This is a genomic window from Algoriella xinjiangensis, from assembly GCF_900115015.1.
GTDB classification, from domain to species: Bacteria; Bacteroidota; Bacteroidia; order Flavobacteriales; family Weeksellaceae; genus Empedobacter; species Empedobacter xinjiangensis.
In genome coordinates this window covers 57,672-173,014 of sequence record NZ_FOUZ01000008.1, presented here as the reverse complement: position 1 = coordinate 173,014, position 115,343 = coordinate 57,672, and the positions used below count along the sequence as shown (strand labels likewise).

109 protein-coding genes, 3 tRNA genes, 1 pseudogene and 1 riboswitch (2 of these 114 cut by a window edge) are annotated in these 115,343 nt (G+C 31.9%); of the genes and pseudogenes, 79 read left to right on the top strand and 34 right to left on the bottom strand.

Going from position 1 to position 115,343, the window contains the following annotated elements; all coding sequences use genetic code 11:
- From BM072_RS09375 to lon, 5 genes are all read left to right on the top strand, one after another.
- Positions 1–213 carry the end of a glycoside hydrolase family 3 protein gene (locus BM072_RS09375; RefSeq protein ID WP_245752108.1) on the top strand. It extends 1,542 nt beyond the left edge of the window, so only the last 213 of its 1,755 coding nucleotides appear in the window; its start codon lies beyond the left edge, outside the window; the stop codon is at positions 211–213.
- A gap of 44 nt (positions 214–257) precedes the next feature.
- Positions 258–1,340, top strand: a complete 1,083-nt coding sequence (locus BM072_RS09370; RefSeq protein ID WP_245752106.1) for a serine hydrolase domain-containing protein — start codon at positions 258–260, stop codon at positions 1,338–1,340.
- Positions 1,341–1,363: 23 nt separating this feature from the next.
- Positions 1,364–2,500: an N-acetyl-alpha-D-glucosaminyl L-malate synthase BshA gene (bshA, locus tag BM072_RS09365; RefSeq protein WP_092908400.1), complete on the top strand. Its 1,137-nt coding sequence runs from the start codon at positions 1,364–1,366 to the stop codon at positions 2,498–2,500.
- 241 nt (positions 2,501–2,741) lie between these two features.
- Complete coding sequence (locus BM072_RS09360; protein WP_092908399.1) at positions 2,742–3,137, top strand: hypothetical protein; 396 nt, start codon at positions 2,742–2,744, stop codon at positions 3,135–3,137.
- A gap of 186 nt (positions 3,138–3,323) precedes the next feature.
- Positions 3,324–5,762 carry an endopeptidase La gene (gene lon / locus BM072_RS09355; RefSeq protein WP_092908398.1) on the top strand — a complete coding sequence of 813 codons (2,439 nt, stop codon included), beginning with the start codon at positions 3,324–3,326 and terminating at the stop codon, positions 5,760–5,762.
- Between the two features lie 73 nt (positions 5,763–5,835).
- Here lon and BM072_RS09350 read toward each other — a convergent pair whose 3' ends face one another.
- The 3 genes from BM072_RS09350 to rlmD are packed head-to-tail and all read right to left on the bottom strand — an operon-like array spanning position 5,836 to position 8,509.
- On the bottom strand, positions 5,836–6,522 hold the full coding sequence (locus tag BM072_RS09350) for a DUF6048 family protein (protein WP_092908397.1): 687 nt from the start codon (positions 6,520–6,522) through the stop codon (positions 5,836–5,838).
- The gene (locus BM072_RS09345; protein ID WP_092908396.1) at positions 6,476–7,075 is read right to left on the bottom strand and encodes a DUF6452 family protein; all 600 of its coding nucleotides are present in this window, start codon (positions 7,073–7,075) and stop codon (positions 6,476–6,478) included. Before BM072_RS09345 ends, BM072_RS09350 begins: the two co-directional genes overlap by 47 nt.
- A 15-nt stretch (positions 7,076–7,090) precedes the next feature.
- A complete protein-coding gene (gene rlmD, locus BM072_RS09340) occupies positions 7,091–8,509 on the bottom strand; it encodes a 23S rRNA (uracil(1939)-C(5))-methyltransferase RlmD (protein WP_092908395.1) in 1,419 nt (472 codons plus the stop codon).
- 142 nt (positions 8,510–8,651) lie between these two features.
- Between rlmD and BM072_RS09335 the strand changes: the two genes are divergently transcribed.
- The 14 genes from BM072_RS09335 (at position 8,652) to BM072_RS09270 (ending at position 27,848) form a co-directional block, all read left to right on the top strand.
- A complete protein-coding gene (locus tag BM072_RS09335) occupies positions 8,652–10,115 on the top strand; it encodes a hypothetical protein (RefSeq protein ID WP_092908394.1) in 1,464 nt (487 codons plus the stop codon).
- Between the two features lie 404 nt (positions 10,116–10,519).
- Positions 10,520–12,040, top strand: a complete 1,521-nt coding sequence (locus BM072_RS09330) for a hypothetical protein (protein ID WP_092908393.1) — start codon at positions 10,520–10,522, stop codon at positions 12,038–12,040.
- Positions 12,041–12,050: 10 nt separating this feature from the next.
- Complete coding sequence (locus BM072_RS09325) at positions 12,051–15,440, top strand: acetate and sugar kinases/Hsc70/actin family protein (RefSeq protein ID WP_092908392.1); 3,390 nt, start codon at positions 12,051–12,053, stop codon at positions 15,438–15,440.
- A gap of 4 nt (positions 15,441–15,444) precedes the next feature.
- Entirely contained in the window at positions 15,445–16,170 is a 726-nt protein-coding gene (locus tag BM072_RS09320) for a hypothetical protein (RefSeq protein ID WP_125112868.1), read from the top strand.
- Positions 16,163–17,734, top strand: a complete 1,572-nt coding sequence (locus tag BM072_RS09315; protein ID WP_092908390.1) for a hypothetical protein — start codon at positions 16,163–16,165, stop codon at positions 17,732–17,734. The genes BM072_RS09320 and BM072_RS09315 overlap by 8 nt, the downstream gene beginning before the upstream one ends.
- Positions 17,735–17,736: 2 nt before the next feature.
- Positions 17,737–18,459, top strand: coding sequence for a hypothetical protein (locus BM072_RS09310; protein WP_092908389.1), 723 nt, complete (start codon positions 17,737–17,739; stop codon positions 18,457–18,459).
- Complete coding sequence (locus BM072_RS09305) at positions 18,449–18,991, top strand: thermonuclease family protein (protein ID WP_092908388.1); 543 nt, start codon at positions 18,449–18,451, stop codon at positions 18,989–18,991. Before BM072_RS09310 ends, BM072_RS09305 begins: the two co-directional genes overlap by 11 nt.
- Positions 18,992–19,325: 334 nt before the next feature.
- Positions 19,326–20,234 (top strand): sulfate adenylyltransferase subunit CysD, encoded by a 909-nt coding sequence (gene cysD, locus BM072_RS09300; RefSeq protein ID WP_092908387.1) that lies wholly within the window; start codon positions 19,326–19,328, stop codon positions 20,232–20,234.
- Positions 20,235–20,283: 49 nt separating this feature from the next.
- Positions 20,284–21,519, top strand: coding sequence for a sulfate adenylyltransferase subunit 1 (locus BM072_RS09295; protein WP_092908386.1), 1,236 nt, complete (start codon positions 20,284–20,286; stop codon positions 21,517–21,519).
- Between the two features lie 19 nt (positions 21,520–21,538).
- Positions 21,539–22,354, top strand: coding sequence for a uroporphyrinogen-III C-methyltransferase (gene cobA / locus BM072_RS09290; protein WP_092908385.1), 816 nt, complete (start codon positions 21,539–21,541; stop codon positions 22,352–22,354).
- The gene (locus BM072_RS09285; RefSeq protein ID WP_092908384.1) at positions 22,344–23,999 is read left to right on the top strand and encodes a diflavin oxidoreductase; all 1,656 of its coding nucleotides are present in this window, start codon (positions 22,344–22,346) and stop codon (positions 23,997–23,999) included. Before cobA ends, BM072_RS09285 begins: the two co-directional genes overlap by 11 nt.
- Before the next feature lie 15 nt (positions 24,000–24,014).
- Positions 24,015–25,667 (top strand): NADPH-dependent assimilatory sulfite reductase hemoprotein subunit, encoded by a 1,653-nt coding sequence (locus tag BM072_RS09280; RefSeq protein ID WP_092908383.1) that lies wholly within the window; start codon positions 24,015–24,017, stop codon positions 25,665–25,667.
- Between the two features lie 58 nt (positions 25,668–25,725).
- Positions 25,726–26,409, top strand: a complete 684-nt coding sequence (locus tag BM072_RS09275) for a DUF2490 domain-containing protein (RefSeq protein ID WP_177190296.1) — start codon at positions 25,726–25,728, stop codon at positions 26,407–26,409.
- Positions 26,406–27,848, top strand: coding sequence for a TSUP family transporter (locus tag BM072_RS09270; protein ID WP_092908381.1), 1,443 nt, complete (start codon positions 26,406–26,408; stop codon positions 27,846–27,848). The genes BM072_RS09275 and BM072_RS09270 overlap by 4 nt, the downstream gene beginning before the upstream one ends.
- A gap of 60 nt (positions 27,849–27,908) precedes the next feature.
- On the opposite strand, the gene BM072_RS09265 is transcribed toward BM072_RS09270, so the two are convergent.
- A complete protein-coding gene (locus tag BM072_RS09265) occupies positions 27,909–28,241 on the bottom strand; it encodes a hypothetical protein (RefSeq protein WP_092908380.1) in 333 nt (110 codons plus the stop codon).
- Positions 28,210–28,707 (bottom strand): hypothetical protein, encoded by a 498-nt coding sequence (locus BM072_RS09260; RefSeq protein WP_092908379.1) that lies wholly within the window; start codon positions 28,705–28,707, stop codon positions 28,210–28,212. The genes BM072_RS09265 and BM072_RS09260 overlap by 32 nt, the downstream gene beginning before the upstream one ends.
- A gap of 372 nt (positions 28,708–29,079) precedes the next feature.
- Here BM072_RS09260 and BM072_RS15495 point away from each other — a divergent pair, with 372 nt between their 5' ends.
- The 3 genes from BM072_RS15495 (at position 29,080) to BM072_RS09245 (ending at position 31,667) form a co-directional block, all read left to right on the top strand.
- The gene (locus BM072_RS15495) at positions 29,080–29,241 is read left to right on the top strand and encodes a hypothetical protein (RefSeq protein ID WP_177190295.1); all 162 of its coding nucleotides are present in this window, start codon (positions 29,080–29,082) and stop codon (positions 29,239–29,241) included.
- A gap of 62 nt (positions 29,242–29,303) precedes the next feature.
- Positions 29,304–30,986: a tetratricopeptide repeat-containing sensor histidine kinase gene (locus BM072_RS09250; RefSeq protein ID WP_092908377.1), complete on the top strand. Its 1,683-nt coding sequence runs from the start codon at positions 29,304–29,306 to the stop codon at positions 30,984–30,986.
- Positions 30,987–31,001: 15 nt separating this feature from the next.
- The gene (locus BM072_RS09245) at positions 31,002–31,667 is read left to right on the top strand and encodes a response regulator (RefSeq protein WP_092908376.1); all 666 of its coding nucleotides are present in this window, start codon (positions 31,002–31,004) and stop codon (positions 31,665–31,667) included.
- A 62-nt stretch (positions 31,668–31,729) separates the two neighbouring features.
- Here the strand turns inward: BM072_RS09245 and BM072_RS09240 are convergent, their stop codons facing one another.
- The 3 genes from BM072_RS09240 to BM072_RS09230 all read right to left on the bottom strand — a co-directional run bounded on the left by BM072_RS09240 (position 31,730) and on the right by BM072_RS09230 (position 33,156).
- Positions 31,730–32,386, bottom strand: coding sequence for an SCO family protein (locus tag BM072_RS09240; protein WP_092908375.1), 657 nt, complete (start codon positions 32,384–32,386; stop codon positions 31,730–31,732).
- On the bottom strand, positions 32,379–32,675 hold the full coding sequence (locus BM072_RS09235) for a YHS domain-containing protein (RefSeq protein ID WP_092908374.1): 297 nt from the start codon (positions 32,673–32,675) through the stop codon (positions 32,379–32,381). The genes BM072_RS09240 and BM072_RS09235 overlap by 8 nt, the downstream gene beginning before the upstream one ends.
- Before the next feature lie 115 nt (positions 32,676–32,790).
- Positions 32,791–33,156 (bottom strand): hypothetical protein, encoded by a 366-nt coding sequence (locus tag BM072_RS09230; RefSeq protein ID WP_092908373.1) that lies wholly within the window; start codon positions 33,154–33,156, stop codon positions 32,791–32,793.
- Between the two features lie 155 nt (positions 33,157–33,311).
- Here BM072_RS09230 and ppk2 (BM072_RS09225) point away from each other — a divergent pair, with 155 nt between their 5' ends.
- From ppk2 (BM072_RS09225) to rplS, 4 genes are all read left to right on the top strand, one after another.
- A complete protein-coding gene (gene ppk2, locus BM072_RS09225) occupies positions 33,312–34,163 on the top strand; it encodes a polyphosphate kinase 2 (protein WP_092908372.1) in 852 nt (283 codons plus the stop codon).
- Positions 34,164–34,174: 11 nt separating this feature from the next.
- A complete protein-coding gene (gene ppk2, locus BM072_RS09220) occupies positions 34,175–34,993 on the top strand; it encodes a polyphosphate kinase 2 (protein WP_092908371.1) in 819 nt (272 codons plus the stop codon).
- 12 nt (positions 34,994–35,005) lie between these two features.
- A complete protein-coding gene (gene ppk2, locus BM072_RS09215; RefSeq protein ID WP_092908370.1) occupies positions 35,006–35,812 on the top strand; it encodes a polyphosphate kinase 2 in 807 nt (268 codons plus the stop codon).
- A gap of 124 nt (positions 35,813–35,936) precedes the next feature.
- Positions 35,937–36,287, top strand: coding sequence for a 50S ribosomal protein L19 (rplS, locus tag BM072_RS09210; protein WP_092908369.1), 351 nt, complete (start codon positions 35,937–35,939; stop codon positions 36,285–36,287).
- 80 nt (positions 36,288–36,367) lie between these two features.
- Here rplS and BM072_RS09205 read toward each other — a convergent pair whose 3' ends face one another.
- Entirely contained in the window at positions 36,368–37,240 is an 873-nt protein-coding gene (locus BM072_RS09205; RefSeq protein ID WP_092908368.1) for a cupin-like domain-containing protein, read from the bottom strand.
- Positions 37,241–37,298: 58 nt separating this feature from the next.
- Positions 37,299–38,558 carry an NAD(P)/FAD-dependent oxidoreductase gene (locus BM072_RS09200; protein WP_092908367.1) on the bottom strand — a complete coding sequence of 420 codons (1,260 nt, stop codon included), beginning with the start codon at positions 38,556–38,558 and terminating at the stop codon, positions 37,299–37,301.
- A 74-nt stretch (positions 38,559–38,632) separates the two neighbouring features.
- Between BM072_RS09200 and flxA the strand changes: the two genes are divergently transcribed.
- The 34 genes from flxA (at position 38,633) to BM072_RS09035 (ending at position 70,874) form a co-directional block, all read left to right on the top strand.
- Positions 38,633–40,156, top strand: a complete 1,524-nt coding sequence (flxA, locus tag BM072_RS09195) for a flexirubin biosynthesis tyrosine ammonia-lyase FlxA (RefSeq protein WP_245752104.1) — start codon at positions 38,633–38,635, stop codon at positions 40,154–40,156.
- A gap of 6 nt (positions 40,157–40,162) precedes the next feature.
- On the top strand, positions 40,163–40,894 hold the full coding sequence (gene flxB, locus BM072_RS09190) for a flexirubin biosynthesis SDR family reductase FlxB (protein ID WP_092908366.1): 732 nt from the start codon (positions 40,163–40,165) through the stop codon (positions 40,892–40,894).
- A 5-nt stretch (positions 40,895–40,899) separates the two neighbouring features.
- A complete protein-coding gene (locus tag BM072_RS09185; protein WP_092908365.1) occupies positions 40,900–42,126 on the top strand; it encodes a beta-ketoacyl-[acyl-carrier-protein] synthase family protein in 1,227 nt (408 codons plus the stop codon).
- A gap of 2 nt (positions 42,127–42,128) precedes the next feature.
- The gene (locus BM072_RS09180; protein ID WP_092908364.1) at positions 42,129–42,377 is read left to right on the top strand and encodes an acyl carrier protein; all 249 of its coding nucleotides are present in this window, start codon (positions 42,129–42,131) and stop codon (positions 42,375–42,377) included.
- A 5-nt stretch (positions 42,378–42,382) separates the two neighbouring features.
- Positions 42,383–43,252: an LpxL/LpxP family acyltransferase gene (locus BM072_RS09175; RefSeq protein WP_092908363.1), complete on the top strand. Its 870-nt coding sequence runs from the start codon at positions 42,383–42,385 to the stop codon at positions 43,250–43,252.
- A gap of 47 nt (positions 43,253–43,299) precedes the next feature.
- The gene (locus tag BM072_RS15615) at positions 43,300–43,683 is read left to right on the top strand and encodes a hypothetical protein (protein WP_338061012.1); all 384 of its coding nucleotides are present in this window, start codon (positions 43,300–43,302) and stop codon (positions 43,681–43,683) included.
- 144 nt (positions 43,684–43,827) lie between these two features.
- Positions 43,828–44,211, top strand: a complete 384-nt coding sequence (locus BM072_RS15610; protein WP_338061011.1) for a hypothetical protein — start codon at positions 43,828–43,830, stop codon at positions 44,209–44,211.
- A 1-nt stretch (position 44,212) separates the two neighbouring features.
- Positions 44,213–45,352: a dialkylresorcinol biosynthesis protein DarB gene (gene darB, locus BM072_RS09165; protein WP_092908362.1), complete on the top strand. Its 1,140-nt coding sequence runs from the start codon at positions 44,213–44,215 to the stop codon at positions 45,350–45,352.
- 3 nt (positions 45,353–45,355) lie between these two features.
- Entirely contained in the window at positions 45,356–45,796 is a 441-nt protein-coding gene (locus tag BM072_RS09160) for a hotdog family protein (protein ID WP_092908361.1), read from the top strand.
- Positions 45,796–46,251, top strand: coding sequence for a hotdog family protein (locus tag BM072_RS09155; protein ID WP_092908360.1), 456 nt, complete (start codon positions 45,796–45,798; stop codon positions 46,249–46,251). The genes BM072_RS09160 and BM072_RS09155 overlap by 1 nt, the downstream gene beginning before the upstream one ends.
- Positions 46,248–46,655 (top strand): flexirubin biosynthesis protein DarG, encoded by a 408-nt coding sequence (gene DarG / locus BM072_RS09150; protein WP_092908359.1) that lies wholly within the window; start codon positions 46,248–46,250, stop codon positions 46,653–46,655. Before BM072_RS09155 ends, DarG begins: the two co-directional genes overlap by 4 nt.
- Complete coding sequence (gene darH / locus BM072_RS09145) at positions 46,651–47,646, top strand: BtrH-related acyltransferase DarH (protein ID WP_177190298.1); 996 nt, start codon at positions 46,651–46,653, stop codon at positions 47,644–47,646. The genes DarG and darH overlap by 5 nt, the downstream gene beginning before the upstream one ends.
- An 11-nt stretch (positions 47,647–47,657) precedes the next feature.
- Positions 47,658–48,383 (top strand): ABC transporter ATP-binding protein, encoded by a 726-nt coding sequence (locus BM072_RS09140; RefSeq protein ID WP_092908357.1) that lies wholly within the window; start codon positions 47,658–47,660, stop codon positions 48,381–48,383.
- Entirely contained in the window at positions 48,383–49,663 is a 1,281-nt protein-coding gene (locus BM072_RS09135) for an ABC transporter permease (protein WP_092908356.1), read from the top strand. Before BM072_RS09140 ends, BM072_RS09135 begins: the two co-directional genes overlap by 1 nt.
- Positions 49,638–50,075 (top strand): acyl-CoA thioesterase, encoded by a 438-nt coding sequence (locus BM072_RS09130; protein WP_092908355.1) that lies wholly within the window; start codon positions 49,638–49,640, stop codon positions 50,073–50,075. The genes BM072_RS09135 and BM072_RS09130 overlap by 26 nt, the downstream gene beginning before the upstream one ends.
- Entirely contained in the window at positions 50,048–51,196 is a 1,149-nt protein-coding gene (locus BM072_RS09125) for a beta-ketoacyl-[acyl-carrier-protein] synthase family protein (RefSeq protein ID WP_092908354.1), read from the top strand. The genes BM072_RS09130 and BM072_RS09125 overlap by 28 nt, the downstream gene beginning before the upstream one ends.
- Complete coding sequence (locus BM072_RS09120) at positions 51,189–51,728, top strand: 3-oxoacyl-ACP synthase (protein ID WP_092908353.1); 540 nt, start codon at positions 51,189–51,191, stop codon at positions 51,726–51,728. The genes BM072_RS09125 and BM072_RS09120 overlap by 8 nt, the downstream gene beginning before the upstream one ends.
- An 18-nt stretch (positions 51,729–51,746) precedes the next feature.
- The gene (locus BM072_RS09115; protein ID WP_260562302.1) at positions 51,747–52,016 is read left to right on the top strand and encodes a phosphopantetheine-binding protein; all 270 of its coding nucleotides are present in this window, start codon (positions 51,747–51,749) and stop codon (positions 52,014–52,016) included.
- Between the two features lies 1 nt (position 52,017).
- Positions 52,018–53,211, top strand: coding sequence for a beta-ketoacyl-[acyl-carrier-protein] synthase family protein (locus BM072_RS09110; protein WP_092908351.1), 1,194 nt, complete (start codon positions 52,018–52,020; stop codon positions 53,209–53,211).
- Positions 53,211–54,221, top strand: a complete 1,011-nt coding sequence (locus BM072_RS09105) for a beta-ketoacyl synthase chain length factor (protein WP_092908350.1) — start codon at positions 53,211–53,213, stop codon at positions 54,219–54,221. The genes BM072_RS09110 and BM072_RS09105 overlap by 1 nt, the downstream gene beginning before the upstream one ends.
- 110 nt (positions 54,222–54,331) lie before the next feature.
- Positions 54,332–54,991 (top strand): polysaccharide deacetylase family protein, encoded by a 660-nt coding sequence (locus BM072_RS09100; protein WP_245752102.1) that lies wholly within the window; start codon positions 54,332–54,334, stop codon positions 54,989–54,991.
- Positions 54,981–55,610: a flexirubin biosynthesis/transport protein LolA2 gene (gene lolA2 / locus BM072_RS09095; protein WP_092908348.1), complete on the top strand. Its 630-nt coding sequence runs from the start codon at positions 54,981–54,983 to the stop codon at positions 55,608–55,610. Before BM072_RS09100 ends, lolA2 begins: the two co-directional genes overlap by 11 nt.
- The gene (gene lolB2 / locus BM072_RS09090) at positions 55,588–56,205 is read left to right on the top strand and encodes a flexirubin biosynthesis protein LolB2 (protein WP_125112864.1); all 618 of its coding nucleotides are present in this window, start codon (positions 55,588–55,590) and stop codon (positions 56,203–56,205) included. Before lolA2 ends, lolB2 begins: the two co-directional genes overlap by 23 nt.
- Positions 56,206–56,266: 61 nt before the next feature.
- Complete coding sequence (locus BM072_RS09085; protein ID WP_092908346.1) at positions 56,267–56,638, top strand: ApeI family dehydratase; 372 nt, start codon at positions 56,267–56,269, stop codon at positions 56,636–56,638.
- Positions 56,638–57,120, top strand: a complete 483-nt coding sequence (locus BM072_RS09080; RefSeq protein ID WP_092908345.1) for a hypothetical protein — start codon at positions 56,638–56,640, stop codon at positions 57,118–57,120. The genes BM072_RS09085 and BM072_RS09080 overlap by 1 nt, the downstream gene beginning before the upstream one ends.
- Before the next feature lie 7 nt (positions 57,121–57,127).
- The gene (locus tag BM072_RS09075; protein WP_092908344.1) at positions 57,128–58,285 is read left to right on the top strand and encodes a DUF2062 domain-containing protein; all 1,158 of its coding nucleotides are present in this window, start codon (positions 57,128–57,130) and stop codon (positions 58,283–58,285) included.
- A gap of 346 nt (positions 58,286–58,631) precedes the next feature.
- Positions 58,632–59,477, top strand: a complete 846-nt coding sequence (locus BM072_RS09070; RefSeq protein WP_092908343.1) for an RteC domain-containing protein — start codon at positions 58,632–58,634, stop codon at positions 59,475–59,477.
- Positions 59,478–59,724: 247 nt separating this feature from the next.
- Entirely contained in the window at positions 59,725–60,078 is a 354-nt protein-coding gene (locus tag BM072_RS09065; protein WP_092908342.1) for a helix-turn-helix domain-containing protein, read from the top strand.
- 26 nt (positions 60,079–60,104) lie between these two features.
- Complete coding sequence (locus tag BM072_RS09060; RefSeq protein WP_092908341.1) at positions 60,105–60,398, top strand: helix-turn-helix domain-containing protein; 294 nt, start codon at positions 60,105–60,107, stop codon at positions 60,396–60,398.
- A gap of 98 nt (positions 60,399–60,496) precedes the next feature.
- Complete coding sequence (locus BM072_RS09055) at positions 60,497–61,954, top strand: DUF3945 domain-containing protein (RefSeq protein WP_092908340.1); 1,458 nt, start codon at positions 60,497–60,499, stop codon at positions 61,952–61,954.
- Positions 61,955–61,960: 6 nt separating this feature from the next.
- Positions 61,961–64,057: a type IA DNA topoisomerase gene (locus tag BM072_RS09050; protein WP_092908339.1), complete on the top strand. Its 2,097-nt coding sequence runs from the start codon at positions 61,961–61,963 to the stop codon at positions 64,055–64,057.
- On the top strand, positions 64,047–64,928 hold the full coding sequence (locus tag BM072_RS09045; RefSeq protein WP_092908428.1) for an ORF6N domain-containing protein: 882 nt from the start codon (positions 64,047–64,049) through the stop codon (positions 64,926–64,928). Before BM072_RS09050 ends, BM072_RS09045 begins: the two co-directional genes overlap by 11 nt.
- Before the next feature lie 146 nt (positions 64,929–65,074).
- Positions 65,075–65,509, top strand: coding sequence for a DUF1896 domain-containing protein (locus BM072_RS09040; protein WP_092908338.1), 435 nt, complete (start codon positions 65,075–65,077; stop codon positions 65,507–65,509).
- Positions 65,496–70,874: an N-6 DNA methylase gene (locus BM072_RS09035; RefSeq protein WP_092908337.1), complete on the top strand. Its 5,379-nt coding sequence runs from the start codon at positions 65,496–65,498 to the stop codon at positions 70,872–70,874. Before BM072_RS09040 ends, BM072_RS09035 begins: the two co-directional genes overlap by 14 nt.
- Before the next feature lie 15 nt (positions 70,875–70,889).
- Here BM072_RS09035 and BM072_RS09030 read toward each other — a convergent pair whose 3' ends face one another.
- From BM072_RS09030 to BM072_RS08945, 17 genes and pseudogenes are all read right to left on the bottom strand, one after another.
- The gene (locus tag BM072_RS09030) at positions 70,890–71,708 is read right to left on the bottom strand and encodes an RteC domain-containing protein (protein ID WP_092908336.1); all 819 of its coding nucleotides are present in this window, start codon (positions 71,706–71,708) and stop codon (positions 70,890–70,892) included.
- Between the two features lie 79 nt (positions 71,709–71,787).
- Positions 71,788–73,824, bottom strand: a complete 2,037-nt coding sequence (locus BM072_RS09025) for a heavy metal translocating P-type ATPase (protein WP_092908335.1) — start codon at positions 73,822–73,824, stop codon at positions 71,788–71,790.
- Positions 73,824–74,423 (bottom strand): methyltransferase family protein, encoded by a 600-nt coding sequence (locus tag BM072_RS09020; RefSeq protein ID WP_092908334.1) that lies wholly within the window; start codon positions 74,421–74,423, stop codon positions 73,824–73,826. Before BM072_RS09020 ends, BM072_RS09025 begins: the two co-directional genes overlap by 1 nt.
- Positions 74,424–74,434: 11 nt before the next feature.
- Positions 74,435–75,721 (bottom strand): efflux RND transporter periplasmic adaptor subunit, encoded by a 1,287-nt coding sequence (locus BM072_RS09015; protein ID WP_092908333.1) that lies wholly within the window; start codon positions 75,719–75,721, stop codon positions 74,435–74,437.
- Positions 75,722–75,727: 6 nt separating this feature from the next.
- Positions 75,728–80,095, bottom strand: a complete 4,368-nt coding sequence (locus tag BM072_RS09010; protein WP_092908332.1) for a CusA/CzcA family heavy metal efflux RND transporter — start codon at positions 80,093–80,095, stop codon at positions 75,728–75,730.
- 234 nt (positions 80,096–80,329) lie between these two features.
- Positions 80,330–80,656, bottom strand: coding sequence for a DUF6660 family protein (locus BM072_RS15635; protein ID WP_092908331.1), 327 nt, complete (start codon positions 80,654–80,656; stop codon positions 80,330–80,332).
- A gap of 59 nt (positions 80,657–80,715) precedes the next feature.
- Positions 80,716–81,123, bottom strand: coding sequence for a Fur family transcriptional regulator (locus BM072_RS09000; RefSeq protein WP_092908330.1), 408 nt, complete (start codon positions 81,121–81,123; stop codon positions 80,716–80,718).
- Between the two features lie 222 nt (positions 81,124–81,345).
- Entirely contained in the window at positions 81,346–83,616 is a 2,271-nt protein-coding gene (locus BM072_RS08995) for a multicopper oxidase family protein (RefSeq protein ID WP_092908427.1), read from the bottom strand.
- A 23-nt stretch (positions 83,617–83,639) separates the two neighbouring features.
- Positions 83,640–84,089, bottom strand: a complete 450-nt coding sequence (locus BM072_RS08990; RefSeq protein WP_092908329.1) for a heme-binding domain-containing protein — start codon at positions 84,087–84,089, stop codon at positions 83,640–83,642.
- Between the two features lies 1 nt (position 84,090).
- A complete protein-coding gene (locus BM072_RS08985) occupies positions 84,091–84,750 on the bottom strand; it encodes a DUF3347 domain-containing protein (RefSeq protein ID WP_092908328.1) in 660 nt (219 codons plus the stop codon).
- Positions 84,751–84,789: 39 nt separating this feature from the next.
- Positions 84,790–85,311, bottom strand: a complete 522-nt coding sequence (locus BM072_RS08980; RefSeq protein WP_092908327.1) for a DUF305 domain-containing protein — start codon at positions 85,309–85,311, stop codon at positions 84,790–84,792.
- A 19-nt stretch (positions 85,312–85,330) separates the two neighbouring features.
- Positions 85,331–86,209: a DUF3347 domain-containing protein gene (locus tag BM072_RS08975; RefSeq protein WP_092908326.1), complete on the bottom strand. Its 879-nt coding sequence runs from the start codon at positions 86,207–86,209 to the stop codon at positions 85,331–85,333.
- Between the two features lie 95 nt (positions 86,210–86,304).
- Positions 86,305–86,685, bottom strand: a complete 381-nt coding sequence (locus BM072_RS15490) for a hypothetical protein (protein ID WP_177190293.1) — start codon at positions 86,683–86,685, stop codon at positions 86,305–86,307.
- Positions 86,686–87,140: 455 nt separating this feature from the next.
- Complete coding sequence (locus BM072_RS08960) at positions 87,141–89,681, bottom strand: heavy metal translocating P-type ATPase (protein WP_092908324.1); 2,541 nt, start codon at positions 89,679–89,681, stop codon at positions 87,141–87,143.
- 86 nt (positions 89,682–89,767) lie between these two features.
- Entirely contained in the window at positions 89,768–90,331 is a 564-nt protein-coding gene (locus BM072_RS08955) for a helix-turn-helix domain-containing protein (RefSeq protein ID WP_092908323.1), read from the bottom strand.
- Between the two features lie 82 nt (positions 90,332–90,413).
- Positions 90,414–91,385: pseudogene (locus BM072_RS08950) on the bottom strand (TraM recognition domain-containing protein); the annotation flags it as partial.
- Positions 91,386–91,511: 126 nt separating this feature from the next.
- A complete protein-coding gene (locus BM072_RS08945; protein WP_092908322.1) occupies positions 91,512–92,303 on the bottom strand; it encodes a S1/P1 nuclease in 792 nt (263 codons plus the stop codon).
- A gap of 248 nt (positions 92,304–92,551) precedes the next feature.
- Between BM072_RS08945 and BM072_RS08940 the strand changes: the two genes are divergently transcribed.
- The 5 genes from BM072_RS08940 (at position 92,552) to BM072_RS08920 (ending at position 96,806) form a co-directional block, all read left to right on the top strand.
- The gene (locus tag BM072_RS08940; RefSeq protein WP_092908321.1) at positions 92,552–92,893 is read left to right on the top strand and encodes a PadR family transcriptional regulator; all 342 of its coding nucleotides are present in this window, start codon (positions 92,552–92,554) and stop codon (positions 92,891–92,893) included.
- Complete coding sequence (locus BM072_RS08935; RefSeq protein ID WP_092908320.1) at positions 92,886–94,682, top strand: PspC domain-containing protein; 1,797 nt, start codon at positions 92,886–92,888, stop codon at positions 94,680–94,682. Before BM072_RS08940 ends, BM072_RS08935 begins: the two co-directional genes overlap by 8 nt.
- Positions 94,683–94,805: 123 nt before the next feature.
- A complete protein-coding gene (locus BM072_RS08930) occupies positions 94,806–95,366 on the top strand; it encodes a 1-acyl-sn-glycerol-3-phosphate acyltransferase (RefSeq protein WP_092908319.1) in 561 nt (186 codons plus the stop codon).
- A gap of 2 nt (positions 95,367–95,368) precedes the next feature.
- Positions 95,369–95,791 (top strand): PaaI family thioesterase, encoded by a 423-nt coding sequence (locus BM072_RS08925; RefSeq protein WP_092908318.1) that lies wholly within the window; start codon positions 95,369–95,371, stop codon positions 95,789–95,791.
- Positions 95,784–96,806, top strand: coding sequence for an isochorismate synthase (locus BM072_RS08920; protein WP_092908317.1), 1,023 nt, complete (start codon positions 95,784–95,786; stop codon positions 96,804–96,806). The genes BM072_RS08925 and BM072_RS08920 overlap by 8 nt, the downstream gene beginning before the upstream one ends.
- Positions 96,807–96,835: 29 nt before the next feature.
- On the opposite strand, the gene BM072_RS08915 is transcribed toward BM072_RS08920, so the two are convergent.
- Positions 96,836–97,615 (bottom strand): M48 family metallopeptidase, encoded by a 780-nt coding sequence (locus tag BM072_RS08915; protein ID WP_092908316.1) that lies wholly within the window; start codon positions 97,613–97,615, stop codon positions 96,836–96,838.
- 100 nt (positions 97,616–97,715) lie between these two features.
- Here BM072_RS08915 and BM072_RS08910 point away from each other — a divergent pair, with 100 nt between their 5' ends.
- On the top strand, positions 97,716–98,549 hold the full coding sequence (locus tag BM072_RS08910; RefSeq protein WP_092908315.1) for a 1,4-dihydroxy-2-naphthoyl-CoA synthase: 834 nt from the start codon (positions 97,716–97,718) through the stop codon (positions 98,547–98,549).
- Between the two features lie 388 nt (positions 98,550–98,937).
- On the top strand, positions 98,938–99,558 hold the full coding sequence (locus BM072_RS08905; protein WP_092908314.1) for an SGNH/GDSL hydrolase family protein: 621 nt from the start codon (positions 98,938–98,940) through the stop codon (positions 99,556–99,558).
- A gap of 37 nt (positions 99,559–99,595) precedes the next feature.
- Here BM072_RS08905 and BM072_RS08900 read toward each other — a convergent pair whose 3' ends face one another.
- A complete protein-coding gene (locus BM072_RS08900) occupies positions 99,596–100,375 on the bottom strand; it encodes a T9SS type A sorting domain-containing protein (RefSeq protein ID WP_092908313.1) in 780 nt (259 codons plus the stop codon).
- Between the two features lie 174 nt (positions 100,376–100,549).
- Positions 100,550–100,680, top strand: a riboswitch (FMN riboswitch).
- Between the two features lie 141 nt (positions 100,681–100,821).
- Here BM072_RS08900 and ribB point away from each other — a divergent pair.
- Complete coding sequence (gene ribB, locus BM072_RS08895; protein ID WP_092908312.1) at positions 100,822–101,484, top strand: 3,4-dihydroxy-2-butanone-4-phosphate synthase; 663 nt, start codon at positions 100,822–100,824, stop codon at positions 101,482–101,484.
- A gap of 149 nt (positions 101,485–101,633) precedes the next feature.
- On the top strand, positions 101,634–102,887 hold the full coding sequence (locus BM072_RS08890; RefSeq protein ID WP_092908311.1) for an MFS transporter: 1,254 nt from the start codon (positions 101,634–101,636) through the stop codon (positions 102,885–102,887).
- An 85-nt stretch (positions 102,888–102,972) separates the two neighbouring features.
- Here the strand turns inward: BM072_RS08890 and BM072_RS08885 are convergent, their stop codons facing one another.
- Together BM072_RS08885 and BM072_RS08880 are read right to left on the bottom strand one after the other, a co-directional pair.
- Complete coding sequence (locus tag BM072_RS08885; protein WP_092908310.1) at positions 102,973–103,419, bottom strand: hypothetical protein; 447 nt, start codon at positions 103,417–103,419, stop codon at positions 102,973–102,975.
- Positions 103,420–103,495: 76 nt separating this feature from the next.
- Positions 103,496–105,250 carry an Ig-like domain-containing protein gene (locus BM072_RS08880; RefSeq protein ID WP_092908309.1) on the bottom strand — a complete coding sequence of 585 codons (1,755 nt, stop codon included), beginning with the start codon at positions 105,248–105,250 and terminating at the stop codon, positions 103,496–103,498.
- A gap of 481 nt (positions 105,251–105,731) precedes the next feature.
- Here BM072_RS08880 and BM072_RS08875 point away from each other — a divergent pair, with 481 nt between their 5' ends.
- On the top strand, positions 105,732–106,478 hold the full coding sequence (locus BM072_RS08875) for a hypothetical protein (RefSeq protein WP_092908308.1): 747 nt from the start codon (positions 105,732–105,734) through the stop codon (positions 106,476–106,478).
- Positions 106,479–106,566: 88 nt separating this feature from the next.
- Positions 106,567–107,379: a hypothetical protein gene (locus BM072_RS08870; protein WP_092908307.1), complete on the top strand. Its 813-nt coding sequence runs from the start codon at positions 106,567–106,569 to the stop codon at positions 107,377–107,379.
- Positions 107,380–107,428: 49 nt separating this feature from the next.
- Here BM072_RS08870 and BM072_RS08865 read toward each other — a convergent pair whose 3' ends face one another.
- Positions 107,429–108,265: a glycoside hydrolase family 25 protein gene (locus BM072_RS08865; RefSeq protein WP_092908306.1), complete on the bottom strand. Its 837-nt coding sequence runs from the start codon at positions 108,263–108,265 to the stop codon at positions 107,429–107,431.
- 90 nt (positions 108,266–108,355) lie between these two features.
- On the opposite strand from BM072_RS08865, the gene menA reads away from it, so the two are divergent.
- The gene (gene menA / locus BM072_RS08860; RefSeq protein ID WP_092908426.1) at positions 108,356–109,282 is read left to right on the top strand and encodes a 1,4-dihydroxy-2-naphthoate octaprenyltransferase; all 927 of its coding nucleotides are present in this window, start codon (positions 108,356–108,358) and stop codon (positions 109,280–109,282) included.
- A gap of 18 nt (positions 109,283–109,300) precedes the next feature.
- On the top strand, positions 109,301–109,981 hold the full coding sequence (locus BM072_RS08855) for a metal-dependent hydrolase (RefSeq protein ID WP_092908305.1): 681 nt from the start codon (positions 109,301–109,303) through the stop codon (positions 109,979–109,981).
- Between the two features lie 89 nt (positions 109,982–110,070).
- Here the strand turns inward: BM072_RS08855 and BM072_RS08850 are convergent, their stop codons facing one another.
- Positions 110,071–111,129 carry a 3-oxoacyl-ACP synthase III family protein gene (locus BM072_RS08850; RefSeq protein WP_092908304.1) on the bottom strand — a complete coding sequence of 353 codons (1,059 nt, stop codon included), beginning with the start codon at positions 111,127–111,129 and terminating at the stop codon, positions 110,071–110,073.
- Positions 111,130–111,392: 263 nt separating this feature from the next.
- Here BM072_RS08850 and BM072_RS08845 point away from each other — a divergent pair, with 263 nt between their 5' ends.
- The 6 genes from BM072_RS08845 to BM072_RS08820 all read left to right on the top strand — a co-directional run bounded on the left by BM072_RS08845 (position 111,393) and on the right by BM072_RS08820 (position 115,073).
- On the top strand, positions 111,393–111,989 hold the full coding sequence (locus tag BM072_RS08845) for a glutathione peroxidase (protein WP_092908425.1): 597 nt from the start codon (positions 111,393–111,395) through the stop codon (positions 111,987–111,989).
- A 3-nt stretch (positions 111,990–111,992) separates the two neighbouring features.
- Positions 111,993–112,694, top strand: a complete 702-nt coding sequence (gene bshB1 / locus BM072_RS08840) for a bacillithiol biosynthesis deacetylase BshB1 (RefSeq protein WP_092908303.1) — start codon at positions 111,993–111,995, stop codon at positions 112,692–112,694.
- Between the two features lie 119 nt (positions 112,695–112,813).
- Positions 112,814–112,889, top strand: a tRNA-His gene (locus BM072_RS08835).
- 42 nt (positions 112,890–112,931) lie between these two features.
- Positions 112,932–113,007 (top strand) — tRNA-His (locus BM072_RS08830).
- A gap of 41 nt (positions 113,008–113,048) precedes the next feature.
- Positions 113,049–113,124: transfer RNA gene (locus tag BM072_RS08825), tRNA-His, on the top strand.
- Positions 113,125–113,429: 305 nt separating this feature from the next.
- The gene (locus BM072_RS08820; RefSeq protein WP_092908302.1) at positions 113,430–115,073 is read left to right on the top strand and encodes a dipeptidyl-peptidase 3 family protein; all 1,644 of its coding nucleotides are present in this window, start codon (positions 113,430–113,432) and stop codon (positions 115,071–115,073) included.
- A gap of 59 nt (positions 115,074–115,132) precedes the next feature.
- Here the strand turns inward: BM072_RS08820 and BM072_RS08815 are convergent, their stop codons facing one another.
- Positions 115,133–115,343: the 3' end of a YqiA/YcfP family alpha/beta fold hydrolase gene (locus BM072_RS08815; RefSeq protein ID WP_092908301.1), read on the bottom strand. The gene runs 287 nt beyond the window's last position; the window shows 211 of its 498 coding nt (coding positions 288–498); its start codon lies beyond the right edge, outside the window; the stop codon is at positions 115,133–115,135.

Genomic DNA, 115,343 nt, shown 5'->3' with positions numbered 1-115,343 from the left:
GATGCGGTTACGGTACAATATCAAAACACAAAAGATGCACAAACAGCAGCGGCGCAAGTTATTTTTGGAGCAATTGATTCTGAAGGAACTTTGCCAGTTGATATTAATGCAAATTTGAAAGAAGGACAAGGAATTGTAACAAAACATATTAAACGTTTAGGATTTACAGCGCCAGAAAATGTAGGATTAGGAAAAAAAAACTTTCAGAAATAGATAGAATTGCAGAAGAAACAATTGCTAAAAATTACACGCCCGGAATGCAAATTTTGATTGCAAAAGACGGAAAAGTAGTTTATGACAAAAGTTTTGGAACACAAGATAAAAATTCTTCAAAAAAAGTGAAGTGGACAGATTTGTATGATGTCGCTTCAGTTACAAAGGTGACGGCAACGTTGCCTTTGTTGATGTTAGCAGTTGGCGAAAATAAAATAAATTTAGAGCAAACGCTTGGCGAAATTGATGCAGCAGCTAAAAACTCGAACAAATCAAACTTAAAGATACGTGAAGTTTTGGCGCATCAAGCAGGTTTAAAACCTTGGATTGGTTTTTATAATGAAACTGTGAATGTGAAAAATGCGCGTTTGTATTTAGATTATTATTCGAGAAAACAAGATGCAGAGCATCAAATAAAAGTGACCGATAATATTTTTGTCATCACTACCATAAAAGATACGATTTACGAAGATATTTACAAATCGGCACTTGGACGAAAGTCGTATGAATATTCGGATTTAGGATATTATATTTTCAAGAAAAAGTTAGAACAAGATTATCAGAAAGATTTAAATCAATTAACGCAAGATAAATTTTATCAAACATTGGGCATGTATCGCACAGCCTATAATCCGAAAGATAAATTTGAGTTAGAAGAAATCATACCGACAGAATATGACAAAACTTACAGAAATCAATTGGTGCATGGTTTTGTTCATGATCAAGGTGCAGCAATGATGGGTGGAATTGCAGGTCATGCAGGTTTATTTTCTAATTCGATTGATTTAGCAAAATTGATGCAAATGTATCTTAATGGTGGCGAATATGGTGATGAGGTTTATTTGAAGCCCGAAATAATTAAAGAATTTACAAAACAACAATATTCGGGTAATCATCGTGGTGCGGGTTTTGATAAAATAATAAGTAGTTTAAGCAAAGGACCATCTGCCGAAAGTTTTGGTCATACAGGCTTTACTGGAACAATGGTTTGGGCAGATCCAAAATATAATATCGTGTATATTTTCTTATCAAATCGAGTAAATGTTGGAGTAGAACCTAACAATTTGTCAATAAAAAAAGTGAGAGAAAATATTAGACAAGTAATTTACGACGCAATTTTACCTTAAATTTGACCAAATAAAAATAATAAATGAAGATAGGAATCGTATGCTATCCAACTTATGGTGGTAGCGGAATTGTGGCAACTGAGCTTGGAATGGATTTGGCCGAATCAGGTCATCAAGTTCATTTTTTTAGTACAAGTTTGCCTGCTCGTTTAGATAATAAATTACCAAATATTTATTTTCATCGTGTTTTTGTAGAAACTTATCCATTGTTTCAATATCAACCATACGATCTTGCGTTAAGCACAATATTAGGCGAAGTTGCCGAAAAATATAAGTTAGATTTGGTGCATGTACATTACGCCATTCCACACGCGTATGCGGCATATTTTACAAAGATGATGTTGCGCGAAAAAGGAATAAATTTACCCGTAATTACAACTTTGCATGGTACAGATATTACGTTGGTTGGGAAACATCCGGTGTACAAATCGGCGGTTGAGTTTTCTATCAATCAATCGGATATTGTAACATCAGTTTCAGAAAGTTTAAAACAAGACACGTTAGATATTTTTAATATTAAAAATGAGATTTGCGTTGTTCCAAATTTCATCGATAATCAACAATATTTACCCGAACAAGATAGTTGTTGTAGAAGTAATTTTGCTTCGACGGGCGAACGTATTATTTTACATGTTTCTAACTTAAGAAAAGTAAAAAGAATAGAAGATGTTATCGGAACATTTAACCTTATTCAGAAAGAAATTCCTGCACGTTTAATTATTTGTGGCGAAGGTCCTGAATGGGAAATGGCAGAACAATTGATAGAAGAATTAGGAATTGGAGATAAAGTAAAAAGCCTTGGAATGGTGAATGATTTACACGCTGTACTTCATGCTTCCGATTTATTTTTATTACCATCCGAACAAGAAAGTTTTGGTTTAGCAGCTTTAGAAGCAATGGCGGCAAGTGTACCGGTTGTTTCGTCTAATGCAGGCGGTTTGCCCGAAGTAAATATTGACGGTGTTACGGGTTATACCTGCCCGATTGGAGATATTGAAATGATGGCAGAAAAAAGTTTAGAAATTTTGAGAGATGATAAAACTTTAAATGAGTTTAAATATCGTGCAAAACAACAAGCCATCGCTTTTGATAAAAAGAATATTCTACCACAATATGTAGAAATATATAAAGAAGCAATCGCAAAATCTAAAATCGGGTAATTCCCGATTTTTTTTTATCTTATTCAAACTAATCTTAATACCTAAAATATGTTAACCAAAGTAGTTTTTCCAAATCCATTTGGTTTTCCAAAACCAGAACAGACAGAAGTTTTGATATTACAAGAAACATATCATTTTTCTAATGAATATGCTAAATTTTTGTGCGAGCAAAATGGATTTAATGATTTAGTTTTTTTCGAATCAGATTACAACAACATTTTTAGGAGAAGAACCTTGGCAATTGTTTGGTTGTCTCTATGGTCTAAATTCTACTTCAGATTATTACGATTTATTAGAAGCACAAACTTATAATATATTCGAAGATATTTTTTTTCATATAGGTACAGATCCAGCTGGAAATAGTTTTGTCGAAATTTTACAAGGATCCAAAAAAGGTTGGATTGGTTGTATAGACCATGATTTGTATATAACGCATGAAACATTAGATTCTTTTTTGACTGAATTAGAAGATGAAACAGATTTTGAAGCTTTAAATAAATTCTCAAAAGCTGAATTAGCAGATATATTGGTTTCTGAAGATTTAGGTTTAATTAATTTTCATGCAAAATCAATGAATGAATTTCTTACCAATTGTTTCATAATACAAGATGAAACTATTTTAATAAAAGATATTTAATTTATTCTCATCATAAACCTTTATTGAAAAACTGACAAGATTTTACCTTGGCACAAGGTTTGACTTAATTTATAGACACTTTTTAAAAAGGATTTTAGACGAAGAATTCTAAAACTTTTATTCTATTTAAAAAGATATAGTCAGTTAAAATGGTTTATACTGACACTTTGAACGTTTAAGAAAATTATGAATATAGACAATTTGTCATTAGCACAAGTAATGGAAGAAGAAATCGAATTAATTCCTTTGATGAGTAAAGACGAAGAAAGTAAGTTGAGTAAACAAGACATTTCTTCGACATTGCCTATTTTATCGTTAAGAAATACAGTCTTATTTCCGGGCGTGGTTGCACCAATCACAGCAGGAAGAGATAAATCTATAAAACTTTTAACACAAGCATATAAAGAAGACCGCATTATTGGGGTTCTTTCTCAAAAAGATATTGCCGTAGAAGACCCTATGCCAGAGGATTTGTATGAGGTTGGTACAGTTGCAAAAATTATGCGAATGATAAAATTGCCAGATGGTAACATCACGGTAATTTTACAAGGAATGAAACGTTTTAAGGTTAAAAAATATGCAACAGAAGATCCATATTTTACGGCTGAAGTAGATATTTTAACAGAAAAAGTTCCGACTTCTCGTAACAAAGAATATCCAATTATAATTGATTCTATTCGCGATTTGGCCTACCAAATAGTAGAAGAAAATCCGATGTTGCCGTCAGAAGCTGCAAGTGCTATAAAAAGCATAGAAAGTAACACGTTTTTAATCAATTTTGTTGCATCTAATTTGATGTTAAATATTGATGAAAAACAATTGTTGTTAGAAATTTCAGACATGAAACTTCGCGCATTAGAAGTGATGCGTTTTATGAATCTTGAATTGCAAAAACTTGAATTGAAAAATACAATTCAAAACAAGGTTCGTAAAGAACTAGATCAACAACAAAAAGAATATTTCTTAAATCAGCAGATCAAATCTATTCAAGAAGAATTAGGTGGAAATTCGACAGAGGAAGAAATCAACGAAATGCGCAAACGTGCATTAACAAAACGTTGGACGGAAGAAGTTGCGAATCATTTTGATAAAGAAATTAATCGTTTGGCGCGTCTTAATCCACAAATGCCCGAACATAATATTCAGCGTAATTACCTTGAATTTATGTTGGATTTACCTTGGATAGAAATTACAAAAGATAATTTTGATATAAAAAATGCGAAGAAAATTTTAGACCACGATCATTATGGTTTAGAAGATGTAAAAGAACGTATTTTAGAGCATTTAGCCGTTTTGAAACTGAAAGGTGATATGCGTTCGCCAATTCTTTGTTTATATGGACCTCCGGGTGTTGGTAAAACATCGTTGGGGAAATCTATTGCAGAGTCTATTGGTCGTAAATATGTGCGTATGTCTTTGGGTGGTTTACACGATGAATCTGAAATTCGTGGACACCGTAAAACCTACATTGGCGCAATGCCAGGACGTATTTTACAGTCAATTAAAAAGGCAGAATCATCAAATCCTGTTTTTGTTTTAGATGAGATTGATAAAATGACAGCAAGTGCGCACGGAGATCCTTCGTCTGCAATGTTAGAGGTTTTAGATCCAGAGCAAAACTCAAATTTCTATGATAATTTCTTAGAGATTGGATATGATTTATCAAAAGTATTTTTTATTGCAACTGCAAATAACATTGGTGATATTCCAAGTCCGTTACGCGATCGTATGGAGATGATTAATATTGCGGGTTATACAATTGAGGAGAAAACTGAAATTGTAAAACGTCATTTATTGCCAAAACAATTGTTAGATCATGGTTTGGGCGAAAAAGATGTTGTACTTGGTAAAAAAGAAATTGAGTATTTAATAACAGGTTACACGCGCGAATCGGGAGTTAGAAACTTAAATCAAAAAGTTGCTAAATTGGTTCGTAGCGCAGCAAAACATGTTGCATTAGAAGAAGAATTTAACAAAAAATATTCGATAGAAGATATTTCTAAAATATTAGGACCATCTATCACTCCAGATCAATATGAAAATAATGATGTTCCAGGTGTTGTAGTTGGTTTAGCTTGGACTAGTGTAGGTGGTGATATTTTATTTATAGAATCTATTTTATCAAAAAGTAAAAATGGAGGACTTTCTATCACAGGAAATTTAGGAACTGTGATGAAAGAATCTGCAACAATTGCGTTAGAATATATAAAAGCGCATGCAGATGAATTGGGTATAAAATCGGATGTTTTCGAAAATTATAAAGTTCACATTCATGTGCCAGAAGGTGCAACGCCAAAAGATGGTCCATCTGCAGGTATTACGATGTTAACGTCGTTGGTTTCGTCTTTTACACAGCGTAAAGTGAAAGCAAAATTAGCCATGACAGGCGAAATTACATTAAGAGGTAAAGTTTTACCAGTTGGTGGAATTAAAGAGAAAATTTTGGCTGCAAAGCGTGCAAATATTAAAGAAATTATTTTGTGTGAAGACAACAGAAAAGATATCGAAGAAATTAAAGCAGAATATGTAAAAGGAATGATTTTTCATTATGTAAAAGAAATGAAGGATGTTCTTGAAATTGCTTTAACCGATCAAAAAGTAAAAGGAGCAAAAGTTTTAGATTAAACTTTTAATTATATCAATACAAAAAAAGCAAGCTAAATATTTAGCTTGCTTTTTTATTTTTATGCTAGATTTTTTATTTAATCTTATAAGAAATTCCCCAAAAAATAGGCATATTAAATGGACCACTATTTTTTCCGTAACCCGGAATAACCAATGGTTCAATTTCATCATCTTTTTTACCACCTAAATATACAGCAGGATGAAAAGCCAATTCGCCATAAAAATTCTTAAAAATTTCTACGCGACCACCAACTACAGCTTCTACCCAAAAAGCACTAACATCGGCCTTTGGACGAGAGCCACTATCTATAATTATGTTAGATTGTAAATCGCGAATAGGATAACTATTGATGGTTTGCGAATATTTAGAATACGCAACTCGTCCACCAATGTAAATTCCGTTCGATTGATTTTCTACATCTTGCGTAATAAACCAATTGGCACCAAGTTTTGCAAAAACGCCATCAACATCAACATTCCAATTAATTTGATCAAATTTATTTTTCTCGTAACCAGCTTCGGCAACCAAATGCCATTTGTTGTTAAGTTGATACGATGCAAATGCACTAACGCCTTGCTTGTCTGTAAATGCAGAAACAACAGGGTTGAATAAATCTACACCGATAAAAATATCGTGGTTGATTTTTTTCTGAATTGTATCTGTTACTGAAACTTTTGTAGAATCAGTTTTATTTTTTTGCGCAAAAGCAAAACTAATTGCGCTCGTCAGTAAAAAGCTTAATAACAGTCGTTGAGCCATCTTTAATTTCTGTGTTTACAGTTTCTATACTTTTTATCCAATTTCCTGGTCCCGAACCTTTTTTGGTTACCAATGATACTTTTATACCTTTAAAAGTTAAGCCGTAGCCGCATGCTTTTGATGTATATGTATTACCAATTGTATCATATTCTAAAATCAAACGATCACGTTTTGCTAAAATTGTATTCGTAATTTGATTGGTAACTGGATCTCTAATTTCTTTATCTGGTCCTTGTGCAATGGTATAAAAAACTTTTTTATTGGGATTGTTACGCAAAACAATTCCGAAACTTGATTTATTTAAAACGACTCCATTTTCTATTTGAACAGTGTCTTTACTTGTATTTGTTGGTATAGAATCTTTTAAAACATACGCCCAATAATAGATAGAATCTTCTAATTTAACATCTGTACCATTATAATACATATCGGCAACCATACGCGGCACTTCGCCTTCGTCTGTACAAATATCATCGTCTTCGCAACTATAAAATGCCGAAGCAACTAGAAGTGCAAATAAACTATACTTGAAGAAAGATTGAATTTTTTTCATTTGATTGATTGAATTTTAAATTCGCTCTAAAAGTACAATATTTTCTACATGATGTGTTTGTGGAAACATGTCAACTGGCTGAACTTTAACAATTTTATATTGTTCTTTCATCAATTCTAAATCGCGTGCTTGCGTTGCAGAGTTACAAGAAACGTAAACAATGCGTTGCGGATTCATGAATAATATATTTTCAACAACTTTTTTATGCATTCCATCACGAGGAGGATCAGTAATTAAAACATCTGGAACACCGTGTTCTTCGATAAATTCTTGGTTTAATACATCTTTCATATCACCACAATAGAAATCACAATTTGTAATTCCGTTTTGTTCTGCGGCAGCTTTAGCAGCGGCAATAGCTTCTGGAACAGATTCTACACCAACTACTTTTTTTGCATTTTTAGAAACAAATTGCGCAATAGTTCCTGTACCTGTATATAAATCGTAAACCAATTCTTCGCCAGTTAATCCAGCAAAATCACGTGTTAATTTATATAATTCGTAGGCTTGTTCTGGATTTGTTTGATAGAAAGATTTTGGACCAATTTTGAAATCTAAATCTTCCATTTTCTCCATAATATGATCTTTTCCAGCAAACGTTTCGATGTCTAAATCGTAAACAGAATCGTTTTGTTTTGGATTGATTGCATATAATAAAGAAGTAATCTCTGGAAATTTATCGTTTAAGTTTTGTAAAAATGCTTCGCGATTTTCTTTTTCTTCACGGAAAAATTGAACTAAAACCATTACTTCACCATTTTGAGAAGTTCTGATCATTAATGTTCTTAATAATCCTTCTTGATTTTTTAAATCGAAGAAATCTAAATTATGTTCTAAAGCAAAACGTTTTGCTTCTACACGAATCGCATTTGACGGATCGCGCTGTAAATGACATTCTGTAACATCTAATACTTTTGACCAAGCGCCCGGAATATGGAAACCAACAACATCGCGGTCATCAAATTCTTTACCCGATTGTATTTCTTCTAAAGTTAACCAACGCGCATTAGAAAAAGTAAATTCTAATTTGTTACGGTACATATATTGTTTCTCAGATCCTAAAATTGGAATAATTTCGGTATCTAATTCTTTAAATCCTCCAATACGAATTAAGTTATTTACAACTTCATCGTGTTTAAATTGTAGTTGAGCATCATAGCTCATATCTTGCCATTTACAACCTCCACAAACACCAAAGTGCTCACATTTAGGCTCTACACGAAATTGAGATTTCTTATGAAACTCGATTGCTTGACCTTCTAAATAACTACTTTTCTTTTTTAAGACGTGTACATCAACAACATCTCCAGGAATAGCACCTTTAATTAAAACTGTCTTTCCTTCCTCTGTTCTACCAACCGAAACACCTTTTGCTCCAGCACGTAAAACTTCTATGTTATTTAATATAATTTTTTGTTTCACTTTTCTTGACATTTTGCAAAGGTAAAGTTTTAAATAATAATTGAAAATAGAGAAGCTTAGTTTTGTGAATTTGTTTTTTTCTGGATTACGGGAAACCGTAATATAAAAATTTTACTTATGAATACTTTTATCAAATAATAGTAAATATGTATTAATGTTATTAAAGATAAAAATTGCTTTTTGTTTATTAAGTGTCTCTATTTTGTTTTCTTGTGGAGATAGTCTGAAAAAAGAAATTAATGTAGCAATCAGAAAAGATAAAGTTTTAGATAATTCAGAGTGTAAAAAAATTAAGGATTATATCTCTAATAATCCAAAAAAATATTCGGAACTATTTGAAGGAAAGGACTTAAATGAGTCAAAATATTATGATTTTATTTCAAATTATATAAAATCTGAGATAAGAGATGGTGATGGTGTTAAGATTGAATGTAGTAGTCAGATAATTAATCCTCACGTTAATATTTACATAGAAAATTCTGGAAGTATGGATGGTTATGTAAATGGAAATACTCAATATAAAGCAAGTTTATCTGATTTATTAGTACAGCTAAGAGGAGTATATGATCCTAATAAAATAGATCCTTTTTTTATTAATAGTGCAATTTATAAATCAGAAATAAAAGATGTTAAAAATTTTATTTCGGAATTGAATCCTAAGAATAAAAATTATAAAATTGGAAATACGTCTACTTCAGAATTAAACGAAACGTTAAAATTAATTTTATCTAAAACGGATGATAAAAGTATTTCACTCTTTTTTTCGGACTTTATTTACTCTTTAGATAAAAATCAAAATACAATTTCTGGATTAGGAATTGGAAAATCATTAACAAAAGATGCTTTTTTACAACGATTAAACAAGACAGATTTTTCAACTTTAATTTTAAAATTTGAATCAGATTTTGATGGGTTTTATTATTCATCTCATAATAAACCTTCTTATTATAAAGGACAGCGTCCATTTTATATTTGGATTTTAGGAAACCCTAAGTTAATAAATGATTTTATCAGTAAAATTAAAATTAATGAATTACAAGGTTTCCAAAATAGCTATTTTATATCAAATACTTCAGAAAATAATATACAATATTCAATTATTCAATCAAATAATGATATTGGAACTTATAAGATATCTAGAGAGAAAGGTGAAAGTTTGCAATTGGATAATGTAAAGAGTGATAATGGGAAATTTAAATTTACTGTAGCTGTTGATTATAATAAATTGCCAGATGCAAATTTTGGATTAGATGCAAATAATTATAAAGTTATTGGTGATTTTAAGATACTCGATATAAAAGTAATTAATCAAACTATTTTAAATGATAATTTTAAACCAACAGTGGTTAAAAAAATCAAGGAATCTACGGCAACACATTTAATTACTTTAGAAAGTACAAAACCAAATTTTGATAAAGAATTATCATTACAATTAACTAATCAAATTCCGAAATGGGTATTTGCTACAAATACTAATTCTGATGATAATGTTGCGACAATACAAGGTAAAACGTTTGGATTTAAATATTTAATTGAAGGAGTTAATGAAGCATACTCTCTAAAAAATAATAATCAAAACAATCAACTTATTAATTTAAAATTCACACTAAACAGATAATTTATATGTTAAATGAACTTTTTGCGTCATTATATGAGACGCTTTTTTATACAAATGATTTTTCGGGCGATTTATTCAACGAAAATCTCTATACTATTATAGGTTTAGTTATGGTCGTAACTAGTTTGCTAATACCTGTTTTATATTATAAAATTATAGATACAGTAAAGTTTTCTAAGATTTCTATATGGTTAGTTTTTTTATCACTATCTGTTATTTTTAATTTTTTATTTTGCTATATGTACAGCTATAATTATTTATCAGCTTTAGGATTAGATTATAGCTCGGGCGAGTATTTATCATTTTCTTTTATTAATGCATTTTACTCATTATTAGTAGGATTTCTATTCTCATTAATTCTTAAAAATTTTAGTACTAATTGTAAAAAAGTACCCTTTTAAATTATGGCAAAATTATATGTTTTTGGAATAGGAGGTACCGGAGCTCGTACAATAAAATCGCTAACAATGTTATTAGCAGCAGGTGTAGAATCTAATTATGAAATAATACCTATACTAATTGATCCAGACAAATCTGCAGCGGATGTAAATAGAACAAAAAAAATATTGAATGATTATAAAATTATTCAAGAAAAATCTAACCAAAGTAAAAAATCTTTATTTTTTAAAAATAAAATAGGAACATTAGGCAATGTTGTAAATACAAAGCATGGTAATACGATGGATAATGATAATTTTGTTATGAATATTCCTGGTATAGAAGGTGGTCGTTTTAAGGATTTTATAGATTATTCTAATTTAGATCCAACCAATCAAGTGTTGACTGATTTACTTTTTTCGAAAGATAATTTGGATTTAGATTTAGAAGTAGGTTTTAAAGGAAATCCTAATATAGGAAGTGTTGTTTTAAATGGTTTTACAAATTCTCAGTTTTATCAATATTTTGCAGATGTTTTTGAGCCAGATGATAGGATATTTATTATAAGTTCTATTTTTGGAGGAACAGGTTCTGCAGGTTTTCCATTATTATTAAAAAATTTAAGAACAGGAATGATTGGTGGAAAACATTACAATCATATCAAAAATGCAGTTATTGGAGCCATCACCGTTCAACCTTATTTTAAATTAGAAACAGATTCTTCTTCCGTAATAGATAGTCACGGATTTAATGCCAAAGCCAAGGCTGCATTGCATTATTACCATAATAATATAACAGGAAACAAATCTATAAATGCATTATATTATATAGGCGATAATGGCGATAATTTATATAAAAATAAAGAAGGAGGTACAGAACAAAAAAATGACGCACATTTTATTGAGTTAGCTTCGGCTTTATCTATTATAGATTTTGCACATAATCAAAATTTACAAACAACAGATGGGATAGCAGTAGAGCCTTCTTATTTAGAATTTGGAATTAAAAATAACTTATCAACTATATCATTTAAAGATTTAAGTGATAAAACAAATTTTTTAATAAAAGAATCTTTAACACGATTTTTTTATTTTAATATCTTCTGTAAAGATAAATTAAGAGATAATTTAGATAAACCATTTGCAAGTGATGGCGCTCATAAAATCGATCAAAATTTCTTAAATCAACCTTATTATTATACACTTTCAGATTTCTTTAAATCATTCAGAATTTGGTTAGGAGAATTACAACGTAATAACATCTCATTTTCTCCTTTTTTAGTAGAATTTAAAACAGATTCTTCTGGAATTAATGTAGAAGATATAAAAGACATTAATTCTACTAATATTTTTGCGCTTGTAAATGGAGTAGAGGAAAAGAAAACAAGCTTATTGAAAATGTTTTCAGATAAAAATTATGATTTCTTTATTAATGAGTTAAACAAAGCCCACAAAAAAAGTAATGATTCTTATACATCTATTGAAAGTAGATTAATAGAGCTTTTTTCTGAAGGAACGGAACAAATTTTAAAACAAAAATTATTTTAAATCGATTATTATGTCAAAAGTTTTTAGATTATTTCAAGATGCTAATTTAGAACATTGGTCAGAACGATCAGGTGCATATAATCAGCAAGATATAGAGAAAATACCAACTCCAGATGGAGATGAAACAACCAAAGAACCAACATCAATTCCTAGTCCGTTTGCTCGCATAGATTTGATAAGAACTGCATTTAGAAATGTTGTCAATAAAAAACAATTAAATAAAAATTCTGTTTATACAAAAATGGTATCAGATACACTTGATTTAATTGAAATGACATTTAATAAATCTAGTGTTAATCAGATAAGTTTTCATTATTGGGATAAGGAAAGAGATTTAGAAAATTTATTGTCTTCTTCCAATCCAAAACATCAATTATATGGGAAAACCTTAAAATTATATTTAGACCAAGATAAAGAGGTTTTTAATTTTGATTTATTTAAAGGTTTTTATTTAATAAAATATAATCATCAAGTAATTGGAGGAACTTCTCCGTTAACATTATTTTTTACAACGGCAAATAATTTAAGTTCTATTGATTTAAATTTTCATGGTTCTGATAAATTATTCGATTCAGAATATTGTCCGTTATATAACAGAGACGAGGAATTTCAAAAATATATTTATAGACTGTTTTATTCAAATTCTAGTTTAAAATCTAAAATGAAAGATTTTTATGATTATATAGAACTTTCGTTAGAAGAACTTTCGAAAATTAATCATTCCTTATTTGAAGAAATTCATCAAATAAAAAGTGAAGGACAGCAAAATTTGATAGATCTTAATACTTATTATGATGATTTAGATACGGGCATTTCTGGGCAAAATATTGATGTTTTAGGTGTTCCTTTAAAAATAAGAAGAGTAAAACAATTAGCAAGTCAAATTCAAAAAGAAAGTGATTTTTTGATAGATTCAGAAAAGTTTAATTCTATTTATACAGATGAATTACTTCCTTTGGTTTTACAAAATAGTTACAATACAGGACTTAATTATACCAGTTTTTCTGCTAAATGGAATCAAAATTTTAAGGTACCATATTATGATTCGGAAAATGAATTTAATAAAAGAACTTTACCAAATACAGCAACACAATATCCATATATAACGGTTAGTGATTTTTTAGAACCTTATATTTTTAATTTTGAGTATCCTTTAAATCCAAAGTATTTCAACGGAAATATAACGCGTAATGTAAACAACAATATTTCTGATTTTGCTTTACCATTAACAAGAAAGTTTTTTGATTTCTTTTCTATAGACGATTTGTTAAATAAAAAAGTTGGTGGATTACCAATGTTAGAAATGAAATCATTTGTAGATTCTATAGATGTTATATTGCGTATACCAATAAAATCTCAAAATAGATTTATTACATTTAATAGAAGGTATGTAAATAAAGGACCTTTAACTGCAGATCAACCAGATTTAATTAACAATCAGGGATTTATAGAAAGAGTAAATTTTTCTTTAGGAATTTTTCCTTTTGTTAAAACGAATAAAAGATTTGATGCACATTACCGTATCGGTATATATGATTTTGGAGATATAGATGTTAAAGCTCAATTTATTGATGATAAGAATGAAACAGTAAAAAAAGTTGCAACAAAATTAAGAAGTAACAAACAATCAGATTTTATTCAATCAGAGTATTCTGTTGTCGAAAATGAGTTTGATTATATAGATGTTTCATTATTAAATAGACACAATGTAATTGTTCCGAAATGGACTATTCCTTCAAACAATTCGGAGGTATTTTCTTTTGCAATTGATTTTGGTACTACAAATACTCATATCGAATATAGAAAAGGAGAAGATGAGCCACAGGCTTTTGATATTACAAAAGATGATATTCAGTTAGAAGGTACAATTTCATCAGATTATATAGAAAAAGGTGATGTTGATACCGAAACAATAATGATGGTTCGTTTGATGAGGTTAGAGTTATTACCAGGATTAATCAATGCAGAAACTGAATTTAAATTTCCGACAAGAACGGTTATTTCTTATGCAGAAACATTAAACAAATCAGTAGCTAATTATGCTCTAGCTGATTATTCTATTCCATTTCAGTATGAAAAACTTCCTATTCAGAAACCAAGTATTGTAAAGTCGAATTTAAAATGGGCAAATATAAATTCTGATGATATACAAGTAGTAAAAGTGTTTTTAGAAGAACTTGTTTTTTTAATAAAAAATAAAATTTTATTAAATAATGGTGATATCAATAAAACACAAATAAAATGGTCGTACCCAATTAGTATGAATAATGCTAGATTATCAAAATTTGAAGGTTTAATTGAGGGTTTAATTGAGGAATATTTAAAGCCAAATGATCTACCCAAAAGAATTACAGAATCTATAGCTCCTTTTCAATATTTAATTAAGAAAGAAGGAATTTCGTCGTTAGATAAACCTGTTGCATCAATAGATATTGGTGGAGGAACAACAGATATAGTTATTTATAATAATGATGTTCCGCAAATAATTACGTCTTTTAGATATGGTGCCAATGCAATTTTTGGTGACGGTTACAATAAACCATCATCTTCTAATGGTTTTATAAAAACAAGATCAAAAATAGATAATATTTTAGAAGAAAATAATGAACTTGATTTACAAGCTATATTAAAAGGATTATCATCTAATAAAAGTGAGGATATATCTACTTTTTTATTTTCGTTAGAAACGAATAAAAATTTAAACGATAAAAATGTTCCACTATCATATTCGGCTATTTTATCAGATAGTGGAGATTTAAAAACTGTATTTTTATTTTATTATTCTTCAATAATATATCATTTAGCAAAGTTAATGATAGTAAATAATTTAGAAGCTCCTAAGTATGTTACTTTTAGTGGAAATGGATCAAAATTATTGTCAATTATAGATAATTCTAGACAATCAAGAATTATAAATGAATTTACAAAATTAATTTTTGAGAAAGTATATGCTCAAAATTTAGCTCCAATTACAATAAAGCAATATAAAAATCCGAAAGAAATAACATGTAAAGGAATGCTTTATTCTACTACAGAACTTGATGTTCTAAAGCTAAAATATACATTATTAGGAGATAAAAATAATTCTAAAAACATAAAATATACCGAAATAGAAACGGTTAAAGCAGATGTTTTAGAAGAAACTACAGATTTTATTAATTTATTTTTTGACTTAAATAAAGAGTTCAGTTTTAAAGATAATTTTGAAATTAACATAGATAAATTGAATAATTATAGAGAATATGCTTTAGGCGAATTAAAAGGCGAATTACTTCTCGGTATTCAAAATAAATTAGATGAGTTAGAAGGCGAATTGGATACAGAAATATCAGAACCTTTATTTTTCTATCCATTAGTAGGTATTTTAAATTCGTTGGCTTCTCATATTTCTAAAAATTAATTGTATGAAATTATTTTTAACGCAACAAATAGATTCTATAAAAGTAGACGCATCAAATTGGCCTCTATATGTCATAATTGGTTTATCAATTTTACTATGTATATCATTATTTTTCATAATAATATTGATTAGTAGGAATAAAAAAATGGAAAGTGAGAAAAAAAATGAAAAAAGGAATAATCTTCCTTCTCGTCAAGCAATAGATCCAGAGGGAAGAAAAGAATTAGAGATTAAAGAATTAAAAAATAAAATTAAGGATTTAGAAGAAAGTAATAAGCATTTAACTAAGATTATTGAAGATAAAAAAGAGATAGATAAAGAAATAGTTGAAGCAAAAGAAATCATTGAAGATGAGATTGCTCCAACTATAATACTGCTAGATGTAGAATCATCAACAGATTTACCAAAAGAAAAAGAAATTTTTTATGTAAATAAAGTAAGTAAAGAAGGTAGATTTTATTTGTCATCATTAACCCAAAGCTGTTCAGAAAATTCATTATATAAAATAACTCTTATAGATGATAATAATGCAACTTTTGAATTTATCAATCAAACAAAATCAATTAAATATTCTTTAGATATTCCTCATGATATTTTATTTCCTGTATGCGAACAAATAGAAGCTTTTAATCAAGAAGCTAAAGCAATTATTACACAAACAGTAGGTAAATTAATAAAAGAAAATGATTATTGGAAAGTAATAGAAAAAGCAAAAATAAAATATGATTAGTATAAGTGTAATTTTAGAATTTTTAGCATTGTTTGCTATCATATTTTACCAAACCAAATTTGCTAAACAAACCAAACAGGCAATTAAGAATTTAACTATAATAATTCCGGATGGAAGTAATTTTGAAATTCAAAATTTGAAAATTCCATTTACTCATCTAAATGAAAAAGATCCGAAAGCAATTTTAAAACAAGTTGAAGATTACAATGATATTTATGAAAATGAATTGTATGATACCGAAGATTCTAATATTGTAAGTGTTAATTTGATTTCACCTACTAAAAAATTTAATTCACATTTTGATAAAATACAAGAAGCACTTAATGTTTATTTATTAAGAAATAGAGGAGCAATAGCCGATTTTAATTTAATAAAAGATGTCGTAGAACGTAATGTAGATGCCGAAGACGATTATATTACACAAACAATTAATGCACCTTTATATTTGGGTTTAATGGGAACAATGGTTGGAATTATTTTCGGGCTAGGTAATCTTTTTTTTATACAAATAAAAGGAGGAGATATTTTTGAGTCTGGTATTTCAAGTTTCTTAATTAGTGTTTGTATAGCGATGATTGCAAGTTGCTATGGTCTTGGACTTACGGTGTATAATTCTACAGTTTCTTTTAAAGATGCACGTAAAAAAGTAGAAGATAATAAGAATGATTTTTACACTTTTACTCAGACCGAATTAATGCCATTAATTAATCAAAGTGTATCGTCAAGTGTATTTAAATTAGGAGATGTAGTTTCAAAATTTAATCTCGATTTCACTCAAAATTTACACAAATTAGATGCTTTGTTTTCTAAAAATTATGACGCATTAATCGCTCAATCTTCAATTTTAGATACGTTAGAATCTATTGATATTGCAGAGTTTGCAAAAGCAAATGTAAAAATATTAAAAGAATTAAAATCAACTGTCCCAGAACTAGAACATTTTAACTCCTATATAACATCTGCAACATCTATGTTAGGTGCATCAAAAGATGTAAGTAAAGATTTGAGATTGCTACTAGATAGAGTTAATAATTTTTCTGATGTCGCTTTAAAAGTAGATCAACGATTAGAGGAAACTCAACGAATAGTTAAATTTATTGATTCTCATTTTACAATTTTAAATGATAATACAGAAATTTTTAAACAAGGCGTAAAAAGAGCTGATGATGTAATGCAACGCTCAATGGAACAATTGAAAGAGCATACTCAAAATCAAATAACATCTATGCAAACGATGACAATTAAAGAGGCAGGTTTGTTAGAACGTTCTTTTGAAGAAAATAGATCTTATCTGTCAAACTTAAAATATTTAGAAGATTTGAACGAATCGACAAAAAAGATTGAGGAAAATTTTGAAAAAGTTGAAGCAATTAAAAAACAATTAGATCAAGTAAATATTGTATTAGAAAAAACGAGTAGTTCTGTAGAAAGAACAAATAATTCTGTAGAGAAAACTAATTCGTCAATACAAATTACAAATAAATCACTGTCTAGTATTCCTTCTACAATAAAGGTAGATATTATGTCAGAAATATTTAAAAATCCATTTAAAAAGAAAAAATAAGAATGTCTAAGAAAAAAGATACAGGAATATTTTGGATTGGTTATTCGGATTTAATGACAAGTTTATTTTTTATAGTTCTAGTATTATTCGTAATTACTTACATTTCTCAACAAAGACAAGTTGAAAATTTGCAAAAAAAACTAGCTGTTTATAATATGGTCGAAGAAAATATAAAACCATTAAAAAAGAACAATGATTTGTTTAAATATGAGAAAGAATACAAAAGATTTGTACTAAGTTTTGATGTAAAATATGGAGTTTCTAAAGTCGAAATAAAAGAAGGAGATTTATTGAATTATGAAACAACATCAGAAAAAATTCTTGATGCTGGTCTAGAGTTAAAGAAAATTGTAGATCAGCTAGAAAAGGATAAAAAAAATAATAAAACACTTTCAAATGTTTCTTACATCGTTATAATTTCTGGTTATGCTTCAAAATTCTTAAAACCAAATTTAAAAGAAGATTATCAATTAAGTTATTTAAGAGCGTTTAACTTATGGAAATTTTGGATAGACAAAGGAATTAATTTTGAAGATAAAAAATACAATGGCTTGATTGATTTACAAATTTCAGGAAACGGATGGGGAGGAGTTGGTCGTCATTTTTATGAAATTGAAAATAGAAATAATGAGAACCAAGTAAATAAATTTTATAAAACAGAATTTAAAAATCAACGTTTTATAATTCAAATTGTACCTAAAATAAGTAATACAGATGAAGAATAGTTTTTATATCATTTTAATTGTTCTTTTAACAGCAGCTTGCTCTAAATCAGGTAAAAAAAGAAGTTTAGAAAATGAACTAGCCAGTAATACCAAAATTATAAATTCTTATAACAATTCAGAAAATGAATTATACACGGTTTATAAAGTTATAGATGGCGATACTTTTTATTGTACTGACCAATATAATGTAGAGTATAAAATAAGATTAATTGGACTTGATACACCAGAAACAAGAAATAGAGGAAAGAAGAAAAAAGGCTATTATGGCGAAGAGGCAAAAGAGTATCTCACAAATTTAATTCTACATAAAAATGTAAAACTAGAGTTTGATCTTGATAAATATGACCAATACAATAGGGTTTTGGCTTATGTTTATTTACCAGATAATAATTTTGTAAATGCAATGTTAATCGAAAATGGATATGCAAGAATTATGACAATACAACCAAATTCAAAGTACTCGGACTTGTTTTATAAATTACAACAAGAAGCAAGAGCTGCCAAAAAAGGAATTTGGGAAATAGAATTATAGTTTATTAAGCACTTAAAATTATATTTTCACATCCATTACTCTACTAACTTAATAGATTAATGTTTTTGCAAAAACCAATTAAACCGAAAAATTATCTAATAAAATAGATTAAAACTGATTTATTCTTTAAAATTATCTATGTATTTTTTATTTATAGAAAATTAATATATTTTTGAACAAATTAAAACAATGAAAATTAATGTATTATATATGGCAATGTATATGTGTTACTCTATAAAAGAGGAGAATATTCTTGTGCCGTGTTAATACATTTCATAAAATAGCAAACTCCTCAAATTTTTGAGGAGTTTTTTGTTGAAATAAAATTAAAAAAATGTCATATAAAGAGAAAAATTATTTAGCTCAATTAGAAGATGAAGCAATTTATATTCTTAGAGAAACTGCCGCACAGTTTGAGCGTCCAGCATTATTATTTTCGGGTGGAAAAGATTCAATTGTTTTAGTTCATTTAGCATTAAAAGCATTCAGACCAGGCAAATTTCCGTTTCCGTTGGTACATGTGGATACGGGACATAATTTTCCTGAGGCAATTAAATTCAGAGATTATTTAGCAAATAAAATCGGAGAAAATTTAATTGTAGCTTCTGTAGAAGATGCCATTAAAAAGTATAATCTAAAAGAAACAAATGGTCGTTTTCCTTCTCGTAATGCCTTACAAACGTATGCTTTGTTAGATGTTATTGAGGAATATCAGTTTGATGCTTGTATTGGTGGAGCACGTCGCGATGAGGAAAAAGCAAGAGCCAAAGAACGTATTTTTTCGGTTCGTGATGATTTTGGACAATGGGATCCTAAACTTCAGCGTCCAGAATTGTGGAATATTTTAAACGGTAAAATAGAAAAAGGGCACAATGTTAGAGTTTTTCCGATTAGTAATTGGACCGAATTGGATGTTTGGAATTATATCAAAGCAAATGAGATAGAATTGCCAAATTTATATTTTTCTCATCAGCGAGAATGTATCGTTTATAATGATAAACTAATTGCAACTTCGGCATTTATACAACCAAATGAAACGGATGAGGTTGTTGTAGAAAAAGTACGTTACCGCACAGTTGGCGATATGACGTGTACGGCCGCAGTACCATCAGATGCAGCAACTATTGATGATATAATTACAGATATTATTAACACCCGAATTAGCGAAAGAGGACAAACACGTTTAGACGATCAATTATCTGAAGCTGCAATGGAAGATAGAAAAAAGCAAGGTTATTTTTAATCCATTTTTTTAGTTTAAAACTATATAAACTCTATAGAATATTAGTAAAATGAATACACTCAAATTTATAACAGCAGGAAATGTAGACGATGGTAAAAGTACCTTAATTGGACGTTTGCTATACGATTCTAACAGCGTACATACAGATCAATTAGGTGTTTTAGAAAAAAAGAAATCTCATCAAAATGATACAATCGATTTGGCTTTGATTACGGACGGTTTACGCGCCGAAAGAGAACAAGGCATAACAATAGATGTGGCTTATAAATATTTTTCGACAGACAAACGCAAATTTATTATTGCAGATGCGCCTGGACATGAGCAATACACGCGAAATATGATTACGGGAGCTTCTAATTCAGAATTGATAATTATTTTGGTTGATGCACGTAATGGTATCACAACTCAAACAAAACGTCATGCAAGTATTGGCTCGTTAATGGGAATTAAAAAAGCAATTATTGCGATTAATAAAATTGATTTACTTGATTATTCGGAAGATATATTTAACAAAATAAAAGCTGATTTTGAAGCGATAAAAGACCAATTAAATTATGATGAAATTGTTTACATACCAGTTAGCGCTTTGATTGGAGATAATATTGTCGATAAATCTATAAATACACCTTGGTACAAAGGCGAAACATTATTAAGTGTTTTAGAAAATATTACAATCAATCCTGAGCAAACATTACCAGTTCGTTTTCAAGTACAATTTGTTATTCGTCCACAAGAAGAAAAATACCACGATTATCGCGGATATGCAGGGCAATTACAAAGTGGAGAGCTAAAAGTAGGCGACGAAATAATTGTATATCCATCCGAAATATCGTCAAAAATAAAAAAGATAGAAAGACATCAAAAAGAAGTAGAAACTGCAAAAGCAGGCGAAAATATTGTGTTGCATTTGTCCGATGATATTGATATAAGCAGAGGAAATACGATTGTAAAAGTTGCCGAAATTCCTACAGTTTCTAATACTTTAAAATCATGGATTTGTTGGTTAGATAATTCAGCTTTGCAACAAGGAAAAACATATTTATTACAACATCGTTTTCGAGAAGTGAGAATTAAAATTGAAGCAATAGAGCAACTTTGGGATATAAATAATTGGACTTTTAATCCGTCCGACGAAATCAATTTAAATGATATCGGACAAGTTGTTTTAAAGACAAATCAACCACTTTTTTATGATTCATTTCAAACTAATTCGCAAACGGGTAATGCAATTTTGATTGATGAATCGACTAAAAATACGGTAGCAGCTTTAATGTTTTTGGACTAATCATAATACACAAAGAGAAATGAGTAATCACACTATAGGAAAAGTAATTTTAGCGGGCGCGGGTCCAGGAGATCCAGATTTGATTACGCTAAAAGCATTAAAATATATACAAACAGCAGATGTTATTTTAACAGATCGTCTGGTTTCGCCAGAATTGATAGAAAATTATGCGTCCAAAGATGCTTTAATTATTTACGTTGGCAAGCAATGTTCTAAAGGTTTGCACACGCCTCAAAAAGACATTAATAATTTGTTGGTAGAATTTGCCATTCAAGGAAAATTAGTGTTGAGATTAAAAGGCGGCGATGCATCACTATTTTCGAATATTTTGGATGAATTAGAAATCTTAAATACACATAAAATTCCGTACGAAATTATTCCAGGAATTTCTGCTGCTTTCGGTGCCGCAGCATATTCGGGAATTCCATTAACTGCGCGTAATTATGCTAAAGGTTTACGATTATTAACACTTTGCGATTTAAAAACTGTAGCAGAAAATCAATGGAATGATTGGGCAACAACAGACGATACTTTGGTTTTTTACATGAGCGGACAGCGTTTACAAACGTTGGTTGACCGTTTTTTGGAGAAAGGAATTAATACAGAAAAAGGATTGGCGGTTATTCAACAAGCGACCACGCCCGATCAAAAAACGCAAGTTTTTTCTTTTACGGATATTCAACAAAAACAATTGCCAAAATTTGATTATGTACCAACTTTAATCATTGTTGGTCATGTTGTAAATCTGCACGAATCATTTAATTGGATCAACGAGAAAAACAGTTCAAACTCATATTTTGATAATCACAAATCAATTATTTTTTATGCTAGCTAACGAAAAATTACTCGATTTTAAAAACTTGATTAAAGATTTTTCTCGCGACGAAATCATTTGGACAAATGGTTATTTGGCTGGAATATTAGTAAATAATCAAGAAAATAAATTACCAGAAGTTGCTAAAATAAATTTAGTTAAACCAACAATTATTTATGGTACAGAAACTGGAAATGCAAAGAAATTAGCCACACAATTACAAAGTATTTTCAAAAAAAATAAAGTGCAATCTAAAGTTGTTGATGCGTTTCAATATCCATTAGAAAAAATTGAGAAAGAAGAATTTATCATTTTTATAATTAGCACACAAGGCGATGGCGATTTGCCTCAAAATGCGCAAAAATTCTATGATAATTTAAGTAATTTAAACAGTAATCTCGCTTCTACCAAATATGCAGTTTTGGGATTAGGCGATACATCGTATCCGTTTTTCTGTAAATCGGGCGAAGAAATAGACGAATTATTTCATCGTTTGGGCGCTAATCGTGCAATTTCTTTGGTTAAAACAGATATAGATTATCAGCCAATTGCAGACGAATGGTTTGCGCAGATTCTAAATTTAGTTCAGAATTCTGGTCAATCAGTTTTATCATCAGAAACTAAAATATCAGCTGTTTCGTATAAAAAAAATTATGAAGGAATTGTAAAACACAAAGTGATTCTGAATGATAAAGGCTCAAATAAAGAAACATATCATATTGAGATTGCTTTGGATGAACAAGTAGATTATGAACCAGGCGATGCATTAGGAATTTATCCGAAAAATAATCCGATTGAAACATCTAAAATTGCTCATTTTTTTGACGCTGAATCTCGTTATAAAGAACTTGAATTGAAGAATATTAGAGCATTGTCTAAAAAATCGATTGAAGCTTTTGCTCAACTTTTTAAGATTGAAATTAAAGAAGAAAAAGTAGATTTAATAGATGTGTTAAACCGTTATGAACTTCAAAATATAACTGTAAATTTTGATGCTGTTTTAGCGCTTTTACACTCAGTTGCACCACGTTTATATTCGATTTCTTCCTCAACAGAAGCCCACGAAAATGAGATTCATTTAACAGTAAGTCTTGATACTTTTGAGATAGAAGAACAACAAAAAACGGGATTGTGTTCTCAGTTTTTAGCAGATTTTGAAGTCAATCATTCCATTGAATTTTATATTCATAAAAATAAAAATTTCAAGTTACCAACTGATGATGAAGCAATTATTATGATTGGTCCAGGAACGGGAATTGCGCCTTTCAGAAGTTTTTTAGCGCACCGAGATGCAACTGGTTCCGAAGGTAAAAATTGGTTGTTTTTTGGAGAGCAACATTTTGTGTCAGATTTTTATTATCAAACAGAAATTCAAGAATGGCTTTCTACGGGTGTTTTACAAAAATTAGATACTGCTTTTTCTCGTGATCAGAAAGAAAAAATATATGTTCAGAATCGAGTGAAAGAGCAAGCAAAAGAAATTTTTGAGTGGATAGATAACGGTGCTTATTTGTATGTCTGCGGACAAAAAAATGGAATGAGTACAGATGTAGAAAATACATTGGTAGAAATTATTGCAACAGAAAAAGATGTTGATACCGAAACGGCTAAAAATTATCTCGAAAAATTGGAAGAAGAAGGGCGTTATCAAAAAGATGTTTACTAATAAACAAAGAACAAAATGAGTACAGAAAAACAATCTCCTATAGAAGGAATCAAAATAAAAAGTGATGGTTTAAGAGGAACTTTAAAAGAAAGTATAACGCTTGACAACCATACCGGAAATGTGAGGCCAGATGACGAAGCTTTGGTGAAATTTCATGGAATGTATGTGCAAGATGATAGAGATAGAAGGGAAGAACGCGCGCAAAAAAAACTGGATAAATTATATTCATTTATGATTCGTTTACGCATTCCGGGCGGAATTATTGATGCAGATAAATGGTTGGCTATTCACGAAACTTCGGAAGAATATGGTACGGGTATACTTAAAATTACAACGCGTCAAACCATTCAATTACACGGTATTTTAAAACATGAATTACGACCGACTTTACAATCATTTGATAAAGCAAAGTTAGATTCTATCGCTGCTTGCGGCGATGTAAATCGTAATGTAATTGTTAGTTCGCATCCGTTGGTTTCTCCAATTCATCAAAGTATACACGCGTATGCAGATAAATTATCGAAACATTTATTGCCAAAAACACAAGCTTATTATGAGATTTTTGTAGACAATGAAAAGATTTATGAACGCGAAACCGAAAAAGATGATTTGTATGAAGACCGTTATTTACCTCGAAAATTTAAAATAGCAATTGCAATTCCGCCGACCAATGATGTGGATGTTTTTGCAAACGATTTGGGATTGATTGCGATTATCGAAAATGATAAATTAATTGGTTTTAATGTTGCAATTGGTGGTGGATTATCAACAACACATGGTAATCCAAATACATATTCGCGTTTAGCTTCGGAAATAGGATTTGTAGATTCCGAAGAAAAAGTTTTAAAACTAGCATACGAAGTTTTGACAATTCAACGCGATTACGGAAATCGTGGCGATAGAAAATTAGCTCGTTTAAAATATACAGTTGATAAATTAACAGTTGACGGTTTTAAAGCAGAATTAGAAAAACGTATTGGTTTTAAATTAGAACCTTCAAAAGCGTATCAATTTACAGAACGTTCAGACAATTATTATTGGCATCAAGTGCATAACGGTTCTTGGTATTACACATTATTTGTAGAAAATGGCGCGGTAAAACCAAATCAAAAAGCTTTTTTACACGAATTAGCGTTACTCAGAATTAACAATTTTATTTTTACGGCGAATCAAAATTTATTATTGGGAGAGATTTCATCTGAAAACAAACAAATTGTCGAAAATTTACTTCAAAAACATCAAATAAATGATGATATAAGCGAATTACGTAAAAACTCGATGGCGTGTGTTGCGTTACCAACTTGTCCGTTAGCTTTGGCGGAAGCTCAGCGTTATTTGCCCGAATTGGTTACTAAAATAGAGCCTTTGTTAGCAAAACATAATCTGCAAAATGATGATATAACGATTAGAATGACGGGTTGTCCAAATGGTTGTGGAAGATCGTATGTTTCTGAAATTGGTTTTGTAGGCACAGCTGCTGGTCAATATAATTTGATGTTGGGCGGAGATAGATATGGTGTTAGATTGAATAAAATTTACAAAGAAAAACTCTATGAAAATGAGATTTTAGAAGAACTTGATCTGGTTTTCGATAATTATATAAAAGAAAGAATTCCGTATGAAACACTTGGCGATTATACAAACCGAAAATATTTTACGGCGAATTAATAAAATTTTAATTGTTTTAATCTTTTGTTTTTCAACCAATTTATTTGCTCAAAAAAACGTGGAACATCAAGATTTAGTTTGGTACGGCTATTATAATACGGTAGAAATTAATGAAAAATATTCGGTATTAAGTGAAATTCAAGAACGCCATTTTATAAATCCAGTAGCGCAACATCAATTGGTTTTTAGAAGCAATTTACAACGAAAATTAGGTGAACAATGGAATGTTTCTGGAGGAATTACTTATTTTTTACAAAGTCCAAATAATCCCGAATCAGAAAGCGATTTAGTTGTTCCTGAAATTAGACCAGATATAGGTTTTGGTTATCAGCAAAAAATAAATTCAGTTACAATTAATCACCGTTATAAAGCCGAAGCAAGATTTTTTCATGATACTAAAAATGATGAATTAGTTGGAGGTTTCAGATTTTCTAATTTTAGATTTCGGTACCAATTGGGCGTTGATATTCCAATTATAAAAGATAAAGAAACCAAGCAAAATAAACTGATTGTAAAAATAAAAGATGAGGTGATGTTGAATGCAGGAAGAAAAATTGTGAAGAATGTATTTGATCAAAACCGAGTTTATCTTGCTCTCAATTATCAATTTAATAAAGCGCTAGCGATGGAAATTGGTTATATGAATTGGTATCAGCAACGTAGTTCTGGCGTAGATTTTTATAGACGCGATATTTTTAGATTTTCTTTATTTCATAAAATTTCTCTAAAACCTAAACAATGAAAAATACATTATTTCCAATATTTTTAAAAACAGAACACCTCCGATTCCTGATTATAGGCGGAGGAAACGTAGGATTAGAAAAAGCATCAACATTGCTTAAACAAAATCCTTCCGCAAAAATTAAAGTTATTTCAAGGCTGATTAAAGATGAATTGAAACAACTTTCGCATACGCATGAAAATCTTCAGTTAATCGAAAAAGATTTTGAAGATTCTGATTTACAACAATCAGATTTAGTGATTATTGCAACAGATGATACTGAACTTAATAAAACGATAAAAACCAAAGCCAATGCAAAAGGTATTTTGGTTAATGCCGCAGATCAGCCAGATTTGTGCGATTTCTATTTAGGATCTATTGTAAACAAAGGACATTTGAAAATTGCGATTTCTACAAATGGTAAATCTCCTGTGATGGCTCGTCGTTTGCGCGAATATTTTACAGCTGTTATTCCAGATTCTATCGAAGATAATATTGATGAATTACATGCAATTCGAAATCAACACAAAGGAGATTTTAATGAAAAATTAAATGATTTAAATCTGCTAACTTCTTCATTCGGAGAAAAAAAATCGACAAAAAAATACAAACGTTTCGTTTTTGAAATTAGTTTAGTCTTTTTTGCTTTATTTATTGGTTATGCCTTGTCATCAATTGTAAGTTTTACAGACGCACAATCTTTTGTCAGTCATATTCCTACTATTTTCTACATAATGTTAGCTGTTGGTTTTTTCGCGCAATTAGTAGATGGCGCTGTAGGATTGGGTTATGGCGTAACATGTTCGACAAGTATGATGATTTTTGGCGTTAATTTACCTGCAATTAGTGGAAGCATACATACAGCCGAAATGTTTTCGAGCGGAATTAGTGGTTTTTCGCATTACAAATTTGGTAATGTAAACAAAAAATTATTGATAGCTCTTGCTATTCCTGGCGTAATTGGTGCAGTTTTAGGCTCATTATTATTGGTTTATCTTGGAAATAAATACGAAACAATTGCGTACGCAGTTTTAGCAACTTACACATTAATCATCGGAATAAGATTAATTGTTTTAGCATTTAGAAAAAAGATTGAACGAAAAAAAGTGAAAAACGTAGGATTTTTAGGATTTTCGGGTGGATTTTTAGACGCTTTTGGAGGCGGAGGTTGGGGACCAATTGTAACTTCTACACTTTTAGCAAAAGGTAAAAAATCGAATATTGTTGTGGGGACAGTTAGTTTAGCAGAATTTTTTGTTACACTTTCGGCATCAATAACGTTTTTCATCACTTTAGGCGTAAGCCATGGTTTTATTGTCGCAGGTTTAATAATTGGAGGCACAACTGCTGCACCAATTGCATCTAAATTAGCAGGTAAAATTCCACAACGCGCAGCTATTTTGGCTGTTGCATTTTTAGTAATTGTATTTAGTGTTCGTATCTTAATGAAGATTTTTTAAGCTAAATAATTTATATAACTCGCAAAAAGACATTCGCAAAAATTGTGAATGTTTTTTTGTTTAATCATTTTTCATCGCATATTTATTCAAAATATATTTTGAAACAGGTTTCAGTGTTTTTCCATTTTCGGGATGTAAACCATAATTCGTAAAAAACTCAACTTTTCCGTCACTTTTATTGTACCACACATTTCCTATTGCATTATCAAAATTTAGGGTATCGGGACGTGTTATTTTTTGCAATTGAGAAATATTTTCGTTGTACGGAATCGCCTTCATTTGTGGATTTGTTTCATCACAAAGAATTTCTTCGTAATGATTTTCCTTCCAAACCATGCACGCATTATCTGTATTTGACTGATTAAAAAATAAAGTTCCAGCAACTAAAACCATAGAAATTCCACCACTCGTCAGATATTTTACATTTTGTTTTTTTTATTGATTCAAAAAAGTTCTTTTTTCTAGGTATTATTTCTTCAATAATAGGTTCTTCAACAACTTTTTCTAATTGATAATAATGCTCATCTATCAAAATATCTTCTTCTTCCGAAATAATGATTGGTTGCAAATCATCTTCTATTTTATCCGATTGATGTTGCGAACTAAACTCTCCAAAGTTTTCATAACCAATATATTTTGCAAAATAATCAAGTGTGTTTTGTGCAATATCTTGTTTTACATGTTTATCTAAAATAAAATTATCATAATACCTCGAAAGAGATTTACTACTGATAGAATATTTATAATTCTCCCAAATATAATTTTCTAAATAAGTAGATAAACCATTTTTAGTAGACTTTGCAGACTCCAGTTCTGCTTTTTTAAAAACCTCTTTTACGAGATATTTTTTTGTAGACATTTTTCCTCAAATTCTTTTTCAAAGTTCTCAAATTCTAGACAAATAAAATTACGGTTTCCCGTAAATAGGCTTGTCTAATAATTGTCCAATCATTGTCCAATCATTGTCTATTGTTTGTCTAACAGTGTTTTGGGCTTTCGTATTTACTTTGCAATAGAAATCAATCATAAAACAAAAACGATTGATTCCTGAAAAAACATAATGTATAAACAGTTGAGTGAAACGGAACTGGGAAGCTATTTTCCTTAACTGTTTAGCCATTATAAAAACTTCCCAAAATAAAGAAGCGCTTCTTTTTTTAAAACGTGTCAACTACTTGCAATCTGTTTTGCGAGAAAGAACACTGATTTCTAAAAGTTAAATACATAAAAAATGTTACAATTAATATTATCTTTATTGGGATTCTTATTTCCAAGTCAAAACGCACATACAATTTCACAAGATCAAAACCCAATTGTGATGCAATCATCAACAGACAATGGTTTAGATGATGATACAAATGGCGAAATTGGACAAATTCCCCCTAAAAAATAAATATACACGGATAGAGTAATCTATCCGTTTTTTATTTAGTTTTATAGAGTAAAACTTTTAATTTGAAAAACACTTTAATTCTTAGTTGCCTTTTCCTTATTTTTTCTTGCCAAAGCAGTGATAAAAACAATTCTTCGCCTCAATTAACTACCGAAAATAAACCGTACGATATTGCATGGGAGTTTTATGAAAAATCACAAAATGATAGTGCCTATGTCTATTTTAATAAAGCAAAGGATTTATATCTTCTTCAAAAAAATAAAATTCAGGCGGCAAAGTGTTTAGTAAACATGGGGTATATAAGTAATGATAAAGGAGATTGGTTTGGTAGTCAAGAATTAACTATTTCAGCAATTAAACTTTTAAATCCCAAAATAAAAGAGGAAGAAGAAGTGTTATCAAGTGCATATAATTCTTTGGGACAAAGTATACATGAATTAGGGAATTATAAAGAGGCAATCAATTATTATCAAAAATCAACAGATTTAAATCTAGATAGAGAGGTTAGAATTGTTAATGAAAATAATATTGCAAATAGTTATCGGTATAACAAACAATTTAACGAAGCAATAAATGGTTATCAAACCTTATTAAAAGATAGTTTAATTTACAATCATCCAAAAGAGTATGCACGAGTGCTTGATAATTTGGCTTATACAGAATGGTTGCAAGATGTAAATCTAGATGTTGAGGATAAATTAATTAATGCATTAAATATTCGAATTAAGGAGAAAGATAAAACAGGAATTAATGCCAGTTATGCCCATTTGATAGATTATTTCTCTAAAAAGGATAAAGAAAAAGCATTAAATTATGCTTATAAAAGAAAAGACATTGCTTTTGAAAGTAATAGTTCCGAAGATAAATTAGAAACTTATCAAAAACTGATAACGCTAGAAAATTCTGAAAACTCTAAAAAATATTTTGAAGCCTATCAAAAATTAAATGATAGTGTAGAGTTTGAACGTAACAAAGCTAAAAATCAATTTGCGTTGGTGCGTTATGATTCAGAAAAAAACAAAGCAGATCTTTTGAAAGCGGAAGCTGAAAACGAAAAAAAACAGAACGATATTCTAAAACTTTATATAGTTGTTGGCTTGTTGTTTTTTGGATTAATTGGCGCTTATTTTTGGTATAAACGACGTAAGCAGAAGCTTGAAGAGCAAAAATTGTTAGAAGTAAAAAATACAGAGTTAAAATATTCGAAGAAAGTACACGATAAAGTTGCGAACGGAATTTATCAAATTTTGTCGGAAGTTGAGAACAATCAATCTTTAGGTAAAAATGAATTATTAGATAAATTAGAATATGTTTACGAAATTTCTCGTGATATTTCTTATGATAAAAAAGACGATAATTTGGCGCAAAATTTTACTGCAAAATTAGCCGAAATGATGAAAGCGTATAGTTCTGATGAGGTTCTTTTATTTATTTTAGGAAACGAAGATTTATTGTGGAAAAATACGTCAACGCATACAAAAACAGAAATTTACATTATCATTCAAGAGCTTTTAACAAATATGAAAAAGCACAGCGAAGCTTCGCGTGTTGTTCTGAAATTTAGTCAAGAAAACAATCAAATTACAATCAATTATACCGACAACGGAATTGGAATTTCTGTGTTAAAACCTAAAAATGGTTTGCAAAATACGGGAAACCGTATTAAAAGTATAAATGGGCAGCTTATTTTTGAAACTGAAAATATTAACGGATTGAAAATCACAATTTCGTTTCCCAACCAATAATTTGAATTATAATTTATGTTTAAAAAAGTATTAATAGCAGAAGATTTTGAGAGTTTTAATATATCAATTCAGAAAGTTTTAAATGATTTGAATGTTAACGATCCAAGTTATGCCTATTATTGTGATGATGCTTATTTAAAGGTGAAAGCAGCATTACAAGACGAAGTTCCGTATGATTTGTTGATTTCAGATTTATCATTTGAAGAAGATCATCGCGAACAAAATCTAAAAGGTGGAAAAGATTTAATTGCAGCCGTAAGAGAAATTCAGCCAGATTTAAAAGTCATTGTCTTTTCGGTAGAAAAAAAGCCAGATATGGTTGATAATCTTTTTAAAGAATATAAAATTAACGGATTTGTAGCCAAAGGTCGCGAAGATTCGAGAGAATTAAAAATAGCGATAGAAACCGTTTATGAAGACCAAAAATACATTGGATTAAACTTGAAAAGAACAATAAAAGACAAAAATACATTTGAATTTACGTCTTATGATGTTACACTTGTTTCTTTACTTGCTAACGGAGTATTGTTAAAAGATATTCCAGCACGTTTAAAAGAAAGTGATATAAAACCTGCAAGTTTAAGTAGTGTAGAAAAACGATTAACAACCTTAAAAGAGTCTTTACAAGTAATTAATAATCATCAATTAATTTCGTTTTTTAAAGATTTAGGGTCAATTTAAAATAAATTGATTCGTAAAAATAGAAATAAAAAAATCCAACTAATTAAGTTGGATTTTTTTTGTTATTCAGCTAAAAGCTTTTGAATATCTTCTTTTAATAATTCGATTTCAGGATGAAATTTTCCACCCAACGAGGGTTCTTTTCCTTCCGCATCTTTATAATTTAAACCAGAATAAAATAACATAGGAACGCCCATTTTATCGTATCTGCTACGTATATTTCCTTGTTTATCAATCAAAGCCAATTTTCCGCTGTGGTTTAAACCTTCGGCTGTAGATTCATCTTTACCAACATAAATATTAAACTGTTCACTCAATTTTTCAATCGATTCGCGATCAGAAGTTAAGAAATGCCAATTCGGCGATTTTACACCAATTTGTTGCGCATGTTCCAATAATCTTGCAGGCGTATCACGTTTTGGATCAATTGTAACCGAAATAAAACCAAGATTTTGATCATTAATTTGATCTTCAATCCAACGTAAATTTTGATTCATTACAGGACAAATTGTCGGACAACTTGTAAAAAAAAACTCCACCACATATACTTTTCCTAACATATCACGATTTGTAATGGTTTGATTATGTTGATCAATCATTTCAAATTCAGGAACTTTCATTACAGTATATAAATCATCTTTTGGTTTGTTTTTTAACCAAAAAACGGTTCCAATAACAGCCAAAATAATAACAATAACAGCAATCAATTGTTTATTCATGGATATGTTTTTCAGGATTTTTTAAAAATTCATCTTTACACATTGTCGAGCAAAAACCGTATGTTTTTCCTTTGTAAGTTGCTGTATCACTTAAATGATCTGCAGTTTTCATTCCACAAATCGGGTCAACATCATTCACAACAGCTACGTCCAATTTTGTTGCAGCTTTCATTTCTTCATGCGAAACATGTTTTACTTCAAAATCTTCTTGTTTTGGTTGCTCTTTTGCGCAAGAAAATAGCGAAACTGCTAAAATTGATAGAACGATTATATTTTTTAAATTTTTCATTTTAAATGGATTATTGATTAATTTTTGTGCATAATATTCTTTTCAAATTAAGAAAATTACAACACATTTTAAATTATTTTTTTAGAAATTTAATTCAGTTTTTTTGAATAAATTTTTAAACAATCGGTGGATGAAAAACTTGCTTAGTTTGTTGTGTAGAAGTAATATCTTGATACAAATCAAAAATAGAATTTGTTTGCGTTGCTAAATAATTTTTAGGCGAAATATGTTGTTTTTGAGGAACAATCGCATCCAAAACTTTTACTGTATTTTTAATAAAATGATCTTGAGAAGTATTTTTCTCAGTTTTATTAACTTCTTGTTTCAGGTAACAAAAACCGTTGCATAACAATTCTGGTTTTTCTCTGTTTTCGCATAATTCAGTTGTTATTTTGGTATAATTTATCGCATAATCAACCATTGGCATTAGCGGACGAAATGCAATAGAAAGAATAATGGTGATAAAAAATAAAATTCGCAAACTGAGTTAATTAAATCTGTACAAAATTAAGCAAACTTATTGCTTCTTAATATGATATATTTTATGATTTCGGAAACTATTTTTTATCATTTTATTTAGATATATTTTTCTCAAATTTCTTATCTTGAAAAAAGATTTACAATAGATCTATTATAATGAAAAAACTTAATATTACAGACTTTACAAAAACGGATGAATTATATGATTTTTTGCTCGAAAATCAAGATGAAAATCCTTTATATAAAAAAGTTTTAATGAAATATGAATATGAAACCGAATTGCTGAAATTACAATCGCAATTGGTGAATTTACAAAATTGGATTTTGACCGAAAAAAAGCAAGTCGCAATTATTTTTGAAGGACGCGATGCTTCGGGAAAAGGAGGTACAATTCGTCGTTTCAGAGAACATCTTAATCCACGATCAATGCGGGTTGTAGCACTAAATAAACCGACTGAAGTTGAGCAAAATCAATGGTATTTTAACCGATATATCAAAGAATTACCAAATGCAGGCGAACTTGTTTTTTTTGACCGTAGTTGGTACAATCGCGCAGTTGTAGAGCCAGTTATGGGATTTTGTACAGAGCAACAATATGAGCAATTTATGGTTCAGGTTTCCGAATTTGAACACATGTTGTACGAATCTGGAACGCATATTATTAAACTTTGGTTTTCTGTGACAAAAGAAGAACAACAAAGTCGATTTGATTCGCGTTTAAATAATCCCTTAAAACAATGGAAATACAGTCCTGTAGATGCAAAAGGACAAGAACTTTGGGATGAGTTTTCGTATCATATCAATCAAATGTTTACGCGTACACACAACTCTTTTGCACCGTGGATTATTGTGAATGCAAACAATAAAAATGCTGCGCGTTTAGAGACAATTCGTCATGTTTTATCGTTGTTTAATTATGATGGAAAATTTGAGTCGGATGCAGATTTAATGGTAGATCCTAATATTATTCAGCGTTATTATCGCATGGTAAAAGAAATTAATCTTTAATAGAAAATGAAATGGATTTAAAACCGAAAGATTTAAAATTAATTGAAACCAAAAAAGGATTGATGAGTCTTTTACAATCAGATCATAATCACTTAAATTTTGTAAAAGCTTTACGAACAGTGAAATATGAGAAAAGAATCGAAGAGTTACAAGAAGAATTAATAAAACTACAAACATGGGTTTCCGAAACAAATCAGAAAGTTGTAATTGTTTTTGAAGGACGTGATGCTGCAGGAAAAGGAGGTGCAATTCGTAGAATTGTAGAGCATCTAAATCCTCGTGAACACCGTATTGTTGCTTTACCTAAAGCCAATGTGGTTGAACGTGGACAATGGTATTTTCAGCGTTATGTACGAAAATTACCACGAGAAGGCGAAATTGTTTTTTTTGACCGTAGTTGGTACAACCGTGCTGTTTTAGAACCTGTGAATGGATTTTGTACAGAAAAAGAATACAATACTTTTATGGACGAAGTGAATGATGTGGAGAGAATGTGGATTAATTCTGGAATTTATCTCATCAAAATTTATTTTTCGATTACAAAGGAACAACAATCCAAACGTTTTGAGGATATTAGAACTTCACCAATTAAACGTTGGAAATACAGTAGTGTCGATCAAAAGGCGCAAGATTTGTGGGATATTTATTCAGGTTACAAAGATGTAATGTTTGAGAAAACTGATACGCAACTTTCTCCTTGGAAAGTGATTGATGCCAATAAAAAGTATAAAGCAAGAGTAGAAGCGATAGAATATATTTTGAATAAAATTCCGTACGGTGTAAAAAATAAACGTATTTTGAAACATCAAAACTTAGAAGACGAAGCATAAAAATCTAGCAATATGGCCGAATTTGATTTAAAAGATTTAGAAGCAATCAATAATAAACAAGAAATAATTGATTTTTTGGTTGAACATGATATCATAAAAGAAAAAAAGTTTAAAGAACAATTAGCCTACGAAAAGGAATTGCAACAATTACAAGAACAATTACTTGCGTTACAATCTAACATAATTGATCAAAATAAACGTGTGCTTATTATTTTTGAAGGACGTGATGCTGCAGGAAAAGGAGGAACTATTTCTCGTGTTACAGAATATCTAAATCCTAAAAAATACCGCGTTGTTTCGTTGCCAAAACCAAATGAGTTGCAACAAGGACAATGGTATTTTCAGCGTTATTTTGAGGAATTACCAAATGCAGGTGAAATTGTTTTTTTTGACCGTAGTTGGTACAATCGCGCTGTTGTAGAGCCCGTTTTTGATTTTTGTACGAAAGAACAATATGATAAATTTTTGAATCAAGTAGTTGATGTTGAAAAATTATTGCAAGATGATGGAATTATTTTGATTAAAATCTTTTTATCAATTTCTAAAAAAGAACAAGCCGAGCGTTTACAAGAACGAAAAGACGATGAATTGAAACATTGGAAATTAGGTTCGTTAGACCAAAAAGCACAAGAACTTTGGGATAAATACACCGATTATATTACTGCAATGTATGAGAAAACGGGAACAGAAAATTCGCCTTGGATAGAAATTGTGACTGATGATAAGAAAACGGCGCGTTTAGAAGCTTTAAAAACTATAATCAATGCTTTGTCAACTAAAAAGTACGAAACAGAAACCGTAAAAAATTATCCTTCATAAATAACAGATAATTCTGATTATCATTTGGATAATCAATAAAAATGATTAATTTTGCACCCACATTGTTCAACCTCTGACGAAAGACGTTTAAGTTGCTCAGTATAAATAAATTGAAATTATTACAATGGAAAATTTAGTAAAATACGTACAAGAAAAATACGTAGCTAAGAAAGAGTTCCCAGCTTTTGCTGCTGGTGATACTATCACAGTTTATCAAGAAATTACAGAGGGTGGAAAAACTCGTGTTCAGTTCTTTAAAGGGGTTGTTATCCAAAGAAGAGGGCAAGGAACTACAGAGACTTTTACAATCCGTAAAATGTCTGGTGATGTTGGTGTAGAGCGTATCTTCCCAGTTAACATGCCAGCTCTTCAAAAAGTTGAAGTGAACAAGAAAGGTAAAGTTCGTAGAGCTCGTATCTTCTACTTCAGAGCGTTACGTGGTAAAAAAGCACGTATTAAAGACGCATCTTACTAAAAAGAAATTATTTAGAAGAAATAAAAAATCCGTTCGAATTTATTCGAGCGGATTTTTTTGTGATTTAAAATGTTAATTTCTTACTTAGAATTTTTTATATTATAATAACGATTACTTTTTTTAATCGCCCACTTTTCTTTGAATTTAATCCATTTTTCTTGAAATATTTTTCGCATTAATTTATCCGTATAACGCATAATAAAAACATGATAAACGGTATTAATTACTTGTAAAAACTCATTCGGAAAAGCTCTTAACGACATCGAAAAACCAGTTTCTAAATAACGATTATAATGCCAATAACCTCTGGGGATAAATAAAGCATCGCCATGATTCATCACAAAATCATATCCTTCTGCAAATTCTAAAGCAGGATATTTATCGTATTGTGGATGATCATAATCAATTTCATAAATGGTATGCACAGACAGCGGAACTTTGTATAAAGCTTTTGATTGTTCGGGCGAAAAAAGTAAAATTCGCTTATCTCCTTCAAACTGAAAATGGATAAAATCAGTAATATCAACATCGTAATGCATCAAAACTTTGGCTTTACTACCTCCAAAAAAAAGAGTAGGTAATCGTTCAAAATATTTTAAGCCAAGATCTGGATAAGTAAAATTTTTAAGTAATTCTGGAATTTTATCTTTAATAATAAAAAAGAAAATACGAAGATCGCTTGGCTCTTTTTTTATCAAATCAACATATTCGTTGAATTTCATGTGCGTCGCAGGCGTATCCGAACTTTTGTTTGCATCAGCGGGTTTGCTGTCATATAAAGGCACAACTTGTTCGCCAGCTTTACTTTTAAGATAATCAAGATTCCATTTATCAAAATCTTTCCAATTTTTCGCATAACCTTTCATTAATAAAGGCTTGCGTTTTTTGAGATAATTTTTAATAAAATCTTCTTTCGAAATAGATTCAACTGTGTCAATTGGTTGAAATTTCATGTAGTTTAGCTTATTGGATTTATTCAAAAATAATCAAACTAACCGAATTATAACGATATTATTTTGTAGAAGAATCGTCCATTTCTTTTACCATTTTTATCAAATGCGCCATATTACGGATAACACTATCATGTTTTTTTACGAAAGGATTTTCTTTGTTCCAAACATAACCAGCCAAAACAGCACAAATTTTTTCCTTAACATCAGGATTTTCGGGTTGATGAAAAAACAATTCTTGCAAATTTCCCGTGTACCATTCCTTTACATATGTTGTAAAAACATTGATACCATCTTTCATATAATCCTCATAATCTATCTGCCAATCAACATCTTCGCCATTCAATTCTTTTACAGCTAATTTAGCCGCTTTCAAGCCACTTTCTGTCGCAAAACAAACGCCCGAAGAAAAAACAGGATCTAAAAATTCGGTACTATTTCCAGTTAAAACATAACCATCTCCAAACATTTTTGTAACCGCAGCCGAATAATTTTTTAACCAAATTGGATTAAATTCATACGGTAAATCACCAAAACGTTTCACATAAAAATCTGACTTCTGAATTGCATTTTGTAACGCTTCTCCAGCATCTTGATTTGTTGTTAATTGATTGATATAATCTGTTGGACCAACAATACCAACACTTGTTTTTCCGTTCGAAAAAGGAATCACCCAAAGCCAAACTTCAGTTTCAATAATATCAAAAGAAATTTGAGTTCCTTCTCTGCCTTCTGGTCTTCTAATATCATCAATATGTGTAAAAATTGCTGAATGAGGATTGAGTTGTGATGGACTATCAATTTGCAATAATCGAGGTAAAACTCGACCATAACCACTTGCATCAATCAAAAATTTAGCATTGATTTGATAGGTTTCTCCATTTTGTTTTTTAACTGTAGTGGTCGATTTTTTACCTTCAAACTTTACATCAATTACTTCTTCGTTGTAACGTAAATCGGCTCCTTTATCTACGATTGCATTTGCTAAAGTTAAATCAAAATCTGCACGAGGAACTTGCCAAGTCCAATTTTGTCCTTCTCCAAATTTTTGACTAAAATCGAAAACACAAATCTGTTCGCCCCTAATAAAGCGAGCTCCAGGTTTTTTTTCGAAATTCTGATTTATCAAATAAGACAATAAACCAGCTTCTTCAAAATGATCCATCGAACGAGGAATCAAGCTTTCGCCAACAACAATTCTCGGAAATTGAGTTTTTTCTAACACAATTACATTGATGTTTTGTTGTCTCAAATAAGCTGCTGCAACGGAACCCGAAGGTCCAGCTCCAATGATTAAAACATCAGTATTTTCAATCATAATTTTTTATATTCTTTTTATAATTATTTTTGTGCAAATTTGAAGAGCCAAATAAACCTAATAATTAAAAGTTACACGTGATAAATAATACGACAAAATTAACAATAGAAGTTATAGAAAACATACTTTTTTGTGATAAAAAAATAAGTTTAGACGATTCAACTTTAAATCGTGTAAACGAAAGTTATCTTTTTTTAGAAGAGTTTTCTAAAAATAAAATAATTTATGGTGTAAATACTGGTTTTGGACCAATGGCACAATACCGTATTGATGACGAAAATAAAATACAATTACAGTATAATTTAATTCGCAGTCATTGTACTGGAATTGGTGATCCGCTAACATTAGAGCAAACAAAATCTGCAATTATTGCGCGATTAAATACATTGTCTTTAGGCTTTTCAGGAATTCATCCATCTGTTTTAATTTTGATGCAAGAATTGGTTAATCGTAATATTTTGCCTGTTATTTATCAACACGGTAGTGTTGGCGCAAGTGGAGATTTGGTTCAGTTAGCGCATTTGGCTTTGACATTGATTGGAGAAGGAGAAGTTTTTTACAAAGGAGAAATCAAATCGACAAAAGAAGTTTTTGAATTAGAAAACATTCAACCAATCAATATTTATATCAGAGAAGGTTTGTCAATTATGAACGGAACTTCGGTAATGACGGGAATTGGCGTTGTTAATTTGATTAAAGTTAATCAATTAATCAATATTTCTTTAACGCTAAGCACAATGATGAATGAGATTGTAGAGTCTTTTGACGATCATTACTCAAAACCATTAAACGAAGCAAAACAACATTACGGACAACGTTATGTTGCAGAAAAAATGAGTGTGTTTTTGAGCGATAGTAAATTGGTGAAAAAACGTGCAGATGAAATGTATCAAGAACGAACGGAAAAGATTTTTGAGGAAAAAGTGCAAGAATATTATTCGTTGCGTTGCGTACCTCAAATTTTAGGTCCAATTTATGACACATGGAATTCTGCAAAAGAAGTGTTAGAAAACGAATTAAATTCGGCAAGTGATAATCCAATTATTGATGTTAAAAATCAAACGGTTCACCATGGTGGTAATTTTCATGGCGATTATGTTTCGTTGGAGTTGGATAAGTTAAAATTAGCAGTTACGCGTTTGTCAATGCTAAGCGAGCGTCAATTAAATTATTTAGTTAATCCAAAAATTAACAACCGTTTGCCAGCTTTTGTTAATTTGGGTACGCTTGGTTTCAACTTCGGTTTGCAAGCGGCACAATTTACGGCAACGTCTACAACGGCAGAAAATCAAACACTTTCTACGTCGATGTATGTGCATAGTATTCCGAACAACAACGATAATCAGGATATTGTAAGTATGGGAACTAATGCGGCAACAATTTGTGCCAAAGTGATTGATAATACGTTTGAAGTTTTGGCGGTACAAAGTTTAGCAGTAACGCAAGCAATTGAATTTTTAGTAATACAAGATAAACTTTCGTCTAAAGGAAAAAGATTTTATGATTTGATTCGTAAAATGGTTCCTGTTTTTAAAGAAGACGAAGTAATTTATCCTTATCTTAAGGAAATAAAAGAAAATTTATTAAAATATAAAGATTAATAAAGCATGAAATGTGCAATTGTAACAGGTGGTTCGAGAGGAATTGGAAAAGCAATTTGTCTAAAAATAGCAGAAGAACATCAGTATCATCTTTTAATTAATTATCATTCAAACGAAAAAGCAGCTTTAGAAACTCTTCAAGAAGTTAGAGCTTTGGGCGGAACGGGAGAAATTCTGAAATTTGATGTGGCCAATGCAGATGAAGTTCAAAAAGTATTGACAGATTGGACAGAAAAAAATAAAGAAGCAATTGTAGAAGTTGTTGTAAATAATGCGGGTATTACAAGCGATGGTTTGTTTATGTGGATGACGCAAAAAGATTGGTCGAGTGTTATTAATACGAGTTTAAACGGTTTTTACAATGTTACTCAGTTTTTTATCAATCAATTGTTACGAAATAGATACGGACGTATTGTAAATATTGTGTCGGTTTCTGGTTTAAAAGGAACTCCAGGTCAAACAAATTATTCGGCTGCAAAAGCAGGAATTATTGGAGCAACAAAAGCATTGGCTCAAGAAATTGCGAAACGTAATGTAACCGTAAATGCAGTTGCGCCAGGATTTATAGAAACCGAAATGACAGATGATTTAGATAAAAAAGAATTGGTGAAGTTAATCCCAGCCAATCGTTTTGGAAAAGCAGAGGAAGTTGCAGATTTGGTCAGCTTTTTGGTATCTAAAAAGTCAAGTTATATTACAGGAGAAGTAATTAATATTAATGGAGGAATTTATTCTTAATTAAAATGAGTCAGAGAGTTGTAATTACAGGAATGGGAATTTATTCTTGTTTAGGAACATCGTTAGAAGAAGTAACCGAATCGTTGAGACAAGGAAAATCAGGAATTATTTTTGACGAAGAACGAAAAGAATTTGGATTCAAATCAGCCTTAACGGGAATGGTTCCGAAAGCAGATTTAAAACCGTATTTGAATCGTCGTCAAAGAATTACAATTGGCGAAGAAACAGAATATGCTTATTTGGCAACAAAAGAAGCAATGAAAAATGCTGGATTGACTGAAGATTTTTTTAAAACAAACGAAGTTGGAATTATTTACGGAAATGACAGTGTTTCGAAAGCAATTATAGAAGCAATAGACGTTGTTCGCGATAAAAAAGACACGGAATTAATTGGTTCTGGCGCAATTTTTAAATCGATGAATTCTACTGTAACAATGAATCTTTCGACAATTTTTGAATTAACTGGAATCAATATGACCATTAGTGCAGCTTGTGCAAGTGGTTCACATTCTATCGGTTTAGGATTTATGATGATTCAAAACGGTATGCAGGATATGATTATTTGTGGAGGCGCGCAAGAAATCAATAAATATGCAATGGCAAGTTTTGATGGATTAGGCGTTTTTTCTAATCACGAAGAAAATCCTACAAAAGCGTGTCGTCCTTTCGATAAAAATCGTGATGGTTTAATTCCGAGTGGAGGTGGAGCAACGCTTATTTTAGAGAGTTACGAATCTGCTGTAAAACGCGGTGCGCCTATTATTGCAGAAGTTTTGGGTTATGGTTTTTCATCAAATGGTGGTCATATTTCAACTCCAAATGTAGAAGGTCCAGCAAAAGCGATGGAAAGAGCTTTGAAACAAGCAAATATTTCGGCAGATGAGGTGCAATATATCAATGCACATGCAACTTCTACGCCTGTTGGTGATGCGAATGAAGCAAAGGCAATTGACCAAGTTTTTGGCAAAACAAAACCTTATGTTAGTTCGACAAAATCAATGACGGGACACGAATGTTGGATGGCTGGTGCAAGCGAGATTATTTACTCTAATTTGATGATGATGAATGAGTTTATTGCACCTAATATTAATTTTGAAGAAGCCGACGAAGACTCAAGTAAATTAAACATTGTTAAAGAAACCTTAAATAAAAAATTTGACGTATATTTGTCCAATTCATTTGGGTTCGGAGGGACAAACTCTGCCTTGGTAGTTAAAAAATTTAATCATTAAAAATGGTGAAAAGTAAAATTGCAGAAAAATTAAATACTATTTTAATCGACGAATTCGAAGTTGATCCTACAGTTATTTCTGAAGAAAAAAATGTTAAAGAATCTTTGGATTTAGATAGTTTAGATTATGTTGATTTAGTAGTTGTAATCGAATCTAATTTTGGTGTAAAATTAGTGAAAGAAGATTTTCAGAATATCATAACTTTTGAAGATTTCTACGCGATTTTAGAACAAAAGTTAGAAAATATATAACATTTATGAAACAATGGGATGGTCGTTCTAAAGGAACGGTCCTAGGTTACAAAATATTTGTTTACGTAATGAAAAAGCTCGGAATAAAAGCTGCTTATGCAGTTTTATTTTTTGTAGCTTTTTATTATTTTATAACAGCTTGGGATAGTAATAAATCAATTTATTCTTATTTAAGATACCGATTGAAACATACGACACTAAAAGCTGTTTTTGGCGTTTATAAAAGTTATTTTACTTTTGGTCAAACACTTATTGATAAAGTGGCAATTAACGCTGGTTTAAGAAATAAATACAGTTATGATTTTGATGGAATAGATTTATTGAAAGATTTATTAAATCAAAAAAATGGCGGAATTTTAATTAGTGCGCATGTTGGTAATTTTGAAGTTGCAGAGCACTTTTTTTCAGATATAGATTTTGAGTGTCAGATAAATTTAGTGACAACAGATTTAGAACGAAATGTGATAAAAGAATACCTAGAAAGCATTTTAATGAAACCTTCGGTCAAATTTATTTTGATTCAAGACGATTTATCCCATATTTTTGAAATTAATAATGCATTAAGTCGAAACGAATTAATTTGTTTTACCGGCGATCGTTATTTTGAAGGAAATAAAACAATGCAAGCAGAATTATTAGGTAAAGAAGCTAATTTTCCTGCCGGACCATTTGCGATAGCTTCGCGTCTAAAAGTTCCGGTTGCATTTGTTTATGTCATGAAAGAGAAAAATTTACACTATCATTTGTACGCGCGTCAAGCAGTTTTTAAGCACCGCGATGCAAATGCTTTGTTGAAAGAATATTGCAACAATTTAGAAATAATTGTAAAAAAATATCCTTATCAATGGTTTAATTATTTTGATTTTTGGAAATAATTAACCGAATATGAATAACCTAACAACACTAAAACTTATACTATTTAATGACATCCAACGTATTAATTGTCTACTATTCTCAGTCAGGACAATTAAAAGAAATTATTGACAAAACAACGGCTGTACTTCTACAAGATGCCGAAATAAACCTATCGACTTATAAAATAGAAATGGAAGAAGAGTTTCCTTTTCCATGGGATTTTTATTCTTTTTTTAACGCTTTTCCAGATAGTTTTCTTCAAAAACCACACAAAATAAAGCGAATTCCAGCAGATATTTTAAATCAAAAATATGATTTGATTTTAATGTATTATCAAGTTTGGTTTTTATCTCCGTCTATTCCAATCAATTCTTTTTTACAAAATCAAGAAGCTAAACAATTATTAAACGGTTCTAGAATTGTAACAATTAGTGGAACACGAAATATGTAGTTTTTAGCACAAGAAAAAATTAAAGTATTATTAAAAACGAATCAAGCCAAACTTGTTGGTAATATTGCGTTAGTAGATCATACACCAAATTTAATTAGCGCAATAACAATTGTAAATTGGATGTTTTCGGGTGTAAAAAAGAAAATGTTTAATTTTTTACCATTTCCTGGAATTAGTAAAAAAACGATTGATGAAAGTGAGAGATTTGGTAATATATTACTACATTCGATAAAACAAAATGAGTATAAAAACTTGCAACATAATTTGATAGATGCAGATGCTGTTGTTGTTAAACCTTTTTTAGTTTCGGTGGATACAAAAGGAAATCGAATGTTTAAAATTTGGTCAAAAATTATAGATACTAAACAAGGCAATCAACGAAAAAAGTTCTTAAAATTGTTTTATTATTACTTAATTTTTGCCATTTGGATAATATCACCACTAGTTAATTTGTTATACTATATATTTTATCCGTTCAATTTTTTGAAATATAAAAAGCAGATAAAATATTACCAAGGAATAGAATAATATGCAAAATGTTTATATAACGAAAGCAGCAAAATTTTTACCAAATTCTCCTGTTCAGAATGATAAAATGGAAGATTATTTGGGGAAAATAAATAATATACCGTCAAAAGCAAGAAGAATTGTTTTACGAAATAACGGAATTACAACGCGTTATTATGCCTTAGATAAACAAGGAAACGTAACACATTCTAATGCAGAATTGACGAAAAACGCCATTTTAAATTTATTTGATGACGATTTTACCAAAAATCAATTCGAAGTTTTATCATGTGGTACATCAACGCCAGATTTGTTGTTGCCTTCGCATGCGGCAATGGTTCATGGTTTAATAAAAAATAATCAATCGGTCGAGTTAAATTCGTCTTCAGGCGTTTGTAATTCGGGTATGAATGCGCTTAAGTATGGTTATCTTTCTATAAAATCAGGAAATTCTAAAAATGCTGTTTGTTCTGGTTCCGAAAGAGTTTCAACTTGGATGAAATCAGAAAAATTTGATAATGAAGTTGAGAATCTAAAAGAATTAGATGAACAACCAATTATTGCATTTAAAAAAGATTTTTTACGTTGGATGTTATCTGACGGAGCAGCCGCATTTTTACTTCAAGATACACCAAATAAAGAAGGTTTATCGCTGAAAATAGAATGGATGGAATCGTATTCTTACGCCCACGAATTGGAAACGTGTATGTATGCTGGTGGCGATAAATTAGCAGATGGAGAAATAAAACCTTGGAGTGATTATTCTTCGGAAGATTGGTTAAAAGAGTCTGTTTTTTCGTTGAAGCAAGATGTAAAAATATTGAATGATAATATTTTGATAAAAGGTGTCCAAAGCATGAAAGCTGCAATGGATAAACATCAACTTTCTTCGGATAATATAGATTATCTTTTGCCTCATGTTTCGTCAAATTATTTTGTACAAGGTTTATTTGATGAGTTTTCTAAAAAAGGAATTCATGTGCCTTTAGAAAAATGGTTTATGAATCTTAGCGAAGTAGGAAACGTAGGTTCTGCGTCGATTTATTTGATGGTTGAAGATTTATTGAATAACGGAAAACTTAAAAAAGGAGACCGAATTATGTTGTGTGTACCCGAAAGTGGACGTTTTTCATATTCGTATGCGTATTTAACAGTCGTTTAAAAAATGGATAATATACAATTACCAAACAGAGATTCTGCGTTTATAGAAAAACTTATTCCACAACGTAACCCAATTATTATGGTTGATGCAATTTATCAGCACGAGCTAAATAAAGTGGTTGGTGGATTAACAATAAAAACGTCGTCTATTTTTGTAAATCAAGACGAAATGAAAGAGCCTGGTATTTTAGAACACATGGCGCAAACAGTCGCTTTGTATACGGGTTGTCATTTTTATATCAATAAGCAAGAAGCGCCAACAGGTTACATTGGATCAATGAAAGGAATTGAGATTTTTAGATACCCAAAAGTTGGTGAAAATTTAAAAACTGAGGTTGAAATTTTACATGAAATAATGGGTGTTAGCTTAGTTAAAATAGAAACTAAAGTTGATAACGAAATTATAGCAAAAGGAGAAATGAAAACCGTAATAGCTGAAGGTTAATGATAAAATCAAATCAAAATATAGCAATTCAACAATTTTTACCACATCGTCAGCCGATGTTGTTTGTTGATACAATTATTTTGATTGAAACCAATTATGTTGAAGCAATTTATACGATAAAATCGGATCAACTTTTTTTACAAAATGATTATTTTTCGGAGATTGGTTTAATTGAGAACATGGCACAAGTTTGTTCGTCAATTATTGGTCAAAAATATTTTATAGATGACGATCTTCAAAAAGGCGATTTAATCGGTTATATCAGTACAATAAAAACGTGTACGATTTATAATTTACCGAAAATCAATCAAACAATTTTAACGAAAGCTAAATTGTTAGAGGTTTTTGATTACGAAGATTACGCAATAAGTACGATGGAAACGCAAGTTTTTATAGACGATAAAGTGTATGCAACGGCAACGTTAAATTTATTGTTACAAAATCATAAACGATGAAAAAGTCAGATGTTCCACAAGATAAAGGTCATTTAAGTAAAGATAATTACAACGAAGTTTATTACGCAATAAATGATGATGGTGAATTTTCTAAAACATTAAGTGCAGGTTGGGAAACCAAAAATATTGTACAATCGGAGACATTAAAAGTGTTGGAAGAAAGGACAGAAGCTGCAAGGCAAAAAGTAGAAAATGGAGAAGCAAGTCCGATTTTATATTTTATGGAATTGAAACGTATGGATTGGGAAATTTTATCGAATTATGTCGGAATTTGGAAATTTTTTGTCAAACGTCATGCAAAAGCAACGGTTTTTAGAAAATTAAACGACTCAACTTTAAAAAAATATGCTGAAGCTTTTGAAATTTCAGTAGAAGAATTAAAACATTTTGATGGAAAAAATTAGTACTGATTTTAAACATTTCCAATCCGCACATTGCGAAAATGGTGTCGCGTCTAATTTATTAAAAAATAAAGGAATTGATATTTCCGAGCCAATGATTTTTGGACTTGGTTCGGGCTTATTTTTTGTCTTTTTACCTTTCCTGAAAGTGAATCATGCGCCCGCAATTAGTTATCGTCCAATGCCTGGAATGATTTTTAATCGTGCAGCAAAAAATCTTGGAATCAAAGTTAAGCGACATAAATTTAAATCAAATCAATCTGCGCAACAATTTTTGGATCAACAGCTAAAAGCGAATAATCCGTGTGGTTTACAAGTTGGGGTTTATAATTTAACATATTTTCCAGAAGAATATAAATTTCATTTCAACGGTCATAATTTGGTTGTTTATGGAAAAGAAAATGATACTTATTTGATAAGTGATCCTGTTATGGAAACAACAACGGCTTTGACAGAAAATGAGCTTGAGAAAGTGCGTTTTGCCAAAGGTGTTTTGGCTCCAAAAGGACATTTATATTATCCAGAATATATTCCTGATGAATTAAATTTTGAGAAAGCAATAAAGCAAGCAATCAAAAAAACATGTCGTGAAATGCTAGCGCCCGTACCTATTGTAGGCGTGCGTGGGATTAGAATGGTTGCAAAAAGAATTAAAAAATGGCCAACGAAAATAGGAAACGCTAAAACCAATTATTTTTTAGCGCAAATGGTTCGTATGCAAGAAGAAATTGGAACTGGAGGCGGAGGTTTTCGGTACATTTATGCAGCATTTTTACAAGAAGCTTCTGTGAAATTAAATCGTCCAGAATTGAATAATTTTGCCATAGAAATTTCTGAAATTGGTGATAAATGGAGAGATTTTGCCGTAAATGCTTCACGTGTGTATAAAAAACGCAGCAATACGCAAGATATTTACAATGTTATTTCTAATCAACTTTTAGAACTTGCAGATTTGGAGGAATCTTTTTTTAAGCGTTTGAGAAAATCTATCTAAAAATTTGTTGAATGATTGAGATTGAAAAATTATATAAAAAATATAAAAATGCAGATGTTTTTGCGTTAGAAGATTTTAATTTGACAATTAAAAGTAACGAAATTCATGGCGTTTTAGGTCCAAATGGAGCAGGAAAAACGACGTTAATGTCAATTTTATCAGGATTGATTCTTCCAACATCTGGAAAAGTATCAATACAAGGAAAAGAGTTGCAAAAAGATTTAAATAAAATTAAAAGTTTAATAGGAATTGTACCACAAGAATATGCGTTGTATCCGACATTAACTGCAAGAGAAAATTTACTTTTTTTTGGGAAAATATATAAAGTTCCTTCGAACATTTTAAATGATAAAATCAATTTATTAGCCGAAAGAATTGGAATGAATAAATTTTTGGATAAGAAAATTGAGTCATTTTCGGGCGGAATGAAACGTCGTATTAATTTATTAGCGGGCATTTTACATCAACCAGAAATATTGTTTCTCGACGAACCAACTGTTGGCGTAGATATTCAATCAAAATTGATTTTATTAGAGTATTTAAAAGAGCTTAATCAACAAGGTATGACAATTGTTTACACGTCGCATCATATGGCCGAAGCAGAGGATTTTTGTACGCGAATTACGATTATGAATCTTGGAAAAGCAATTATAACTGAAGAACCAAAAAAGTTGATTCAGGAACATAATGCACATAATTTAGAGGAAGTTTTTGTTTCATTAACCAAATTATCATAATGTTTACACAGCTTTTAGCCTGCATAAAAAAAGAAATTTTATTGTTAAGTCGCGATATTGGCGGATTAATTATACTATTTATTATGCCTTTGATTTTGGTTGTTACGGTAACTAAAATTCAGAAAAGTACATACGATTCTTTTTCGGATACTAGTATTCCAATTTTATTTTTAGATAATGATCAAGACAGTATTTCGTCGGTTATCAAAAAGCATGTTTCTGCAGCGGGAAATCTAAAAATTGTTTCTGAAATTGACAATAAAAATATTACGGAAGAGCAATTACAATCAGAAGTTTTTAAAGGAAAATTTCAAGTAGGAATTGTTATACCAAAGAATTTGTCCAAAGATTTAGATTATAAAATTAATCAAAATGTAGAGAAGATTCTAAATCAATTTGCTTTTGATAGTACGCAAATTAAGTACAATAAAACGGTAGAAAATAAGACGATAAAGTTGTATTTTGATCCAGCTACATCTGTTGCATTTAAGCAAAATGTACTTAATATTTTAGATAAATTAATTACAGAAACAGAGAATAAAAGCATTTATACTGCTTTTCAAAAAGAAATGGGAAGTGATGATAATTCTGCTTTTCAGAATGATAAATTTATTAATTTTAAAGAAATTGTTCCGCAAAGTAGTGCGACAACACTCAAACCAAATGTTACACAACATAATGTACCTGCATGGACATTATTTGCGATATTTTTTATCATTGTTCCTCTATCCATCAACATTGTAAAAGAAAAAAGTTTAGGTACACATATTCGATTATTAGTAAGTCCTATGCCATATTCTGTACAAATTATGGGAAAAACAATTACGTATTTAATCATCAGTTTATTTCAATTTTTAATGATTTTATGCGTTGCTAAATTTATTTTTCCGTTGATTGATTTACCAGGTTTTAAAACCGACGGAATATTACTTTCGATCATTGGATTAACTATTTTTGCAGCTTTAGCAGCAATTGGATTAGGAATTTTAATAGGAACTGTAGCAAAAACACAAGAACAATCTGCTCCATTTGGTGCAACATTGGTGGTAATTTTAGCCGCAATTGGTGGTGTATGGATTCCAGTTTTTGTAATGTCAGATTTTATGCAACATTTTTCTAAAATCTCTCCGATGAATTGGGCTTTGGACGGTTATTATAGCCTAATTCTAAGAAATCAATCCATCATCCAAATCATTCCGAATATTATTTTATTAACTTTGTTTTATATTATTACACTTTTTGCCGCAATTTATTATGATAAGTATAAAAGAGAGGAATAAAACTTTAGTCCATAACTCTAATTTTTCAGTGCGTTTTAATGAGACAGATCCTTTGGGTATTGTGTGGCATGGGAACTATATTACATATTTTGAGGATGGGAGAGAAGCGTTCGGTTTACATTACGGAATTGGGTATTTAGATATCCAAAAAAGTGGTTTTGTAACGCCTATTGTAAAATCGGTTTGTGAGCATAAATTTCCTTTGAAATATGGTGATAAATGTAGGATAGAAACGACTTTTGAAGATACTCTTGCTGCAAAAATAATTTATAAATTCAAGATTTTTAATCAAGATAATAAGTTGGTTTGTATAGGTCAAACTATTCAAGTTTTTTTGGATAATGAAGGTGAATTAATGTTAACATTTCCTCCGTTTTTTACTGAATGGAAACAAAAAGTTGGGTTGTTGTAATGGATAAAATTTATATTAATCGAGCAAATATTATTACACCTTTAGGAAATTCTGTAGAATCTAATTGGGAACAATTGGTTTTAGGAAACTCAGGTATTTCTAAAATTAATTCTTTTGGGCATTTAAAGAATTTTTATGCAGGACAAATAAATGACACTCAATTCCGAAATTTAAAAGAACAAGTTATTGATAATAAATATTATACTCGATTAGAAATACTTGGAATATCTTCTCTGTTTCAGATTATTGATCAATCTAAAATTAATTTAAAAACTGGATTTGTTTTATCAACAACAAAAGGAAATATTAATGAATTATCTAATTCGTTAGAAAAAGCTTCAATTCCATTATTTGCAAAAAAAATAGCCGATTATTTTGGTTTTAAAACCGAACCAATTATTGTTTCTAACGCATGTGTTTCGGGTGTTTTAGCAGTAAACATTGCAAAAAGATTTATAGAAATGGATTTTTTTGAAGATGTTTATGTTTTAGCTTTGGACGAATTAACTGACTTTGTTTTAACAGGATTTAATTCATTTCAAGCAATGGATTTTGAGCAATGCAAACCATTTGATAAAGATAGAAAAGGAGTAAATTTAGGCGAAGCAGCGGCTTGTATTTATGTTTCGAAGAAGGAAGAAAGCAACGTTTTTCAGATTTTAGGAGAAGCAACAATCAACGATGCGAATCATATTTCTGGTCCATCTCGTACGGGCGAAGGTTTAGTTTTGAGCATAGAAAATGCTTTAAAAGAAGCTCATCTTACAGCTGATAAAATTGATTATATTTCTGCACATGGCACAGCAACAATGTACAATGACGAAATGGAAACAATAGCTTTTAATCGTTTGGAAATGCAAGATATTCCGACCAATAGTTTAAAAGCTTTTTTTGGTCATACATTAGGAGCTTCGGGATTATTAGAATTGATTTTAGCAATGAAACAAGCACAGGAAAATGTAGTATTAAAAAGTTTAAATTTCAATGAATTAGGAACTTCTGTTGTGCAAAATATTGTCAAAGAAAATTTAAATAAAGCGGTTAATTATATTTTAAGAACATCGTCTGGTTTTGGAGGAAGTAATGCAGTAATCATTCTTAAAAAAGTTAAAAATGACTAAAATTGTAATTAAAAATCAACAAATTTGGTTGAATGATGTGTTATTTTTTGAAGACGAATCGACTGATTTTAATACTTTTTCTAAAAATTGTTTTAAGTTTTTGAATATCAATTATCCAAAGTTTTATAAAATGGATCAACAAAGTAAATTGGCTTTTTTAGCTGCTGAAATTTTGTTGAAAGATGAAAATACATTGGTCGAAGATCAAGATATAGCATTGGTTTTTGCAAATAAAAATTCGAGTTTAGATTCTGATCTTAAACATTCAGAAAGTATTCAATCTAAGGATGAAATTTTCCCAAGTCCAGCTGTTTTTGTCTATACATTGGCAAATATTTGTTTAGGAGAAGTGAGTATTCGTCATCATTTGAAAACAGAAAATGCTTTTTTTATAGCAAATAATTTCAATGAAAATCAGTTGACAAAGTATGCAAATTATTTGATTGATTCGCATCGTGCAAAAAAAGTTGTGATTGCTTGGGTTGATTTTTTATTAGGAGATTACGAAGCAAAAATGATTTTAATAGATTAAAAACAATATTACTTAACAATAAAAAATACTATGGAAAATTTGATTACTGAATTAAAAGTAAAAATTATCGAAATTTTAAATTTAGAGGATGTAACTGTAGAAGATATCAAGAATGATGATTCTCTTTTTGGTGATGGTTTAGGCTTAGATTCGATTGATGCGTTAGAGTTAATCGTTTTATTGGACAAAGAATATGGTATAAAAATAACTGATCCAAAGGAAGGAAAAACGATTTTTCAGTCTGTAGAAGTTATGGCAGATTATATCCAAAAAAATAGAACAAAGTAAAATGAGTAAAAAAGTTGCTATAACTGGAATGGGAATTATTTCGGCAATCGGTATGAATGTCGAGGAAAATTATCATTCATTAATTCATCAAAAACATGGTTTATCTCGTTTGCAAAATTTTGATTCGATTCATAAAGATCAAATTTTTGTAGGAGAAATTAAAATGAGAAATGATGAATTGGCAACTTTTTTAAATTTATCGACCAATCATAATTTTAGTCGAACGGCTATGTTGGGTTTGTGTGCGGTAAAAGAAGCTTTAGAAAATGCGTCTATCAAAGACGTAAATGAGTATAAAACAGGTTTTATTTCTTCGACAAGTGTTGGCGGAATGGACGTTACCGAAAATTATTTTCTGAATTACGAAGATTTGCCCGAAATGCAAAAATATATTTCGAGTCATGACGCTGGTGCATCTTCACAACAAATCGCAAATTCTATTGGTTTAAAAGGCTTTGTTTCGACAATTAGTACAGCTTGTTCGTCTGCTGCAAATGCAATTATGTATGGTGCAAGATTAATAAAATCAGGAAAATTAGACCGCGTAATTGTTGGTGGAACAGATGCTTTGGCTAAGTTTACAATCAATGGTTTTAAGAGTTTAATGATTTTGACGGATGAGTTTAATCAACCATTTGATGTTAATCGAAAAGGTTTAAACCTTGGTGAAGCAGCGGCTTATTTGGTTTTAGAATCGGATGAAATTGTAAAGAAATCTAATAAAAAAGTGATTGATTATTTGGCTGGTTACGGAAATGCAAATGATGCGTTTCATCAAACGGCTTCTTCGGATAATGGAGAAGGTGCGTATTTGGCTATGAAAAAAGCTTTCGAAATTGCGGATATTCAACCAAATCAAATTGATTATATAAATGTTCATGGAACGGCAACAAACAATAATGATTTAACAGAAGGTAGGGCGTTGCTTCGTATTTATGAAGATAATTTGCCAAATTTTAGCTCTACAAAACCGTATACTGGACACACATTAGCCGCTGCGGCTGGTATAGAAGCTGTTTTTAGTTTATTGAGCCTTCAAAATAATGTGGTGTATCCAAATCTTAATTTTCAAACGCCAATTGAAGAGTTGAATATCTTTCCGACAACGACTTTAGTTAAGAAAGATATTCAATATGTATTGTCGAATTCGTTTGGTTTTGGAGGAAATTGTTCAACTTTAATCTTTTCAAAGTAATGGGAAAAGTATTTATTAACGGTTTAGGATTTGTAAATGCACAATTTATAGATGAAATTAACGAAGATTTTTCTGAATTAACTGCGCATATTACAAAGGCAAAATTACCAATATTAAAAGAAATAATTTCACCTGCAATGAGTAGACGAATGGCTTCGGGTGTAAAAATGGGTATTTATGCCGCAAAAAAAGCCTTAGATGAAGCTGATATAAAGAATCCAGAAGCAATTATTACAGGAACTGCATTAGGTTGTTTGGTTGATTCTGAGAAGTTTTTAACTAATATTATTCAGAATAACGAAGAATTTTTGACGCCAACTGCTTTTATTCAATCTACTCATAATACTGTTGGTTCGCAAATCGCATTACATCTTAACTGCAACGCTTATAATTTTACGTACACAAATGGATTTAATTCGTTTGAGAATGCATTATTAGACGGTTATTTACAAATTGAAGCTAATGAAATCGAGAATGCACTTGTTGGTGGAATTGACGAAATAGGAGAAAGAACCTATGAATTACAACAATTAATAGGAGAAATTTCTTCGGATAATAACGAAGGAAAAAAATACAGTGAAGGTGCTCATTTTTTTACGTTGAGTAAAGATAAAACTGAAAACTCGTATGCTGAATTAATAGATGTTTTTATTCAGAATGAATATCAATCTACAGATTTATTTTCTGAAATTTTAAAATTTATAGAATTGAATAACTTTAATTTATCCGATATTAATGCAATAATTAATGGCGAAGATAATTTAGTTGATGAATTAAAATCGAATGATTTAATCACTACAATTCCAGTTTTTTCATACAAAGATTTTATTGGAGAATATGGCACATCATCTTCGTTTGCAATGACTTTAGGATGTTTGTTGTTAAAAAACAAAACTTTACCAAAACAATTTATGTTGAACGACTTAGAGTCAACAGAATACAAATATGTTTTATTGGTAAATGGTCATAAAGGCAAAGATTTAAGCTTAGTTTTACTTCAATCTGTATGAAATTTAGAATCGTAAATTTTGTTTGTCTCCTAATTTTAGGGCTTTTATTCATTTTTTGTTGGCAAAAAGAATTTAGTTTTTGGCTGTTATTAATTCCAATATTTTTTTGGTTGATAATAACTTCTATTAGTGCTTTTGAAATTAGATTTAACTATTTTTTAAATGCTTATAACCGTAGTAATAATAAAGTAGAGAAAGTAATTACTTTAACTTTTGATGATGGACCAACGGAATTTACACCACGTATTTTAGATATTTTAGAACAAAATAATGCAAAAGCTACTTTTTTTTGCATCGGTAAACAAATAGAAAATTTTCCGAAAATACTTATTAAAGCTCATCAATCTGGCCATATTATAGGAAATCATACTTTTCATCATTCACCTAAAAATGGTTTTTATTCAGCTGATAAAATAATTGATGAAATAGAATCTACAAATGCCTTGATAGAAAGTCTAATTAATAAAAAAACGGCACTTTTTCGTCCACCTTTTGGTGTTACAAATCCACATATTGCAAAAGCCATTAATAGTACAAAACATAAAGTAATAGGTTGGAGTGTACGTTCTTTGGATACGGTGATTGAGGATGAAAACAAGTTGTTTTTGCGTATTAAAAAACAGATAAAACCTGGTTGTATTGTGTTGATGCATGATACTTCGGAGCGAACAGCGAATGTTTTAGAACAATTATTTGTATTTTTACAAGAAGAAAATTATAAGGTTATTCCGTTGAATGATTTATTAAAAATTGAGGCTTATGAAAACTAAATTAATAATCTTATTGCTGATTTTTAACTGCTCAATTCTTTTTGCGCAAGAAGTAAAAATGAATACGACTGAGATTGAAAAATTTAAGAAAGATATTGTTACCGGTTCTAAAAAAATAGAAACTTTAACGGCAGATTTTACACAATATAAAGTAATGAGTTTTTTGGATAAACCAATTGTCTCAAAAGGTAAATTGTACTTGGATAATCCGAAGGCGATGCGATGGAATTATACGCAACCAATTGACTATAGTGTAGTTTTTAACAACGGTAAAATTTACATTAACGACGAAGGCAAAAAATCGAAAGTTGATTTGCAAGGAAACAAAAAATTTGAGAAATTAAATCAGTTAATTATTGGCAGTGTTAGCGGAAATTTATTTGATACAAATGACTTTGATATTTCGTATGTAAAAACAGATAATTCTCGAATTGCTAAAATGCAACCTAAGTTAAAGGATATTAAAAAATACATAAAAGAAATTCAATTAACCTTTTATACAGGGCAATCTTCGGTAACAGAAGTAAAATTAGTTGAACCTTCAGACGATTACACAAAAATTTTATTTACTAATAAATCATTAAACAAATCAATCAATGCATCGGTTTTTAATCCTTAGTTTGTTGGCGTTTGTTTCGTGTGGTACAAGCTATAAAATTGCAGATATACAACAAGAAAATAGTCGTAATCAAGTTATTGAAAATCCTTATTTTAACGAAGTAAATAAAGAGTATACGTATCGTTTTAAAATTACTTTCATGAAAAAAGAAGTGAAAGGTAATTTTATCGTAAAAAATATTGATAATCAAACGCATCGTGCTGTAATGACTTCCGATTTTGGCAATACACTTTTTGATTTATCGCTTACAGATACAGATTATACCTTGCATTATGCGATGCCAGATTTGAATAAAAAAATGGTTGTGAAAACTTTAGCAGAAGATTTACAATTAATTTTCAAAAAGAATTTTGAAGTAGATAAAGAGCTTAAAACTTCGACAAATTTTGTTTTAAAATCTGATGAAGTTAGTCTAGTTTATCCGAAAGATGAATCAAATTATTTTGAAGAATTAATTCGATTAAAAAACAATAAAATAAAAACGATTAATCAATTTGAAACTGATAGAACTGATTATCCAGAAAAGATTTATATCAAGCATAATCACTTCAATTTATCAATCGAAATAATAAAAGTAAATACGATATTAGAGTAATAATAATCTAAATCATAAATAGCCAAATTTAGATTATATTTGTAGAACAAAAGAATCACAAATGCTTATTCCTAATCTATATACCGTAAAATCTACTGATAAAATTGATGATAATACGATAAAATTCAAGATTGAATTAAATCCAACTCATGAAATTTTTGAAGGTCATTTTCCTAATAATCCAATTATGCCAGGCGTTTGTATGATACAGATTATAAAAGAATTGACAGAGAATTTTGAATCTAAACAATTGTTTTTGTCTAAAGTTTCAAATGTTAAATTTATGGCAATTATTAATCCATTTATTAACCCAATTTTGGATATAGATTTAAGTATTTCGAGAGAAAATGATGAGATAAAAGTTAAAAATGTCTCTTTTTTTGAAACAACAATTGCACTAAAATTTAGCGCAGTATTTAAAATCTTAGCTTAATGAAATTTCTTGCTTCTATATTATTTTCAATTACTTTTTTCTTTGGATTAACTTTATCTGAATTAAGAACTGATTTTGAAAATGCCGCAAAATCTGCTAAAAATGTAGATATTTTGTACAATAAATTAGACGATTATACGGGTAATAATCAAACAATTGTAGCTTATAAAGGAGCATCTGTAATTTTAAAAGCACGTTTTGTAAAAGATAAAGCAACGAAGAAAAAATATTTTACGGATGGCGCAACGTTAATTAATGATGCAGTGAAAAACGACTCAAAAGATGTAGAAAATCGTCTAATTCGTTTAATTATTCAAGAAAATATACCCAAATTCATCAAATACAATCAAAATATCCAACAAGACAAACAGTTTATTGTTGATAATTATAATTCTGCACCAAAAGAAGTTCAGACTTTAGTGAAAACCTACGCCAAAAAGTACAATACTTTTACACCACAGCAACTAAAAAAGCTAAAATAAGCTGAAAATGGAACCTTCGATTGTTAGAAATAAAATAGACAAATTAAAAATTTGTGTACTAATACCGACCTATAATAACCATAAAACTTTAGAAAGGGTTATTGATGGCGTTTTATTGTATACGGACAATGTGATTGTTATAAACGACGGTTCTACGGATACAACGGCGACAATTCTTGAGAAATATACATCGATTTCTGTCTTAACAATTGAGAAGAATAAAGGAAAAGGAAATGCGTTGCAAATTGGTTTTAGAGATGCAATTTCTAAAGGCTACGAATATGCGATTACAATAGATTCGGATGGACAACATTTTCCGCATGATATTCCTGATTTTGTAACTAAATTAGAAGAAAATCAGCTAGTTTTATTGATTGGTAGTCGACAAATGGAACAAGATGGTATTCCGAAAAAAAGTAGTTTTGGGAATAAATTTTCAAACTTTTGGTTTTGGTTCGAGACAGGAATTAAACTTGAAGATACGCAATCTGGTTTTCGATTATATCCGTTAAATTATCTTCCGAAGAAATTTTGGACAAATAAATTTGAGTTCGAAATTGAAATAATTGTTCGAACTGCTTGGAAAGGAATTGATGTAATCAATATTCAGATTGATATTTTGTACGATCCTAACGAAAGAGTTTCTCATTTTCGACCTTTCAAAGATTTTACGCGAATTAGTATTCTGAATACTTTTTTAGTTTTCGTGACTATATTTTATATCAAACCAAGAAATTTTTTGTTCAGTTTCAAAAAAAAAAACATCAAAACTTTTTTTAAAGAAGACATTTTAGGAAGTAACGATACCAACAAGGTAAAAGCATTATCTATTGCGTTGGGCGTATTTTTAGGAATAGCACCTTTGTGGGGATTTCAAACCTTTTTAGCCATATTTTTAGCATCCATGTTTCGTTTAAATAAAGTGATTAGCTTCTTTTTTTCCAATGTAAGTATTCCGCCAATGATTCCGATAATTATCTATTTATCATTGTTGACAGGAAGTTTGATTTTACAAGACAAAATGGAATTTGATTTTGAAGTAATTTCATTCGAAATTATCAAGAAAAATTTATTACGATATGTAATAGGAAGTTTTGCATTTGCTACATTTTGTAGTATTTTGAGTGGAATTGTTAGTTATTTTATATTATCTTTTTTTAAATAAAAAAGATTAATGTAGCAAAAAGTAGCTTAAATAGAGGGGTTTACACTGTTGGAAATCGTTGCAGGTAACGATTTAGTAATGGTGCTCATTGCATTCATTTTTACTCAATTTCCTTGTAAATCAGTAGCAAATATAATAAATCTATGTGATTTAAAACTCCTTTTCACGACCTAACTATTATAATTTTTAGGAATTTTGATGGTTTTTTTGTCTTCATCGTTAGAAAAAATTTCTCCCCAGTGGGGTGAAAGTGTGGAATTATTATCATTAAATGTTTGAAATTTTGTGAATTAATTAGGCGTAAACCAAATTTAAAATTTGGCAAGCATCACAAAATTTATTAGCTATGAAATATTCTTTAGACAACATCCTTTTAGAGATACACAATAAAGAAGAGAAGATTTTATCACAAAGCAAAAGGTTGATTGATGAGGCTTACGAAATGACCCTGTATCTTCAAGATCTTTTAGGTTCAGTTAAGAAATACCTTGCTGAGGAAGGATTTAAAAACGATGAGGAAGAAATCCATTTCTTTCGTTCTATTAAACCCCAAATACTCGGTAAGCTGATCTATTATAATAAGATATATCGCATTGAAACCACTTGCCCTGTCAGTAACGGTAAAATGTATTACTGTTATTTTTCTGGACAGTTGGCAAATCTAAAGCGAGAATACACTGAACACCTCTGCAATTCGGATTTTTACAGATACTACCGCTCAGGACGGACAGACCGTGATGATACTTACTTCAAACGTGGAAACATTAACTACCACGATGGGCTTAACAGCATCGTATTTGAAATAGACCCGGAATTCTCGACTTTCTTCGATTATAAAACTGCAAGGATTATCTCCAATGAATTGCTCTACACCTATCTGCTAACAAAAATTAATCCCGATGAAAATCCCGATGTGATATTGCAAAAGCCGGAAAGTTCCAAAGATATATTTTGGACCGACAGCAAAAATGCTATAATCGAATTGATATATGCCCTTTATGCTTCGGGTGTAATTTCTCACGGAAAAATCGGTATCCGAAAAATTAGCCTGATGTTTCAAATGCTTTTCCGTATTCCTCTCGGCGACCTGCACCACGCTTTCCATAGAATGAAAACCCGAAGTGGTTCCAGAACTTCATTTTTAGACCAGCTTAAGTTTTCTCTTGAAGAATATATGGATAAAGACCTTTAGTTTAATTGAGCTATCATTTCAAAGCAGTACATCATCGTGTACTGTTTTTTTTTGCCCATATCAGCCAATTGGTAAAGATTTGCAAAACACTATTATTAAACTATCAAAATCCCCTAAAAACCTTTACTGATAAGGCTTTCCCTAATTATAAAAATTTTCAAAAAACCGCCAAACCAATTGGCAAGGCTTGGCAGACAAATTCTGCCACTCTTTTCAACTTTGCATAGTAAACTTTAAAAGTTATGCAATGAAAATAATAACCATTGAAGAAGAAGCGTGGGATCAGCTAAACAATCGTATCACTGCTATCGCTGACTATCTGAAAAGATTGGAAGTGACCAATTATGAAGACCTGTGGCTCAACAACCACGAGGTATGCCAATACCTACACATAAGCGAGAAAACCTTATGGCGTATGCGTACCAAAGGTGAGATTGCTTATTCAAAAATCTATGGACAATACTTCTACACTATTGGTGCTATCAAAGATATGCTCAATGCCAATGCTGTACAAAGCAGTGATGAGTATGTACAGGAACTTATAGCAAAAGGCAAAAGCTATATCGAAAAAGGCAGGAAACTAAAGACCGATAAAAAATAGGTACGAACCCTTAAAAGTATAATCCGATGAATATTGACAGAATGGAATTTTTGGCGTGGATGGAACGCCTGATGGACAGACTTGATATGCTTGGCAACAATATCGAGGACTTTCAAAAGAAACGAAATAATATTGATGGTGAGGAATTACTCGACAATCAGGATTTACTTCAAATGCTGAAAATCAGCAATCGTTCATTGCAACGTTACCGCTCCAACGGGAAACTACCTTATTATACGATAAGCGGAAAATTGTATTATAAGTTATCTGATGTTCATCAATTTATAAGAGAGAGTTTTAATCCTCCGACACCTAAATAGATGCCATTAAGCGACAAATACTGCCTTTGAATGCCACTTAGTGCAATGCAGTAAACGCTTCTTTTATTTTCGGCATTGAAATCTTAAAATTTCAGATTATGAGCGAAGAAACTACAAATAAGCAAGAAGAGCCCGAACAATTATCGGACATATTGTTGGTGCTGGATAAAGAAAAAATGAAAATCCAAGCTGTAAAAAGCATCGACAAAAACGGAAAAATGGAAACCGTTGATCCCACAAAAAAGAACCAAAGCGAATTTATGCGGGTGGACAAACATGGTGATTTGATTTCTAATTTCTTCTCAAATTTTTACAGACAGCTAAAAGATCCTACCAAATTTACATTCTTCAAAGTACCAGCCGATAAAGCTTTAGAGAAAGCAAAAGAATTTCAAAAACAGGTAGATCATCCTACTCCAAAAGGCGAAAAACAAATGAAAAAAGACGAAGTAAAAGTTGAGCCTGAACATAAACAAGAAAATCAAAATAATATGGAAACAACACAAAAAGCACCGGAAAATAACGAATACCGTTACAAGCCGGAACAAATTGATTGGGAAACAATGAACAACCTTGGATTAGGCAAAGAACGCCTTGAAAAAATGAACCTACTTGAACCTTTATTGAAAGGTTTTAAAACCAATGAATTGGTACCCGTAAGCCTAAATCTCGGCACTGCCGTTACCCGAATGGATGCCCGTCTTTCCTTGCAACACAATGACGAAGGTAAGGTAGTGGTCGCCATTCACGGTATCCGTAAAGAACCGAACTTAAACTTTGAGTTCTTTGGACACAAGTTTACTGATGAAGACAAGAAAAACTTACTGGATGCAGGAAATATGGGACGTGTGGTTGATTTGAAAAACCCCAAAACAGGCGAAACCATTCCGTCAATTATTAGTGTGGATAGGTTAACCAATGAATTGATTGCACTGAAAATAGAATACATAAAAATACCCGATGAAATAAAAGGCATAAAACTGAATGATGAGCAAAAACAAACTTTAATGGACGGCAAACCACTTCATTTAGAGGGAATGATTTCTAAAAAGGGAACTGAGTTTGAAGCTACGGTTCAATTCAATGCAGACAAACGCTATGTTGAATTTCTGTTCGATAGAGGCAATATTAATCAGCAAACGCAAAGCAACGGACAAAATAATCAGCAAAATAATTTGCAGGAAGTTCCGAGAACTTTTAGAGGTAAGGAATTGGATAATGAGCAATATGATAAGTTCAAAGCGGGTCAGACTATTTACATCAATGGCTTGACAGATAAGCAAGGTAAGCCGTATCAAGGTTATATCACGCTGAATAAGGAAACCAACAAAACCAATTTTTCTTTTCAAAATCCCGATAAACTCAAAGAACAAGCGAAACCTACCGAAGCTCATAAAACGCAAACTGCGGTTAATTCGGATGGTAAAACCAATGAAGCAACAAAGAATATCAAAGAGCCTTTGCAACCGAAACAACAAACGCCAAAAGATAAAAAACAGCAAGAGCAACAGGAAAAACCTCAAGCACCTGCTAAATCTAAAGGCAGAAAAATGTAGTAAATTATGAAAGCAATAATTGCAGAAAAACCAAGCGTAGCAAGAGAAATAGCCGGCTTGTTGGGTGCTTCCGAAAAAAAGGATGGCTATCTGACAGGCAACGGCTATTGTGTTACGTGGGCGTTTGGACACCTAATTGGATTAGGAATGCCCGAAGATTACGGAATATCAGGTTTTCAGAAAGCTTCGCTTCCGATACTTCCTAACCCATTTTTATTAACCGTTCGTAAAGTAAAAAAGGACAAAAGTTATGTAGCTGATACAGGTGCATTAAAGCAATTGAAAATAATTGAGCAAGTATTTAATCGGTGCGATAGTATTATTGTAGCTACTGATGCAGGTCGTGAAGGCGAACTCATCTTTCGGTACATTTACGAATACCTCAAATGCAACAAACCTTTTCAAAGATTATGGATAAGTTCATTAACTGAAAAAGCCATTAAACAAGGTTTTGATAACCTCAAAAACGGAAAAGAATTTGACGGATTGTATCAATCTGCACAAGGCAGAAGCCGTGCCGATTGGCTTGTAGGAATTAATGCTACGCAGGCATTGAGCATTGTTGCAGGAAATGGGATTTATTCGCTCGGAAGAGTGCAAACACCAACACTTGCCTTGATTTGCAAACGTTATCTCGACAACAAGAAATTCTCAATAAAGAAATATTATCAGATACAATTGTTGCATCACAAAGAAATGATTGGTTTTAAAAGTGTTTCCACAACCAAATGGGAAGATAAAAAGCTGGCAGACGATACATTGAGAACCATCGAAAGAAACAATAATATGGTAACGGTCACGTCCATAGAAATCAAAAGCGTAACGGAACAACCGCCTTTGCTTTTTGACTTGACAGGTTTGCAAAAAGAAGCCAATAAAAAGCTAAACCTTTCTGCCGAAGAAACGCTGAACATTGCCCAAAGCCTTTACGAAAAGAAATTCATCACTTATCCTCGTACCGGAAGCAAATATATTCCCGAAGATATGTGGGCTGAAATCCCCAATCTTATAAGAGCATTACAGGACCGTGAAAACTGCAAACAAGCCTTGTCTAAAATAAAATGGGGACGTTTCAATAAACGCATCGTGAACGATTTGCGTGTAACCGACCATCACGCATTATTGATTACCGAAAAAATTCCATCGGCATTAAATGCAAAAGAAAATGCAGTTTACGATATGATTGCTTTTCGACTGTTGGAAGCGATTTCTCAAGCTTGTACGAAAGAGATTACCGACGTTGCTTTACGAGCTATACATTATGATTTTACTGCAAAAGGTTGTAAGATAACCGAACCAGGTTGGCGCTCGATAAAAGGAAGTTTCGCAGATGATGACACCGAACCTTTGCAGGATTTACCCGAACTGAAAAAGGGCGATGAACTTAAAATAAAAGAAGCCTCGGTTTTGGAAAAACAAACTAAACCGCCTGCATTATATACTGAAGCTGGGCTTTTATCAGCTATGGAAACTGCCGGAAAGGGGATAGAAAATGAAGAAGAACGTAAAGCTCTGCAAAATATAGGCATTGGCACACCTGCAACACGGGCATCAATAATTGAAACATTGTTTACCCGAAATTATATCCAACGGGAAAAGAAATCTTTAATCCCGACTGAAAAAGGATTGCAGGTTTATGAGTTAGTCAAAGACCAAAAAATTGCGGATGTGGCTATGACTGCCGAATGGGAACTTGCTTTGCAGAAAATTGAAAACAACGAAGCTGTTGCCGAAGCATTTCAAAAGGAAATGGAAACGTATGCAAAATCTATTACGAATGAATTGTTGCAAACTACCATTGCCCACGAAAACCTGCCTCAACTTATTTGCCCAAAATGTAAAACCCAGCAACTGATTATTAGAGATAAGATTGTTAAATGCCCTGATGAAGTTTGTAACTGGGTACAGTTCCGCAATGTTTGTGGCCTACAAATCAGCATTGCTGATATTGAAAGCCTCGTCAATAAAGGCAAAACGGCTCTGCTTAAAGGGATGAAAAGCAAAGCTGGAAAAAAATTCGATGCTTATATAGTGTTGAATGAGGATTACAAAACCTCTTTTGAATTTGAAAAAAACAAAAGCTATAAACGTAATGGAAAATAAGCCTAGCATTAGCACAATGGAAATCAAAAACCTGATTTATTCCCTACGTGGAAAACAAGTAATGCGGGATAGCGACCTCGCTTCCTTATACCAAGTGGAAACAAAGAACCTTAACAAAGCCGTAAAAAGGAATATTGAAAGATTTCCTGCTTCTTTTTGCTTTCAACTGACCGAAGAGGAAGTTGAAAACTTGAGGTTCCAAATTGGAACCTCAAGTTTGAGCTACGGCGGAAGGCGTTATTTGCCTTATGTTTTTACTGAACAAGGTATTGCAATGGCTTCTGCCATACTCCGTTCGGATATTGCCGTTAAAGTCAGTGTAGAAATTATGGAAGCCTTTGTAGAAATGCGTAGGATGCTCATCAGCAATGCTTCGCTTTTTCATCGTTTGGATAAGATTGAACTAAAACAATTAGAAGCTGACCAAAAATTTGAAGATATTTTTAAGGCTTTGGAAAGCGACAAACTGCAAAGTGAAAGAGGTGTTTTCTATGATGGTCAAATTTTCGATGCTTATACTTTTGTATCGGATATTATCCGAAGTGCCAAAAGTTCTATTATCCTGCTTGATAATTATGTGGATGACACGATATTGATCTTATTGGGCAAACGGAATAATAATGTAACCGCAACAATCTATACCAAAAGCATCAGCAATCAGTTACGTCTGGATTTACAACGGTACAACAGCCAATATCCTCCCATTGAAATTGAGATTTTCTCCGATGCCCACGACCGCTTTTTAATTATTGACGATACGGAGCTTTACCATATTGGAGCATCACTAAAAGACCTGGGCAAAAAATGGTTTGCCTTTTCGAGAATGGATATTGAAGTCGGCAGGATGCTTCAAATCTTAAAAAAACCATAGAACGAACCTCTGAATATTCAGAGGTTTTTTTATTGTCCATTACGACAAATCCTACCTTCTAAAGCCAAACCCTACCACTTTTTTAATGGCTTTTACTTCCTTCTTTAATTTTAGACATCAAGCAAAATTCTAAACAAAATTAAAGTATGGATACACAAAAAGACCTTTCGTATTTCAGATTACGATTACAAGAATTATTAAACACCAGTTTCTCCGAAAAAGCAAACGACCAAAAATTCATAAACCAGCGTTCCTCTTGGGCTACCAATGCCTATGAAGGTGCTTTTCAATCGGGAAATGATATTGAAAAATGTAACGAAATAGCCAATTATATTCTTTTCGATGGTTTACATTTTTCCAAGTTCGATACCGTATTTCAGGTGGTTTGTAATGAGTTCGAAACCATAATGGCAGATGAAGAATTGCGACCATTTGCTTTAAAAATGTTCCGTGTTTGTGAACCTATTTTCTCCAACTATGAACTAACTGATGACTTCGCTTATGGTTATGAGTATGACCAGCTCTACACCGAAATAACCGGAACCATCGCAATATGGATAGCGGAAAATGGGCTTCAGTAAAAAGCAACATCTCCAACAAAACATTGATGCCCTGCGAATTGCTTTTAAACTGGAAAAGGAGAAACAACAAGCCACCGTAGGCGAAAGACTGCTAATGATGCAATACAGCGGATTTGGCGGTCTTAAATTCGTATTGAACCCCATAGAAAATGAAATAGACATCAATAATTGGCGAAAAACTGAACATGATTTATTTCCACTTACACAGGAGCTCCACCAACTATTAAAAGAAAATTCCGAAGACGAAAAGCAATACCGCAGGTATGTGGACAGTATGAAAAGTTCGGTGCTGACGGCTTTTTATACACCGCCACAGGTTATAGATGCAATTTCTTCAACATTGAGTGATAGCGGTTTGAACATTCAAAAATTCCTTGAACCTTCCGCAGGTATCGGCTCTTTCATACAATCCTTTTCCGAAAACCAGCAACCCAATGTAACTGCTTATGAAAAGGATTTGCTTACAGGAAAGATTTTAAAACAGCTTTATCCACAAAGCAATATCCGTGTAAGTGGTTTTGAGGAAATACCCGAAAAGGGACAAAACACTTATGACGTAATTGCAAGTAACATCCCTTTTGGTGATACTTCCATATTCGATCTTTCCTATTCCCGAAGTAAGGAAGAAGCAAAAATACAAGCATCCCGAAGTATTCATAATTATTTCTTTCTAAAAGGAACAGATATGCTACGTGATGGTGGCTTGTTGACGTTTATTACCTCGCAGGGTATTCTAAACAGCCCAAAAAACGAACCGATACGCAGGGCGTTGATGCAGGATAATAATCTGGTTTCGGTTATTAGATTGCCAAATAATCTATTTACTGAATATGCAGGTACAGAAGTTGGAAGCGACCTGATTATTCTGCAAAAGAATTCGGCAAAACAACGTTTGACCAAATTGGAAGAATTGTTTTGCCAAAGCAAGACAACAGAATATAATACACCAAACAATGCTTTTTTTCAAGATAGCACAAGAATTGTTCATACAGATAGAAAATTAGACACCGATCCTTATGGAAAACCAGCCATAATTTATACGCATAAAGATGGTGTTGGCGGGATTGCAAAAGACCTCAAACAAATGCTTTCAGAAGATTTTGGAAAATATCTGGATTTGAATTTATACAAAGGCGAACCAAACCTACAAATCCCAATTACACCAAATGTAACAGTTCCCATTGTAGAACCTATAACGATTAAACAAATACCAATAAACATTCATGTAAATCCAAAGGAATTAAAGCAATTAAGCATTTTTGACCTTTTTGAAAATGTTGACGAGCCAGTAGCGGTTATTGCTCCACCAAAAAAAAGCCCTCTAAAGCAAGCTTCTACGAAACGGAGAGCCAATATTATTCGCCAAGCAGACTTGTTCAGTTCAGTTATGCAACAATCTCTTACACCTGCGGCTTTCAATGGAAATACTTCACAAATTGACAAAAAAGAGGAAGTTATCGGCGACCTATTTTCAGGCATAAACGGAAATAGCCAAGCTGAAAAGCAAACCGTTTTCAATACCATTCCCGAACCTGCATTATATAGCAAAGAATTACAATCATTCCATCGAAACAATTGTCTTGTTGCAGATAATGGTTGGGTTGGTTATTTGCAAGAAGTGCACAAAAACAATGCAACTGCTATGTTCCATCCCTTGCAATTACCACCATTGCAGAAAGTAAGAGCCGAAGCCTACATTTCAGTTAGAGACAGCTATCTCGATTTGTATCAAAAAGAAGCCGCAAAACAAAATGAACATACAGTAGAAAGGGAAACGCTGAATAATTTGTATGCTATTTTTGTAAAAAGATATGGCAATCTGAACAGTGCCGAAAATATCAAATTGATTAAAACAGACAGTGCAGGGAAAGAAATTCCTTATCTGGAACGTGTAGTTGGCGGTGTGGTGCATAAAGCGGATATATTCAGTCGTCCCGTTACTTTTTCTACTACCACTTTAGCAACAGACAATCCCGACGAAGCTTTGGCATCATCACTAAACAAATACGGCAAAGTGGATTTGGATTATATGTCCGAGATAAGCAGTATGCCAATTGATGCTTTGAAAGAAGCCCTACACAGTCGTATTTTCTATAATCCTTTACGAAAGGAATATGATATAGCCGAACGATGGATTGCTGGAAATGTAATTGAGAAATCCGCTGAGGTTAAAACCTATCTCGAAAGTAATCCCGATGATGCGGAAGCCAAAGCAAGTCTTACGGTTTTGGAAGAAGCCAAACCAAGACGCATTGAGTTTGAAGAACTGGACTTCAATCTCGGCGAACGCTGGATACCCACGGGGATTTATGCCCGTTTTGCTTCGCACTTGTTTGATACGGCAGTCAATATCCATTATTCCGAAAGTTCGGATGATTTTTCTGTAAAATGCAACCTAAAGAATGTGCATATATGGGATAAATATGCCGTAAAATCAGAGAGTAGAACCTTTGACGGGATTGCTTTGCTTAAACACGCACTCGTAAATACCACGCCGGATATTACTAAAAAAATTAAGGTTGGCGACCAAGAAGTCAAGGTCAGGGATATGGAAGCTGTACAAATGGCGAATACCAAGATTGACGAAATCCGTACTGCATTTTCCGATTGGCTTCACGCTCAAAACGACGAATTTAAAAACAGGTTGACCGACCAATATAACAATACTTTCAACTGTTTTGTACGACCGAATTATGACGGAAGCCATCAGGAATTTCCGGGTTTGGATAGAAAATCTTTAGGTATTGATGACTTGTATTCGAGCCAAAAAGATACTGTTTGGATGATAAAGCTGAACAATGGTGCTATCTGTGACCACGAAGTTGGTGCAGGAAAAACACTGGTAATGTGTACGGCTTCACAAGAAATGAAGCGTTTAGGTTTGGCACACAAACCGATGATTATAGGGCTGAAAAGTAACGTTCACGAAATTGCGGAAGCTTATAGAACCGCCTATCCACACGCAAAAATTCTCTATCCTGGCAAAGAAGATTTTACGCCAAAAAAACGATTGCGAATTTTCGGAGATATCAAAAACAACGATTGGGATTGTGTGATATTAACCCACGACCAATTCGGTATGATACCGCAATCGCCCGAAATGCAAAAGGAAATTCTCGAAAATGAATTAGACAGTGTAGAACGAAATCTCGATGCTCTAAAATCAGAAGGTAGCGAAGTTACCCGTGGAATGCTTGCTGGTGCTATCAAACGTAAAGAAAACCTTGAAGTAAAACTTAAAACCCTGCAACACGATATTGATAACCGAAAGGATGATATTGTGGACTTTAAAATGATGGGCATAGACCATTTATTTGTGGACGAAAGCCATCAATTCAAAAATCTGATGTTCAACACACGCCACACAAGGGTTGCAGGATTGGGAAATGTGGATGGAAGCCAAAAGGCAATGAACCTGCTCTTTGCTATCCGCACCATTCAAGACAAAATACAAGCGGATATGGGTGCGACTTTCCTTTCGGGCACAACAATTAGTAACTCGCTTACGGAATTATACCTTTTATTCAAATACCTACGCCCAAGAGCTTTAGAAAAACAAGGCATTAACTGTTTTGATGCGTGGTCTGCAATTTATGCTAGAAAAACTACGGATTATGAATTCTCGGTTGCCAACAATATTGTTGCAAAAGAACGTTTCCGATACTTTATTAAAGTGCCGGAACTAGCACAGTTTTATTCTGAAATTACAGATTACAGAACGGCAAAAGATATCGGCATTGACCGCCCTGAAAAGAACGAAATACTGTATAACATTCCACCAACACCCGACCAGACAGCATTTATCCAAAATCTGATGGATTTTGCAAAATCGGGCAATGCTACTTTGTTGGGAAGAGCACCTTTATCGCAACGAGAAGAAAAAGCTAAAATGCTTATCGCTACCGACTATGCCCGAAAGATGTCTTTAGATATGCGAATGGTTGGTGGTAGATATGATGACCATCCTGACAATAAAGCATCTCATTGTGCGGCAAACATTTCGAAATATTACAACCAATATAATGCACAGAAAGGTACACAGTTTATCTTTTCTGACCTTGGCACCTACAAGCCTGGCGAGTGGAATGTGTATTCTGAAATAAAACGCAAATTGGTGGAAAATCACGGCATTCCAGCACACGAAATTCGTTTTATACAGGAAGCCAAAAACGATAACCAACGTAAAGGACTTATCAAGGATATGAATGAGGGTAAAATTCGTGTGATTTTCGGTTCTACAAGCATGCTTGGAACTGGAGTGAATGCACAGAAAAAAGCTGTTGCAGTTCATCATTTAGATACGCCTTGGCGGCCAAGCGACCTTACTCAAAGGGATGGAAGAGCAATACGAAAGGGCAATGAAATTGCGAAACATTTTGCAAACAATAAAGTGGATGTAATTATTTATGCTACCGAAAAATCGTTGGATAGCTATAAGTTCAATCTCTTGTACAACAAGCAACTTTTTATAGACCAACTTAAAACTAATAACCTTGGCAAACGTACCATTGATGAAGGCAGTATGGATGAAAAGTCGGGTATGAACTTTTCGGAATATGTAGCTATACTTTCGGGAAATACCGACCTTTTGGATAAAGCAAAAATTGAAAAACAAGTTGCAGGACTGGAAAGCGAAAAGCAGGCTTTCAACCGTTCTAAAGTCAGTTCTAAATACAAATTGGATGATGTATCTTCTATGTTGGAAAGCGCTCAATCACGATTGGAACGGATGAGTCTTGATTGGAAGAATCTGCAACAACGCATACAGAAAAATTCGGACAATACTATTGCAAACCCTGTTTTATTAGATGGTTTATCGCCCTATGCGGATATGAAACAAATTGGTGCAAAACTCAACCAGATTGCAGACAAATCCCGCACAGGAGGTCAGTATGAAGAAATAGGTGCTTTATATGGATTTTCGTTGTTGGTTAAAACTGAAATGTCCGAAAAAGAGGGCGTGGATATAAGAGTAAATCGCTTTTTGGTGCAGGGCGAAGGAAATATCAAATACACTTATAATAATGGTATCATTGCCAACGATGCAAAATTGGCATCTATGAACTTTCTCAATGCATTGGAAAAACTCCCTGGCTATATCGAGCAGGAACAAAAGAAAATTACGGAACTGAAAAAAGATTTACCGATACTTCAGGAAATGGTTAAAGATACGTGGACAAAGGAAAGTAGATTAAGCGAATTGAAAACAGAATTGGCTTCTATCGATAGAAAAATACAGTTGTCCATTACACCAGACCCCAAAGAAGAACCTGCGGAACAAACCGAAAAACAGAAAGAAGTTGCAACGGTTTCAGAAAATATAGTACGCACGAAAGGTATTCATTTACCAAGAGGTGTATTATAATAGTGTCAGCTACATTTAGTCCTGTTCATCCATTTTTCTAATCAAAGCATCTCGGAGGCTGTCAAGGAATTTTGTTCGGTTTATTTTTCGGGATTTAAGTTCCATAAATGTATGATAGAAATCACCTAAGTCAATATTAAAGGTTCTTTCAAAAGTTTTGGAGATAAGCTTTATGTCAACATTTCCGTTTTCAAATACGCCTAGTGAATATAATGCGTAAATCAATTCGGTTAATGCTGTTTTGTTACCAGTCCAGTTTAAAGGAGATTCATGAGAAATCTTATTATAGTTTTTAGTATTCAATTGGTTTTCAATGTAAACTTGTATCAAATCATTAGCTATGATTTTAGCTACTTTATAATCGTGGGATGTAGAGAAGCTTTGGTCCGTTTCAAAATAAATTGTGTCCAACCATAGTTTTATATCGTGTTTGCCACGAACAAAAAATCTTTCGTCAAGAAAGGAGTTATTACTGCGGTAATATTTATAAAAATCAATGTTATTGTCAAAGAACCCTTTGAGTTTTTTTAGTTCTTTGTTAAGATATTTTCTGATTGGTTTTGCTCCATAAGGCTTTTTCGCCTCAATTTTATATATGGCATTGTAGTAAATAAGTTTCGAAACAATAATAGGCTTCTGATGTTTGAAAAAGTGGATTTCTTCGTCAATATTTTGAAATCCACTTTTTAAAATATGTTCCTTTACTTCAGATAAGCATTCAACGATAAGATGTATAATGGTTTCTATCCGCTGTATCGAAGAATCAGCTTCAATCTCCAGCTCATTGATTGCTGTTTCCAATTTTAAAAGGATTTCGGTATAAAATTTATTCATTCGTTTATTTTGAAGTCTTAAAATTTGGTTACTAATAAAAATACCTAAATTTGTTAGGTTTTATTGTTCAAACTATTCTTTAAAATTTCATCCGTTGTATGCGTACAGCGTTTAAAATTGCCAATAATGCAACTCCCACATCAGCAAAAACGGCTTCCCACATTGTGGCTAAACCACCTGCTCCAAGAACTAAAACAACTCCTTTTACCACAAATGCCAACGTAATATTTTGCCAAACGATTTTTTTGGTTTGCTTACCGATATTGATTGCCATCGGTATTTTGCTCGGTTTATCGTCCTGAATGACTACATCTGCGGTTTCAATGGTAGCATCACTACCTAAACCCCCCATTGCAATACCTACATCGCTCAATGCTACCACAGGAGCATCGTTCACACCATCGCCTACAAATGCTACGGTTTCGTTTTTGGATTTGATTTCTTTTACTTTATTTACTTTATCTTCAGGTAGTAAATCGCCAAAGGCATTATAAATTCCTAATTTATCTGCAACAAATTTTACTACGGTGCTTTTATCTCCGCTCAACATTGTGGTTTTTACTCCTAATGCTTTTAACTTGTCAATAGTTAGCTGTGCATCTTCCTTTATACTGTCGGCAATGGTAATGTAACCTGCAAATTTTCCATCGTAAGCAATGGCAATTAAGGTATAAACAATTGTGGTTGGGTCTAAATCATAATTGATGTTGAATTTATCCATCAATTTAAAATTTCCTACCAATAATTCTTTTCCATTTACATTGGCTTTCAAACCGTGGCCTGCAATTTCTTCTGTATTTTCTAACTTTATCGAGCTATCAATTTCACCTACATATTGATGGATAGCGGTAGCAACCGGGTGTGTGCTTTGACTTTCTAAAGCATTTACCATTTTCAGGATTTCCTCTTTATTAAATTCAGCTTTCAAGATAACTTCTTGTACTTTGAAAACGCCCTCGGTCATTGTACCCGTTTTGTCCATTACTACATTTTGAATACTGGCAATTACATCTAAAAAGTTGCTTCCTTTAAACAAAATACCATTTTTGGAAGCAGCCCCAATTCCGCCAAAATAACCCAAAGGAATACTGATGACCAAAGCACAAGGGCAAGAAATTACCAAAAACACCAACGCTCTGTACAGCCATTGACTAAATACATAATCGCTCACAAAAAAGTAAGGAACTACAGTAATTAGCACTGCCAACAACACGACAATCGGCGTGTAAATTTTTGCAAACTTGCGGATGAATAATTCGGTTGGTGCTTTTTGTGCAGTGGCATTTTGCACCAATTCTAAAATTTTAGAAAGCTTGCTATCGGTATAAGCGGTGGTTACTTTTACCTGTGCAACGGTTGTTAGGTTTATCATTCCTGCCAATACGATTTCGCCTTTGGTTTTGGTATCTGGCTTACTTTCTCCTGTAAGTGCTGCTGTATTGAATGAAGCGGTTTCGGATAATAGTTCTCCATCTAGTCCTAATTTTTCTCCGGGTTTTAATTGAATTATATTGCCAATACTTGCGGTTTCTGCTTTTATGGTTTTAGCTTGATTATTTTCTAAAATAGTTACTTCATCTGGTCTTTGATCGAGCAACGTTTTAATGTTAGCTTTCGCTCTTGTTACTGCCAAAGTCTGGAATACTTCGCCAACGGCATAAAACAACATTACAGCAACACCTTCAGGATATTCGCCAATGGCAAAAGCTCCGATGGTAGCAATGCTCATCAATAAAAATTCTGAAAAGACGTCACCTTTTCTGATACTTTCAAATGCTTCTTTAATTACGGGTAATCCAACAGGTGCATACGCTACCACATACCAAACAATTCGTACCCAACCTGTAAACCAAGATTGCGGAAGCCAATTATCTAAAGCAATGGCTATCATCAATAATACAAAACTGATGATAGCAGGTAAAAACATTTGAAAGGTAGATTTATCGGTACTTCCGTGGTTATGACCTCCATCATCGGTGTGTTCGTGGTTGTGTCCATCATCGTCGTGATGTTTTTCCAATAGCATTTTAGCATTGGCATCGGTATATATCTTTTCTTCTTGAGGTGTGCAACAAAGCTGTTTGCCTTGTGCATCATATTTATGTTTGTGTTCCATTATAGTAATCTTTTAGTAGTTTGTTTATAGGATAAATATTCTTGTCCGTGTTGCTTTTCTAAAAATTTTTCTTCCAATCTTATCTGAATTTGGATAACGATGTAAGTGGATAGCATCAGGAAAAATGTAATTGCATTGGGCAGTATGAAAAATATTCCGGTAACGCTGATTATCATTCCTAAGAATATCGGGTTTCGGCTATAAGAAAATAAGCCTTTTGTTATTAATTCGGTTTTATTATTTTCATCTATACCAATACGCCAACTGTTGCTCATTTGATATTGAGCTACCGAAATCCAGAGTAGTGAAAGATGTATCAAGATTAATCCAACTATCATAAACACTTCTTTCATTAAATAAGAAATGGGTACTAAATACTGATATGCTTTATCGCTGAATGAATAAATGAATACCGCTATAAAAAGCAAGGCTATCAATATTTTCATTACAAAACCGATATAATCGTGTGCGTTATCCGTTTTGCCGAATGTTATAGGATTGATGCCTGTTTGCTTAAAGGTGCGGTATGACGGTAGCACAAATGCTACCGTCATATACAACACCAAATACAAAGGCAAATAAAATTTTAACCAAATCATAGTTCCTATTTTTAATGTCCGTGCCCACCTGTATTACTCAGTTTTGCGTTTACAAAGAATGCTCCTTTTACCACAATTTTTGCATCGGCAGGAATTTCATTTACAAAAGTTACTGCGGTATAACCCATATCAGATACGCCTTTAAACACTTCCACTTTTTCAAAATTCTTGCTGGTTTTATCTTCCTTATGGTCTTTTTCTTCTTCCTCTTTATGACCGCCTTCTTCTTCGCCTTCTTCGTGATGTTCTTCTGCTTTTTTATTGGTTTGTACAAAAATATAGTATTTTCCATCGGCATTTACAATGGCATCATTCGGTACAGCCGAAGTTGTTACATTATTAAGACTTACAATGGCAGTAACATTCATTCCGTCTATAAGTCCTGTTTTATTGCCTTGTACCACGGCGTGAGCGGCAATTGTTTTGCTTTCGTTTTCAAAAGATGAGCCTATTGCAAATATTTTAGCATTATAGTCTTCTACTGCATTGTTGGTTATTCTAAAATGAATAGTTTGCCCTACTTTGAGCATCGGCAAATCTTTTTCAAAAACATTCAAATCCAAATGCAAGGAACTGTTATCTACAATTTCTATAACAGGTGAAGAAACATCTACATAGCTTCCTATTTTAGCGAAAACGTTACTAACCGTACCATTCAAAGGACTGGTTACAACCAATGCTGATTTTAGATTACCATTTGAAACAGAACCTGGATTGATGCCCATTAATTGTATCTGTTGTTGTAAGGAAGCTCTTCTGGTACGTAAACTATTGAGTTCGGCTGTGGCACTTTGTAGATTTTTTTTCGCTCCTGCATTGCCTTCGAAAAGTTCTTTTTGCCTTGATAATTCTTGTTCTGCAAAAGTAATTCTGCTGGCAGTACTCAAATATTCTTCCTGCAATTGTATAAACTGCGGATTGGCAATAGTGGCTATTACTTGTCCTTTTTTTACATAATCTCCAATTTGTACGTTCAGTGTTTTTATTACACCACCATACAAAGAAGTTGCGTTGGCTTTGTTGTTATTGGGAACTTTCAGCAAACCATTTGCTCGGATGGTTGCCGTTAATTCTTTTTGCTCTATTACGCCTAATTGTATGCCTACCGTTTTTATTTGTTCTTCGGTAAGTGTGGCAATGGTTGGCGTTTCTTCTTCGTGAGGAGCTTCAGCTTTTTCGGTTGCTTTTGCTTCTGTAGCCTGACCCTCTTTTTGTTTATCGTTTTTACACGCGGAAAAAGTAAATATTAAAACAATTATCGCTGTGATAGACGTGATTTTATTTATATTGAATTTCATTTTTAATTATTGATTAATGAATGAATAAATAGTGATTACAGATTGGTTTACCTGCTGAATACTTTTGAGGTAATTCAGCTGAATATCGGTGGCAGTTTGCAGCGCAAAAAGATATTCTACATAACTGATTTCGCCTGTTCTGTAACCCAATTGTGCTGCTGATACAATTTCCTTGGCATTTGGCAATGCTTCTTTCTCAAAATAATTGAACTGCTGTAGGTCTTGCTGGTATTGTTGCAAGGCATTTTGCATTTGCGTAGCCAATGTTTTTTGCTGTTGCTGTGCATTGGCTTCGGCTGCTTGTTTTCTGTAATCTAAAGATTTTATTCTGGCTTTGGTAGCACCATAAGTGATGGGAATAGCAATACCAATGTTTACAGAACTAAATCGGTTTCCGCCATTGAAAAATTGTTCGGCTCCGTTTACATTTTGAAAACCAATTAAAGACTGATTGACGTAACCAATGGTGAAATCGGGCAAACCTTGCGAACGTTCTACCTTTTTGGTTTGCTCGGCAATAATGGCATCCTGATACAAAGATTGAATGGCAGGATGATTTTCTACGACTTCATTATCCAACAAATTACTGATTTGTAGAGGCTGAAATATTCCGTTTTCTGCAATGGTAAAATCGTCTTTTGTGTTCATCAATGTTTTCAGATTGGCAACAGCATTGGATAAGAACACTCCATTTTGTTTTAGCAATAAATTGATTTCGCCTTTCTTAGCTTCCGCTGTGCTGATGTCCACTTTTTTGGTGTCGCCAGTTTTATAACGAAGCTGGGCTATTTTAATAAAATCGTTGTACAAACTATCCAATTGCTGTAACTGTTTTTCATTGTGTTGCAAGTACAAAATTTGATAATAATAAGTACGTACTTGATTTTTTAACTCCAATACAGTAAGGTTTTTTTGCAATTCTTTACCTTTTATTTCGGCATTAATCAGTTGCTTTTTAGCTCCGAATAATGATGGAAACGGAATGGTTTGTGACACCTGAAAAGACTGGTCGAATTTGGTACTGTTGTACTGTCCCAACTGTGCATTAAAATCAAGTTTTGATAATTCTCCGGCAGTTTTTTTCAAAGCTTTGCTGGCATCAATTTCTAAATCTGAAGCTTTTAAGGTTTGATTATTTTGAAGTGCAATATTTATCGCATCGTCAACGTTAGTTAAACTTTTTGTCTGTGCATTTGCTGTAAAGCCTACCATTGATAAAAGCAATACAATTATGGTTACAATGGGTTTCACTTGTGGCTTTCTTTTTAATTTAATTTTTGAATTGAAAATGATATAGAGTAATGGCAGTACAAATAGGGTAAGGAATGTTGCTGTAACTAATCCGCCAATTACTACCGTGGCTAAAGGCTTTTGTACTTCTGCACCCGCACTACTGCTCAATGCCATTGGTAAAAAACCTAAACTGGCTACAGTTGCTGTCATCAATACTGGTCGCAGTCGGATTTTAGTTCCTTCTATTACTCGTTTGAAAACATCTTTTACACCTTCTTTTTCTAATTGGTTGAAAGTGCCTATCAATACAATTCCGTTGAGAACTGCCACACCAAACAAAGCAATAAATCCAATTCCTGCACTGATGCTGAACGGCATACCACGAAGTAATAAAGCCAATATACCACCGATCGCACTCATTGGGATAGCTGTAAATATTAAGCCTGCCTGTTTAAAGGAACGGAACGTGAAATAGAGCAATACAAAAATCAATAACAAAGAAACCGGAACGGCTATCATTAATCGGTTACTGGCTTCCTGCAAGTTTTCAAATTGACCGCCATACGTGAAATAGTAGCCCGGTGGTAATTTTACCTGTGTATTTAATTTTTGCTGAATTTCTTCTACCACACTTTGTACATCCCTGTCTGCAACGTTGAACCCGATTACAATTCTACGTTTTCCTGCTTCACGGCTTATCTGTGCCGGTCCTAATTTGTAATCAATAGTTGCTACTTGCGAAAGCGGAATTTGATTACCAGTTGAAGTTGGTATCATCAAATTGTTTACATCTTCGATACTGTTACGGTAAACACTATCCAACCGAACTACCAGTTCAAATCTTCTTTCGTTTTCATATACTACACCAGCACTTTTTCCTGCAAATGCAGTGCTTACTACATTGTTTACATCTTCTACCGTTATCCCATAATTGGCTAAACGTGTACGGTCGTATTCTATATTTATTTGCGGTAAACCACTCACACGTTCTACTTGTGGAGATGTAGCACCTTCTACTGTTTGTATAACCTTACTAACCTTATCAGCATTCAAGGCAAGCGTATCTAAATTTTCTCCAAATATTTTTACTGCTACATCTTGCCTAATACCTGTCATTAATTCATTGAAACGCATTTGTATCGGCTGGTTTTTTTCAAAGAACACACCAGGCATTGCCTCTAATTTTTCATTAATTGCATCCGCCAATTCATCATAATTTCTACCACTTTTCCATTCGCTTTGAGGCTTTAGCAATATCATCATATCAGTAGCTTCGGGTGGCATTGGATCCGTTGGCACTTCTGCCGCTCCAGTTTTACCTACTACCATTTTTACTTCATGAAATTCTTTAATAATTCTTGAAGCTTGCATAGAGGTTTCTATACTCTGGCTCAATGAACTGCCTTGTGGTAAAATACAATGGAAGGCAAAATCTCCTTCCTGTAATTGTGGTATAAATTCGCCACCCATTCTGCTAAATAAGAAAAGACTAAAAACAAATATACCAACGGTAATTCCTACTAGCCAATATTTTATTTTGATGGCTTTTTCTAATAATGGTTGATACATTTTTTGCAACCAATTCATCATTTTATCCGAAATGGTTTCTTTGAGCATCGGCTTTTTAGATAAGAACAAAGCGCACATCATCGGGATATATGTTAAAGATAATATCAATGCTCCGAATATTGCAAAACCTACTGTTTGTGCCATAGGACGGAACATTTTACCTTCTACACCTACCAATGTAAGAATAGGAATATAAACTATAAGGATAATGATTTCACCAAAGGCTGCACTATTACGAATTTTGGAAGCTGAGGTAAATACTTCATTATCCATTTCTTGCTGTGTGAGCCTTTGTGTAGATTTCCTTAAACCTAAATGATGCAATGTAGCTTCTACAATAATTACCGCACCATCTACAATTAATCCAAAATCTATTGCTCCCAAACTCATTAAATTGGCACTTACGCCAAACACATTCATTAAAGCCAATGCAAACAACATCGCCAAAGGAATAGCGGATGCTACAATCAATCCTGCCCTAAAATTTCCTAAGAAAAGCACCAATACAAAAATGACAATCAGTGCGCCTTCTATCAGGTTCTTTTCAACGGTACTCATAGCTCTGTCAACCAAATCTGTACGGTCTAAATAGGGTTCAATAATTACATCTTCGGGTAAGGATTTTTGAATAATAGGTAATTTTTCTTTGATGCGATTTACAACCTCATTGCTGTTCTCGCCTTTCAACATCATTACCACACCGCCAACTGCATCTACTTCGCCGTTGTAGGTCATTGCTCCGTATCTTACAGCACTTCCGAAACGTACATCTGCTACGTCTTTTATAAAAATGGGAATACTGCCGCCATCATTTTTTACACTGATATTTTTTACATCATCCAATGAAGTTACCAAACCGATACCTCGGATGAAATAAGCATTTGGTTTTTTGTCGATATATGCACCACCAGTATTTTGATTGTTTTTTTCTAATGCGGTAAAAATGTCGGTAACACTTACCCCCATAGCTTTTAAGCGATTGGGATTTACTGCTACTTCATATTGTTTCAGTTCGCCACCAAAACTATTTACTTCGGCAATTCCGGGAGTTCCATATAATTGTCTTGCTACAATCCAATCCTGCATTGTACGTAGGTCTTTTGCATTGTATTTTTTTTCACTGCCTTTTTTCGGATGGATGATGTATTGATAGACTTCTCCCAATCCGGTACTTACTGGTGCAAGTTCTGGCTTGCCAATACCTTTAGGTATATTTTCCTCTGCTTCTTTTAGTTTTTCATTGATAAGCTGACGGGCAAAATAAATGTCTACTTTATCTTTAAATACTACTGTAATTACCGATAAGCCAAATCTTGAAATACTCCTTGTTTCTTCTATATCTGGAATATTGGCAATGCTTTGTTCAATAGGGAAGGTTACTAATTGTTCTACTTCTTGCCCTGCCAACGTAGGGCAAACCGTAATTATTTGCACCTGATTATTAGTAATATCGGGTACGGCATCAATGGGTAGTTTTGTGGCACTCCACACTCCCCAAATGATGAGTAACAAGGTCATTATACCAATGACAAGCTTGTTCTGAATACTAAATTTTATAATGTTATCTAACACGTATATCTGTTTTAATTTTTGATAAATAAATTATTGCCTCTAGTCATAAGAAGCCAACAGATAATCAAATAACTATTGGATGAAGTGGATAATGCCTGTAATTATTTCTATAAACAAACATTCGTAGAAAATACATAACACGAACACGCTAACAGTACCGTAAAGCCAATAAAAGGCATACAATTACTAAGGCTTGCAACAAACCATCAATAGCATTAAGAAAATCTGAAAAAATTAAACAGTAAATTTGGGAGGATGCCAAATACTTCCTGAGTAGAAGGAAATTAAAGTAAAATCACGAAGTGTAATTTTTTTAACAACAAGAGTGGGTTTAGGTTGCTTGATTTCAAAAGGTTTGAAATGGTAAGTAGTAATACTTATACTACAACAATTGCAATAACAAAAAGGACCGCAATTGTCATCGCTATCCTTGTTGTGGTCGTGAGATTGAACGGTTTCAATTTTAGGAATGGTATCTTCACACTGATTACTTCCATCGCTACAAGGCAATGAAAAAAGTACCATCAGGTAAAAAGTCCATATTGTGATTATCCATCTCATTTATAGTGCAAATATAGAAAAATAAACTTTGCAATCGGATTGCAAAGTTTCATAGTATTTTAGTTGCATCTGTCACACCGTCCTTTGAGTACCAAATTGATGCCTTCTAATTTAAAATTTAGTGGAATATTGATGTTTGGAATTTCGGTATCGGTAAGACAAAAAGTTCGCTGGCACTGGGAGCAATGAAAATGCGTATGCTGTTCTGAAGGTTTGCAATTGCAACCCGATTGACAAAGTGCATATTTTACAACTCCTGTTCCGTCGTCTATAGTATGGATAAGTTTGTGCTCTAAAAAAGTTTTCAGCGTTCTGAATAGCGTAACATTATCTGCATTTTCAAACTGTTCTGCTAATTCCTTATGACTGATGGCATATTGCTGTTTCAACAATTTTTCTATTACCAACAAACGCATTGCTGTGGGTTTAATATTTCTTTGTTGTAAAATATTTTCTTCATTTTTCATAATGATCAATTTCTATTGCCATTTACTCCAAAATCGAGAGGCTATGTTAAAATGGGTGTTCAAACTAACGGTTTTGCTATTTAATCTACAATATAATTTCTTATTAATACGAATTAAGGGTTGGGTCTTAATAGTTATGGTTTTGCAATATTTAATTTTTTGTAATAAACCGCAAATTAATTGATGGTTTTAACCCTTAATTCGTATTATATACACTGTTTACTAATAATTCAGTGCGAGCCCCACTCCAAAACCCATATCGCTATCGTAATGTGTACGGATGCCAATGTTTTTGTTGATGATGTACTTTAGGTCTGCCATATATTCCATATCAGTATTAACCATAAATCCTGCTCTTATTCTTTTGGAAATTGGAATATCTTCCCGCATTAATGACAAACGAACAATTCCATCATGATATACTTCTGCCTGAAAGTTTACCAACATTGGCAAAGTATACATAAAACCTAAACTAAAGGCTCTGCGGGTATCTTTTTCGTTTTTCTGTCCGAATAAATTTGTTTCGTGTTCATCCATTCCCATTTTTCGGTATCGCCAATCAAAACCAATAAACGGCATAAACCATTGCATTTTCCCAATGTATCTTCCTAAATGAGTTTCTACTTCATAACCATGCATATCATTATAGCCTAAACGCCATTCTGTACCTAAAGACCATCTTGAGTTCTGGAGCATTGCATCACCATCATTACCATTAGTTGCAAAATCATTCTGCGCCATAAAGTGCGGCATATTGCTTTCTCTCTGCAACTTGTTATAGGCTTGTTTTTTGTTGGGTAAATTCGGATTTTGATAATCATCTACTGCAAAAACCCTGTTCATTCCCGACATCATATGATATAAGATATGACAGTGGAAAAACCAATCTCCTTCTTCGTTTGCTAAAAACTCAATGGTATCCGTTTCCATTGGCATTATATCTAAGACATTTTTAAGTGGTGATTTTTCGCCTTTGCCGTTGATTACCCTGAAATCAAAACCATGCAAATGCATTGGGTGGCGCATCATTGAGTTATTATGAATGGTAATTCGTAGAATTTCTCCTTTTTTTACAGGTATTTTATCAACTTCTGAAAGTATTTTATTATCCATACTCCACACATAACGGTTCATATTTCCGGTAAGAGTAAATTTCAATTCTTTTACTGGCGCATCTTTAGGAAGTGAGGTATTGGAAGGAGATTGTAGCATTGCATAATTCAGCGTTTTGATTTCTCCCAAAGCATTTGCATTGTAACGGTTGGGATCATTTTCCATATTCATATTGTGTTGGCTGTGGTCTTCTTTCTGCTTACTATCTCCTGTGATTTCGGGATACATTACCACATTCATATCCATTTGGTTCAAGCTCATTTTCATTCCCATATCGTCCAAATCGCCGTTCATCTTCATCATATCATTCATCATTTTCATCCCTTCAAAATATTTCAATTTTGGAAGTGGTGAAATGAGCTGTTTGATGCCATTACCTACAAAATAGCTTGCTGACTGTGTTCTGTCTTCGGTAGTTGCTAAAAATTCATAGGCAACACCATCTTCAGGAATGGTTACCACCACATCATAAGTTTCAGAAACTGCAATAATTAATCTATCAACTTCTACAGGCTCTACATCATTACCATCATTGGCTACTACGGTGATTTTTCCGCCTGCATACCTCAACCAAAAATAAGAAGAAGCACCACCGTTTGATACTCGTAACCGTACTTTATCGCCTGCTTTTAACGTTTTGCCATCAACCGTTTTTAAATCAGTAGAATGATTTCCGTTGATTAAAATTTTGTCATAATAAACATCGCTTACATCCATTGCCAACATACGCTTCCATTCGTTCTTAATTTTTGTTTTGAAATGACCTTCTTTGATAGCTTCTGCATAAGATTGTGTCGCATTTTTTTTAATCGCTGCCCAATCATTGGCATTATGCAACATACGGTTGATGTTATCGGGATTAAGGTTTGTCCATTCACTTAAAATAATAGGAATGGTAGGTAGATCATCAATTCCTTTTCTAAAAGATTTATCATCATCCTTTTTCTTCATTACGAAACTTCCATACATCCCAATTTGCTCCTGCAAACCAGAATGGGAGTGATACCAGTGCGTTCCGTGTTGGATAATAGGAAAACGATAGGTATATGTTGTACCTGCCTCAATCGGTTTTTGTGTAAGCCAGGGCACTCCATCTTCCTTATTGGGCAAGAACACACCGTGCCAATGCAATGATGTACTTTCTTTTAATTGGTTGTGTACTACAATTTCGGCAGTATCTCCCTCCGTAAATGTTAGGGTAGGCATTGGTATTTGACCATTTACAGCAATGGCTCTTTTTTCTTTGCCTGCATAGTTTACAAGTGTGTCTTTTACATAAAGGTCATAACGGACTACCTTTTGTGCAAAAAGAGATTGCGAACACAACAGTATGAAAACTGCCTGTAGCAATCTGATAGTAATATTTCTGGGTATATTCATTTTAATATTTTTATTAATGAAACTTATTCCTGCTCTTTTAACCAATTGGTTAATACTTTGATTTGCTCATCATTCAGTTTTGCCTTTTTATGCATTATTGTATATGATGATAAGGGCATTTGTTTAGTCTCGATTTGTTCTTTAATTGAGTTTAATAATCTTTCCTGCTTCCTATTTGAATATATACCCCATTCGTTGAAATTCAAATCCTCTTTTGCGTTTTTGATGTGATTTTCTACCAATGTTCTTGCAGGCTGTACATAGTCGTACCAAACGTAGTTGGTATTGTTGCTATGACAATCGTAGCAAGAGGTTTGAAACATCGCTTTTACTTGAACAGGCATTTTATAGGCTTGGGTAAAATCGGTTGTGTAAACCTGCCCATTATCTACATTAAGGGCAGGCTGATAAAATTGTATTCCAATAAAAATAAACAGCACTATTGTCAATATTATCTTTAATACTTTCTTCATTTTAGAACTCTTTTTTTACAGAGCCACAGGTAAGCATTTTACCGCCATAGTAAGGGTTTTTGATAGCTTTAGCTTCGCTAATCCAAACCGCACCTTTACCATCGTTATACATTGGACAATGGTCTTGATATAATTTTTGTGTAGTTCCAAATAATACTATAAGATCGGAAACATCTTTGCTTAATGATGCTAAATGTTCTCTTTGATGGTCTATTTTGCCTGCATTATCGCCAATGTGTTCTGCATTTTCCTTAGCATTTTCAGCTATCTCCATATATTCTTTATGTTTATTCGCTGGGATAGCGTTCATATCCACATTTTTTAAGGTAGTAAACAATTGCTTTCCTGCATTAGCAGCTGCTTTGTCATTATCTGCAACAAGTGCATTTTTTAAAGCCAAATAATCCTTAATTATAGGTGCGATAGTAAACTTTTGAGCTTGCTTCACATCGGATTTTTCAGCCTCTTGAGAAGACGTATAAGTTGAAGTAACAGTTGCTACCGTATCTTTGTGTGTAGGTGATTGTAACTCCGGAGTTGCAGCAATTGTTGTGCTATCATTAGCTTGCTGGTCGCTATTTTTATTTGAAGATTGATTGCAGGAAATTGTTACCGCTGCAACTGTTACTAATGTAATGATTGAGAAAATTATATTTTTCATTTTATTTATTTTTAATATTATTGAAGAAATTTATCTTATTTATTTGTTTTCAAATTCATTTAGCTTACGCTTCATAAATTCGATTTCTTGTGCCTGTGTTTCCAGTATGTTTTTTTGTAACTGTATCAATTCGGGGTCGGTAAGCTTAGCTTTTTCAGACATCAATACTGCTGCTGCGTGATGCGGTATCATACCTTTTACAAACTCCTTATTGCCCACAAATAATTGCTCCCGAATACCAAACCAAGAAAAGATGCCAATCGCAAGGGAAACCGTTATGATTGCCCAGTTGATTTTTTTGTTTTCATACATTCCTTTCATTATCAATAGTTCTATGATCAACATTGCAGAAACCATCAGCAATGTCATATATAAATTATTGATGTTGGGGATAAGGTTCTGCAAACCGTCAATCATAGCATACATAATAAAATACATAGCTACAAACATTGCAACAGCCATTACAGCAAAACGTTTGTACATTGCTAAAGAATGATTGGGGTTATTTTCTTCACTCTTTTGGGTATGTTGCATTCCGTGTTGGTTTTTCATACTTTCCATAACAATAGCGTTTTATTTGTTATTTAATAGTTTCCTGCACACTACCGCAGGTAAGCATTTTAGAACCGTAATATGGGTTTTTAACCACTTCTTCCTTACTTAACCAGTTTGCACCTTTCCCATTATTGTACATGGGGCAATGCAGATAATAAACAGGTGCTTCTTGTTTTGATACCTTAGTTAATTCATACATATTCTTAGAAAGCAAAGCGAAAGTTTCTCTTTGTTTTGCCACATCTTTGGTTGTAGCAATTTTTTCAGCATTTGCTGTTAAATCCTTCATCACTTCCATCCAAACGTTATGTTCCTTGGTAGAAAGTTTTGTCATTTCTACCGCTTTAATGGCTTTTACCAATTCAGCGGCTTTTGCAGATGAGATACCTGCATCAGTTTTTACTAACGCATCTTTAACCGAAAAGTAGTTCTCGAAAACGGTTTTTAATTGCGGTACATTTTGCGTTTCAGTGGTGTTTTTTTGAGCCATATCGCTTTGGTTATGGTTGGCGTGTTCATTTTTCATATCCATACCTGCATCTTTGGTTTTTGCAACTGGTTTTAGTTCCCTTTTATACTGGCAACAGTCGGATAATTTTGCATATACATCATCTGGAGCCAAAAATTTCTCGCTGTCATAACCTGCCAAAGCAATACGTTTCAGTATTTCATCCTGATTTGTTTTTTTATCATCGTATTTAAGTGTAGCCATTTTGGTGTCTTTATTCCATTCTACTGTGGCTACATTTTTTAAATTTCCTGCTTTTTCGATGGTTGTTTTACACATTTCGCAGTTGCCATATATTTTTACGGTTTCTGTTTTTGCATTTTTGATTTGTGCAAAACTGTTTACAGCTGATAGTAATACGGTGATTACCATCAATATTTTTGATATTGATTTCATTTTTATTTTTTTTTATTTAATAAGATATACGAAGAGTTTGCGAAAACTGGATTCAGCTTTCGACAAGGCACACGTATGGCTAACAAGCCATCGTTTTAGCTTATTTTAGGTGGTTGCCAAATGGAAGAGTAGCCTGAAGAATAGTAGGCTTCTTTGAAACCGAATTTTTGCTTTTTAATTTCAGCAAAAGGGTCAGCTGTTTTTAAATCTACTGGTATTGGTAAGCTTACAGAAGATGAAGAAGTGCTGCATCCACAAGAACTGTGCTTACAATTGCCGTCGCAGTCGTGACCATCTTTGCATTTTTTACAGGACTTGTCCTTGCAACTGCTTTTATGTTCTGCTTTTGCAGATTGATCTTTTGAGCAGGACTTTTGCTCTGTCTTAGTTGTTTTTTTTGCACAAGCATAGCTTATGCTTGGCATTAGGAAAAAGCCCAAACATAGTAAGATGACAAAGCTGATATGTTTACTCAAATTTTTCAACACTACAAAATTATGAAATTATTTCTTTTAATTGCTATATTTTGCACTTTCGTGAACTGCAAACACAGAATTATAGATAAAATGTCTAAATCACTAGTCTGCATAGTCCTTTTTATGCTTATTAAAATAAATATACAGTGAATTACCTAAAGTGTTTGTTATAAGTTAAATAACTAAACAGGTATTAGGATAAGTAAATTATCTTTGTTTAATGGTTCTATTTTAAAACCTGCTTTCTGTACAGTTTCAATTTCCTGTTCTTGTGTAATTCCTTCTGATTTTACGGTAAGCACCTTGTCTTTAGTTGTATCTACTTCCCAATGTCATATACCATCGGCATTATCCAAATGAGGTTTTACAGATGCTACACATCCACCACAGTTAATATTTGTTTTGAATCGTAAGTCTTGATTATTCTTTTCCATTTTGTTTATTGAATAATTCATTTAAAGTTTAAAACTGCGTAATCGCAATGCATTTGCGATTACCGATACAGAACTTAAAGACATTGCTAAAGCTGCAATCATTGGAGATAATAAAATTCCAAAAAACGGATATAAAATACCTGCTGCAATTGGAACACCAAGCACATTGTAGAAAAAGGCAAAGAATAAATTTTGCTTGATGTTTTTCATAACAGCATGGCTCAAATTTTTTGCTTTAACGATACCTAATAAATCGCCTTTTACTAAAGTTATTTTGGCACTTTCTATGGCTACATCGGTTCCAGTTCCCATAGCTATTCCGATATTGGCTTGTGCTAATGCCGGAGCATCATTTATACCATCACCAGCCATAGCTACAATTTTCCCTTCTGCTTGTAAACGTTTAATTTCGTTGAGTTTATCTTCGGGTAAGCATCCTGCTTTATAGGAAGATAAACCTAATTCATCCGCTACTGCTTTGGCTGTATTAACATTGTCACCAGTAAGCATAATTACTTCTACACCTTGAAGCATTAGTTCTTTTATCGCTGCTGCACTCGAAGTTTTTATCGCATCGGTAATTGAAACAAAACCAACTGTAACACCATCAACAGCAATGTAAGAAACCGTTTTACCAAGTTTTTGTTCTGCAATAATTTTGTTTTCTAAATCGTCAGAAATAGTTGCCTTAACCTGTTCCATTAGTTTTTTATTGCCTAATGCTACTTTTCTATTGGTAACCGTTCCTGTAACTCCTTTTCCTGTAACATTTTCAAAATCTTTGACTCCAATTAATGAAATAGATTTTGTTTTGGCATAATTGACTACTGCTTGTGCCAATGGATGTTCACTGTATTGGTTTAAGGAAGCTATATTTTGCAATAAATCATCCTCGTTATTAGTTGATGCGTAAATTTTTTCTACCGAAGGTTTTCCCTCTGTTAGCGTTCCTGTTTTATCTGTTATTAAAACATCCACCTTATTCATATTTTCTAAGGCTTCGGCATTTTTAATTAATACACCAGATTGTGCTCCTTTGCCCACACCCACCATCACAGACATCGGCGTGGCTAAACCTAAAGCACAAGGACAAGCTATGATTAAAACTGCAATGGCATTTATAAATCCATAAACCTTCGCTGGTTCTGGACCAAATAGTGCCCAAACAAAAAAAGTAATTACTGAAATGATTACTACAATGGGTACAAAATATTTAGAAATACTATCGGCTAATTTTTGAATGGGTGCTCTTGAACGAGAAGCATCGTTAACCATTTGTACAATTTGAGAAAGTAATGTTTCAGAACCTACTTTTTCGGCCATCATTACAAATGATTTGTTCCCGTTGATTGTTCCCGAAATTACATTATCGTCTTTCTTTTTGTCAACGGGAATTGGCTCTCCTGTAATCATTGCTTCATCAATACTGCCTTCACCATCGGTTATTTTTCCGTCAACTGGAATTTTATCTCCTGGTTTTACGCGTAATAAATCACCTTTCTTAATATCATGAATGGAAATCACTTTATCGCCCCCTTCACCAATCAAAGTAGCTTCGGTTGGCGCTAATTGTAATAACGCTTTTATAGCTCCACTGGTTTGGCTATGTGCTCTTGCTTCTAACAATTGTCCCAACAAGACCAGTGTAATGATTACTGTTGCCGCTTCAAAATAAAGATGAATGGTTCCGTGTTCGGTTTTAAATTCTTCGGGAAAAATATTCGGAAACAGCATTCCTACAATACTAAACAAAAATGCAACTCCAGTTCCTATTCCGATAAGGGTAAACATGTTTAGATTCCAAGTGATTATGGATTTCCAAGCTCGTACAAAAAACATCCAACCAGCATAGAAAATAACAGGAATTGAAAACAGAAATTGCACCCAGTTCCACATGTTACTGTCCATTATTTGAAATAACGGATTGTTATGCACCATTTCCATCATGGCAATAATGAAAATTGGCACCGTAAAGAGGGTTGCAATTTTCATTTTTTTAAGCAAATCCAGATAGGTTTTTTTTTCTTCGGAATCGCTTGGTTCCATGGGTACTAAATCCATTCCGCATATAGGACATGAACCCGGACTATCTTGAATAACTTCGGGATGCATTGGAGAGGTGTACATCGTTTTCTTTACATCCAATTCTGCTTCTTTTACCAAATGCATTCCACAAACAGGGCAATCGCCAGCTTTATCATAGGTTTTATCGCCTTCACAATGCATTGGGCAATAGTATTTGCCTCTTATATTGCTAGTCACTTCGATTGTTTTTTTATCATCGTGAGAATGAGCGGAGCAGCAGGATTTTGCCACTGGTTCATTTGTCGTGGTATGTTGTGGGCTTTTGTTATTGCTCATTTCTATGGTATATTTTCCAACAGCGGTTAATGCTTCTTGCAATTGTGTAGTTGGAATGTGTTTATCCATTGTCAGGGTAGCTGAGTTTTCATCTTTTGAAACTTCAACATTTGTCACATTTTCAACCTTTAATAAAGCCAATTTCACCTTTGCTTCGCAACCTCCACAGGTCATACCTGTTACTTGATATTTGTGTACCATTTTGTTTGAGTTTTATTGTGATACAAAGTTCCATTTTGTTTCCATTTTTTCCTTGTGGAATTTTGGGAATGATTTGTAAGATTTATTTAGACCTTATCCAAAGGTTTTCTTTTATCCTCTCGTATTTGCTTGAAATAACTTGGGGTAAGTCCTGTTACCTTTTTGAATTGGTTGCTTAAATAGGCTACACTTGAGTAATTTAAACGCAAAGCAATTTCACTTAAAGACAGTTCATCATATACCAATAGTTCTTTCACCTTCTCTATTTTTTGGGCAATAAAATACTTTTCAATCGTAGTACCTTCTATTTCCGAAAACAGGTTGGATAAGTAATTATAATCGTGGTGCAGTTTACTGATTAGCACATCTGAAAGGTTGTTTTTGGTGTCGTTGTCTTGATGATGAACCAACTCTATGATTATATTTTTTATCTTTTCAATGATGCGGCTTTTTTTATCGTCAATTAGTTCAAACCCTAATGAGGTAAGTACTGCGTCAAAATTCTTCTTTTGTTCATCCGTCAATTCTTTGTCCAATGTTACCTCTCCAAGTTTGATGTTTTTTACATCCAACCTTAATTTATCCAATTCATTTTGCACTACCATAATACAGCGGTTGCAAACCATGTTTTTAATAAAGAGTGTCGTCATATTTATTACCTATTCATATTAAGCAGAATAGCCAAATTTACGATTTAAATTAAAGCATAAATATTATGTTGAATATTGTTTTTTATTCCTGCACCAAATGCTGTAAATCAGGATCATTCTTAATCCGCTCCAATTCCTTTTTAATAACCTGAACAATATCTTGTTTGATCTGTTTATAATTCGTTTCTATTTCCTGCTTCATTTTATCATCGCCGTGTTCATCAACAAAGGATAAGATTTGCGGTATCTCCTGATAAACTTTAGTTTCTGCGGCAACTTTTTCATTGTCCACAACAATTTCAGCGTGAAATATTTTTTGCTCGATACGTTCATCAAAGTTATCGGAGACAGCCCCCACAAACATACCTTGTGTTAGTGTTGAAATTTTGGAAGCTGGAATAAGACTATCTAATTGTGTGGAAATGGAAGTTGACGTATCATTTCGGTTGATTGATATACTTTGACGCTTTTGCAATACTTTCCCGAACCTTTCCGAAAGGCTCTTTGCAGTTTCGCCAACTACCTGACCCGAAAATATATTGCCCACAGTGTTTTGGATAACCTTTGCTTCTTTATCGCCATAATCCCTTATCAATTGCGAAAAATCCTGAAAGCCTAAACAAACTGCCACCTTATTACTTCGGGCAGTTGCAATAAGATTATCTAATCCACGAAAATAAATAGTGGGCAACTCATCAATAATAACAGAACTCTTTAATTGCCCTTTTTTATTAATGAGTTTAACAATCCTTGAATTATACAATCCCAAAGCTGCCGAATAAATATTTTGACGGTCGGGATTGTTTCCAACACAAAGGATTTTCGGTTCTTTGGGATTGTTGATGTCCAGTGAAAAATCATCGCCAGTCATTACCCAATACAATTGTGGCGAAATCATTCTTGATAAAGGAATTTTTGCTGATGCAATCTGCCCCTGTAATTGGTCTTGTGCACCACTTTGCCACGCATCCATAAACGTCGAAAGATAATTTTCCAGATCAGGATATGAAGTAAGGATAGTGAATACATCCGAATACTTCTTGTTCAGTAATTGTTAAAATGTAAGTTATATTGGTTTTTCGATAATTTTATACAATATAAATTAATTGTTTTACAATGTTTTAGATAAAAAAATCCCGAATCTATGATTCGGGATTGTATATTATTAATGTCGTTTTTTCTATTTAAAAATGTCGTCTAAAACTTTTGCTAAACGTAAACCACCTTTCAACATTTGATCTTCTACAATAAATTTATTGTCAAAATGGTAACGGTAACCTAATTTGTCATCCATTTTTACATTTGCGTAAACTGTATTCGCAATAGTATAAGAACCGTAAATCCAATCAGCAAAATTACCTTCTTGCATTACTTTTCTTTGCGATTTTGGAGCAATATTTAATAGATTAGAATATTCTGTGTACGAGTAGTTTTCGTAATCTACCAATTTAGAATCCCAAACAGTATGAATATTTACTTTGTCGCGAAACCATTCAACTTTAATTTTATTTCCACCTAAATCATCTGGACGACCAACGTGCAACGGTTGATGTGCATCGCCCATAATGTGAATTAAGAAATATAAATCGTGTTGTTTTTCTTCGATTGTAAGGTTTTTATTGTTTTTTAATTCATTCATCAAAAACATACCTTTTTTGTACATATTTTCTTCTGGTGTTTCGTTTAACGCAACATCAAATTGTGCACGCGTCATTCCACCAGGAATATTAACGTAATGAAAAGTATCTGCATGTTTCCAAGAACTATCCGATTTTATAAAATCTGGCCAATTTGCCCAATAAGCTAATTTTTGTTGCCCAATAATTTTATCTAAAGCCTTTCTTGTTTTATGGCTAATATTTTGTTCTGCTATTTCAGAAACAACGCGGTGACCTGTTAATCCCCAAGCTAAAGCATTACTCGATGCTAAAAATGCACCTAATAAGAAAGCACTTCCTACTAATTTTTTCATTGTGTGAGTACGATTTTAGGCAAAGATACTAAAACAAAATCAACTCATTTTAGTGATTTTTGATGCTTTTATTTAAGTTTAAATTAAATTTTATAAAAAACTTTCAAATTTTTTTCACATCAAAATTCGTTTAAACACTAGGTTGTTGTGTTTTATTTGTATAGAACTAAAAATAAATCAGTACTTTGTTTTGCATAATACTAAAACTTTTATATATATTTGTATAACAAAACAAACAAGTCGTTCTTATGAATATAGAGAAAACAAAAGTACAAATGCGTAAAGGCGTACTAGAATATTGTATTCTCAGTATTATTGAAAAAGGAGATGCTTATGCATCGGACATAATTGATGAATTGAAAAAAGCAGAGATGATAGTTGTAGAAGGAACTTTGTATCCGCTTTTGACAAGATTAAAAAATGATGACCTTTTGCAATATCGCTGGGAAGAATCAACATCTGGACCACCACGTAAATATTATGCATTAACCGAATCGGGTGAAGCATTTTTAAAAGAATTAGCCGACACTTGGGAACAGTTAATAGAAGCTGTCAAAAAAGTAACCAAAGAAACGAATAACCATGGATAAAACAGTATCAATAAGTATAGGAGGATTTTCTTTCGTTTTAGACGAAATAGCCTATAGCAAGTTAAAAACTTATTTACAAGATGTTAAAACTTCATTAAGAGGTACAGAAGGTATTGAGGATATTATTGAAGATGTAGAAATCCGTATTGCAGAATTATTTCGCGATCGTTTAAAATTTAGAGAAGTTGTAAACGAAGACGATATCAATTATGTAATCGCAACAATGGGACATCCAGATCAGTATAAAGTAGAAGACGAAGATGGTGAAACTTCATCATCATCTCATCAAACTAATTATACAAATGCAAACCAATCATATGGTGGTCAACAAACAGGCGCAAAACGTTTGTACCGCGATCCAGACGATGCTATTATTACAGGTTTATCAGCTGGTTTAGCACATTACATTGGTGTAGATCCATGGTTTGTACGTGCAGTTTGGTTAGTATTAGGTGTTTTAGGCATTTTTACAGCAGGTGTATCATTCTTTTTAGTCGTTTTTTGTTATTTTATTTTATTAATTTTTGTTCCAAAAGCAAAAACAACATCAGAAAAATTACAAATGTTTGGGCAACCAGCTAATATTGATACACTAAAAAAAAACGTAGAACAAGCGGGTGAAGCAGTTGTAAACGGCGGACGCGAATTGAGTAATAAATTAGGAGGCGTTTTCGGAATATTTGGTAAATTTTTGTTCTGGTTCTTAGGATTTATAATTTTAAGCACAGGTATAGGATTAATCATCGGTGGATTTGCTTTTTTCTTCACAACTTGGACAGAAATGCCAACAGAATTGTTTGGATACCTTGTAGAAGAACAATGGATGAGCAGTGCTTCTAAAATATTAGGCGGTCTATTAATGGTAATTCCAGGTGTATTATTAACAATATTAGGTGTAAAATGTTTTTGGAATAGTGTAAAAGTGAGTAAAGCCGTTATTTTTGGATTTGTAGCAATATGGTTTATCGCATTATTCGCAATCATCGGAATAACTGTTAGTACAGCAAGCAAATTCAGAAGTTCTGTAGAAATGACAGATGATAAGGTTTTAAACATACCTTCAGACACATTACAAGTACAATTTTTGGATAAAGAAGAAGGAAATTACAAATACAGTGGTTTTAATGATTTAGAACAATTAATTGACGAAAACGGAAATTTAGTTATTCCAATTTACGAAACATTCGACATCGAAGAAAGTAATGATAACAACATTCATTTAGAAGTTCGTTATTCATCAAAAGGTGGAAGTAAAGAAGAAGCAAAACGTAATTTAGAGTCGATTAAATACAGCTATAAATTAGAAGGAAATAAACTAAACTTAGATAAGTTTGTTAAGATTCCTAAAAACGGGAAGTTTAGAGAGCAAACAGTCGATATTAAAATCTATGTTCCTAAAAATAAAGTAGTTTTTGTTAGAAAGTCAAATTCAGTAAACATCCGCTCTGGACAATATGATACAGATTATGTTAACGATATTAATAACAATTACTTTGGATATAATGGAAAAAAATTCGTATGTTTGAATTGTCAAAAAGATGAAGATTCTGATAACGAAAATTCAAACCAAGACGAAGATTTGAATATTAATATTCAAGACGAAAATGACTCAGCAAAAGTTATTATCGATAAAAATGGATTAAGAGTTCAAAGTAACGGAAAAACAGTAGGAGTAGGCTACGTTGAAGGTGCTAAATCTAAAAATGAAAAAAATAACCAACAAATAAACTATAAAGATGATACAGATTCTATTAACATTAACTACAGAAATCATCAAAACAATCGTTGATTTCTTCGCGTAAAACTTATGAAATAACAAATACAAAATATAAAAAGACATTCTATTTAGGATGTCTTTTTTTGTTTTAACACAGATAACAATTCTATACAACAATTCTTTTATATTTGTCAAATGAAGAAACTAATCGGTAAATTTTTATACGCCCTTGGTGGTTGGAAATTAGACAACCATCTCGACTTGTCAAAAATTGATAAATGCGTATTAGTTTGTGCTCCACACACTTCTAATTGGGATTTTTACTACACAATTTTAGCCTTTTGGCAAATGGGAATTCCAATGAAAATGTTTATCAAAGACGCTTGGACAAAACCTTGGTACGGATATTTTATCAAAAAAATGGGCGGTATTGGGATAGATCGTTCTCAACGCCATAATATGGTCGATTTTGCAGCAGAAATTCTAGAAAATGCAGATCGTTTATATTTGATTAATACACCAGAAGGAACAAGATCTCGTGCAGAAAAATGGAAAAATGGCTTTTATCATATTGCTCAAAAAGCGGAAGTTCCTGTAGCTTTAGCTTATTGTGATTTTAAGAAAAAACGTGCCGGAATTTCTAAAATTGTAGACACAGAAAATCGCTCTTTAGAAAATGTTTTGGACGAAATCCAAGATTTTTATAAAAATGTAACACCAAAATATCCTGAATTATATAATCCTAAAATTTATTAAATATGAACGCAGAAGAAATCTTACATAAGTTTCAGGAAATGTCAAAAAATACATTAATTGAAACATTAAATATAGAATTTACAGCGGTTGGAGAAGATTTTTTATCTGCCAAAATGCCTGTAACGCCCAAAGTACATCAACCATTTGGTTTGTTGCACGGCGGCGCATCAATTGTGTTGGCCGAAACTTTAGGTAGCACACTTTCTAATATTCTAATAGACAATAGCAAAGAGGTTGCAGTTGGTCAACATGTGGATGCTAATCATTTGCGTGCAAAGCGTGATGGGACAGTGTTTGGACACGCAACTGTGGTAAAAAAAGGTCGTACTTCGCATTTAATTAAGATAGAAATTAAAGATGAAAACGATAAATTAATTTGTTACACACATTTAACAAACGCAATTATTCCGACAGATTATGTTTAGACAATTTCAAGATAAACTTGAAAGACTTATTCAACAAAAAAAGCCTTTTGTACTTTTCAGAAAACCAAACGAAACCAAAGTTGAGTTATGGGAAAATCAAGAGAAAAAAACAGCTAGAAAATTTAGTTGTAACAGTTTTGATAATTCAACTTTAATCGAATTTAATGATGATGAGGTTGTAGAAATTTTGATTGATGATTTACCAAAAATCGAACTTTTATTACCAATTTCAACTCAAAATGAAGCAATTTCGTACAACGATTATATTAATTTAATAGAAAAAACGGTTGAAGAATTAAAAAGTGATTCTGATACGCAGAAAATTGTAATTAGTCGAATAAAAGAGCTTGACAAACACGATATTGATTTATCCGAAACGTTCAAAAATTTACATCAACATTATCCAAATGCATACGTTTATTTACGATATGATGTTGAAGAAGGTTGTTGGATTGGCGCTTCGCCAGAATTATTATTAAAAGAAGAAAATCAGTTGATACAAACGGTTTCTTTAGCTGGAACAAAAGCAAAAGAAGACGATTGGACGGATAAAGAGTATCATGAACAACAAGTTGTAACCGATTATATTACAGCAACATTATCTGGTTTTACAAATTATATTGATGTAGATGGACCATTTTCTGTAAATGCAGGTTTTTTTGAGCATTTAAAATCATTTATTTCTGCACAATTAATTGATAAAGATAAATTATACGATGTTCTGAAAGCTTTACATCCAACGCCAGCAGTAGGAGGAATGCCGAAAGATTTAGCAAAAGATTTTATCATAAAGAATGAAGGATATAATCGTACTTTTTATGCTGGATTTATGGGATATGAAACCGAAACTGAAGCAGAGTTTTTTGTGAATTTACGTTGTGCTAAAATCTATCAAAATAAAGTAAAATTATATGTTGGTGGAGGAATTATGCCAGATTCAATTCCCGAAAATGAATGGAACGAAACTGAGTTAAAATCTAAAACAATAGGCGAGTTATTAATTGAATTGAAATAAAAAAAGAAGCTATTAAGCTTCTTTTTTTATTATTTCTTCTTTGCGTCTTTGGCAATTTTTTCTTCCACTTTTTTAGCACGTTTCGCACTATCTGGATGACTTGACATTAATTTTTGTGCAGTCGAAGCTTTTCCGTCTGATAAACTTCCTAATTTATTAAATGCCGAAGCCAATGCAGCAGGATCTTTTCCTAAAGCAACCATAAATTTGTAAGCATATTCATCAGAACCAGATTCTTGACCTTGCGAAAATTGTGCAGAAGTTAGTTGCGTAGCGATTTCTCCTACTTGAGAATTAGATAAAGTAGAAAGTGTACCATTTGTAGAACCTCCATAATCTGCTAAAGCTGAAGTTAACAAAGCTTGTTTATATGCTTTTTTGGTATGACCCAATTTTACATGTCCTATTTCGTGACCAATTACGCCTAAAATTTCATCATCTGTCATCAAATCCATTAATCCAGCAAAAACGCGCACGCTTCCGTCGTAAGTTGCAAATGCATTAATATCACTAACCCAATAAACTTTGTAGTTAATATCTAACCCGTCATATCCTTTTGCAGGCGCAATAATTTTTTCTAAACGCTCTGCATAAGCACGTTTGGTTTTATCTTTATCATTTATCAAACAAACAGGATTGTTGTTATCCATCCAATCAACAGATTCTTTTGTGTAGGTTTTTAATTCATCATCAGAAACTGTAAATGCTTTTGCTCCTTTTACAAGAGCGCCGATTTTTCCAGAATTAATCTGTGCAAATCCATAAGTTGCACCTAAACATAATGTTAGGCTAAGTAGTAGTTTTTTCATGGTAAGTAAGATTTTATTTTGATGTTTCTAAAATAAGAATAATTGATAGAAAAACCTTAATTTCGAAAAGTTAAAAAAGTAAATAAAAATAAACGATATAATGGCAACAATTAATTGGCAAACCGTAAAAGAATACGAAGATATTACGTTCAAAAAATGTGATGGTGTAATGCGAATCGCATTTAATCGTCCTGAAGTTAGAAATGCTTTCCGTCCGAAAACTGTTTTCGAATTATTAGATGCTTTTCAATTAGCAGAAGAAGACCGCGAAGTTGGCGTAATTCTATTAACTGGAGAAGGACCGTCTGCAAAAGATGGTGGTTGGGCTTTTTGTTCGGGAGGAGATCAACGCGTTCGTGGTAAAAAAGGATACGAAGGTGGAGATGGAGTTGGACGTTTAAATATTTTAGAAGTACAACGTTTAATCCGTTTTTCTACAAAAGTAGTTGTAGCGGTTGTAAACGGTTGGGCTGTTGGTGGCGGACATTCGTTACACGTTGTTTGTGACATGACATTGGCATCTAAAGAGCATGCGATTTTTAAACAAACGGATGCTGATGTTGCAAGTTTTGATGCAGGTTATGGTTCGGCTTATTTGGCAAAACAAGTTGGTCAAAAACGTGCGCGCGAGATTTTCTTTTTAGGATTAAATTATTCTGCACAAGAAGCGTATGACATGGGAATGGTAAATTTAGTTGTTCCGCATGATGAGTTAGAGCAAGTTGCATTTGATTGGTCGCAAGAGATTTTAACAAAATCGCCAACGGCAATTAAAATGTTGAAATTTGCCTTCAATTTAGTTGATGATGGTTTAGTTGGACAACAAATTTTTGCTGGAGAAACAACACGTTTTGCTTATGGAACAGAAGAAGCAGAAGAAGGTCGTAATGCTTTCTTAGAAAAGCGTCCACGTGATTTTTCTAGATTTAGATAATCAATTCTAAAAATATAAATATTATAAAAAGCGATGCAGAAATGTGTCGCTTTTTTTGTTTCTAATTAACTAATTATAGTGAGTAAAATTATTCAAATTATGATGTAAATTTCAATATAATTTAATTGGTCTATGGCAATCATTTTACAAAACTTCATTACAAAGGATACTGTAATCCTAATAATACTAATGTTTAGCGGATTTGTTTCGTTTATAATTACTTTATGCACTTTACTTATAAATGCATTGATGAAAAGCACCAAATCATTTTTATTCTATTTCTATTTATTTATCATTTCTTTTTCGGTGATTCTTGCGATTATTTGGTTAATAATAATTGAGACAGATAGTTTATAATCTTAAATTTGACGAACAGGTAAAATGTAAAATGACAAATTGCTTATTTTTTGGAGACAGTATAACTTATGGCGAATACGATGGTATTTTAGGCGGTTATGTGGATGATTTGAAACGATATTTTCATTCAAAATATTACAATGAAAACGCAAACGAGGTAAATTGTTTTAATCTCGGAATTGGCGGAGAAACCACTGTTGGATTATTAAATCGTTTAGAAAATGAGATAAAAGCTCGTCTTTCTCCTGATGAAAATCTAGTTTTCTTTTTTTATGGCGCAAATGATTTAGCAATTAAAAATAACGAAGAAATAGTTTCGCTTCACGATTTTAAACATCATATAGAAACAGCAATAAATCTAACACAAAATTATACGCCACATATTTTTTTGATTAGTATATTGCCAATTGCTTCAGAAATAGATGGAGTAGTAGTTGCTTCGGGAAAATTAAGGACAACCGAACGAATAAAATTATTCAACCAACAATTAAAAGAAATTGCGTACGCTCATCAAATTCCATATTTAGATATTTATTCGGTTTTTGAATCAAGAAAAGTAGAATTGATTTCGAAAGATAATGTTCATCCAAACGAAAAAGGATATGCGTTGATTTCAGACTTAATAAAACCAATACTTGATAAATATTTGTAAAAAAGCATCTTAACTATTAAGATGCTTTTTTTAAGTTTTATTTTTTAATGAATTTAGCAGAACTATTTCCTATTTTATAAATGTAAGTTCCTTGCGGTAAACGTTGAACATCAATAGAAATTTTATTATCTGTAGAGTTAAAATCTTTTTTGATAATTGAGCGTCCATTAAAATCAAAAATCTCTATATTATTTATTCCGTTTTTTGGGTTAACAATATTTAAAGTTGTTTGTGCTGGATTTGGAAAAGCCTGTAAAACTGAGGTTGTTTCAATTTCAGCAATAGATAAAGAAGTTGTAGGTAAAAGATAAACCTCTTCAAAATATTCAGTAGGATTTTTTAAATTTGTTTGAGTAATCATCAATTTATTTTTATTTGTTACTATGTCATGATAAACTGTTGGATAGTAATATGAAGAATAATCGCTTGTTGTTAAATCTTTAATTATTTTTCCGTCTTCATCAATGATTAAATATTTATTTTGTCCGTTATTATTATTTCTAACCTCTACAATAAATTCATATTTTTCGTCTGTGTTAAAAATTTGTTTAGAAACAGCAGACCAACGATCATAAGTATCATAAGAAAAATGTAACTCTTGTTCAATAGCAATATCAACATTAATTGTTTTCTTGACAGAATAATCAGTATTATATAAAACAAGTTTATTATTTTTTGTCGTAGAAATATAAGCAAAGTCTTTATTATTTGGAATAACAGTAACGCTTTCATTATTAGAAAAAGTCTTTTCTAGTGTAATTTGTCCAAATAAAAGAGAAGAAGCAACGAATGCTCCAGAGAATAAAAGTTTTTTCATAAAAATTTAAATTTTAACAAATCTACTTTTTATTTTTAATTAAAAAATGTGGTAAACCGTAAAATACATGTAATTTTTAGCTTAACTCATTATAAATAATCAATTCATCTTTTGTAAATTTGCCAACGAAAGTTTATAGTAATTTATTCAAACAAATTATTCATAATCAAACGAAATTTTCTTCGGGGCAAGGCGAAATTCCTTACCGGCGGTTATAGTCCGCGACTCCTTTATTTTTAAAATTTAGGACTGATTTGGTGAAATTCCAAAACCGACAGTTAAAGTCTGGATGAGAGAAGAAAATTGAATGTAATTTCTGTCACGCTAAATCAATTTTAGCGTCACATCTTTAATGATAGATTGTGATGTGGTTCCGAATTTTATTTGGAATGGCACGTTGTTATATTCCGCCCTGAAGTGATGTTTCATTTTAAAATTTAAAATCAATGAAAACAATCACACAATTTGGCAAAAATGCTAACGAAAGAATTGCTTTGGCAATTAAAGAACTTCAAAACGGAAAAGGAATCCTTTTAATTGACGATGAAAATCGCGAAAATGAAGGTGATATTATTTTTCCAGCTTCTACTATTACAGCGCCAGATATGGCTTTATTAATCAGAGAATGTAGCGGAATTGTTTGTCTTTGTATGACGCAAGACAAGGCAAATCAATTGGATTTACATGCAATGGTTACTGATAATAATTCGCGTTTTCAAACTGCTTTTACAGTAACTATTGAAGCGAAAGAAGGTGTAACAACGGGTGTTTCTGCCGCAGATCGTGTACAAACAATAAAAACGGCTGTAAATGTAAATGCAAAACCATCAGATTTAAATCGTCCAGGACATGTATTTCCTTTAATTGCAAGAGAAAATGGAGTGATAGAACGCCGTGGACATACCGAAGGTAGCGTAGATTTGGTAAAATTAGCTGGTTTAGGAAACGAAGCTGTTTTATGCGAATTAACTAATCCTGATGGTACGATGGCAAAGCTTCCTCAAATTATAGATTTTGCAGAAAAACATGAAATGTGTCTGCTTACAATAGAGGATATTTACGAATATCGCATGCAATTACAAGAGCAAAATGCAGTAGAATTTGCATAAATAAAAACATAAAATTAAACTATAAACTTTCAGAAATCTTCAATCAGAAATGGTTGAAGATTTTTTTATATTTCCGCAAAAATAATTGATGAATATCAATTTTGATTCTTCAAATTCAATGTACATTTAGAGCTTTAAAATTAGTTATAATGGAGACAGAAGAAAAAATTCCTTCAGTTTGGAAAAACAAAGAATTTATACCTTTTATATTTTTAAGGTTTTCGTTAATTTTCGCCTTATTTATTCAAAGTACTTCAGTTGCTTACGAAATTTTTAAAGTTACACAAAAAGAAATATTTTTAGGATTAATAGGTTTAGCCGAATTTTTACCGATTCTTTTAACCGCTTTTTACGCAGGCCAATTGGTCGATAAATTGGATAAGCGAATGATTTTGGTACGAAGCATTGGTTGTTTTATGACCGCTTCTTTTGTACTGATGATTGTTAATTTTCCATCCGTTCGGCAAGCAATCGGAATTCCCGCTTATTTGGGCGTTTGTTATTTTGCATTCTTCATTTTAGGCTTAACACGTTCGTTTAGTGGACCAGCTTTATTTGCACTTTTAGCCTTAGTTGTACGCAAAGAAAATTACCCAAAAGCAATTCCACTTTCATCTTCCGCATTTATGATTGGCTCTGTTTTAGGACCATTAGCAGGCGGATTAATTTTAGCAAAATTTGGAATTGAAGTTGCCTTAATTACAGCTTTTGTAATTATGTGTGTTTCGATGGTAATGATTTTAATGATTTCGAAAAAACCAGCCGAAATTTCTGAAGCGGAATCTACAGAATCGCCAATGACGAGAATTAAAGAAGGCTTGAAATTTATTTGGGCAACACCAATTATTTTAGCGGTTTTAAGTTTGGACATGTTTGCTGTTTTCTTTGGTGGAGCAGAATCTTTGTTGCCAGCATTTGTGGAAAAAGTATTAAACCAAGGTTCTGAAGCCTTTGGGTTATTACGTTCTGCGCACGGAATTGGTTCGTTAATCATGATGTTTTTTATCTCGATGATTCCATCAATTTTGAAAGGAAATGTTGGTCCAAAATTATTAATTGCAGTTGCCATGTTTGGTGTCTGTATTATTTCGTTTGGCTTTAGTAGAAACTTATATATTTGTTTCGGTATTTTAATGGTAGGAGGAGCTTTTGATGCAATTTCGATGGTGATTCGTCAAAGTATTTTACAAATAAAAACACCAGAAAAATTGAAAGGTAGAGTGTCTTCTGTTAATTCAATTTTTGTAAGTTCATCTAATGAATTAGGTGCTTTAGAAAGTGGAATTGCCGCAACATTTTTAGGTTTAGTACCAGGAATTATTTTTGGTGGAACAATGACAATTTTAACTGTAATTGTAATTGCTGTTTTGATAAAACCAATTAGAAAAGTTTATTTAAAGTAGATATTGAATAAATTGATATAAATAAAAAATAGTCTAGAATTTTCTAGACTATTTTTTATTTATATTGTTAAAATGTTATGGTTATTTAGCTCCAGAAATTCCATGAAACACCATCAAAAATAGCTACAGTTTGAGATGCTATATCATAACAAATCATACCTGGATATGGAGAAATGATATCTGTAGTCACGTTTTGAACACGAGGTAAAACTATTGCTTTATCCTTAGCTTCAAAAACTACAACTCCTGTAGCTGTAGAAGTTTCATCTCCTATAATTACTCCGTCACCAATATCTTCAGAATTAGTATCGTTAGTAGGATTTCTTCCTCTATCTGTTAATTCTACCCATATTTTATTTTGATACATTTTTATTTTACTATCATTTAAATCTAAAATAAAAGTACCGTTAGTTGGGTTTGTAGGTATGCTTGAATTAGCTGGTAATATGATACCTCTTGTTTGACCATCTTCAAATTGGAGTAATGTAGATTCTGTAGTTATTGGTAAATTTTCATCATCTGCAATGATCATTTGTGCTTGAACTGTATTTATCAAAAAAGTAGATAATACGACAATATATAGATGTATTTTTTTCATTTCTTAATTTTTATTGATTACATGTTTGGTTTAAACAATCCCATTCAGTTCCGTTGAATAATTTCACACATTTATCCACTTCATCATAGGCAATCATACCTGTGACAGGTTTTACAATATCAGTTTCTACATTTGCAATTCTTGTTATCACCATTCCTTTTGTACTTGAATCTAGGACTAATGCTCCGTTTGGAATGTTTGACGGCCAAGATTTATCTATAATTGTATTTGTAGAAATTGCTACATTAGAAAAACCTGTAGGTGTACCAATTGTTGGTGGTTTTGTGCAAGGACATAAAATCTTTTTTAAACCACTTCCATATCCAGATATATTGGTAGCTCCAACTACATTTTGCGAAACGATAACAGTATTCGGTTGTGTAGTATTCCATATAATATTGTTGAATTTTGCTGTTCCAGATAATACAAGGTCATATAGTTGCTTGTCTGTACTGTTTTTGCGACCATACATAAGGATTTGCCCGTTAGGATTAATTGTAACTCTAACAGCCGGAGAAATTGAATCTCCAATAATATTATAGATTTGATCAGCTGGATTTGTACCAACTCCATATTCTGTACCGTCTGAAAATTTAATATTCTGATTAGAACCACTTCCTGATTGAAAATCAATTTCTTGATTTGCTAAATTAACACCATTGATATTTAGTTGAAAAGAGTTGTCAAGTGTATAAATGTCAAAGATAAAACCATAATCTGTAGCAGGCATATTATATGTTTTTGTTTCTCCATCTTTCAAAGAAAATCCTGTACCTTTTATTCCTGTTGTACAAGGCAAAACAAGTACTGAGATAGATTTGGGAGTAGATGTTCCTGGTGATAGTACACCATCTAACATATAATTGTCTTCAATTGTATAAAAGATAGTTGCTTTTCCACCAAAACCAGGAGTAGGAGTGAATGTTACTATTCCGTTTTGATCAGCAATCCAAGTACCTTGTTTGTTAATTACAGTTGATTGAATTCCGTCTGTATCAGGGTCTAAATCGATACTGTTTTTTTGTACGATTTGATTAGAATCATATTCCACTGCTACAGCTACAACATCAAATGAAGCAGTTTGATCTTGGTTTATTGTTTGAGAAAACTTTTGACCAACAGGAATTGTATTAATCGCATTTAAAGAAACAGAGATATTAACAGATTCAAAATTGCTAGCATTCGTATTATATCCAGGATAAAAAGTTAGATCCATAGAGGTAGATTTAGCTTCAAATACCAATCTATTTACACCCCATTTTTTATCTATGTCTTTGTTTATTTTAGTAACCTTAACTCTGTTATAGCCACTTACTTGAAAGTCAAATTGATCAATGTATCTGGGACTATACGAAGAATTTAAAGCAGTTAAGGTGTAGATTACTATTTCATACTCTCTACCAATTGTCAATCCTGTCATTGTTGTTTTTATAGCTTCTTCATTTTTTTGGTCTGCTATATCTCTAATTGTAATCCAGTCTGTATGACCATTAGGAGGTAAACTTAAAGGTGTGTTAATCCAGCTTGTTCCACCACCAGCTGTAGTAGTAGAAGCTGTAGTTGTTCTATTTGACATATCTGGAGTCCCCGTAACAATTTTCCAATTAAGAGGAGTACATATACCACAAGGTTTTGTAGTTTTTACGCCACTAGCATTATATGCTTCTCCATTTGAAGCAGAAATAGAAGGTGTTTGCGAAAAAGCAAAACTAGATAAGATTAGAAAAATTGCTGTAATCTTACCTTTTTTAAAATTTAGTTGCATTATGTTAATTTTTAATCCGCCAAATAATTTTGGAGATGATTAATCTTGTTTAAATAATAATTCGCACATATTATTTTTTAATATGTGATAAGTAAGCTTAATAATGATTTTTTTAAAGGAAGTTGTTTTGAATTTTAACTAATTAAGTAGGTTTTTTTATAAAAGGAATCATATTTTTTTGTAATACAACAAAAAAAGGAAGAGAAATATTCCGATTAATTTTTAGGCAAGCTTTTATTTTTTTTTGATCTAAAAACATAGTTAATATTAATTAAATAATAAACTAAGAAGATAGTAAGATTAAGGAATTCAGAAAGTTGAAATCAAGTGGTAGAGTCATTCTTAACTTTGAAACAAAAATATAAAAATATATTTAAAAATACAATGTATTTTAGCCTTTTATCGTCTATGGTTTTTTATTTTCAATAAACTATATGTAATTATATTTAAATATTTATTAATTGCTTTAAGTATTGTTTTTGTGTCTTCTTGTAATGAAGACCTTGATGAAGAATATTTAGTAGAAACAAATGATGAGTTGTTTCCGAAAGATTATTTTTCCCTTAAATATTTCGATCAAAATTCTTCTGAAGAAGATAGTGTTTTAATTATTTTTGATAATCAAAAAAGACCAATTAGTAAAACTGTAAAAACGATAACTTATAAGTATACAGATTTAGTGAAATATATAGGTGATTCGATTTATGAAATATCTCGTAATAACGAAATTATAGAGAAAGGAACTTATCTAAAAAAATCTCATTACAAAGATATTTTGATTTATAAAAATGAATCTACAAAAGGAAATACTTTTACTAAATATGATTATATCGAATTAGAAAAAGATTTAGTTTTAAAAACAAAATCTATCTATTCTGTAAGTAATAAAGATTCTTTAATAGAAAAGCATCAATATAATTGGGAAAGAAATGGAAAATATCCTCATTTAACCAACTTAAAAAATATTGAAATTTTGTATGCTAAAGATGGCGCAATTGATACAATAAGTAAAAGTAAAACTGTTTTAGAATTTTCTAATTACGATACTTATAGTAATCCATTTATTAGACTAGGTATTTTTGATGATATAAATTACAGAAACTTATCCTTTAATAATTATAGAACTTTAACTATAAAGGTATATGATGAAATGGGAGAATTAAGTTTTCCAATTCCTTTTTATACAATTTTTAAGTACAAAAATGGTAAAGTTGATTTAACAAAATAATATAAAATCTCAGTTTAATCGCTGAGATTTTTTTATTACAATAATCTTAATTATAAATTGTTATATTTGAATACTAACTAAAAAAATCATGAAAAAATTACTTTTATTACTCCCCCTAACATTTTTTTTGTCATGTCAAGAAGACGAGACAATAATTCAGCTTGAAGAAAATAATAATTTTAATCCTTATCCTAAAGGTTATTTTTTAACAGAAGAAGATAAATTAATAGATACCGTTAGATTTGAGTACGAAAATAATCTTGTTACAAAAAGAATTGGAGAATTTGTAGATACATCAACTTCAACTGATTTTATTTACTTTTTCTCAAAACAAATAGAAAGTAATGTGAATTATATTGGAAATCAAGCAGTTATTAAAAGAATTTCAAAAATAGAAGGTGTAAGTTTACCAGAAGATATTCAAATCTATAATTTAAATGGAAAACAAATAAATGATGCTATTTTTACGTATCAAACTAAGCCTAATTTTTCCGAAAAATATGTTTATAACTATAAAAATAATCAGATAAAATCAATTGATTTATTAATTTCGGATTCAGTCAAAAAAAATGATTTAACAAGTAGTGAAGAATTTTATTTTAATTCAAAAGGAAATTTAGATAGTGTGGTTTATCGTGATGCAGTTTACTTAAATGGATTACCAACGATTGATTATAATTCAAAAGCTAGAAAAGTTACAAGATTTATTAATTATGATGAATCTCAAAATTTATTTCAGAATTTAGGTATTTTTAAAGATCAATATTTTAGATCTTTATCAAAAAATAATTTTAGAGGTTTCATTATTAAAGATTATGATAAAAATGGAAATTCATTAAATTATTCTGATGCAAGTTGGACATATGAATATATTAATGGAGAAGTAAAAGTCTTAAAATAAATTTATTTAACATATAAAATCTCAGTTTAATCGCTGAGATTTTTTTATGTTATAATGTCAAAGCTTCTAAATCATCAACTGTTCCGTTATAAATATTAACGTCTACTTTATTACTTTTTACGCCATCTATGGTTGCTTTTTCGGTAAATTGCCAAAAATCCCAATGACCTTTCATTCTTTCTACCCAAAAATTATAATTGGCAATCCAAATAATATAACCTTCGAAATGCGCTTGTAAAAAATCTTCATAATATTTGTCCGATGTATAAATAATAGGCTTTATATCGTAATGTTCTTCTACAATTTTGCACCAATTTTTTAAACCTTCAATCATTTTATCAACAGATTGTGTTCTTGGCATTGTTTCGATATCCAAAACAGGAGGTAAGTCACCATCTTCAATCTTCACTTTTCGAATAAAATTTTGAGCTTGTAAAGTCGAATTTTCATCTGGTCGATAAAAATGATAAGCGCCACGCAAAATATTATTTTCTTTTGCGCCTTTCCAATTTTCTTCAAACGTTTCATCAAGCGCAGAACCGCCCATTGTTGATCGTATAAAAGCAAATTTTATTGGATATAATTGGTAAATCGTATGCATTTTGGTCCAATCAATTTCGCCTTGATAATGTGAAACATCTACACCAAAAGTTTTTAGGTAATAATTATCCATCACCTCAATATTCCGAATATCGTATTTTGTTACTTTATCATCCGTAATTTTTTCTCCTTTTAAAGTTTTCTCGATGATAGAAAAATAATAATTAATTCCGTGTCGATAGCGATAAGTAAAATAAAGCATAATCAAAACTAGAAAACCAATTACATAAGTAGAAAGTTTTATTTTCGTGTAAAAAGGCGGTGTATTACTTTTTTTTCTAGGCATTTATCGTAGATGAAGTGGATAAAAATTTATGCAATATTACTTTATTTTTTGATGATTGTAAAAAAGAAATCTTCATTATCTTTGTTCATTATGAAAAAATGGATTTTGGCCGCTAGGCTTCGTACATTACCACTTTCATTAAGTGGATTATTATTAGCAGGTTTTATAGCTAAATTTGAAGGAATTTTCCGTAATGATATATTTTTCTTATCACTTTTAACAACATTAGCTTTTCAGGTTTTGTCTAATTTCGCAAACGATTATGGCGATGCCGTAAAAGGAACAGATGCAAATCGCATTGGCGAACAACGCGCTGTAGCTTCGGGTTTGATAACTAAAAAACAAATGAAAATTGCAATTGCAATAATGATTGTTGTTTCACTTATTTGTATTTCAGCCTTATTATATGTGTCTTTTGTACCAGATTATCTTAACTATTTATACATATTTTTAGGTTTAGGAATTGCATCTATTTTAGCTGCAATGGCCTATACAATGGGAAAAAAACCATACGGTTATATTGGTTTGGGTGATGTTTTTGTGTTTTTATTTTTCGGAATTTTAGCCGTTGCAGGAGGAGAGTTTTTATATTCTAAAGTATTTAGATGGGAAATTTTATTACCAGCAGCTTCTATGGGATTATGGAGTGTTGCAGTATTAAATTTGAACAATATGCGCGATGTAGAAAACGATATAAAAAATAATAAAATAACAGTTGCTTCAAAATTAGGATTTGACAACAGTAGATATTATCAAATGGCGCTAATGACGTTGCCTTTTATATTAAGTGCTTCTTATGTTACAATGTTGCCATCAAAAGCAGGTAAATTATCTGGCTTTGTATTCTTGATATTAATCTTTTTTGCAAATGCAATTCGTCGTAAAATTTTTGCAGTTAAAAATCCAAAAGATTATGATCCATTCCTAAAACAAGTTGCGATGTTAGCATTGTTTTTCGCTGTATTATTGGGATATAGCTTAGTTGGATTTGAATTTATAGATACTTTAATTCGTTAATCACAAAATTACACTAATATGAAAGTTCAATATTTAGGACATGCCTCTTTAGCTATCGAAGCAAATGGTAAACACATTGTTGTAGATCCATTTATTACACCAAATGAATTAGCTAAAAATATCGATTTCGAAAATCTGAAAGCCGATTATATTGTGATTACGCACGCACATCAAGATCATGTTTATGATGTGGAAGCTTTGGCAAAAAAAACAAATGCATTGATTATTTCTAACGCAGAAATTGCAGGTTATTATGCAGAAAGAGGATTGAAAACGCATGGAATGAATACGGGCGGGAAATTTAGTTTTGACTTCGGATCAATTCAATCAACAATTGCATTTCATTCAAGTTCATTTGCAGACGGTACTTATGGCGGAGATCCAAACGGATATATTATCGAAGCCGACGGAAAACGTATTTACATTGCTGGAGATACAGCTTTAACTTACGAAATGAAATTAATTCCTGATACAATTGGCGACTTAGATTTAGCAATTTTACCAATTGGCGATAATTTTACAATGGGAGCAAAAAGTGCGGCAATAGCAGCAGAATATGTGCAAACAACCAAAGTTTTAGGTTATCATTATGATACATTTCCTCCAATTAAAATTGATAAAGCAGAAGCAAAAGCAATTTTCTTTGCACGTCATATTCAATTGATTTTATTAGAAATTGGAGAAGATTTAATCGTTTAAAAAAAAATCAATTCATATCATACAAAAAAGGTCTAAACAATGTTTAGACCTTTTTTTATTCAGTTTATTTTTAATTTAAACGTGTTCTATTAAAATTTATAAACAATTGCGTTAATATTCATTCCTGCTCCAACAGAAGCAAATAACACAATATCACCTTCGTTTATTTCGTGTAACGATAATTCATCTTTCATAATCATTGTTAACATAGTCGGAATTGTGGCAACGCTACTATTTCCTAATTTTTCAATAACCATTGGCATAATATGTTCTGGCATTGGCGCATCGTACAATTGGTAAAAACGTTTTACAATTGCTTCATCCATTTTTTCGTTTGCTTGATGAATGATAATTTTATTTAACTGATCAATTGAATATCCACTATCATCAAAACATTTTTTCATAGCAGTTGGAACATTAGAAAGCGCAAATTCGTAAATTTTACGACCAATCATTTTAATGTATTTCACATCATCACAACTTTCTTGATTATATGATTTTCCGAAAAATAAATAATCTTTTTCATTCAATGTATGCGAAGCTGATAAATGCGATTTTATACCTGCATCACCTTCATTTATCTCTAAAATAGCGGCTCCTGCACCATCTGCATAAATCATACTATCTCTGTCATGCATATCCACAACGCGCGACAATGTTTCGGCACCAATTACCAAACAACGTTTTGCAATACCCGATTTTATAAAAGCATTGGCTTGTATAACGCCTTCTATCCAGCCTGGGCAACCAAATAAAACATCATAAGCAACACAATAATTATTTTCTATTTTTAATAAATGTTTTACGCGCGCTGCTAAACTAGGAACTGCATCAGATTGAATTGTTCCTGCACGTACATCACCAAAATTATGCGCAAATATGATATAATCTAAGGTTTCAGGATCAATACCCGAATTTTTTATCGCTTCTTGCGCAGCAATAAATCCTAAATCAGAAGTTACCTGATCTTTATTTGCATAACGTCTTTCTTCAATTCCGGTAATTTCTTTCAATTTACCTGCAATTGTAGCATTATCTTGCTTTAATGCGATACCTTTTTCGTCTAGAAAATGATGATTCTCAAAAAATAAATTTGTGATTGTCTCAGAAGGAATGTAGTTCCCTACACCAATAATTTTACTTGTCATTTATTCAGATTATACTTCAACCAAATTCTTCTTAGGTAAAGAATTTTTCAAAGCGTGAGTAAATATAGGATTTATACCTAAATAAATATTATTTAAAAAGAATTTTAAGTCTAAAATTGATATAAATCAAAAATTTTATGATAATTTTTCCCAAATTCAAAAAGAATGAAGCTGATAATAAGCGATAACTATGATGAATTTTAGATTATCTTTAACCATTAAATATTGTCAAATTGTTTAAATTTGTTAAAAATAAAGAAGAAATGAAATACTTATTAATAGGTTTTATGGGACTTTTTATGGCTTGTAATGCACAAGAAATTAAAAAGGTTAAAACTAAGAAGCAAACCATTCATCAAACCAATAAAACACCTCAAAAAATGAAAACGATTTACGATTATACATTCAAAGATATCAACGATGATGATTTTAATTTCGCTGATTTAAAAGGTAAAAAAGTTTTAATTCTTAATACCGCTTCAAAATGTGGTTACACGCCTCAATATGATGCTTTAGAAAAAGTTTACCAAGAATATAAAGACCAAGGTTTGGTTGTTATTGGTTTTCCTTCGGATAATTTTGGTGGACAAGAATTTGATAACAACGAAGAAATTGCACAATTTTGTAAATTAAATTACGGTGTTACTTTTCCTTTGATGGCGAAAAGCGATGTAATTGGTAAAGACCAAAATGAGATTTTTAAATTCTTAACAAAAAAATCATTAAATGGTAAAGCTGATAATGAAGTGAAATGGAATTTTACAAAGTTTTTAATTAACGAAGATGGAACTTTAGAAGCTTCTTATCCATCTAAAACAATACCAGATTCAAAAGAAATTATTGATTGGTTAAATAAATAAAAAATGAAATTAGATATACTTGCAATTGGTGCACATCCTGATGATGTAGAATTAGGATGTGGCGGAACGCTTGCAAAAGAAATTAAAAACGGCAAAATAGTTGGAATTCTTGACTTAACAAAAGGAGAATTAGGAACGCGAGGAACAGATGAAACACGTCGTGTAGAAGCCGAAGCTGCAAAAAATATTTTAGGTGTAGCGGTTCGCGAAAACTTAGGAATTGCCGATGGTTTCTTTTTAAATGATAAAGAAAATCAACTAAAAATAATCGAAGTAATTCGTAAATATCAACCCGATGTTATTTTAAGTAATGCGCCACATGATCGCCATCCCGATCACGGAAAAGGTTCTGATTTAGTCAATACCTCTATTTTTTTATCGGGCTTACCAAAAATAGAAAATGGTTTGGCTGCTTGGCGTCCAAAAAAACATTTTCATTACATACAATGGTTACCGTTAGAGCCTAATTTTGTAGTAGATATTTCTGGATTTATAGATACAAAAGTTGATGCATGTTTGGCATATAAAACACAGTTTTTTGATCCAAATTCTGATGAACCACAAACGCCTATTTCATCTAAAAACTTTACAGATTCTATTCGCTACAGAGCGTATGATTTGGGAAGATTGATTGGAACAGAAGCTGGCGAAGGATTTATTTCTCGAAGTTATATCGGTGTAAATAATTTAGATTCTTTACTTTAGAAAAAACACTGAAAAAATCAGTGTTTTTTTCGTCCAAATTGTTTGCAAATACCAATTTCAACACTATATTTGCATTCCAATTGAGATAATTAATATTTATTTAATACACTCAATAAAATGGTGATTGTAGCTCAGTTGGTTAGAGCGCCGGATTGTGGTTCCGGAGGTCGTGGGTTCGAAACCCATCATTCACCCTAAAAACGTTAGAATTCGTTTCAAAAGAAATTCACACCAAATGGTGATTGTAGCTCAGTTGGTTAGAGCGCCGGATTGTGGTTCCGGAGGTCGTGGGTTCGAAACCCATCATTCACCCAAAAACGTTAGAATTCGTTTCAAAAGAAATTCATACCAAATGGTGATTGTAGCTCAGTTGGTTAGAGCGCCGGATTGTGGTTCCGGAGGTCGTGGGTTCGAAACCCATCATTCACCCTTATAAATCTCAATTTCTTCGGAAGTTGAGATTTTTTTATTTGTTATTCTATTGAAGTTTAATTTTTTATATTTTAACTCTACAAATACTCAAAACTTCCAAATCAAACAAATTTGAATTATTTTCAGTAAATTATCTTTTTGATAATCTTAAAAAATTTCAATTTTCTTATGGTTATTTCTTTATCGATGGAGATTATTATGAAAACTTAGGAATTCCAATTGAATGAAAGAATCATTTTTACTTGACTTCATCAAAAAATGAAGATTTAATTCTTAAATTTACGTTTATAAAAATTCATTGAAATGAAAAAATCAATTGTATTGAGCGCTGTCGCTTTAACAGGAATTCTATCATCTTGTTCTACTCAAAAAGCAACAACAAATACAGCTCAAACAGAAACAAATATGACAAAAGAATACGCTTATCAATATTATGCAAAAGTACCGTTAACTACGGATATTTCTCACCTTACAAATAACGAAAAAGATGTTTTACGTTTGATGTTTAAGGCTGCTGATATTATGGACGATTTGTTTTGGCAACAAGCCTATGGTCCAAAAATCGATTTGATGGATGTAACAAAAGGCGAAGCAAAAGAGTATGCAAAAATTAATTATGGTCCGTGGGACAGATTAAATAACGAAGCACCTTTTTTATCAAATGTAAGTGCAAAACCAGCGGGTGCAACTTTTTATCCGACTGATATGATAAAAGAGGAATTTAACATCGCCAATCTAAAAGATGGTAAATCGCCTTACACCATTGTTCGTCGTAATCGTCAAGGAAATTTATATACGATTCCGTATCATGAGAATTTCAAAAATCAATTGCAAAATGCTTCAGGTTATTTGGTAAAAGCGTCTGAATTAGCGGAAGATGCTGGTCTTAAAAAATATTTACAATTGCGTGCAGCAGCTTTATTAAGTGATGATTTTTATGCAAGCGATTTGGCTTGGATGGACATGAAAAATGCAAACATTGACATGGTTGTTGGTCCGATAGAAAATTACGAAGATCAATTGTTTGGATACAAAACATCTTACTCGGCTTATATTTTAGTAAAAGATGTAGAATGGTCAAATAAATTGGCGAAATTTGTTCAATATTTACCCGAATTACAACGAAATCTGCCTGTTACAGCTAATTATAAAAAAGAAGTTCCTGGAACAGATTCTGACCTGAATGCATACGATGTTGTGTATTATGCGGGAGATTGTAATGCGGCAGGAAAAACAATTGCAATTAATTTACCAAATGATGAGCGTGTACAATTAGAAAAAGGAACGCGTCGTTTGCAATTAAAAAATGCAATGAAAGCTAAGTTTGATAAAATTTTGGTTCCGATTGCAGATGTATTAATTGATGAAAGCCAACAAAAAAACATCAAATTTGATGCATTCTTTTCTAATGTAATGTTTCACGAAGTTGCGCACGGTTTGGGTATAAAAAATACTGTAAATGGTAAAGGAACGGTTCGTGATGCATTGAAAGAAGCAAATTCTGCGTTAGAAGAAGGAAAAGCCGATATTCTTGGTTTATATATGGTGAATCAATTATTGAAAAAAGGTGAATTAACTGGAAATCAACAAGATTATTTTGTAACATTTTTGGCAGGAATTTTACGTTCGGTTCGTTTTGGAGCGAGTTCTGCTCACGGACAAGCGAACATGATTGCGTTTAATTATTTTGCAGAAAAAGGCGCATTTGAGAAAACTGCAAATGGTCGCTACAAAGTAAATGCGGTAAAAATGGAGCAAGCAATGAATGGTTTATCTGAATTGATTTTAACGCTTCAAGGAAATGGAGATTATGATGGTGTTAAAAAATTATATGCAGAAAAAGGTGTTATTCATCCTGATTTACAAAATGATTTAGAATTACTAAAAACGAAAAATATTCCGGTAGATGTTGTTTTTGAACAAGGTCCGCAAATGTTGGGATTATAATTTTCTGATTTATATAAAAACAAAAAAGTCTTCCGAATTTGGAAGACTTTTTTATGTAATTATTTATTTTCTATAAAGGTTGTAAAACCTTTTTCAAATTCTTCTAAAGTTACTAAATGTGTCATTTCTTCATCAAAAAACTGCGTGATATTCGCATTTTTTTGTTTTAGATTTTCTACAAATTCTATCTGAAATTTTGGCTCCACTACATCATCTTTTAAACCTGTAAAAACCATGTTTTGTTTTTGTGGAACTGCGTTTAATAATTCA

Bases quoted from the DNA above. Each gene is read 5' to 3' on its own strand.
- bshB1 (WP_092908303.1), top strand. From the start codon at position 111,993: ATGAAATTAGATATACTTGCAATTGGTGCACATCCTGATGATGTAGAA.
- BM072_RS15610 (WP_338061011.1), top strand. From the start codon at position 43,828: ATGTTTAATTTTTTACCATTTCCTGGAATTAGTAAAAAAACGATTGAT.
- BM072_RS08870 (WP_092908307.1), top strand. From the start codon at position 106,567: ATGAAAAAATTACTTTTATTACTCCCCCTAACATTTTTTTTGTCATGT.
- BM072_RS09285 (WP_092908384.1), top strand. From the start codon at position 22,344: ATGCTAGCTAACGAAAAATTACTCGATTTTAAAAACTTGATTAAAGAT.
- BM072_RS09120 (WP_092908353.1), top strand. From the start codon at position 51,189: ATGACTAAAATTGTAATTAAAAATCAACAAATTTGGTTGAATGATGTG.
- BM072_RS08850 (WP_092908304.1), bottom strand. From the start codon at position 111,129: ATGACAAGTAAAATTATTGGTGTAGGGAACTACATTCCTTCTGAGACA.
- BM072_RS08925 (WP_092908318.1), top strand. From the start codon at position 95,369: ATGAACGCAGAAGAAATCTTACATAAGTTTCAGGAAATGTCAAAAAAT.
- BM072_RS09105 (WP_092908350.1), top strand. From the start codon at position 53,211: ATGGGAAAAGTATTTATTAACGGTTTAGGATTTGTAAATGCACAATTT.
- BM072_RS09135 (WP_092908356.1), top strand. From the start codon at position 48,383: ATGTTTACACAGCTTTTAGCCTGCATAAAAAAAGAAATTTTATTGTTA.
- lolB2 (WP_125112864.1), top strand. From the start codon at position 55,588: ATGCATCGGTTTTTAATCCTTAGTTTGTTGGCGTTTGTTTCGTGTGGT.
- BM072_RS09055 (WP_092908340.1), top strand. From the start codon at position 60,497: ATGAGCGAAGAAACTACAAATAAGCAAGAAGAGCCCGAACAATTATCG.
- rlmD (WP_092908395.1), bottom strand. From the start codon at position 8,509: ATGTCAAGAAAAGTGAAACAAAAAATTATATTAAATAACATAGAAGTT.
- BM072_RS09245 (WP_092908376.1), top strand. From the start codon at position 31,002: ATGTTTAAAAAAGTATTAATAGCAGAAGATTTTGAGAGTTTTAATATA.
- BM072_RS08960 (WP_092908324.1), bottom strand. From the start codon at position 89,681: ATGGTACACAAATATCAAGTAACAGGTATGACCTGTGGAGGTTGCGAA.
- BM072_RS08930 (WP_092908319.1), top strand. From the start codon at position 94,806: ATGAAGAAACTAATCGGTAAATTTTTATACGCCCTTGGTGGTTGGAAA.
- BM072_RS09265 (WP_092908380.1), bottom strand. From the start codon at position 28,241: ATGGTTTTAGTTGCTGGAACTTTATTTTTTAATCAGTCAAATACAGAT.
- BM072_RS08905 (WP_092908314.1), top strand. From the start codon at position 98,938: ATGACAAATTGCTTATTTTTTGGAGACAGTATAACTTATGGCGAATAC.
- BM072_RS08900 (WP_092908313.1), bottom strand. From the start codon at position 100,375: ATGAAAAAACTTTTATTCTCTGGAGCATTCGTTGCTTCTTCTCTTTTA.
- BM072_RS09015 (WP_092908333.1), bottom strand. From the start codon at position 75,721: ATGAAATTCAATATAAATAAAATCACGTCTATCACAGCGATAATTGTT.
- BM072_RS08915 (WP_092908316.1), bottom strand. From the start codon at position 97,615: ATGAAAAAACTACTACTTAGCCTAACATTATGTTTAGGTGCAACTTAT.
- BM072_RS09045 (WP_092908428.1), top strand. From the start codon at position 64,047: ATGGAAAATAAGCCTAGCATTAGCACAATGGAAATCAAAAACCTGATT.
- flxB (WP_092908366.1), top strand. From the start codon at position 40,163: ATGAAATGTGCAATTGTAACAGGTGGTTCGAGAGGAATTGGAAAAGCA.
- BM072_RS08945 (WP_092908322.1), bottom strand. From the start codon at position 92,303: ATGAAAAAATTAGTAGGAAGTGCTTTCTTATTAGGTGCATTTTTAGCA.
- ribB (WP_092908312.1), top strand. From the start codon at position 100,822: ATGAAAACAATCACACAATTTGGCAAAAATGCTAACGAAAGAATTGCT.
- BM072_RS08920 (WP_092908317.1), top strand. From the start codon at position 95,784: ATGTTTAGACAATTTCAAGATAAACTTGAAAGACTTATTCAACAAAAA.
- BM072_RS08995 (WP_092908427.1), bottom strand. From the start codon at position 83,616: ATGAATATACCCAGAAATATTACTATCAGATTGCTACAGGCAGTTTTC.
- BM072_RS09295 (WP_092908386.1), top strand. From the start codon at position 20,284: ATGAATACACTCAAATTTATAACAGCAGGAAATGTAGACGATGGTAAA.
- cobA (WP_092908385.1), top strand. From the start codon at position 21,539: ATGAGTAATCACACTATAGGAAAAGTAATTTTAGCGGGCGCGGGTCCA.
- BM072_RS09070 (WP_092908343.1), top strand. From the start codon at position 58,632: ATGAAATATTCTTTAGACAACATCCTTTTAGAGATACACAATAAAGAA.
- BM072_RS09260 (WP_092908379.1), bottom strand. From the start codon at position 28,707: ATGTCTACAAAAAAATATCTCGTAAAAGAGGTTTTTAAAAAAGCAGAA.
- BM072_RS15495 (WP_177190295.1), top strand. From the start codon at position 29,080: ATGTTACAATTAATATTATCTTTATTGGGATTCTTATTTCCAAGTCAA.
- BM072_RS09270 (WP_092908381.1), top strand. From the start codon at position 26,406: ATGAAAAATACATTATTTCCAATATTTTTAAAAACAGAACACCTCCGA.
- BM072_RS09125 (WP_092908354.1), top strand. From the start codon at position 50,048: ATGGAAACAAAAAGTTGGGTTGTTGTAATGGATAAAATTTATATTAAT.
- DarG (WP_092908359.1), top strand. From the start codon at position 46,248: ATGAAAAAGTCAGATGTTCCACAAGATAAAGGTCATTTAAGTAAAGAT.
- BM072_RS08865 (WP_092908306.1), bottom strand. From the start codon at position 108,265: ATGCCTAGAAAAAAAAGTAATACACCGCCTTTTTACACGAAAATAAAA.
- BM072_RS09040 (WP_092908338.1), top strand. From the start codon at position 65,075: ATGGATACACAAAAAGACCTTTCGTATTTCAGATTACGATTACAAGAA.
- BM072_RS08890 (WP_092908311.1), top strand. From the start codon at position 101,634: ATGGAGACAGAAGAAAAAATTCCTTCAGTTTGGAAAAACAAAGAATTT.
- lon (WP_092908398.1), top strand. From the start codon at position 3,324: ATGAATATAGACAATTTGTCATTAGCACAAGTAATGGAAGAAGAAATC.
- menA (WP_092908426.1), top strand. From the start codon at position 108,356: ATGAAAAAATGGATTTTGGCCGCTAGGCTTCGTACATTACCACTTTCA.
- BM072_RS09350 (WP_092908397.1), bottom strand. From the start codon at position 6,522: ATGGCTCAACGACTGTTATTAAGCTTTTTACTGACGAGCGCAATTAGT.
- BM072_RS09160 (WP_092908361.1), top strand. From the start codon at position 45,356: ATGGATAATATACAATTACCAAACAGAGATTCTGCGTTTATAGAAAAA.
- BM072_RS08975 (WP_092908326.1), bottom strand. From the start codon at position 86,209: ATGAAATCAATATCAAAAATATTGATGGTAATCACCGTATTACTATCA.
- BM072_RS08910 (WP_092908315.1), top strand. From the start codon at position 97,716: ATGGCAACAATTAATTGGCAAACCGTAAAAGAATACGAAGATATTACG.
- ppk2 (WP_092908372.1), top strand. From the start codon at position 33,312: ATGAAAAAACTTAATATTACAGACTTTACAAAAACGGATGAATTATAT.
- rplS (WP_092908369.1), top strand. From the start codon at position 35,937: ATGGAAAATTTAGTAAAATACGTACAAGAAAAATACGTAGCTAAGAAA.
- BM072_RS08985 (WP_092908328.1), bottom strand. From the start codon at position 84,750: ATGAAAAATATAATTTTCTCAATCATTACATTAGTAACAGTTGCAGCG.
- lolA2 (WP_092908348.1), top strand. From the start codon at position 54,981: ATGAAAACTAAATTAATAATCTTATTGCTGATTTTTAACTGCTCAATT.
- BM072_RS09020 (WP_092908334.1), bottom strand. From the start codon at position 74,423: ATGATTTGGTTAAAATTTTATTTGCCTTTGTATTTGGTGTTGTATATG.
- BM072_RS09175 (WP_092908363.1), top strand. From the start codon at position 42,383: ATGAAACAATGGGATGGTCGTTCTAAAGGAACGGTCCTAGGTTACAAA.
- BM072_RS08955 (WP_092908323.1), bottom strand. From the start codon at position 90,331: ATGACGACACTCTTTATTAAAAACATGGTTTGCAACCGCTGTATTATG.
- BM072_RS08935 (WP_092908320.1), top strand. From the start codon at position 92,886: ATGGATAAAACAGTATCAATAAGTATAGGAGGATTTTCTTTCGTTTTA.
- BM072_RS15635 (WP_092908331.1), bottom strand. From the start codon at position 80,656: ATGAGATGGATAATCACAATATGGACTTTTTACCTGATGGTACTTTTT.
- BM072_RS08980 (WP_092908327.1), bottom strand. From the start codon at position 85,311: ATGGAAAGTATGAAAAACCAACACGGAATGCAACATACCCAAAAGAGT.
- BM072_RS09085 (WP_092908346.1), top strand. From the start codon at position 56,267: ATGCTTATTCCTAATCTATATACCGTAAAATCTACTGATAAAATTGAT.
- BM072_RS09035 (WP_092908337.1), top strand. From the start codon at position 65,496: ATGGGCTTCAGTAAAAAGCAACATCTCCAACAAAACATTGATGCCCTG.
- ppk2 (WP_092908371.1), top strand. From the start codon at position 34,175: ATGGATTTAAAACCGAAAGATTTAAAATTAATTGAAACCAAAAAAGGA.
- BM072_RS09280 (WP_092908383.1), top strand. From the start codon at position 24,015: ATGAGTACAGAAAAACAATCTCCTATAGAAGGAATCAAAATAAAAAGT.
- darB (WP_092908362.1), top strand. From the start codon at position 44,213: ATGCAAAATGTTTATATAACGAAAGCAGCAAAATTTTTACCAAATTCT.
- BM072_RS09235 (WP_092908374.1), bottom strand. From the start codon at position 32,675: ATGAAAAATTTAAAAAATATAATCGTTCTATCAATTTTAGCAGTTTCG.
- BM072_RS09130 (WP_092908355.1), top strand. From the start codon at position 49,638: ATGATAAGTATAAAAGAGAGGAATAAAACTTTAGTCCATAACTCTAAT.
- BM072_RS09030 (WP_092908336.1), bottom strand. From the start codon at position 71,708: ATGAATAAATTTTATACCGAAATCCTTTTAAAATTGGAAACAGCAATC.
- BM072_RS09185 (WP_092908365.1), top strand. From the start codon at position 40,900: ATGAGTCAGAGAGTTGTAATTACAGGAATGGGAATTTATTCTTGTTTA.
- BM072_RS09335 (WP_092908394.1), top strand. From the start codon at position 8,652: ATGTTATTAAAGATAAAAATTGCTTTTTGTTTATTAAGTGTCTCTATT.
- BM072_RS09110 (WP_092908351.1), top strand. From the start codon at position 52,018: ATGAGTAAAAAAGTTGCTATAACTGGAATGGGAATTATTTCGGCAATC.
- BM072_RS09065 (WP_092908342.1), top strand. From the start codon at position 59,725: ATGAAAATAATAACCATTGAAGAAGAAGCGTGGGATCAGCTAAACAAT.
- bshA (WP_092908400.1), top strand. From the start codon at position 1,364: ATGAAGATAGGAATCGTATGCTATCCAACTTATGGTGGTAGCGGAATT.
- BM072_RS09155 (WP_092908360.1), top strand. From the start codon at position 45,796: ATGATAAAATCAAATCAAAATATAGCAATTCAACAATTTTTACCACAT.
- BM072_RS09080 (WP_092908345.1), top strand. From the start codon at position 56,638: ATGAAATTTCTTGCTTCTATATTATTTTCAATTACTTTTTTCTTTGGA.
- BM072_RS09345 (WP_092908396.1), bottom strand. From the start codon at position 7,075: ATGAAAAAAATTCAATCTTTCTTCAAGTATAGTTTATTTGCACTTCTA.
- BM072_RS09330 (WP_092908393.1), top strand. From the start codon at position 10,520: ATGGCAAAATTATATGTTTTTGGAATAGGAGGTACCGGAGCTCGTACA.
- ppk2 (WP_092908370.1), top strand. From the start codon at position 35,006: ATGGCCGAATTTGATTTAAAAGATTTAGAAGCAATCAATAATAAACAA.
- BM072_RS09310 (WP_092908389.1), top strand. From the start codon at position 17,737: ATGTCTAAGAAAAAAGATACAGGAATATTTTGGATTGGTTATTCGGAT.
- BM072_RS08990 (WP_092908329.1), bottom strand. From the start codon at position 84,089: ATGAAGAAAGTATTAAAGATAATATTGACAATAGTGCTGTTTATTTTT.
- BM072_RS09075 (WP_092908344.1), top strand. From the start codon at position 57,128: ATGGAACCTTCGATTGTTAGAAATAAAATAGACAAATTAAAAATTTGT.
- BM072_RS09060 (WP_092908341.1), top strand. From the start codon at position 60,105: ATGAATATTGACAGAATGGAATTTTTGGCGTGGATGGAACGCCTGATG.
- BM072_RS08940 (WP_092908321.1), top strand. From the start codon at position 92,552: ATGAATATAGAGAAAACAAAAGTACAAATGCGTAAAGGCGTACTAGAA.
- BM072_RS09050 (WP_092908339.1), top strand. From the start codon at position 61,961: ATGAAAGCAATAATTGCAGAAAAACCAAGCGTAGCAAGAGAAATAGCC.
- BM072_RS09240 (WP_092908375.1), bottom strand. From the start codon at position 32,386: ATGAATAAACAATTGATTGCTGTTATTGTTATTATTTTGGCTGTTATT.
- BM072_RS09025 (WP_092908335.1), bottom strand. From the start codon at position 73,824: ATGGAACACAAACATAAATATGATGCACAAGGCAAACAGCTTTGTTGC.
- BM072_RS09180 (WP_092908364.1), top strand. From the start codon at position 42,129: ATGGTGAAAAGTAAAATTGCAGAAAAATTAAATACTATTTTAATCGAC.
- BM072_RS09370 (WP_245752106.1), top strand. From the start codon at position 258: ATGCAAATTTTGATTGCAAAAGACGGAAAAGTAGTTTATGACAAAAGT.
- BM072_RS09000 (WP_092908330.1), bottom strand. From the start codon at position 81,123: ATGAAAAATGAAGAAAATATTTTACAACAAAGAAATATTAAACCCACA.
- BM072_RS09140 (WP_092908357.1), top strand. From the start codon at position 47,658: ATGATTGAGATTGAAAAATTATATAAAAAATATAAAAATGCAGATGTT.
- BM072_RS09320 (WP_125112868.1), top strand. From the start codon at position 15,445: ATGAAATTATTTTTAACGCAACAAATAGATTCTATAAAAGTAGACGCA.
- BM072_RS15615 (WP_338061012.1), top strand. From the start codon at position 43,300: ATGACATCCAACGTATTAATTGTCTACTATTCTCAGTCAGGACAATTA.
- BM072_RS09205 (WP_092908368.1), bottom strand. From the start codon at position 37,240: ATGAAATTTCAACCAATTGACACAGTTGAATCTATTTCGAAAGAAGAT.
- BM072_RS09325 (WP_092908392.1), top strand. From the start codon at position 12,051: ATGTCAAAAGTTTTTAGATTATTTCAAGATGCTAATTTAGAACATTGG.
- BM072_RS09305 (WP_092908388.1), top strand. From the start codon at position 18,449: ATGAAGAATAGTTTTTATATCATTTTAATTGTTCTTTTAACAGCAGCT.
- BM072_RS08845 (WP_092908425.1), top strand. From the start codon at position 111,393: ATGAAATACTTATTAATAGGTTTTATGGGACTTTTTATGGCTTGTAAT.
- cysD (WP_092908387.1), top strand. From the start codon at position 19,326: ATGTCATATAAAGAGAAAAATTATTTAGCTCAATTAGAAGATGAAGCA.
- BM072_RS08820 (WP_092908302.1), top strand. From the start codon at position 113,430: ATGAAAAAATCAATTGTATTGAGCGCTGTCGCTTTAACAGGAATTCTA.
- BM072_RS09315 (WP_092908390.1), top strand. From the start codon at position 16,163: ATGATTAGTATAAGTGTAATTTTAGAATTTTTAGCATTGTTTGCTATC.
- BM072_RS08855 (WP_092908305.1), top strand. From the start codon at position 109,301: ATGAAAGTTCAATATTTAGGACATGCCTCTTTAGCTATCGAAGCAAAT.
- BM072_RS08885 (WP_092908310.1), bottom strand. From the start codon at position 103,419: ATGATCATTGCAGATGATGAAAATTTACCAATAACTACAGAATCTACA.
- BM072_RS08880 (WP_092908309.1), bottom strand. From the start codon at position 105,250: ATGCAACTAAATTTTAAAAAAGGTAAGATTACAGCAATTTTTCTAATC.